This is a genomic window from Maritimibacter fusiformis (genome assembly GCF_008086115.1).
Classification (GTDB): Bacteria; Pseudomonadota; Alphaproteobacteria; order Rhodobacterales; family Rhodobacteraceae; genus Muriiphilus; species Muriiphilus fusiformis.
On the sequence record NZ_VSIY01000004.1, the window covers coordinates 1 to 112,694 of the forward strand.

General features: G+C 66.3%; 105 protein-coding genes, 1 tRNA gene and 1 pseudogene (1 of these 107 running past the window's edge). 68 read left to right on the top strand and 39 right to left on the bottom strand.

Translation table 11 applies throughout. The features are described 5' to 3' along the window. The first annotated feature begins 138 nt into the window (after nt 1-138). The 5 genes and pseudogenes from FVF75_RS04045 (at nt 139) to FVF75_RS04065 (ending at nt 6,750) form a co-directional block, all read left to right on the top strand. Nucleotides 139-1,372, top strand: a pseudogene (locus tag FVF75_RS04045) (IS256 family transposase). A gap of 175 nt (nt 1,373-1,547) precedes the next feature. Beyond that, nucleotides 1,548-3,695, top strand: a complete 2,148-nt coding sequence (locus FVF75_RS04050; protein WP_148376485.1) for a P-loop NTPase — start codon at nt 1,548-1,550, stop codon at nt 3,693-3,695. A gap of 123 nt (nt 3,696-3,818) precedes the next feature. Next, complete coding sequence (locus FVF75_RS04055) at nt 3,819-4,133, top strand: hypothetical protein (protein WP_148376486.1); 315 nt, start codon at nt 3,819-3,821, stop codon at nt 4,131-4,133. A 713-nt stretch (nt 4,134-4,846) separates the two neighbouring features. Then, a complete protein-coding gene (locus tag FVF75_RS04060) occupies nt 4,847-6,073 on the top strand; it encodes a plasmid recombination protein (RefSeq protein WP_148376487.1) in 1,227 nt (408 codons plus the stop codon). A gap of 227 nt (nt 6,074-6,300) precedes the next feature. Then, nucleotides 6,301-6,750, top strand: a complete 450-nt coding sequence (locus FVF75_RS04065) for a hypothetical protein (RefSeq protein WP_148376488.1) — start codon at nt 6,301-6,303, stop codon at nt 6,748-6,750. 244 nt (nt 6,751-6,994) lie between these two features. Here FVF75_RS04065 and FVF75_RS04070 read toward each other — a convergent pair whose 3' ends face one another. Genes FVF75_RS04070 through FVF75_RS04085 form a run of 4 tightly spaced genes read right to left on the bottom strand, consistent with a single transcriptional unit; the run spans nt 6,995 to nt 10,417 of the window. Further along, on the bottom strand, nt 6,995-7,825 hold the full coding sequence (locus FVF75_RS04070) for a metal ABC transporter permease (protein WP_187392968.1): 831 nt from the start codon (nt 7,823-7,825) through the stop codon (nt 6,995-6,997). Then, a complete protein-coding gene (locus tag FVF75_RS04075) occupies nt 7,822-8,679 on the bottom strand; it encodes a metal ABC transporter permease (protein ID WP_148376490.1) in 858 nt (285 codons plus the stop codon). Before FVF75_RS04075 ends, FVF75_RS04070 begins: the two co-directional genes overlap by 4 nt. After that, complete coding sequence (locus tag FVF75_RS04080; RefSeq protein WP_148376492.1) at nt 8,676-9,527, bottom strand: manganese/iron ABC transporter ATP-binding protein; 852 nt, start codon at nt 9,525-9,527, stop codon at nt 8,676-8,678. Before FVF75_RS04080 ends, FVF75_RS04075 begins: the two co-directional genes overlap by 4 nt. Then, complete coding sequence (locus FVF75_RS04085) at nt 9,524-10,417, bottom strand: metal ABC transporter substrate-binding protein (RefSeq protein WP_148376494.1); 894 nt, start codon at nt 10,415-10,417, stop codon at nt 9,524-9,526. Before FVF75_RS04085 ends, FVF75_RS04080 begins: the two co-directional genes overlap by 4 nt. A gap of 118 nt (nt 10,418-10,535) precedes the next feature. On the opposite strand from FVF75_RS04085, the gene FVF75_RS04090 reads away from it, so the two are divergent. After that, entirely contained in the window at nt 10,536-10,967 is a 432-nt protein-coding gene (locus FVF75_RS04090) for a Fur family transcriptional regulator (protein ID WP_148376496.1), read from the top strand. A 74-nt stretch (nt 10,968-11,041) separates the two neighbouring features. Continuing rightward, nucleotides 11,042-12,994 carry an acetoacetate--CoA ligase gene (locus FVF75_RS04095; RefSeq protein ID WP_148376498.1) on the top strand — a complete coding sequence of 651 codons (1,953 nt, stop codon included), beginning with the start codon at nt 11,042-11,044 and terminating at the stop codon, nt 12,992-12,994. Here the strand turns inward: FVF75_RS04095 and FVF75_RS04100 are convergent. Further along, nucleotides 12,991-14,118: a CaiB/BaiF CoA transferase family protein gene (locus FVF75_RS04100; RefSeq protein WP_148376500.1), complete on the bottom strand. Its 1,128-nt coding sequence runs from the start codon at nt 14,116-14,118 to the stop codon at nt 12,991-12,993. The genes FVF75_RS04095 and FVF75_RS04100 overlap by 4 nt on opposite strands. Then, nucleotides 14,115-16,244 (bottom strand): 3-hydroxyacyl-CoA dehydrogenase NAD-binding domain-containing protein, encoded by a 2,130-nt coding sequence (locus tag FVF75_RS04105; RefSeq protein ID WP_148376502.1) that lies wholly within the window; start codon nt 16,242-16,244, stop codon nt 14,115-14,117. Before FVF75_RS04105 ends, FVF75_RS04100 begins: the two co-directional genes overlap by 4 nt. Before the next feature lie 240 nt (nt 16,245-16,484). Here FVF75_RS04105 and FVF75_RS04110 point away from each other — a divergent pair, with 240 nt between their 5' ends. From FVF75_RS04110 to FVF75_RS04185, 16 genes are all read left to right on the top strand, one after another. After that, nucleotides 16,485-17,360, top strand: coding sequence for a branched-chain amino acid ABC transporter permease (locus tag FVF75_RS04110; RefSeq protein WP_148376504.1), 876 nt, complete (start codon nt 16,485-16,487; stop codon nt 17,358-17,360). A gap of 3 nt (nt 17,361-17,363) precedes the next feature. Next, nucleotides 17,364-18,461, top strand: a complete 1,098-nt coding sequence (locus tag FVF75_RS04115) for a branched-chain amino acid ABC transporter permease (RefSeq protein ID WP_148376506.1) — start codon at nt 17,364-17,366, stop codon at nt 18,459-18,461. Then, nucleotides 18,458-19,228 (top strand): ABC transporter ATP-binding protein, encoded by a 771-nt coding sequence (locus FVF75_RS04120; protein WP_148376508.1) that lies wholly within the window; start codon nt 18,458-18,460, stop codon nt 19,226-19,228. The genes FVF75_RS04115 and FVF75_RS04120 overlap by 4 nt, the downstream gene beginning before the upstream one ends. Continuing rightward, a complete protein-coding gene (locus FVF75_RS04125; protein WP_148376510.1) occupies nt 19,225-19,986 on the top strand; it encodes an ABC transporter ATP-binding protein in 762 nt (253 codons plus the stop codon). Before FVF75_RS04120 ends, FVF75_RS04125 begins: the two co-directional genes overlap by 4 nt. Continuing rightward, entirely contained in the window at nt 19,959-21,815 is a 1,857-nt protein-coding gene (locus FVF75_RS04130) for an AMP-dependent synthetase/ligase (RefSeq protein WP_246137994.1), read from the top strand. The genes FVF75_RS04125 and FVF75_RS04130 overlap by 28 nt, the downstream gene beginning before the upstream one ends. 33 nt (nt 21,816-21,848) lie before the next feature. Then, complete coding sequence (locus tag FVF75_RS04135; RefSeq protein ID WP_148376512.1) at nt 21,849-23,015, top strand: ABC transporter substrate-binding protein; 1,167 nt, start codon at nt 21,849-21,851, stop codon at nt 23,013-23,015. A gap of 55 nt (nt 23,016-23,070) precedes the next feature. Then, complete coding sequence (locus FVF75_RS04140; protein ID WP_148376514.1) at nt 23,071-23,433, top strand: winged helix-turn-helix domain-containing protein; 363 nt, start codon at nt 23,071-23,073, stop codon at nt 23,431-23,433. A 66-nt stretch (nt 23,434-23,499) separates the two neighbouring features. After that, nucleotides 23,500-24,261: a molybdate ABC transporter substrate-binding protein gene (gene modA, locus FVF75_RS04145; protein ID WP_148376516.1), complete on the top strand. Its 762-nt coding sequence runs from the start codon at nt 23,500-23,502 to the stop codon at nt 24,259-24,261. After that, nucleotides 24,261-24,953, top strand: coding sequence for a molybdate ABC transporter permease subunit (modB, locus tag FVF75_RS04150; protein WP_148376518.1), 693 nt, complete (start codon nt 24,261-24,263; stop codon nt 24,951-24,953). The genes modA and modB overlap by 1 nt, the downstream gene beginning before the upstream one ends. Continuing rightward, nucleotides 24,950-26,041: a molybdenum ABC transporter ATP-binding protein gene (modC, locus tag FVF75_RS04155; RefSeq protein WP_148376519.1), complete on the top strand. Its 1,092-nt coding sequence runs from the start codon at nt 24,950-24,952 to the stop codon at nt 26,039-26,041. The genes modB and modC overlap by 4 nt, the downstream gene beginning before the upstream one ends. Before the next feature lie 97 nt (nt 26,042-26,138). After that, nucleotides 26,139-27,119: a KpsF/GutQ family sugar-phosphate isomerase gene (locus FVF75_RS04160; protein ID WP_148376521.1), complete on the top strand. Its 981-nt coding sequence runs from the start codon at nt 26,139-26,141 to the stop codon at nt 27,117-27,119. Continuing rightward, entirely contained in the window at nt 27,116-27,907 is a 792-nt protein-coding gene (locus tag FVF75_RS04165) for a 3-deoxy-manno-octulosonate cytidylyltransferase (protein WP_148376523.1), read from the top strand. The genes FVF75_RS04160 and FVF75_RS04165 overlap by 4 nt, the downstream gene beginning before the upstream one ends. Next, nucleotides 27,904-28,746: a 3-deoxy-8-phosphooctulonate synthase gene (gene kdsA / locus FVF75_RS04170; RefSeq protein WP_148376525.1), complete on the top strand. Its 843-nt coding sequence runs from the start codon at nt 27,904-27,906 to the stop codon at nt 28,744-28,746. The genes FVF75_RS04165 and kdsA overlap by 4 nt, the downstream gene beginning before the upstream one ends. A gap of 104 nt (nt 28,747-28,850) precedes the next feature. Next, a complete protein-coding gene (locus tag FVF75_RS04175) occupies nt 28,851-30,074 on the top strand; it encodes a glycosyltransferase (protein WP_148376527.1) in 1,224 nt (407 codons plus the stop codon). Nucleotides 30,075-30,084: 10 nt separating this feature from the next. Beyond that, nucleotides 30,085-33,786: a capsular polysaccharide export protein, LipB/KpsS family gene (locus FVF75_RS04180; protein WP_148376529.1), complete on the top strand. Its 3,702-nt coding sequence runs from the start codon at nt 30,085-30,087 to the stop codon at nt 33,784-33,786. After that, nucleotides 33,787-34,860: a capsular polysaccharide export protein, LipB/KpsS family gene (locus FVF75_RS04185; RefSeq protein WP_148376531.1), complete on the top strand. Its 1,074-nt coding sequence runs from the start codon at nt 33,787-33,789 to the stop codon at nt 34,858-34,860. A gap of 91 nt (nt 34,861-34,951) precedes the next feature. Here FVF75_RS04185 and FVF75_RS04190 read toward each other — a convergent pair whose 3' ends face one another. The 3 genes from FVF75_RS04190 to FVF75_RS04200 form a co-directional block, all read right to left on the bottom strand. Beyond that, nucleotides 34,952-35,944, bottom strand: coding sequence for a tetratricopeptide repeat protein (locus FVF75_RS04190; protein ID WP_187392969.1), 993 nt, complete (start codon nt 35,942-35,944; stop codon nt 34,952-34,954). Between the two features lie 159 nt (nt 35,945-36,103). Beyond that, the gene (locus FVF75_RS04195; RefSeq protein ID WP_148376535.1) at nt 36,104-36,547 is read right to left on the bottom strand and encodes a VOC family protein; all 444 of its coding nucleotides are present in this window, start codon (nt 36,545-36,547) and stop codon (nt 36,104-36,106) included. 54 nt (nt 36,548-36,601) lie between these two features. After that, on the bottom strand, nt 36,602-37,759 hold the full coding sequence (locus FVF75_RS04200) for an acyl-CoA dehydrogenase family protein (protein ID WP_187392970.1): 1,158 nt from the start codon (nt 37,757-37,759) through the stop codon (nt 36,602-36,604). A gap of 179 nt (nt 37,760-37,938) precedes the next feature. On the opposite strand from FVF75_RS04200, the gene FVF75_RS04205 reads away from it, so the two are divergent. Both FVF75_RS04205 and pncA read left to right on the top strand, forming a co-directional pair. Beyond that, nucleotides 37,939-39,348, top strand: coding sequence for a trypsin-like peptidase domain-containing protein (locus tag FVF75_RS04205; RefSeq protein WP_148376538.1), 1,410 nt, complete (start codon nt 37,939-37,941; stop codon nt 39,346-39,348). 77 nt (nt 39,349-39,425) lie between these two features. Next, a complete protein-coding gene (gene pncA / locus FVF75_RS04210) occupies nt 39,426-40,034 on the top strand; it encodes a bifunctional nicotinamidase/pyrazinamidase (RefSeq protein ID WP_148376540.1) in 609 nt (202 codons plus the stop codon). 98 nt (nt 40,035-40,132) lie between these two features. Here pncA and rpsU read toward each other — a convergent pair whose 3' ends face one another. Next, nucleotides 40,133-40,339: a 30S ribosomal protein S21 gene (gene rpsU, locus FVF75_RS04215; RefSeq protein ID WP_148376542.1), complete on the bottom strand. Its 207-nt coding sequence runs from the start codon at nt 40,337-40,339 to the stop codon at nt 40,133-40,135. A gap of 109 nt (nt 40,340-40,448) precedes the next feature. On the opposite strand from rpsU, the gene FVF75_RS04220 reads away from it, so the two are divergent. From FVF75_RS04220 to FVF75_RS17490, 5 genes are all read left to right on the top strand, one after another. After that, nucleotides 40,449-41,129: a COQ9 family protein gene (locus FVF75_RS04220; RefSeq protein WP_148376544.1), complete on the top strand. Its 681-nt coding sequence runs from the start codon at nt 40,449-40,451 to the stop codon at nt 41,127-41,129. A gap of 2 nt (nt 41,130-41,131) precedes the next feature. Beyond that, entirely contained in the window at nt 41,132-42,118 is a 987-nt protein-coding gene (locus FVF75_RS04225) for an NAD(P)H-quinone oxidoreductase (RefSeq protein ID WP_148377341.1), read from the top strand. 21 nt (nt 42,119-42,139) lie between these two features. After that, entirely contained in the window at nt 42,140-43,114 is a 975-nt protein-coding gene (locus FVF75_RS04230; protein ID WP_148376546.1) for a quinone oxidoreductase family protein, read from the top strand. Between the two features lie 85 nt (nt 43,115-43,199). Then, complete coding sequence (locus FVF75_RS04235) at nt 43,200-43,589, top strand: MAPEG family protein (protein ID WP_187392971.1); 390 nt, start codon at nt 43,200-43,202, stop codon at nt 43,587-43,589. A gap of 74 nt (nt 43,590-43,663) precedes the next feature. After that, nucleotides 43,664-43,819, top strand: a complete 156-nt coding sequence (locus FVF75_RS17490) for a hypothetical protein (protein ID WP_187392972.1) — start codon at nt 43,664-43,666, stop codon at nt 43,817-43,819. Here the strand turns inward: FVF75_RS17490 and FVF75_RS04240 are convergent. Continuing rightward, nucleotides 43,816-44,442: a ribonuclease T2 family protein gene (locus FVF75_RS04240; RefSeq protein WP_148376550.1), complete on the bottom strand. Its 627-nt coding sequence runs from the start codon at nt 44,440-44,442 to the stop codon at nt 43,816-43,818. The genes FVF75_RS17490 and FVF75_RS04240 overlap by 4 nt on opposite strands. Nucleotides 44,443-44,574: 132 nt before the next feature. On the opposite strand from FVF75_RS04240, the gene FVF75_RS04245 reads away from it, so the two are divergent. Both FVF75_RS04245 and FVF75_RS04250 read left to right on the top strand, forming a co-directional pair. Continuing rightward, nucleotides 44,575-45,321 carry a DUF1013 domain-containing protein gene (locus FVF75_RS04245; protein WP_148376551.1) on the top strand — a complete coding sequence of 249 codons (747 nt, stop codon included), beginning with the start codon at nt 44,575-44,577 and terminating at the stop codon, nt 45,319-45,321. A gap of 123 nt (nt 45,322-45,444) precedes the next feature. Continuing rightward, nucleotides 45,445-46,017: a DUF4453 domain-containing protein gene (locus FVF75_RS04250; protein WP_187392973.1), complete on the top strand. Its 573-nt coding sequence runs from the start codon at nt 45,445-45,447 to the stop codon at nt 46,015-46,017. Here the strand turns inward: FVF75_RS04250 and pbpC are convergent, their stop codons facing one another. Together pbpC and FVF75_RS04260 are read right to left on the bottom strand one after the other, a co-directional pair. Next, the gene (gene pbpC / locus FVF75_RS04255; RefSeq protein WP_148376556.1) at nt 46,018-48,060 is read right to left on the bottom strand and encodes a penicillin-binding protein 1C; all 2,043 of its coding nucleotides are present in this window, start codon (nt 48,058-48,060) and stop codon (nt 46,018-46,020) included. Further along, nucleotides 48,060-53,495: an alpha-2-macroglobulin family protein gene (locus FVF75_RS04260; RefSeq protein ID WP_148376558.1), complete on the bottom strand. Its 5,436-nt coding sequence runs from the start codon at nt 53,493-53,495 to the stop codon at nt 48,060-48,062. Before FVF75_RS04260 ends, pbpC begins: the two co-directional genes overlap by 1 nt. A 151-nt stretch (nt 53,496-53,646) precedes the next feature. Between FVF75_RS04260 and FVF75_RS04265 the strand changes: the two genes are divergently transcribed. Further along, entirely contained in the window at nt 53,647-55,866 is a 2,220-nt protein-coding gene (locus tag FVF75_RS04265; protein ID WP_148376560.1) for an ATP-binding protein, read from the top strand. Here FVF75_RS04265 and yaaA read toward each other — a convergent pair. The 4 genes from yaaA to FVF75_RS04285 form a co-directional block, all read right to left on the bottom strand. Further along, nucleotides 55,863-56,621, bottom strand: a complete 759-nt coding sequence (gene yaaA / locus FVF75_RS04270) for a peroxide stress protein YaaA (protein WP_148376561.1) — start codon at nt 56,619-56,621, stop codon at nt 55,863-55,865. The genes FVF75_RS04265 and yaaA overlap by 4 nt on opposite strands. Before the next feature lie 14 nt (nt 56,622-56,635). Then, complete coding sequence (locus FVF75_RS04275; RefSeq protein ID WP_148376562.1) at nt 56,636-57,439, bottom strand: hypothetical protein; 804 nt, start codon at nt 57,437-57,439, stop codon at nt 56,636-56,638. A 56-nt stretch (nt 57,440-57,495) separates the two neighbouring features. Continuing rightward, the gene (gene recQ / locus FVF75_RS04280) at nt 57,496-59,547 is read right to left on the bottom strand and encodes a DNA helicase RecQ (RefSeq protein WP_148376563.1); all 2,052 of its coding nucleotides are present in this window, start codon (nt 59,545-59,547) and stop codon (nt 57,496-57,498) included. 61 nt (nt 59,548-59,608) lie between these two features. Beyond that, nucleotides 59,609-59,911 carry a YggT family protein gene (locus FVF75_RS04285; protein WP_148376565.1) on the bottom strand — a complete coding sequence of 101 codons (303 nt, stop codon included), beginning with the start codon at nt 59,909-59,911 and terminating at the stop codon, nt 59,609-59,611. Nucleotides 59,912-60,053: 142 nt separating this feature from the next. On the opposite strand from FVF75_RS04285, the gene FVF75_RS04290 reads away from it, so the two are divergent. The 5 genes from FVF75_RS04290 (at nt 60,054) to arfB (ending at nt 64,613) form a co-directional block, all read left to right on the top strand. After that, nucleotides 60,054-61,424, top strand: a complete 1,371-nt coding sequence (locus FVF75_RS04290) for an MFS transporter (RefSeq protein WP_148376567.1) — start codon at nt 60,054-60,056, stop codon at nt 61,422-61,424. Then, nucleotides 61,421-62,347 carry a penicillin-insensitive murein endopeptidase gene (gene mepA, locus FVF75_RS04295; protein WP_148376568.1) on the top strand — a complete coding sequence of 309 codons (927 nt, stop codon included), beginning with the start codon at nt 61,421-61,423 and terminating at the stop codon, nt 62,345-62,347. Before FVF75_RS04290 ends, mepA begins: the two co-directional genes overlap by 4 nt. Continuing rightward, nucleotides 62,320-63,213 (top strand): esterase-like activity of phytase family protein, encoded by an 894-nt coding sequence (locus FVF75_RS04300; RefSeq protein ID WP_148376570.1) that lies wholly within the window; start codon nt 62,320-62,322, stop codon nt 63,211-63,213. Before mepA ends, FVF75_RS04300 begins: the two co-directional genes overlap by 28 nt. An 89-nt stretch (nt 63,214-63,302) precedes the next feature. Further along, the gene (locus FVF75_RS04305; RefSeq protein ID WP_148376572.1) at nt 63,303-63,941 is read left to right on the top strand and encodes a queuosine precursor transporter; all 639 of its coding nucleotides are present in this window, start codon (nt 63,303-63,305) and stop codon (nt 63,939-63,941) included. A gap of 252 nt (nt 63,942-64,193) precedes the next feature. Next, complete coding sequence (gene arfB, locus FVF75_RS04310) at nt 64,194-64,613, top strand: alternative ribosome rescue aminoacyl-tRNA hydrolase ArfB (RefSeq protein WP_148376574.1); 420 nt, start codon at nt 64,194-64,196, stop codon at nt 64,611-64,613. 101 nt (nt 64,614-64,714) lie between these two features. Here the strand turns inward: arfB and FVF75_RS04315 are convergent, their stop codons facing one another. From FVF75_RS04315 to FVF75_RS04325, 3 genes are all read right to left on the bottom strand, one after another. Beyond that, complete coding sequence (locus FVF75_RS04315) at nt 64,715-65,161, bottom strand: universal stress protein (protein WP_148376576.1); 447 nt, start codon at nt 65,159-65,161, stop codon at nt 64,715-64,717. 158 nt (nt 65,162-65,319) lie between these two features. Beyond that, entirely contained in the window at nt 65,320-66,612 is a 1,293-nt protein-coding gene (pncB, locus tag FVF75_RS04320; RefSeq protein ID WP_148376578.1) for a nicotinate phosphoribosyltransferase, read from the bottom strand. A 65-nt stretch (nt 66,613-66,677) separates the two neighbouring features. Beyond that, nucleotides 66,678-67,712, bottom strand: coding sequence for an NAD(P)/FAD-dependent oxidoreductase (locus FVF75_RS04325; protein ID WP_187392975.1), 1,035 nt, complete (start codon nt 67,710-67,712; stop codon nt 66,678-66,680). A gap of 28 nt (nt 67,713-67,740) precedes the next feature. Between FVF75_RS04325 and mnmC2 the strand changes: the two genes are divergently transcribed. Both mnmC2 and FVF75_RS04335 read left to right on the top strand, forming a co-directional pair. After that, complete coding sequence (mnmC2, locus tag FVF75_RS04330) at nt 67,741-68,448, top strand: tRNA (5-methylaminomethyl-2-thiouridine)(34)-methyltransferase MnmC2 (RefSeq protein ID WP_246137995.1); 708 nt, start codon at nt 67,741-67,743, stop codon at nt 68,446-68,448. Continuing rightward, nucleotides 68,445-69,329 carry a DMT family transporter gene (locus FVF75_RS04335; protein WP_148376580.1) on the top strand — a complete coding sequence of 295 codons (885 nt, stop codon included), beginning with the start codon at nt 68,445-68,447 and terminating at the stop codon, nt 69,327-69,329. Before mnmC2 ends, FVF75_RS04335 begins: the two co-directional genes overlap by 4 nt. An 18-nt stretch (nt 69,330-69,347) precedes the next feature. Here the strand turns inward: FVF75_RS04335 and FVF75_RS04340 are convergent, their stop codons facing one another. After that, on the bottom strand, nt 69,348-71,318 hold the full coding sequence (locus tag FVF75_RS04340) for a lytic transglycosylase domain-containing protein (protein ID WP_148376581.1): 1,971 nt from the start codon (nt 71,316-71,318) through the stop codon (nt 69,348-69,350). Between the two features lie 130 nt (nt 71,319-71,448). Here FVF75_RS04340 and dapA point away from each other — a divergent pair, with 130 nt between their 5' ends. From dapA to FVF75_RS04425, 17 genes are all read left to right on the top strand, one after another. After that, complete coding sequence (gene dapA, locus FVF75_RS04345; protein WP_148376583.1) at nt 71,449-72,321, top strand: 4-hydroxy-tetrahydrodipicolinate synthase; 873 nt, start codon at nt 71,449-71,451, stop codon at nt 72,319-72,321. A gap of 3 nt (nt 72,322-72,324) precedes the next feature. Then, complete coding sequence (locus tag FVF75_RS04350) at nt 72,325-72,807, top strand: TrmO family methyltransferase domain-containing protein (protein ID WP_148376585.1); 483 nt, start codon at nt 72,325-72,327, stop codon at nt 72,805-72,807. A 41-nt stretch (nt 72,808-72,848) separates the two neighbouring features. Continuing rightward, nucleotides 72,849-73,325 carry an SsrA-binding protein SmpB gene (gene smpB, locus FVF75_RS04355; protein WP_148376587.1) on the top strand — a complete coding sequence of 159 codons (477 nt, stop codon included), beginning with the start codon at nt 72,849-72,851 and terminating at the stop codon, nt 73,323-73,325. 111 nt (nt 73,326-73,436) lie between these two features. After that, the gene (rpmI, locus tag FVF75_RS04360; RefSeq protein WP_148376589.1) at nt 73,437-73,637 is read left to right on the top strand and encodes a 50S ribosomal protein L35; all 201 of its coding nucleotides are present in this window, start codon (nt 73,437-73,439) and stop codon (nt 73,635-73,637) included. A gap of 12 nt (nt 73,638-73,649) precedes the next feature. Further along, complete coding sequence (rplT, locus tag FVF75_RS04365; protein ID WP_148376591.1) at nt 73,650-74,012, top strand: 50S ribosomal protein L20; 363 nt, start codon at nt 73,650-73,652, stop codon at nt 74,010-74,012. A 116-nt stretch (nt 74,013-74,128) separates the two neighbouring features. Beyond that, nucleotides 74,129-75,202, top strand: a complete 1,074-nt coding sequence (gene pheS, locus FVF75_RS04370; protein WP_148376594.1) for a phenylalanine--tRNA ligase subunit alpha — start codon at nt 74,129-74,131, stop codon at nt 75,200-75,202. Nucleotides 75,203-75,242: 40 nt separating this feature from the next. Further along, on the top strand, nt 75,243-75,542 hold the full coding sequence (locus FVF75_RS04375; RefSeq protein WP_148376596.1) for a hypothetical protein: 300 nt from the start codon (nt 75,243-75,245) through the stop codon (nt 75,540-75,542). Between the two features lie 152 nt (nt 75,543-75,694). After that, nucleotides 75,695-76,117, top strand: coding sequence for an ASCH domain-containing protein (locus FVF75_RS04380; RefSeq protein WP_148376598.1), 423 nt, complete (start codon nt 75,695-75,697; stop codon nt 76,115-76,117). Nucleotides 76,118-76,198: 81 nt separating this feature from the next. Next, the gene (locus FVF75_RS04385) at nt 76,199-76,480 is read left to right on the top strand and encodes a YrhK family protein (RefSeq protein WP_148376600.1); all 282 of its coding nucleotides are present in this window, start codon (nt 76,199-76,201) and stop codon (nt 76,478-76,480) included. 12 nt (nt 76,481-76,492) lie between these two features. Next, the gene (pheT, locus tag FVF75_RS04390; RefSeq protein WP_148376602.1) at nt 76,493-78,895 is read left to right on the top strand and encodes a phenylalanine--tRNA ligase subunit beta; all 2,403 of its coding nucleotides are present in this window, start codon (nt 76,493-76,495) and stop codon (nt 78,893-78,895) included. 48 nt (nt 78,896-78,943) lie between these two features. Further along, nucleotides 78,944-79,591 (top strand): phosphoribosyltransferase, encoded by a 648-nt coding sequence (locus FVF75_RS04395; RefSeq protein WP_148376603.1) that lies wholly within the window; start codon nt 78,944-78,946, stop codon nt 79,589-79,591. Beyond that, nucleotides 79,588-80,037 (top strand): YtoQ family protein, encoded by a 450-nt coding sequence (locus tag FVF75_RS04400; protein WP_148376604.1) that lies wholly within the window; start codon nt 79,588-79,590, stop codon nt 80,035-80,037. Before FVF75_RS04395 ends, FVF75_RS04400 begins: the two co-directional genes overlap by 4 nt. Nucleotides 80,038-80,122: 85 nt before the next feature. Beyond that, nucleotides 80,123-80,314: a PLD nuclease N-terminal domain-containing protein gene (locus tag FVF75_RS04405; protein ID WP_148376606.1), complete on the top strand. Its 192-nt coding sequence runs from the start codon at nt 80,123-80,125 to the stop codon at nt 80,312-80,314. Nucleotides 80,315-80,413: 99 nt separating this feature from the next. Beyond that, the gene (gene mscL / locus FVF75_RS04410; protein WP_148376608.1) at nt 80,414-80,845 is read left to right on the top strand and encodes a large conductance mechanosensitive channel protein MscL; all 432 of its coding nucleotides are present in this window, start codon (nt 80,414-80,416) and stop codon (nt 80,843-80,845) included. Nucleotides 80,846-80,920: 75 nt separating this feature from the next. Continuing rightward, entirely contained in the window at nt 80,921-81,736 is an 816-nt protein-coding gene (locus FVF75_RS04415; protein ID WP_148376610.1) for a mechanosensitive ion channel family protein, read from the top strand. Between the two features lie 217 nt (nt 81,737-81,953). After that, nucleotides 81,954-82,544: an outer membrane protein gene (locus FVF75_RS04420; RefSeq protein WP_166129359.1), complete on the top strand. Its 591-nt coding sequence runs from the start codon at nt 81,954-81,956 to the stop codon at nt 82,542-82,544. Nucleotides 82,545-82,953: 409 nt separating this feature from the next. Continuing rightward, nucleotides 82,954-83,030, top strand: a tRNA-Met gene (locus FVF75_RS04425). A gap of 12 nt (nt 83,031-83,042) precedes the next feature. Here FVF75_RS04425 and ald read toward each other — a convergent pair. Beyond that, entirely contained in the window at nt 83,043-84,161 is a 1,119-nt protein-coding gene (gene ald, locus FVF75_RS04430) for an alanine dehydrogenase (RefSeq protein WP_148376614.1), read from the bottom strand. Nucleotides 84,162-84,294: 133 nt separating this feature from the next. Between ald and FVF75_RS04435 the strand changes: the two genes are divergently transcribed. Beyond that, nucleotides 84,295-84,759: an Lrp/AsnC family transcriptional regulator gene (locus FVF75_RS04435; protein WP_148376616.1), complete on the top strand. Its 465-nt coding sequence runs from the start codon at nt 84,295-84,297 to the stop codon at nt 84,757-84,759. Here FVF75_RS04435 and FVF75_RS04440 read toward each other — a convergent pair. After that, nucleotides 84,756-85,991, bottom strand: coding sequence for an MFS transporter (locus FVF75_RS04440; RefSeq protein WP_148376617.1), 1,236 nt, complete (start codon nt 85,989-85,991; stop codon nt 84,756-84,758). The genes FVF75_RS04435 and FVF75_RS04440 overlap by 4 nt on opposite strands. Before the next feature lie 120 nt (nt 85,992-86,111). Here FVF75_RS04440 and zapE point away from each other — a divergent pair, with 120 nt between their 5' ends. Further along, nucleotides 86,112-87,191, top strand: coding sequence for a cell division protein ZapE (gene zapE, locus FVF75_RS04445; protein ID WP_148376619.1), 1,080 nt, complete (start codon nt 86,112-86,114; stop codon nt 87,189-87,191). 364 nt (nt 87,192-87,555) lie between these two features. On the opposite strand, the gene FVF75_RS04450 is transcribed toward zapE, so the two are convergent. Genes FVF75_RS04450 through FVF75_RS04460 form a run of 3 tightly spaced genes read right to left on the bottom strand, consistent with a single transcriptional unit; the run spans nt 87,556 to nt 90,725 of the window. Further along, entirely contained in the window at nt 87,556-88,791 is a 1,236-nt protein-coding gene (locus tag FVF75_RS04450) for a bifunctional folylpolyglutamate synthase/dihydrofolate synthase (RefSeq protein ID WP_187393004.1), read from the bottom strand. Between the two features lie 32 nt (nt 88,792-88,823). Continuing rightward, nucleotides 88,824-89,777, bottom strand: coding sequence for an acetyl-CoA carboxylase, carboxyltransferase subunit beta (gene accD / locus FVF75_RS04455; protein ID WP_148376623.1), 954 nt, complete (start codon nt 89,775-89,777; stop codon nt 88,824-88,826). Nucleotides 89,778-89,804: 27 nt separating this feature from the next. Beyond that, nucleotides 89,805-90,725, bottom strand: a complete 921-nt coding sequence (locus FVF75_RS04460; protein WP_148376624.1) for a CPBP family intramembrane glutamic endopeptidase — start codon at nt 90,723-90,725, stop codon at nt 89,805-89,807. 146 nt (nt 90,726-90,871) lie between these two features. Between FVF75_RS04460 and FVF75_RS04465 the strand changes: the two genes are divergently transcribed. The 5 genes from FVF75_RS04465 (at nt 90,872) to FVF75_RS04485 (ending at nt 95,891) form a co-directional block, all read left to right on the top strand. Continuing rightward, nucleotides 90,872-91,516 (top strand): hypothetical protein, encoded by a 645-nt coding sequence (locus tag FVF75_RS04465; protein ID WP_148376626.1) that lies wholly within the window; start codon nt 90,872-90,874, stop codon nt 91,514-91,516. A gap of 57 nt (nt 91,517-91,573) precedes the next feature. Next, complete coding sequence (locus tag FVF75_RS04470) at nt 91,574-92,347, top strand: DUF6478 family protein (protein ID WP_148376628.1); 774 nt, start codon at nt 91,574-91,576, stop codon at nt 92,345-92,347. Between the two features lie 8 nt (nt 92,348-92,355). Then, on the top strand, nt 92,356-92,727 hold the full coding sequence (locus FVF75_RS04475) for a hypothetical protein (protein WP_148376630.1): 372 nt from the start codon (nt 92,356-92,358) through the stop codon (nt 92,725-92,727). An 84-nt stretch (nt 92,728-92,811) separates the two neighbouring features. After that, a complete protein-coding gene (locus FVF75_RS04480; protein ID WP_148376632.1) occupies nt 92,812-94,824 on the top strand; it encodes an NADPH-dependent 2,4-dienoyl-CoA reductase in 2,013 nt (670 codons plus the stop codon). A gap of 161 nt (nt 94,825-94,985) precedes the next feature. Beyond that, nucleotides 94,986-95,891, top strand: a complete 906-nt coding sequence (locus tag FVF75_RS04485; protein WP_148376634.1) for a LysR family transcriptional regulator — start codon at nt 94,986-94,988, stop codon at nt 95,889-95,891. Between the two features lie 51 nt (nt 95,892-95,942). Here the strand turns inward: FVF75_RS04485 and FVF75_RS04490 are convergent, their stop codons facing one another. Genes FVF75_RS04490 through FVF75_RS04505 form a run of 4 tightly spaced genes read right to left on the bottom strand, consistent with a single transcriptional unit; the run spans nt 95,943 to nt 98,929 of the window. Beyond that, the gene (locus FVF75_RS04490) at nt 95,943-96,893 is read right to left on the bottom strand and encodes an OmpA family protein (protein ID WP_246137996.1); all 951 of its coding nucleotides are present in this window, start codon (nt 96,891-96,893) and stop codon (nt 95,943-95,945) included. Next, nucleotides 96,890-97,456, bottom strand: a complete 567-nt coding sequence (locus FVF75_RS04495) for a peroxidase-related enzyme (RefSeq protein ID WP_148376637.1) — start codon at nt 97,454-97,456, stop codon at nt 96,890-96,892. The genes FVF75_RS04490 and FVF75_RS04495 overlap by 4 nt, the downstream gene beginning before the upstream one ends. A 1-nt stretch (nt 97,457) precedes the next feature. Next, nucleotides 97,458-98,201, bottom strand: coding sequence for a GNAT family N-acetyltransferase (locus FVF75_RS04500; RefSeq protein WP_148376638.1), 744 nt, complete (start codon nt 98,199-98,201; stop codon nt 97,458-97,460). Continuing rightward, on the bottom strand, nt 98,198-98,929 hold the full coding sequence (locus FVF75_RS04505; RefSeq protein WP_148376640.1) for a competence/damage-inducible protein A: 732 nt from the start codon (nt 98,927-98,929) through the stop codon (nt 98,198-98,200). Before FVF75_RS04505 ends, FVF75_RS04500 begins: the two co-directional genes overlap by 4 nt. A gap of 112 nt (nt 98,930-99,041) precedes the next feature. On the opposite strand from FVF75_RS04505, the gene sfsA reads away from it, so the two are divergent. Further along, entirely contained in the window at nt 99,042-99,755 is a 714-nt protein-coding gene (gene sfsA / locus FVF75_RS04510; protein ID WP_148376643.1) for a DNA/RNA nuclease SfsA, read from the top strand. Nucleotides 99,756-99,873: 118 nt separating this feature from the next. Next, entirely contained in the window at nt 99,874-100,683 is an 810-nt protein-coding gene (gene map / locus FVF75_RS04515) for a type I methionyl aminopeptidase (protein WP_246137997.1), read from the top strand. Here the strand turns inward: map and rsmD are convergent. Further along, a complete protein-coding gene (gene rsmD, locus FVF75_RS04520) occupies nt 100,680-101,237 on the bottom strand; it encodes a 16S rRNA (guanine(966)-N(2))-methyltransferase RsmD (protein ID WP_148376645.1) in 558 nt (185 codons plus the stop codon). The two genes, map and rsmD, sit on opposite strands and share 4 nt — an antisense overlap. Beyond that, on the bottom strand, nt 101,234-102,439 hold the full coding sequence (locus FVF75_RS04525) for an NAD(P)/FAD-dependent oxidoreductase (protein ID WP_148376647.1): 1,206 nt from the start codon (nt 102,437-102,439) through the stop codon (nt 101,234-101,236). Before FVF75_RS04525 ends, rsmD begins: the two co-directional genes overlap by 4 nt. Before the next feature lie 81 nt (nt 102,440-102,520). Between FVF75_RS04525 and FVF75_RS04530 the strand changes: the two genes are divergently transcribed. Beyond that, complete coding sequence (locus tag FVF75_RS04530; RefSeq protein WP_148376649.1) at nt 102,521-103,009, top strand: peroxiredoxin; 489 nt, start codon at nt 102,521-102,523, stop codon at nt 103,007-103,009. A gap of 33 nt (nt 103,010-103,042) precedes the next feature. On the opposite strand, the gene FVF75_RS04535 is transcribed toward FVF75_RS04530, so the two are convergent. From FVF75_RS04535 to FVF75_RS04565, 7 genes are all read right to left on the bottom strand, one after another. Continuing rightward, complete coding sequence (locus FVF75_RS04535) at nt 103,043-103,429, bottom strand: DUF302 domain-containing protein (RefSeq protein WP_148376651.1); 387 nt, start codon at nt 103,427-103,429, stop codon at nt 103,043-103,045. 47 nt (nt 103,430-103,476) lie between these two features. After that, nucleotides 103,477-104,646, bottom strand: coding sequence for a GNAT family N-acetyltransferase (locus FVF75_RS04540; RefSeq protein WP_148376653.1), 1,170 nt, complete (start codon nt 104,644-104,646; stop codon nt 103,477-103,479). A gap of 48 nt (nt 104,647-104,694) precedes the next feature. Further along, a complete protein-coding gene (locus FVF75_RS04545) occupies nt 104,695-105,462 on the bottom strand; it encodes a glycerophosphodiester phosphodiesterase family protein (RefSeq protein WP_148376656.1) in 768 nt (255 codons plus the stop codon). Further along, nucleotides 105,459-105,920: a RidA family protein gene (locus tag FVF75_RS04550; protein ID WP_148376658.1), complete on the bottom strand. Its 462-nt coding sequence runs from the start codon at nt 105,918-105,920 to the stop codon at nt 105,459-105,461. Before FVF75_RS04550 ends, FVF75_RS04545 begins: the two co-directional genes overlap by 4 nt. A gap of 56 nt (nt 105,921-105,976) precedes the next feature. Next, nucleotides 105,977-107,290: an HlyD family type I secretion periplasmic adaptor subunit gene (locus FVF75_RS04555; RefSeq protein ID WP_148376661.1), complete on the bottom strand. Its 1,314-nt coding sequence runs from the start codon at nt 107,288-107,290 to the stop codon at nt 105,977-105,979. Further along, nucleotides 107,287-109,032 carry a type I secretion system permease/ATPase gene (locus FVF75_RS04560; protein ID WP_148376663.1) on the bottom strand — a complete coding sequence of 582 codons (1,746 nt, stop codon included), beginning with the start codon at nt 109,030-109,032 and terminating at the stop codon, nt 107,287-107,289. Before FVF75_RS04560 ends, FVF75_RS04555 begins: the two co-directional genes overlap by 4 nt. Nucleotides 109,033-109,132: 100 nt before the next feature. Beyond that, nucleotides 109,133-111,316, bottom strand: a complete 2,184-nt coding sequence (locus tag FVF75_RS04565) for a transglycosylase domain-containing protein (RefSeq protein ID WP_148376665.1) — start codon at nt 111,314-111,316, stop codon at nt 109,133-109,135. A 267-nt stretch (nt 111,317-111,583) separates the two neighbouring features. On the opposite strand from FVF75_RS04565, the gene FVF75_RS04570 reads away from it, so the two are divergent. Continuing rightward, nucleotides 111,584-112,694 carry the 5' portion of an ammonium transporter family protein gene (locus FVF75_RS04570; protein ID WP_148376668.1) on the top strand. Its footprint extends 215 nt past the window's final position, so 1,111 of the gene's 1,326 nt are visible here — the first part of the coding sequence; the start codon lies at nt 111,584-111,586; its stop codon lies off the right edge, out of view.

The following is a 112,694-nucleotide window of genomic DNA, read 5'->3' on the forward strand; positions in this document are numbered from 1 at the left end:
GGTAGTGTCCCCGGGGATGGTGTAGGAGGCCGCGCGCGAAGCCTTTGGCTTAGCGCAGCGCGCGGCCGGGCTGGCGGCCACCGCGTTTCTTCGTAGTCTGAGGTTGTTCAACGACCGATGACAACGAAGGAGAACACGATGACCGATGCCATGATCGACCTTCCTGGCGTGATCGCCAAGAGCGATGACGCGGATTTTTTGCGCGAGCTGATCCAGGACGCCGCGCAGCGGCTTATGGACATCGAGGTGGCCGCTGTCTGCGGGGCCGGACACGGCGAGCGCAGCCCGGACCGTGAGAACCAGCGGAACGGCTACCGGCCGCGCCAGTGGGATACCCGCGCGGGCACCATCGGCCTGAACATCCCGAAGCTGCGCAAGGGTAGCTACTTCCCGACCTTCCTCGAGCCGCGCAGGACCGCCGAGAAGGCGCTGATGGCCGTGATACAGGAGGCCTACATCCATGGCGTTTCGACGCGGTCCGTTGATGATTTGGTGCGCGCCATGGGGTTGACGGGCACCTCCAAGAGCCTGGTCTCGCGGCTGTGCGAGGAGATCGACGAGCGGGTGCAGGCGTTCCTCAACCGCCCGCTGGAGGGCGACTGGCCCTTTCTCTGGCTCGACGCCACCTACGTCAAGCTGCGCGAGGGCGGGCGGATCGTCTCCATGGCGGTGATAGTGGCCGTGGCGGTCAATACCGACGGGCGGCGCGAGATCCTGGGGATCACCGTCATGCCATCCGAGGCAGAAACGTTCTGGACCGACTTCCTGCGCTCTTTGACACGGCGCGGGTTGCGCGGCGTGCAGATGGTCATCAGCGACGCCCATGAGGGCCTGAAGGCTGCTGCGCGCAAGGTCCTGAGCGCCGGGTGGCAGCGCTGTCGCGTGCATTTCCAGCGCAACCTGCTGGCCCGCGTAAGCAAGGCGAACAAGCCTGTGGTCAGCGCCGTGGTGAAGACCGTCTTCGCCGAGAAGAACCGCGACCGGGCCCATGCCCGCTGGCGCGAAGTCGCCGACAACCTTCGTGACCGGTTCCGCGATGTCGCCGAACTGATGGAGCGAGCCTTTGTCCGCCATTGGTCCGAGGACAATGGCGAACGCCGAACACGACGTGCTGGCCTACATGGCCTATGACGAGAGCCTGCGCTCGAAATTGCACAGCACCAACCCCTTGGAGCGCGTCAACAAGGAGATCAAGCGGCGCACCAACGTCGTCGGCATCTTCCCCAACCGCGAGGCCGTCGTCCGCCTCGTCGGGGCGCTCATGTTGGAGCAAAATGATGAGTGGGCCGTCTCCCGCCGCTACATGCCGGTGGAAAAGCTGACGGCCCTGTGCAACCATGATGACGAGACGGCAATGATCGCCGCTCAGTGAACGAGCGACACCAGCTATGAAGAAGCAGGTGAATGCCAGTTCCTACACCACGCCACGGGGCACTACCCCGTCAACTTGCTGTGGCAAATGCCTTAGCAGCAAAGTAGCATGCTCTTCATTGTCCATTCTGGGATAGTATTATTTTGGCATTCGAGCAAAGACGGGTGGAGTTTTGATGGTTGAGCTTAAAGCTGAAGATGAAAAAGTCCTGATCCGTGCAATTGAACGAGGGGACGCGGTCCTGTTCCTTGGCGCGGGCGCATCTGCCACCAGCCTTTCCAAGGCTGGCAACAAGATTATGCAGGGTTGGCAACTTGCTGCGAAACTCGCGGAAATGGGCGGACTCGACTACTATGATGAATCGCTTCCTAGTGTAGTTACAGCTGTCGTTGGTAGTAGGATCAGCCGCGAACAGTTTGAGGCCGTCTTGCGCGAGGAGTTTCAACACTGTGAGCCGTCAACTGAATTGAATGCGTTGATGAAACTCACTTGGGCGCGACTCTATACATGGAATTTGGATGACACCGTAACCAATTGCCGCCACACTGCCCAAAGGATGAAGACTTTTAATGGAATGATTGATCCAGTAGTTCCAGATGACAATATAGCATTTTTGCAGGTCGTGCACTTGCATGGTGAGGCGTGGAAGCCAGAGCATGGCTACATCTTTTCCGAGGCAGAGTACAGTGAAGCTATTTCCAAAGGACATCCTTGGTATCGTCAAGCGATCACCGATTACGTCGAGAAACTGCCGGTCTTTGTTGGAAGCAAATTGAAGGAACCCATTCTTTCTTTGGAGCTAGACCGAGCGCGCCCACGAGGTAACGAGGGACTTGGTGTTGCGTTCTTAGTTACTCCAGATAATTTTACCCCTATTCAGCTAGCAGAACTCGAAGCGCGAGGCATAGTGGTCATCACAGGCTATTTATCTGACTTCGTCGCTTTTCTGAGACAGAAGACAAATACGGGTGGGATTTTACCTGAATCAGCGCTCGCCAGTCGTGGTGCGATGGGAAAGGCATTGGCGCAACGAGGTAGAGTCACTGCGTCCGACTTGGGTGTGGCAAAGCATCTGCGCGTGATAGCAGACGGCCAAGGCAGTATCTCAATACACAAACTTTCAGATACCGAGATTAAGACCGCTGCACGACACTTTTTGGAAGGAAAACCTCCCAGTTGGGAAGTCATCTTTGCCGGCATTCCGCCACGACTCAACCAGACAAGCTCCCTGATAGATCAACTTGAAGAGAGTCTTCAATCTGACGAACGCCTCTTTGTGGCGTATGGCCAATCGGGAAGCGGAAAGACTACTGCCGTCATGCAGGCTTTGAAACAGCTTGCCGGTGACGGAGGTCGTATTCCAATCTATGAACTCGGTGGCAACATTCCTTCTTTGAGGTCGGCAATTGATCTACTCGCTCGACTTTACCCCGATGAAAAAATCGTTGTCTACTTTGGAGAGTCATTTCTTTTTGGCGACTCGTTTGCGGAAGATCTTCTGTCGGTCGATTCGGGCCGAATGCTATTTGTCGGCGACGCAAGAACCAAAGAATGGAAGAACCACATTCGAAGGCGGTTGGAGGGTGTGAATTATAGATCATTCGAGTTCCAGAGATTTTCGCCTGAAGACTACGAGGAATTGGCGAATGTTATCCTTTCATTTGTTCCAGCGCCCCGATTCCACAAAATGTCTCCGCAGGATAGGGTGAAGGAATTCGATAGATCCCGAAGTCAACTTTTGATCGCCATGAAGGAAGTAACGCAGTCTGGGAAGTTTCGTGAGATTATTGCGGCAGAGTATAATGACCTCCCAGATGACGATAGTCGGTACTTGTTCTTGATTTGTGGCATTGCGACATTGGCTCGATCCGGAATAAATAGCGGGTTGAGTAAAGAGGCATACGACCGTATATCGCGACAGAAATCATTTCCCAGCGCCCTTCAGGAATTGGATGGAATTGTATTCGAGGATCGAAATGGTCGCTTGGTGGCACGTCATGAGGTCTACGTCCGGCATGTGTTGGAGAATGTTGCCACTACAGAACATTTGAAAAGCGCCATCGTCTCAATGCTTAGGTCTTTTACAAGATTTGATGTCCCGGTGATAAAAAGTGTTGGGCGGCAGGATGGCATCCTGTTTCGCTTTCTTCTTAATAATAATTTTCTGAAAGAGATTTTTAGAATTAAGGGCGCGCGAAATGCTCCATCTGACATCTACAGTCAGTTTGAGTTAGAATTCCAGAGAGATGGTCATTTTTGGCTTCAATACGGTCAATATCTCTCTTCTATGAAACGATTTGATGATGCACTTCCCGTTCTTTAAAAATCCATACAAGCTTTTCCGGAAAATGACTTTGCCGCTCACGCACTAGCGGACGTTCAACTCCGAGTTGCCGAACACGCAAGTGTTTGGAATAGCTCTGTCGCCGAACTCGTTGGGCATGCGGTGACCACACTCGAAGATCTTCATGCAAATCGATCCAGCGGTTCGGATCAATATGCAATCGCCACCCTGGCGAGGTCCCACATTAGAGTTCTGATTAAGCACAATCAGAATGATACTGCCAAAGAAGCGGCAAAGAGATACTTCGACGAAATCGGCAGTATTCGTTCTTCGCTTAGGGACGAGCAACTTGAGATTGCCAGAACTGAACTTTTGCACTTCATAACGCATGGGAAAGCACCCTACGAAGAAATTGAGGTCAATGGCAAAACCAAACCTCAGAGAAAAGGTCGAGGGCCAAAACCAAAACGGAAGTAGTTGACTGCAAAAGTGCAGAACTTTCCCTCACGACCAGCCTCACAGCGCCGAGACGACGATGTGCTGCCGGTGAAGATAGTTGGACAAAAAACTGCTTAGTGCGGCTTTAATCTTCCAGAGGCCTTTGCGCTTGCAGCGAATTTCCGGAATGCGGGCAGCAGCCGCAGCATCAGCGTTACCGGATCAACGGCAGATCCTGGCCGATCCTGAAACCCCACCTGATGATCCACCTCCCATCCATCCGAAACGCGTCACAAGAAGCGCGTTGCGGATGGATAGGGGCGTTTTGCAAGCTGAACCACTCCACCACCGGCAAACCGCCGGGGTCTGGGGGGTGCGCAATGCCCCCAGCCTGTCGGGAGACGCCTTGGGGTGCAGGGGCGTGGCGAACGGCCCGTGCGAGCAGGCGGGGGTTCGGGGGAGGAGTGCGGAACGACGCTCCCCCGGGAGCAGGGGATGCAAGGGGAGTGCGGAACGATGACCTTGCCGCCCTCCGCGCAGGAGGGCCCGCCGCACAGGCGCCCCCGGCGGGCGGGGTTCCGGGGCAGCGCCCGGACGAACGGCAGGCCGAACAGAGGTGCCGCAGGCGCCGGAGTGCGGGCTGTTTAGTGAGTAAAATGCCCCAGCACAACCTTTCGCGCACGCGTTTGTCCGTTTTCTCCCATCCGAAAACACATGAACCCATTTCCTGACCTCAATCTTCGGAGGTCAGAATGGCGAGCAATAAATTCCCGGTGGTCCTGCGGTTCGAGGGCATGGATCCGCGCGATATCGGCGGCTACGAGGCGCATCGCATGCGCCGCGGCGGCGACCTCGGTCACATTGACCGCGACAGGCCCAAACCGCGCCGCTTGCTCGGCAGCGAAACCTGGGCGCAGGAGGCCCTGGCCGAGATCGAGCTGATGAAAATGGAGGGTTTCGCGGCCGAGCTCGAGGATCTCGACCGGCGCAACCGCCGCAAGGACCTGGCGAAACGGCGCATCGAAGGCCCGCGCGACCCGTGGCGCGCTTCCCGCCACGGCCCGCTGCGCGAACTCATCCTGACCGCCAACAAGGAGTGGTTCGCGCAGACCGAAAGCAGCGACGTGGAGTTCAGCACGACACAGGAGGAACGGTTCGAACAGCGGGCAGTGGAATGGCTGCTCGAAAACTTTGGCGACGACGTGATCCACGCCCGTGCCGATCTCGACGAGCAGGCCTATCACATCCACGCGGTGATCATGCCGCGCGCGACCGTTGAGAAATACGGGACCGAATGCCGGGTGCTTCAGCCATCGGCCCAACCGCTGATCAGGGATTACGAGTCGGCGCAGGACAGTGTGGGTGCGTGGTTCAGCGCGATCGGCCTCGTGCGAGGTGAGCGGCGCAAGCAGGCGATCCGCGATGCGTTGAACAACGGGCGAACGCCTCCGGTCAACCCCCGCCATGTCCGACCGGCGGAGTGGCGCGCGAAAGAAGAGAAGCGCCTCGCCGAGAAGGCCGCTGATCTCGAGACCCGGCAGCGCGACGTCGCCGCGCGGGAAGAGGACGCCTCGACGGTTCTGGCCTTCGCTGATGCGGTGTCAGCGGGCGAGATCGACGCGGACGGACGCACGCTGAAAACCATTGGTGCTGGCGTGAAGCCACCATCACCATTGCTGCTTCAAAAGGCCTCCCGCGGCTTTGCCGCCGCGAGAAAGGCCTTCCGGGCCGCCGCGAAGCGACTGCGCGCAAGCGCCGACGCAAGGACTCACCGTGAGGCCGAGGAACGGGTCGCGGCCGAGCTCGCCGAGATCAAGGCAGCCGATGACGTGATCGTCGAAATCGTCCGCGACTTCCCGATCGCGCATCGGCAACGGATTGCTCAGATCCGGCGCAGGCTCACCGCGAAGATCATGGCGCTGGATCCGCGCGCCAGAGGCCGTTCGACGGGCTCCAAACCGGGTATCGGCGACCCCTGAAAAGGGATCGCGAAAACCACCGGAATCTTTCACCTGAAAGGAAAAGGGAACTTTGGTGAAAAACATATTCAATTGTTTCAACCACATAGCTGTCAATCTGCAAACTTTTTTCTTCCGCCGATTAAGTCCCAAAATTTTGCAGATCCATGTCCGGCGGAAGCCGGATGCGGTGGGCGAAAAACTAAGGCTCCGGTGACACTGCAAACGCAAGACTGGAGTACCAAAAAATGAAGAAATCCCTGTCCCAGAAACCCGTCCGCAAGCCCCGCTCGTCGCAGTTCAAGATGACCCCCGCGATGCAACTGCGCATGGAGAAGGCGATGACTTCGGTCGGCAATATCGCCGACCAGCAGGCCCGCAAGGACGACAAGGTCCAGCGCGAGGCCCGCATGGCCATCGCGGAAACCTTCGACGCCTGGCTCGAGTGGCTCGAGGAAGCGGCGCCCGAGCAGATCGAAGAGGCGTTCTTCGAACTCGGCTGCTTTGCCACCGCCACCAACCGCCGCCGGCTCTTCAAGCACGCCAAGGCGCCCATGGGCGTCGCAGAGCGTGCACAGGAGCAGGTCGACCGCTGGAAGGAGGAGGAGGAAGCGGCAAAAGCTGCAGCTGCGGAAACGGCTGCTGCGGAGGCGGCAGCGAGGAAAAATGGTGAGGCAGACGGCAACACTTCCGCCTGATCGCTACCCCACCATCAAAAAAGGTCGCCAAAGTCCAATTCGAGTCCCCGCAACCAAATCCTAACGCATTATCAAACGCTTGAACGCCGCCCTCCGGGGTGGTGTTTGCGTTTGTGGGGGTGGAAGAAGCGCGGCTCGCTTGGTCACTGGTCAGGTCGCCCAGTCCTATGCCCGAGCAAGTTCCTCTGGTCGCCTGGCCTCGATGGCGGCACCTCAGCACAGCCAGAGCGTTTTGGCGCCCCCGCTACTCCCCGACCCGCGCCTTTTGCCTGACCTCCTGCCAGCCCAGCGCCAGCAGGAACACCGCTGTCAGGATCAGCACGATGGTCGGTGCCGGGGCGCTGTCGAGCCAGAAGCTGGCGTAGATGCCGGAAAAGCCCGCCACCAGCGCCACCACGACGGACATGGCCAGCATCGCCGCGAACCGTCGCGTCAGCAAAAAGGCGATGGCGCCGGGGGCGATCAGGAAGGCGATGGCCAGGATGATCCCGACCGAGGACAGCATCGCGACGATGGTGGCCGACAGGATCGCGAGCAGGCCGTAGTGGATCGTTCCGCTCGCCAGCCCTACCATCCGCGCCTGCACCGGGTCGAAGGCGTGGGCGAGGATGTCGCGCCATTTCAGCACCAGGATCAGCGCGACCGCCCCTGCGATGCTGCCGGAGGTCCAGAGGTCGGCCGCCCCGACGCCAAGCATGTTGCCGAACAGGATGTGGTCGAGGTGCAGATCGGTCTCGATCCGCGTATAGAGCACGATTCCCAGCCCGAACATGCCGGAAAACACCACGCCCATCACGGTATCCTGCTTGACCCGCGAATTGTCCTTGATGAAGCCGGTGGCCAGCGCGCAGAACAGCCCCGCCAGAAACGCGCCGATGATCAGGGGGATGCCGGCCATGTAGGCCAGCACCACGCCGGGCAGGACCGCGTGACTGGTGGCGTCGCCCATCAATGACCAGCCTTTCAGCACCAGGAAACATGACAGGAGCGCGGCGGCCGGGGCGATCAGCATGGTGATCCACAGGGCGTTCTGCATGAACGGAAACTGGAACGGGAGCAGCAGGGTTTCCATCATGCGCTCTCTCTCAGGGCGGTGCGGGCGCGGCGGCGGGCGGCGCGCATTCCGTGCGTCGGGGCGAAAACGAAGGCGAGCAGGAACAGCGCGGTTTGCAAACACACGATGACGCCGCCGGTCGCGCCGTTCAGGAAATAGCTGGCATAGGCGCCGATGGCGCTGGTCGATGCGCCGATGGCGACGGACAGGGCGATCAGGCGGGGAAAACGGTCGGTCAGCAGGTAGGCGGTGGCGCCGGGCGTGACCACCAGTGCGATCACCAGAAACGCCCCGACCGTCTGCATCGCCGCCACGGTGCAAGCGGCCAGAAGGGTGAAGAACACCACCCGCAGCGCGCCGGGGTTGAGGCCGATGGTGCGCGCGTGAACCTCGTCGAAGAACACCGCCAAGAGGTCGCGCCACTTGGCCATGAGCACCACCAGCGACACGCCGCCGATGATGACCAGTTGCAGCGTATCCTCGGGCGTGATCGCAAGGATGTTGCCCATCGTGATGGTCTGGATCGACACCGCCATCGGGTTGAGCGACACCATGAACAGCCCCAGCCCGAAGAACGAGGTGAAGATCAGGCCGATCACCGCGTCTTCCTTCAGCCCCGAGCGGGCGCGCAGAAACAGCATCGCCAGCGCCGCCAGCCCGCCCGACAGGAACGCGCCGAAGGCGAACGGGATGCCCAGCATGTAGGCCCCGGCGACGCCCGGCACGATGGAATGGGACAGCGCGTCGCCGATCAGCGACCAGCCCTTGAGCATCAGGTAGGCCGACAGGAACGCGCAGACCGCGCCGACCAGCGCCGACACCCAGATCGCGTTGGTCATGTAGGCATAGCCGAACGGCTCGAGCAGCAGGCTCATTTCTCGCTCTCCGCCGTGCGCGGCGCATCGTCGTAGAACACCAGCGGGCGCTCGTCGTCGGTAAAGACATCCAGCCGGCGCGGATCTTCGTCGTCGTGCAGATGTTCGCCTTCCAGCATGAAGTGCCGCAGCACGCCGCCGAAGGCCACGCGCAGGTTGTCGGCGGTAAAGACCTCGGCGGTCGGGCCATGCGCCAGCACCGTGCCCTTGACCAGCACCACCCGGTCGCAGAACTCGGGCACCGAACCGAGGTTGTGGGTGGCGACCAGCATCACCCGGCCCTCGTCGCGCAGGGTGCGCAGCAGCGCGATGATCTGTTCCTCGGTCTTGACGTCGACGCCGGTGAAGGGTTCGTCCAGCAGGATCACCTTGGCATCCTGCGCCAGCGCGCGGGCAAGAAAGACGCGCTTTTTCTGGCCACCGGACAATTCGCCGATCTGGCGGTCGCGAAACGCGGTCATGTTCACCCGTTCAAGGGCGCGGTCCACCGCCTCGCGGTCGGCGGGCCGTGCACGGCGCAGAAATCCCATGTGGCCGTAGCGGCCCATCATCACCACGTCCTCGACCAGGACGGGAAAGCTCCAGTCGACCTCTTCGGCCTGCGGCACGTAGGCCACCGATTGTGCCCGCATCGCCGCGCGCACCGGCTGGCCCAGAAGCTCGACCGTGCCAGCGGCGACGGGCACGAAGCCCATGAGCGCCTTGAACAGGGTCGATTTTCCGGAGCCGTTCACGCCGACAAGGGCGGTGATCGTGCTGGTGGGGATCGAGAACGAAGCATCGCGCAGCGCCGTGTGGCCGTTGCGATAGGTGACGGTCAGACCTTCGGCGCGGATGCCTTCGGTCATTGCAATAACCCCTCCACGATGGTTTCGGACGTCACGCGCAACAGGTCGAGATAGGTGGGAACCGCGCCGCCCGGCTCGCTCAGACTGTCGACATAAAGCACACCACCATAACGCGCGCCAGTTTCGCGCGCGATCTGCCTGGCGGGCTTGTCCGAAACGGTGGATTCCGAAAACACCACGCCGATGTCATGCTCCCGCACCGCGTCGATCACCGCGCGCACCTGTTGCGGCGTGCCTTGGGCATCCGCGTTGATCGGCCACAGGAACAGCTCGCGCAGATCGAAATCGCGTGCCAGATACGAAAATGCGCCTTCGGAGGTAACCAGCCAGCGTTTTTCATCCGGCAGGGCGCGGGCGGCGTCGCGCAGGGGGGCGATCACGGCGGCGATCTCGGCCTTGTAGGCCTCGGCATTGGCGGCGTAGGTGGCGGCGTTGTCGGGGTCGGCGGCGGACAGCGCCCGCGCGATGTTGTCGACATAGATCTCCGCCGAGGTCAGCGCCATCCAGCCATGCGGGTTGGGCTTGCCGTCATAGTTGCCGCCGGAAATCGGCATCGGTTCGATCCCGTCCGAAACGGTGGCGGCGGGCACTTCGCTGAGATTGGCGAGGAATTGCTCGAACCAAAGCTCCAGGTTCAGCCCGTTCCACAGGATCAGGTCGGCGTCCCGCGCCTTGAGCAGATCGCGCGGCGTCGGCTGGTAGCCGTGGATCTCGGCCCCCGGCTTGGTGATCGAGACCACCTCGGCGGCGTCGCCCGCCACGTTCTGCGCCATGTCGGCGATCACGGTGAAGGTGGTGACGACCTTGAGCTTGCCGGTATCGGCCACCAGCGGGTTTGCGGTCAGGGCAAGGCCGAGAGCGAGGCCGAGAAAAGCGCGTCGGGTGTTCATAGGGATCTCCGGTTCTGTCGTCTTTTGCATCTAGGAATGATTTGCATCTGTCAAGTCAGTTGCGAGTGATTTGCAACAAATGGTTGATGCGGGGCGGCCTGAAGTGCACATATGGGCCATGACGAGGACCGAACAGCGCAGCGAGCGGCTGACCCAGGCGCTTCGCGATGCCGGCGTGCGCATCACCCGCCAGCGTGCCGCGCTGGTGGATGTGCTGGCCGCCGCCGATGACCACCCCGACGCGGTGGAACTGCACCGCCGTGCCGACGAGGCCGTGCCGGGGATATCGCTGTCGACGGTCTATCGCACCCTGACCGAGCTGGAAGAGCAGGGCGTCATTCACCGGCACCTGTTCGAAGGCGCATCGGCCCGGTTCGAACATGCCGAGGCCGAGCATCACGACCACATGATCGACGTGGAAACCGGCGAGGTGATCGAGTTCTGTTCCGACCGGATCGAAAAGCTGCAAGCCGAGATCGCCGCCGAGATGGGCTATGACATCGTGCATCACCGGATGGAGCTTTACGTGCGCAAGCGGAGCGGTCGCTAGCCCGACTGCTTGACGCCACCGCCGGGGAGTGGTCGAACATTCCCCATAGGCCGACTGCAAACAGGAAGCGTGACATGACCGACCCGATCTGGACCCCGAGCCGCGAGCGTATCGAGGCAAGCGAAATCACGCGGTTCCTTGGCTTTCTGGCCGACAAGGGCGAGGCGAGCCTGCCCGACAGCCTGGCCCTGCATCAGTGGTCGCTGGAACAACCCGACGCCTTCTGGTCGGCGATCTGGGATCATTTCGGCGTGGTCGGCGACAAGGGCGCGGCTCCTTATCTGGTCGGCGAGGGCATGCTCGACGCGCGGTTCTTTCCCGCGGCACGGCTGAACTATGCCGAGAATATGCTGGCACTGGGCGCGCGTGACCGGGACACGCCGGCGATGGTGTTTCGCGGCGAGGACAAGACCGAAGAGCGCTGGTCCTGGGGCGATCTGGTCGACCAGGTTTCGCAACTTCAACAGGCGCTCGCGCGCGCCGGGGTGGGCGAGGGCGACCGGGTGGCCGGCCTGCTGCCGAACCGGCCCGAAGCGATCGCGGCGGTGCTGGCGGTGGCGTCGCTGGGCGCGACTTGGTCGTCGGCCTCGCCCGACTTCGGCACCCGCGCGGTGCTGGACCGCTTTGCGCAGATCGAGCCAAAGGTGATGCTGGTGGTCGACGGCTACTGGTACAACGGCAAGCGCATCGAGATGGCCGACAAGCTGGCCGGTATCCTCGACGGGTTGCCGAGCGTCGGGACGGCGGTGGTGGTTGACTACCTCGGGGATGCGGGCAAAGTGGCGAAGGGACTGCGCGGCGGCGTGACCTATGCGGAATTCATCGGCGCCGAAACCCCGACCGACCCGACCTTCGTGCGGATGCCGTTCGACCATCCGCTCTATATCCTGTTCTCGTCGGGCACCACCGGCGCGCCCAAGTGCATCGTGCATCGCGCCGGCGGCGTGCTGCTGCAGCACCTCAAGGAACACGCGCTGCATGCCGACATCAAGCCCGGCGACAGGCTGTTCTATTTCACCACGCTGGGCTGGATGATGTGGAACTGGCTGGCCTCGGGGCTGGCGCGCGGCGCGGTGTTGATGCTCTATGACGGCTCGCCCTTCGTGAAGGGGCCGGACGTGCTGTGGAAATACGCCGCCGACGAGGCGTTCACCCATTTCGGCACCTCGGCCAAGTATATCGACAGCCTGCGCAAGTCGGGCTACGCGCCCAAGGTGGCGCATGTGCTGCCCAAGCTGCGCACCGTGCTGTCGACCGGCTCGCCGTTGCTGGTTCACGGGTTCGAGTATGTGCATGACGCGGTGAAACACGACCTGCACCTGGCCTCGATCTCGGGCGGCACCGACATCGTGTCGTGCTTTGTCGGCGGCGATCCGACGCGGCCGGTCTACAGCGGTGAAATCCAGGGGCCGGGGTTCGGCATGGCGGTCGATGTCTGGACCGCGCCCGACACCCCCGCCAAACCCGGCGAGAAAGGCGAACTGGTCTGCACCGCACCGTTCCCGCCGCAGCCGCTGGGCTTCTGGGGCGACGAGGACGGCTCGCGCCTGCGCGCGGCCTATTTCGAGCTGTTCCCCGGCGTCTGGTGCCAGGGCGATTATGCCGAGAAGACCGAACATGGCGGCTTCATCATCCACGGCCGGTCCGACGCCACGCTAAACCCCGGCGGGGTCAGGATCGGCACCGCCGAGATCTATGCCGAGGTCGAGAAATTCGCCGAGATCCGCGAATCCGTGGTGATCGGGCATGACAAGGACGGCGACCAGCGGGTGATCCTGTTCGTGGCGCTGGCCGAGGGGCATGAGCTGGACGACGCGCTGATCAAGCGGGTGAAACAGGCGATCCGCGCCGGGTCGTCGCCGCGCCATGTGCCGGCCGAGATCCTGCCGGTGGCCGACATCCCACGCACCAAGTCGGGCAAGATCTCCGAGCTTGCGGTGCGCGACGTGGTGCATGGGCGCGAGGTCAAGAACGTCGGCGCGCTGGACAACCCAGAGGCGCTCAAGCTGTTTCCGAAACTGTCCTAGGGCAGGACGCCCTCGGCCCGCAGCCGGGCCAGCGCCATCGCGTCATAGCCCAGCTCGGACAGCACCGCCTCGGTGTCGCCGCCGGGTGCTGCGGGCGGTTGCGGCGCGCGCGGGGTCGAGCGGCTGAAGCGTGGCGCGGGCGCGGCCTGGGTGACGCCGCCGACCTCGGTGAAGGTGCCGCGCGCGGCCATGTGCGGATGATCCGGCGCCTCGGACCATGTCAGCACCGGCGTGGCGCAGGCATCCGACCCCTCGAGGATCGCGGCCCATTCATCGCGGGTCTTGCGGCGAAACACCTCGGCATAGGCGGCGCGACGGTCGGGCCACGCGGCTTGGTCCATCTGCGTGGCCCTGTGATCCCCGGGCAGCCCGGCCAGCGCCACCAGTTCCGCAAAGAACTGCGGCTCCAGCGGGCCGACCGCGAGGAACTTGCCGTCGGCGCATTCATAGGTCCGGTAGAACGGCGCGCCGCCGTCGAGCAGATTGGCCTCGCGCGTCTCGCTCCAGTCGCCGCGCGCGCGCCAGCTATGGACCAGCGCCATCAGCGCCGAGGCGCCGTCGACCATCGCGGCGTCGATCACCTGCCCCTTGCCCGAACCCTGCCGCTCCCACAGCGCCGCCATGATGCCGAACAGCAGGAACATGGTGCCGCCGCCGTAATCCGCCGCGATGTTGAGCGGCGGGGTCGGCACGTCATCCGCCTTGCCGGTGGCGTGCAGAAACCCGGTCAGCCCGAGGTAGTTGATGTCATGCCCGGCCATCTGCGCCCAGGGCCCGTCCTGCCCCCAGCCGGTCATCCGGCCATAGACCAGCCCCGGGTTGAGCGCATGGCAGGTGTCGGGGCCAAGCCCCATGCGCTCCATCACGCCGGGGCGAAACCCCTCGATGAGCACATCGGCCCGCCCGATCAGCGCAAGCGCTGCGGCGACCCCGTCCGGGTGCTTGAGGTTCAGCGCGACCGAGCGTTTGCCGCGCGCATTGATATCGGTCGGATCGGGCGGGCCGGAGCGGCGCACGATGGCCACCACCTCGGCCCCCATGTCGGCCAGGAACTGCCCGGCCAGCGGTGCCGGGCCGATGCCCTGCATCTCGACCACGCGAAGACCCTTGAGCGGTCCGGTCATGTCGTGTCCCCTGTCTGGCGCAGCCGGTCGAACGCGCTGTCGGTGACCGCGAACCGGTCGCCGTGCCGCGTGGCAAGGTCGCGGGCGCGGGTGGCGAATGTGTCGAGGCCGATGCCGCGGATGAACTGTAGCGGGCCGCCGGTGTGAGGCGGAAAGCCGATGGCGAGGATGCCGCCGAGATTGGCCTCGACCTCGCTGCGCAGCACGCCTTCGTCAAGGCAGCGCAGGGTTTCGACCGCCTGCCGGTAGATCAGCCGTTCCTTCGCCGCTTCCATCGTCACGCCTTCCCCCTCGGCAAACCGGGCCAGCCCCGGCCACAGCGTCTTGGTCCCGTCCCCGTGATAGTCGTAGAACCCGCCCCCATAGTGCCGCCCGCCGCGCCCGGTCGCAATCATCGCGTCGGTGACCTGCCGGGTCGCGGTGTTCTCAAGGCCAAAGCCGCTGGCCTCGCCCAGCCGCGCATCGAGCGCCGCGTGGGTCTGGCGCACCTTCTGGCCAAGGATCAGCGACACCTCGTCAAACACCGCAAGCGGCCCCGCCGGCATCCCCGCCAGCCACGCCGCGCGCTCGATCTGGTCCGGCGCCATGCCGTCGATCAGCAACCGGCAGCCCTCGTCGAGATAAGTGGCGAACACCCGCGAGGTGAAGAAGCCCCGGCTGTCGTTCACCACGATGGGCAGGTAGCCGATCTGCCGCACGTAGTCATAGGCGCGGCGCAGGGTATCGGGGCCGGTCGCCTTGCCCACCACGATCTCGACCACCTTCATCCGGTCGATCGGGCTGAAGAAATGCAGGCCGATCACGCGGGACGGATCGGGCGCGGCCTCGGCCAGCACCGAGATCGGCAGGGTCGAGGTGTTGGTGCCATAGATGCCGCCTTCGGTCAGCATCGGCCAGGTCGAAGCGATTACGCGTTCCTTGAGGTCGATATCCTCGAACACCGCCTCGACGATCAGATCGACACTGCCGGGCGGCGCATCCCCGGCGCTGGGCGTGATCAGGCCCAGCAGCGCCGCCTTGCCTGCCGCATCCATCCGCCCACGCGCGATGGCCTTGTCGCAAAGTGCGACCGCATGCGCCTTGCCCGCCTCGGCGCGGGCGGTGTCGGTGTCTTTCAGCCATGTCGCCAGCCCGCGTTGCGCATGGGCATGGGCGATGCCCGCGCCCATCATGCCGGCACCGATGACCGCCGAGGATCGCGCCTGCCAGGGGTCGCCCTCGGGCCGCAGCTTGCCGGAGCGGACCGCCTGCATCCCGAGGAAAAAGGTGGTGATCGCCGCCTTGGCCTCGGGCGTCGTCATCAGCGCCATGAAGCCGCGCGTCTCGAGCGTGAGGGCCGCATCGAACGGCATCGTCAGCGAGGCGGCGGCGATTTCTAGGATCTTTTCCGGCGCCGGCATCAGCCCGCGTGTTTTCTGGTAGATCCGTTCCGATGCGGCAGCGACCTGGTCACGTATCTGTGTGCCGCCGGGGTGGGAAAAGCCGGGCGCGTCCCAGGGCTGGATGTGCGCCTCGGGGTTGGCGAGAATCCATGCCTTTGCTGCCGGGATAAGGTCATCCGCCGTTGCGACCACCTGGTCCACCAGCCCGGCGGCAAGCGCGTCGCGGGGCTGCACCTGCGGGCCGTCGAGCAAGAAGGGCAGCGCCTTTTCCAGCCCCAGAAGCGCGGTCAGCCGCACCACGCCGCCGCCGCCGGGCAAAAGGCCAAGCGTCACCTCGGGCATACCCACCACCGCCCTGGGGTGGTCGGCGACGATCCGGCGGTTGCACGCCAGGCACAACTCGTAGCCGCCGCCCAGCGCCGCGCCGCTGATCGCGGCCACCACCGGCACCGGCAGCTTTTCCAGCGCGCGGAAAGTCGCCTTGATCGCCTGGGTGCGGTCGAAATAGGCCTCGGTGACGGTCTTGACGGCGAGCATGTCCTTGAGGTCGCCGCCGGCGAAAAAGGTCTTCTTGGCCGAGGCGAAGACGACACCGGCCAGCCCCTTTTCGGCCCCGAGCCGGGCCAGCGTGTCCTGCATCGCGGGCAGGAAACGGGCGTTCATCGTGTTGGCCGACTGCCCCGTCATGTCCATGGTGACGGTGACGATGCCGTCCGGGTCGCGGTGATAGTGAAACTCGGTCATGGTCAGCCCCTTTGGACCCATGCAGACCCGCGCGGGCGCCTCGCGTCCAGCATTACGCCGCGTCGGGGCGCGGCGCGACAAAGCGAAGGCGACGTGGGGTCAAGCAAGCATCACGATCTTGGCGGTTGACGGAGTTCGAAGCGGTGCTGTTAACTCATGGAAACTGGCCGAAAACCCGCCGTCAGATGCGGGACCGGCATGGTTCGGGAGGCGCGCGGCCTGGTCCGCGCGAAGAACTGCATGGAGATTTTCCAGCTTTTGATTGGCGGTCTCGCCAATGGCTGTATCTACGGGCTGGTCGCGCTGGGCTTTGTGCTGATCTACAAGGCCAGCGAAGGCGTGAATTTCGCCCAGGGCGACATGATGATGCTGGGCGCTTTCGTGGCGCTGGGGCTTGGCAATTCCGACCAGTTGGGCCTGCCGTTCGGCATCGCGGTGATCGTGGCGATGGTGCTGATGTTCGGCATCGGCTGGGGGATCGAGCGGGTGGTGGTGCGCCGCATCTTCGGCCAGCCGCAGTTCGCACTGGTGATCCTGACCATCGCGCTGGGTTTCGTGCTGCGGTTCGCCGCCGGGTCGATCTGGGGCTATTCGCCGCTGGTGCTGGAGACACCCTTCGCGGGGATGAATTTCCGCGTCGGCGGCGTGGTGATCGGCATGGCTGACATCCTGGCCATCGTGGTGACGCTGATCCTGACGCTGGGCCTGTGGGCCTTCTTCGCCTTCACCCGCATCGGGCTGGCCGCACAGGCGGCCAGTCAGAACCAGATGGCGGCCTATATCGTGGGCGTGCCGGTGATGCGGATCAACGCCTTGATCTGGGGGTTGTCGGGGACGGTGGCGACGGTGGCGGGCGTGCTCTATGCCGCCAAGGGCGCGATCGACCCCAACATCGGGCTTCTGGGCATCAAGGCGTTTGCCGCCGCGGTGATCGGCGGGCTTGGCTCGTTGCCCGGCGCGCTGTTGGGCGGGCTTTTGATCGGCGTGGTCGAGCCCATCGCGGCGCGTTACGCCCCCGGCGAGCTGGCGCAGATGTCGCCCTATATCATCATGCTGATCGTGCTGGTCACCCGCCCGGGCGGGCTGTTCGCGCAGATCCAGGCCAAGAAGGTCTGAGCCATGCGGGTTGTGTTCAAGACAAGCTATGACCCCGATATCGACCTGCACGATCACGCATGGAAACGCTGGGGCATCGCGCTGTTGCTCGCGGTCATGGCGGCGCTGCCGTTTCTGGTCGGGGACTATTACCTTGCCGAGGCGACCAACACGCTGATCTGGGCGCTAGCCGGGATGGGGCTGATGGTGCTGGTGGGCCATACCGGGCAGGTGTCGCTGGGTCATGCCGCGTTCCTGGCCATCGGCGCCTATACCGACGCGGCGCTGATGAACATCGGCTGGCCGTTCCTGTTGAGTTTTCCGGTGGCCGGTTTGGTGGCGGGCGTGTTCGGCGCGATCATCGCGGTGCCGGCGGTGCGGATGTCGGGTATCTACCTTGCCATCGCAACGCTCGCCGTGTTCGTGATCGTCGAGGAAATGGTGATCCTGCTGGCCCCGATCACCGGCGGCATCGGCGGCATCTTTGCCCCCACCATCGAGATCGCGGGCATCGGCTTCGACCGCTACGCCGCGCTCGACAACTTCTACTGGCTCTGCCTCGTCGTGGTGGCGCTGGTGACATGGGGCTATGCCAACCTGATGCGCAGCCCGACCGGGCGGTCGTTCCTGGCCGTGCGCGACAGCGAGGTTTCGGCCCGCGCGCTGGGCATCAACGTCACCCGCACCCGCGCGCTGGCCTTCGGGTTGTCGTCGGGCGTCACCGGGCTGGCCGGTGCGCTGATGGGGCATTACATCGGGTTCTTCAACTACGAGCTTTTTTCCATCTTCATCTCGATCAACCTGCTGCTGGTCGTCACCATCGGGGGCTTGGGTTTCATCCCGGGGGCGTTTTTGGGCGCCATCCTGATCACCGGCGTGCCGCAACTGATCTCGATCCTGCGCGACAGCGCCAATGCGACGCTGGGGATCGACCTGGGCGGCATTCCCGGCCTCGACACGATGGTGTTCTCGCTGATCCTGATCGGCTTCATCATCTACGAGCCGACCGGGCTCTATGGCCGCTGGCTGAAACTGCGGGTGTGGTGGGAGTTGTTCCCGCTGGCGCGGCGTGACATGTTCCGACGGCAAAAGACCTATCTCAAGACGGAGCGGATGCGATGAGCCTGCTCGCGGTCGAAGATCTGGCGATACATTTCGGCGGTGTCAAAGCCGTCGACGGCGTGTCGTTCGAGGTCGAGGCAGGCGAGGTCTTTGCCATCATCGGCCCGAACGGGGCGGGCAAGTCGACCATCTTCAACCTGATCTCGCGGCTCTATGAGCCGACGCGCGGGCGCATCCATTTCGACGGCGCCGACATCACCGCGCTCAAGGCGCACCAGATCGCGCCGCTGGGCATCGCGCGGACGTTTCAGAATATCGAGTTGTTCGATCATTCCACGGTGCTCGACAACCTTCTGATGGGCCGCCACATCCACCGGCGCACGAACTTCGTTCAGGACATCCTGTTCCTGCCCAAGGTGCGGCGCGAAGAGCGCGAGCATCGCCGCCGCGTCGAGGAGGTGATCGCGTTTCTCGAGCTTGAGCATTATCGCGGCAAGCACATCGCGGGCCTGCCCTACGGCGTGCGCAAGGTGGTCGAGATCGGGCGCGCGCTGGCGCTGGGGCCAAAGCTGATCCTGCTCGACGAACCCGCCTCGGGCCTGTCGGTCGAGGAAAGTCAGGACGTTGCGTTCTGGATCGAGGACATGCGCCGCGACATGGGGCTGACGGTGCTCATGGTCGAGCATGACATGGGGCTGGTCACGCAGGTCTCGGACCGGGTGCTGGCGGTGGCCAATGGCCGACCGCTGGCGTTGGGCACGGCGGCCGAGGTGCAGGCCGACCCGGAGGTGCAGGCGGCCTATCTCGGGACGGGGGACGCGGCATGAGCCTCTTGGAGGTGCGCAACGTCGAAACCTTCTACGGTGCCATCATGGCGCTGCGCGGTGTGTCCATCGACGTGGAAGAAGGCGAGATCGTCACCATTCTGGGCGCCAACGGCGCCGGCAAGACCACGCTGATGAAAACCATCGCCGGGCTGATGGACCCGGAAAAGGGCCAGATCACCTTTGACGGCACCCCGATCACCGGGCTGGAGCCGGACCGGATCGTGCAGAAGGGCCTGTCGCTGGTGCCCGAGGGGCGCGAGGTGTTTCCTTATCTGTCGGTCGAGGAAAACCTGCGTCTGGGGGCCTATACCCGCAAGGGCGGCCATGCCGAAGATCTGGCGCTGGTCTATTCCTACTTCCCGATCCTCAAGGAACGTCAGCGTCAGGCCGCAGGCTTCCTGTCGGGCGGGCAACAGCAGATGCTGGCGATCGGGCGCGGGCTGATGGCGCGGCCAAGGCTGATGCTGCTCGATGAACCCTCGCTGGGCCTGTCGCCGCTTCTGACCCAGGAGATTTTCGCCATCATCGCCCGGCTGAATGCCGAGCAGGGCGTCACCATGCTGGTGGTCGAACAGAACGCGCATATCGCGCTGGTGACCGCACATAAGGGCTATGTGCTGGAAACCGGGCGGATCGTGATGGCGGGCGACGCCGAGACCCTGCGCAACTCGGAGGACATACAGGAGTTCTATCTGGGCAAGAGCGAGGCGGGCCAGCGCGGCCAGAAACGATGGAAACGGCGCAAGACATGGAGATGAACCCGGTGACAGCCGAGCCGATCACCTTCGAGGGGCACGACACGGTCGTGAAGCTCTGGGCCGCGCGCTGCAAGGCCGAGGGCGCGGCGGTGGCGCATCGCGAGAAGGAACTGGGCATCTGGCAGAGCTATAGCTGGGACGATTATTACCGGGGTGCGCGGCGGATCGGGCTGGCGCTGATCGCCAAGGGCGTCGCGCCGGGCGAGCCGGTGCTGATCCTGGCCGAGGACCGGCGCGAATGGCTTTATATCGACCTCGCCTCTGCCGCCATCGGCGCGATCCCCACCGGCGTCTACACCACCGACAGCGCCACCCAGCTTGCCTATCTGGCGGGCGATTCCGGTGCGCGGGTGCTGTTTGTCGAGGATGACGAGCAACTCGACAAATGGCTGGCAGCGCGCGACCAGATGCCGGGGATCGAACTGGTGGTGGTGATCGAGCGCGAGGGGCTGGCGACGTTTTCCGACCCGCAGGTGATGTTCTTCGACGACTTCATTGCGCTGGGCGCCGACGAGGAACAAAAGCACCCGACCCTGTTCGAGGACCGGCTGAATGCGGTGCGCCCCGAAGACCCCCGGATGCTGATCTATACCTCCGGCACCACCGGCCCGCCGAAAGGCGCGGTGATCACCCATCGCAACGTGATCTTCCAGCTTGTCGCCGGGCGCGAGCTTCTGGATTTCCGGCATGACGACAACCTGTTGTGCTTCCTGCCGCTCTGCCACGTCTATGAACGGCTGGTGAGTTGCGAAAACCAGATCGCCAACGGCTGCACGGTCAATTTCGCCGAGAGCCCGGAAACCGTGTTCGAGAACCTGCAGGAGGTCAGCCCGGATACCTTCGCGGGCGTGCCGCGCATCTTCGAAAAGATGTATTCGCGGCTGACGATCATGCGGGGTGAGGCCACGGCAATCGGGCGCATCGCGTTCGACTGGGCCGTGGGTGTCGGCAGCCGCGTTGCCGAGGCGCGCGAGGAAGGCAGGGGCGTCGGCGGGTGGCTGAGAGTGCAGCACCTGCTGGCCGACTGGATGGTGCTGTCGAACCTGCGCCGGATGCTGGGGCTGGCCAATGCACGGCGCGTCAGTTCCGGGGCCGCGCCGGTGTCGCCCGACCTGATCCGCTGGTTCTGGGCCTTGGGCATCCCGCTGGCCGAGGGCTACGGCATGACCGAAACCACCGCCGTGACCAGCGTGAACGCGGTCGACGACAACCATATCGGCACAGTCGGCCAGCCGCTGCCGGGAGCCAGGCTGCGGATCGCGCCGGATGGCGAAATCCAGGTGCACGGGCCGCTGGTCTTTGCCGGTTACTGGAACAAGCCCGACAAGACCGCCGAGACCTTTACCGAGGATGGCTGGCTGCGCACCGGCGATGTCGGGCGGATCGACAACCAGGGCTTTCTGACCATCACCGGGCGGCTGAAGGACATCATCATCACCGCAGGCGGCAAGAACATCACGCCCGCCGAGATCGAAAGCCGGTTGAAGTTCTCGCCCTATGTCTCGGACGCGGTGGTGATCGGGGACGGGCGCAAATACCTGACCGCGCTGGTGATGATCGACCAGGAGAACGTCGAGAAATTCGCCCAGACCAAACAGATCCCGTTTTCCGACTTCGCCTCGCTGACCCGCGCGCCCGAGGTGGTGGAACTGATCGGCGAGGTGGTGGCCGATACCAACCGGGATTTCGCGCGGGTCGAGCAGATCAAGGATTTCCGGTTGATCGACATCCTGTTGACGGCCGAGGATGAGGAACTGACGCCGACCATGAAGCTCAAGCGGAATTATGTGAACGAACGCCACAAGGCGCTGATAGACAGTATGTATTGACCGGCGAACCGGTCGAATAGCAGGGAGGAAGACATGAAAACACTCAAGGCAATCGCCATGACGGCAACACTGGCGCTGGCGACGCCCGCACTGGCGCAGACGCCGGGCGTCTCGGACGACGAGATCAAGATCGGCGGCGGACATGACCTGTCGGGCATCTTCGCGCCGTTCTCGGTGCCCGCGGTGGCCGCAGCCCAGGCCTATTTCGCCAAGATCAACGCCGCCGGTGGCGTGCACGGGCGCAAGATCACCTATATCGTCGAGGATCACGGCTACCAGGTGCCCAAGGCCGCGCAGGCGGCGAACAAGCTGGTCAACAAGGACGAGGTGTTCGCGATGCTGCTCAGCCTCGGCACGCCGCATAACCTGGCGATGTTCCAGTTGATGGGGCCGCAAGGCGTGCCCAACATCTCGCCCCTGACCGCGGCACGCCAGATGGTCGAGCCGCTGGAGCCGTGGAAGTTCGGCGGCACCGCGTCCTATTACGAAGGGGTGCGCGCGACGCTGGAATACCTGGTCGACGAGGAAGGCGCGCAGAAGTTCTGCCTGATGATCCTGCCGACCGATTTCGGGCAGGAGATCGAGGCGGCAGTCAACGACATCGCCGAAGAGCGCGGGCTGGAAATCGGGGCCGAGGTCTCGCACAAGCCCGATGAAAGCGACTTCACCGGCGCGCTGGGCAAGGTCAAGGAATCGGGCTGCGACACCGTCGGGCTCGCGCTGGGCGTCAGCCAGATGATCAACGCGGTGGCGACCGCGCACAAGCTGGGCATGGATGACGTGCGCTTCGTGGTGTCGAGCGCGGGCTTTCACACCGTGGTGGCCAAGGGCCTTGCCGCGCAGGGCGTGATGTCCGGCGTCTATGCCGGCTCCGGCTGGCAGGATCTGGAAACCCGGCTGGACAATCCGGCGGTGCAGGAATGGGTGGCCGAATTCAAGGAAGCCACCGGCGAGGATTATCCCTCGACCGGCGCGGTCCTGGGCCGCTCGGCCGCCGAACTGCTTGTGCGGGCGCTTGAGGCCGCCGGGCCGGACCTCACGCGCGAGAACTTCATCGCGGCGTTGGAGAACCTGAACTATCGCGACGAGATCTCGGGCAATACCGTGACCTTCTCGGCCGATGACCATGAAGGCGCCGACGAGGTGTTCGTCTCGCGCATCAACAATGGCAGCTGGGAACTGGTGAAGACCGTCGAATAGACAAGACCGCGCGCGGGGCGGGTGCCTCGCCCCGCGCGACCCGTCAAGGAGCCCCATGACCGACACGCCGCAGTTCCGCATCCGGCTGGTGTTCGGCCCCGATGAGATGATCGGGCCGGGCAAGGCCGAGCTTCTGGAACGCATCGACCGCACCGGCTCGATCGCCGCGGCAGGGCGCGAGATGGGGATGAGCTACAAGCGGGCCTGGCAACTGGTCGAGGTGATGAACGCCATGTTCCGCGCACCGCTGGTGGACCGCACGCGGGGCGGGGCCAGGGGCGGCGGGGCGAACGTCACGGCCACCGGGCACGCGGTGCTGGCCGCCTACCGTGGCATCGAGTTTGAGGCGGCGCGCGCCGGTGAGCGTCACGTCGCCGAGATCAAGGCACTGATGCGCGATCCGGGCGGGGGCAGATAGGACTTGCCTAGCGGTCGCACCAAGACGATATTTCCGCGCAAACATATCGCCATGACAGGTGTGCCGATGCCCGCCCGACCCTTCCTTGTGTTCCTGGCCGTCGTGCTGGCGCTGCCCGCGATGGCCCGGGCCGACAGCCTGCTGGTCTTCGCCGCCGCCAGCACCCGCGACGCGATGGACGAGATCGCCACGCTGTTCGAGGGCGAGAGCGGCCATGACGTGACCTTTTCCTATGCCGGATCGTCGGTGCTGGCCCGCCAGATCCAGAACGGAGCGCCAGCGGATGTGTTCCTGTCAGCCAACACCGCCTGGATGGACGTGCTGGAGGAGGGCGGGCTGATCGCGGCGGGCAGTCGGCGCGATCTGCTCGGCAACACCCTGGTGCTGATCGCCCATGACCCCGAGGCCGCGCCCGTCGACCTTGCCGCCGGGGATTTCGCCACACGGCTTGGCGAGGGATATCTTGCGATGGCGCTGGTCGATGCGGTGCCTGCGGGCATGTATGGCAAGGCCGCGCTGGCGCATCTGGGGATCTGGGACCGTATCGCCGGGCAGGTGGCGCAGGCCGACAACGTGCGCGCGGCGCTGGCGCTGGTGTCAACCGGGGCTGCGCCGTTCGGCGTGGTCTATGGATCGGACGCGGTGGCCGACCCGGGGGTCAGCGTCGTCGCCACCTTTCCCGGGGACAGCCACCCGCCGATCACATATCCCGTCGCCGTCATCGCGGGGCATGACCGCCCGGCGGTCACGGCCTTCCTGTCGTTCCTCACCACCGAAGCCGCGGGCGCGGTGTTCGAGGCGCAGGGCTTTACCCTGCCGGGGCGCTGATGGGCTGGCTCGGACCCGAGGAATGGCAGGCGGTGGCGCTGTCGCTCCGGGTGTCGCTGGTGGCGACGCTGGTCAGCCTGCCGCTGGGCGTTTTCGTCGCGCATGCGCTGGCGCGCTGGCGGTTTCCGGGCCATGCGCTGTTGAACGGGCTGGTGCATCTGCCGCTGATCCTGCCGCCCGTGGTCACCGGCTACCTGCTGCTCCTGACCTTCGGCGCGCAGGGGCCGATGGGGCGGGTTCTGGAGGCGCTGGGCATGAGCATCGCCTTTCGCTGGACCGGTGCTGCGCTGGCGGCGGGGATCATGGCGTTTCCGCTGATGGTGCGCGCGATCCGGCTGTCGATCGAGGCGGTGGACCCCAGGCTGGAAGAGGCCGCCGCCACGCTGGGCGCGCCACGCGCGCGGGTCTTTGCCACCGTCACGCTGCCCCTGATCCTGCCCGGCGTGCTGGCCGGTGCGGTGCTGGCGTTTGCCAAGGCGATGGGCGAGTTCGGCGCGACCATCACCTTCGTGTCGAACATCCCCGGCCAGACCCAGACCCTGCCCTCGGCGGTCTATGCCTTCCTGCAGGTGCCGGGGCGTGAGGATTCGGCGATCCGGCTGGTGCTGGTCTCGGTCGCCATCGCGATGGCGGCCCTGGTCCTGTCGGAGCTGCTGGCGCGGCGGATGGCCAGAAGGGTGGCGGGCGGATGAGCCTCGAGGTCGCCCTGCGCCACCGGCTTGCCGGTCTTGCCCTCGATGTCGCATTCGACGCGCCGGCGGGGGTGACCTCGCTGTTCGGACGCTCGGGTGCGGGCAAGACCACGGTGATCAACGCCGTGGCCGGCTTGTTCCGGCCCGATCATGCCCGGATCGTGGCCGGGGGCGAGGTGCTGGCCGACAGTGACGCCGGTATCTGGCTGCCGCCGCACAGGCGCCGGGTCGGCTATGTCTTTCAGGAAGGCCGGCTGTTTCCGCATCTCGATGTGCGGCGCAACCTCGACTATGGCCGCCGTGCGTCGGGCGCGCCGCAGGATGCGGCGGGGTTCGACCGGGTGGTCGGGATGCTGGGCATCGGCGGGTTGCTCGACCGCCGCCCGGCCAGGCTGTCGGGGGGCGAGAAACAGCGGGTGGCGATTGGCCGCGCGCTGCTGATGCAGCCGCGCCTGCTCTTGCTGGACGAACCGCTGGCCGCGCTTGACGAGCCGCGCAAGGCCGAGATCCTGCCGTTCCTCGAGCGTATCCGCGACGAGGCCAGCGTGCCGATCCTGCATGTCAGCCATTCCGCCGCCGAGGTTGCACGGCTGGCCACCACGGTGGTGATGATCGACGCGGGGCGGGTCATCGCCAGCGGGCCTGCCAGCGTGGTCCTGAGCGACCCCAGCCTTGCGCCCACCGGGGTGCGCGCGGTCGGCGCGGTCCTGTCGGCGCGGGTGGTGGCGCATCACGACGACGGGCTGAGCGAGATCGACGCGGGCGGCGTGCCGCTGATGCTGCCGCGCGTCGCGCAGGCCCCGGGCACGGCGCTCAGGATCAGGATCGCCGCGCATGACGTGATCCTGTCGCGCGAGGTGCCGGTGGGGCTGTCGGCGCTGAACACGCTGGCGGGCACCATCGAGGCGATCCATACGGGCGAGGGGCCGGGCGCCATCGTCTCGGTCGCAACCCCGGCGGGGCACCTGCTGGCGCGGCTGACCCGGCGCTCGGTGACAAGGCTGGGCCTTGCGCCCGGCCAGCGATGCCACGCAATCCTCAAGTCCGTGGCCATCGCGCCCGAAGATGTCGGCACCGGGCCCGCGTGAACGCGCGGGCATGGACCCTGCCGAAAAACTTCACTAGAAATCAACCAACCGCTGCAACAAGGCCACATGTGGCATGAAAGCGAAGGATATATCCGATATGAAGGTCGCTCCGATCAGTCTGGGCAATGCCCGCACTGTTGTCGATACCGCGCGCAAGGTGCTTCAGACCGAGGCCAAGGCAATCTGGGATCTGGCCGAGATCCTGCCGCCCGATTTCGTCCCCGCTGTGCAGATGATCCTGTCGCGGCGCGGCCGGGTGATCGTGTCGGGCATCGGCAAGTCCGGCCATATCGCGCGCAAGATCGCGGCGACGCTGGCCTCGACCGGCACGCCCGCCTATTTCATTCACCCGTCCGAGGCCAGCCACGGCGACCTTGGCATGATCACCTCGGACGATCTGTGCCTCTTGATCTCGAATTCCGGCGAATCCGCCGAATTGCGCGACCTGATCTATTATTGCCAACGCTATTCGATCCCGCTGATCGGCATTTCCAAGCGCGACGGCTCGACCCTGATGCGCGCCGCCGATCTGCGCCTGACCCTGCCCGACGCGCCCGAGGCCTGCCCGATCGGGGTGGCGCCGACCACCTCGACCACGATGGCGCTGGCGCTCGGCGATGCGCTGGCGGCCTGCCTGATGTCGGCGCGGCAGTTCGAGAAAACCGATTTCGGCGTCTTCCACCCCGGCGGCAGGCTGGGCGCGGAAATGGCGACGGTGGCGCAACTGATGCACACCGGGGACAAGGTGCCGCTGGTCGAGGCTGAAACGTCGATGCGCGAAACCGTTCTGACGATCACCGAAAAGGGCTTCGGCATCGCCGGCGTGGTGCGCGGCGGCGCGCTGATCGGGGTCATCACCGATGGCGACCTCAGGCGGCGGATCGACGATCTGTTCGACCACACCGCCGGCGATATCGCCAGCCCGGCCCCCATCACCGTGGCCCCCGGGGATCTTGCCGCCAAGGCGCTGGCGATCCTCGAACACCATGCGGTCAGCGCGCTGATCGTGGTGGACGGTCCGCACGGGCCGGTGGGCGTTCTGCACATGCACGACCTGTTGCGCGGGGGGATCGCGTGAAGACGGCCATCATCGTCCCCGCGCGCTATGCCTCGTCCCGCTATCCCGGCAAACCGCTGGCCGAACTGCGCCTGCCGGACGGGAGCCGCAAAAGCCTGATCCGCATGAGCTGGGAGGCGGCGTGCCGTGTGCCGGGCGTCGATGGCGTGTTCGTGGCGACGGATGACGACCGGATCAAGGACGCCGCCGAAGGCTTCGGGGCCGATGTGATCATGACCGATAGCGCCTGCGAAAACGGCACCGCGCGCTGCGCCGATGCGCTGGCGCGGGCCGGGATTGCACCCGAGATCGTGGTGAACCTGCAAGGCGACGCGCCGCTGACGCCGCCGGATTTCGTCTCCGCCCTGATCGAAGTGTTGCGCGCCGACCCCGAGGTGCAGGTCGCCACGCCGATCCTGAAATGCGACCGGGCGAAATACGACGGGCTGATCGCGGACCGCAAGAATGGTCTGGTCGGGGCCACCACGGCGGTGCCCGACCATCATGGAGATGCGCTCTATTTCTCCAAGGAGGTGATCCCGTGGCTGCCCGCCGATGTCGCCGCCAGCGACGACATCCCGGTGTTTCACCATGTCGGCGTCTATGCCTACCGCCCCGCCGCGCTGGCGGCCTACCAGGGCTGGCGGGTGTCGCAGCTTGAGGTGCTGGAGGGGCTGGAGCAGCTTCGTTTCCTTGCCAACGGCATGAAGGTGCGCTGCGTCGAGGTCGCGGGCCAAGGCCGGCAGTTCTGGGAGCTGAACAACCCGGGCGACGTCGCCCGCATCGAAGCGGCGCTGGAGGCGGGATGAGCAAGACGCGACAGATCGGGATCGGCAACGTGATGCTGGGCGGCGACGCCCCGGTCGCCTTCATCCTCGGCCCCTGCCAGCTTGAAAGCCTCGCACACGCGCGCATGATGGCCGAGCGGATCACGGAAGCCTGCGCGCCCTCGGGTGCGCGGTTCATCTTCAAGGCGAGCTATGACAAGGCCAACCGCTCGTCGATCGGCACCGAGCGCGGGCTGGGCATCGACGAGGGCCTCACGATCCTCGCGAAAATCCGCGATGAATTCGGCGTGCCGGTGCTGACCGATGTGCATGAACCCGGCCAATGCGCCGTGGCGGCCGAGGCGGTGGACGTGTTGCAAATCCCCGCCTTTCTGTGCCGCCAGACCGACCTTCTGCTCGCCGCGGGAGAAACGGGTGCTGCGGTCAACGTCAAGAAGGGGCAGTTCCTTGCGCCCTGGGACATGGGCAATGTCGCCAGCAAGCTCGCCAGCACCGGCAACGAGCGCATCATGCTGTGCGACCGGGGCACCAGTTTCGGCTACAACACGCTGGTCAGCGATCTGCGCGGCCTGCCGATCATGGCGGGCACCGGCTGGCCGGTGGTGTTCGACGCGACCCACTCGATCCAGCAGCCCGGCGGGCAGGGCACGACCAGCGGCGGCGAGCGTGAATTCGCCCCGGTGATGGCGCGCGCGGCGGTGGCGGTGGGGGTTTCGGCGGTGTTCATCGAAACCCACCAGGACCCCGACAACGCCCCCAGCGACGGGCCGAACATGATCCCGATCAGCGAACTGGCGGGGCTGATCGACGCGCTCACCCGTTTTGACGCGCTGACGCGTGAGCTGTCGCTGAAACCCTGAACCGGCGAACCGAATCTTAACCAAACACCTGCAAGAGTCGCAGCCAGAACAGAAGCCCGGGGGCGGCGCGCGCGCGGCCCGTCGGCACAGGCGACGGAGGCATCATGCAGGTTACCACCCAGTTTACCGATACCACCCCGGTGATCCTGCCCGGCCCGGTCGCGCCGATGCGGATCGGCTTTTTCGTGCCTTGGATCACCAAGGGGCGCGGCGGCACCGAACACGTCGGGCAGATGATGGCCAACGCGATGGCGGCGCGCGGCCATGACGTGACGGTCCTGACTTTCGACGATGCCCGCGGCCCGGCGCTCTGGCCGCTGGATGACGGGGTCGACCTTGTGCACCTGCCCGAGGCGGAAACGGCGGCGGCGGATCAGAGGATGGCGATCGAGGTCGCCAGCCGCAACCTGGGCGTCCTGGTCGGGCTGCACATGAACCGGGGCTTTGCCCGCTACGTGCGCTGCGCCACCAAGGCCGGGCTGCCGCTGGTCCTGTCCGAACATGCCGACCCGGCCGGTCCGGCGCAGCTTGGCACCTTTTCGCCCGAGGAGCGCGGCGTGGTGTTCTTCGGCGCCACCCTGATCCACCTGCTGGGCGACCCCTTTCGCGCGACGCTGGACGAGCACTTGCAGGACCGTATCCGCGTCGTGCCCAACACCATCCGCCCGCCCAAGGGGCAGGCGCAGGCGGGCAAGCGGGCGGGGCAGAAAACGCTGCTGGCGGTGGCCCGGCTGGTGCCGCCCAAGAACATGTCGCGCCTGATCGAGGTCTTTGCCCGCCTCGCCCCCGACCACCCCCACTGGAGCCTTCGCATCGTCGGCGACGGGCCGCAAAGAAAGGCGTTGGCGCGGCAGGCGAAACGCACCCGGCTGGGCGACCGCATCACGCTAACCGGCGCGCTCGACGATCCCTATCCGGCCTACGAGGCCGCGCAGCTTTTCGTCACCGCCTCGGTCCACGAGGCCTTCGGGCTGACCGCCTGCGAGGCGTCGGCGCATGGCCTGCCGGTGGTCGGATATGCCGCCTGCAACGGGCTGCGCGGCCAGGTGGTGCATGGCGAGACAGGGTGGCTTGCCGCTGGCGGTGCGGCCACCGGAACGCTGGCGGATGACCTGTCGATGCTGATGCGCGACGACGCCCTGCGCGGGCGTATGGGCCACGCCGCCCGCGCCCGCTACCAGACCCACTACGCCCCCGAACCGGTGCATGCAGCCTGGGAGCGGATGATCGCGGAGGCCGCCGCAAATCGCCCGATCCACCGCCGCCCCAGCCCGCAGAACATGGCCGCCGTGCGCCTGTGGGACCTGGTCTGGCGCGGCGCGGCATAGGCGGGCAGACATGAAAGATCACGCGACAATCCACCGCCGTTTCTCGGCCCACCTCGGCACCGCCGATCACGCCCCCGCACGCGATATCCGCCAATACGTGCTGTCGCTGCGGTCGCGAAAGGTTGGCTTCGGCCTGATCGCACCGACGCTCGACACACGCTTCGGCGCCAACCTGCGGCGGCTGTTTCCCAACGCCCGCCCGGTCGACGCGCCGGACTTCGCGGCAAGCGAGGTGTTCTTCGCTACCGGCACCCAGTTCCCCGACCCCGCGCATAGCCACAAGGGCGGCGCGCGGCTGTTCGCGAACCTGCCCGAGGGGCGCGAGGTGATCTTTTTCGAGCCTGCCTTTCTCGCCACCACCCACAACTGGGCCAGGGGCTTTCGCGACGACGATCCGGCCAAGGCCTGTCTTGGCTATGTCTACGACGACCTTGGCTATTACTTCATGGCCGACCGCCCCAACCGCCTGACCGGATGGCTGAACGGCGACACCGACCTGACCGGGGCCGAAACCAAACGGGCCCGCGCCCTGATCGACCGCATCGCCACCCGCCGGATCAGCAAATACAACGACCAGCCGATGCGCGCCCCCGCGATGACGCAAGGCTATCCCCGGCGCGTGCTGGTGGTCGACCAAGCCTATGCCGACGCCTCGACCGTTCACGGCAAGGTCGGCGAGGCCGAGTTCGAGCGGATGCTGATCGCGGCCCTGACCGAGAACCCCGAGGCCGAGGTGCTGGTCAAGACCCACCCCGACACCGCCACCGGCGGCGCCGGGCGCACCGGGTTCTATACCCACCTCGAAAGCACCGGGCGGGTGCGGGTCCTGAAAGATCCGGTCAACCCCTTCGCGCTGTTCGAGCATGTCGACACCGTCTATGTCGGGACCAGCCAGATGGGGCTCGAGGCGCTGTTCGCCGGGCTTAGGGTGGTCTGTTTCGGCGCGCCCTTCTATGCCGGCTGGGGCCTGACCGACGACCGCCAGCCGGTGCCGCATCGCCAACGCGCCCGCAGCCTGGAAGAGCTGTTTCACGCCTTCTACGTCTGGTATTCGATCTATCACGTGCCCGGCTGCGACGTGCCCAGCCGCGTCGAGGACGCGCTCGATTTCATCGAGGCGCAAAGGCCCGTGACCCTGCCCGTCACCCGGGCCGAGGCAGACGCGCCGCCGAAGGTTTCGGTCATCATCCCGGTGCACGGCGTCGCCGGGTTCCTCGACCAATGCCTTGCTTCGGTCCAGCGCCAGAGCCTGCGCGAGATCGAGATCATCCCGGTCAACGATGCCAGCCCGGACGGGTCGCAGGCGATCATCGACCGGCGTGCCGCCGACGATCCGCGCATCCGCCCGATGGTGCTGCGCGACAATGTCGGACAGGGCTTTGCCCGCAACGCCGGGCTGGCGGCGGCGCGCGGCGATTTCGTCTGGTTTCTCGACGGCGACGACTGGCTGGACAATCCCGACCTGCTCCGCCGCGTTCACGACCTTGCCTGCGCCGAGGGCAGCGACATGGTGCGCGCCAAAAAGGCGTTCGAGGCGCTGTGCGACGAGACCGGCGCGGTGACCGGGCGACGCCCGGATGCGACCGAGCGGTTCTTTGACACGCCGGTTGCGCGCACCACCTTCGAAGACAGCCCCGATCTGCTTCACAATCGCCACCACTGGACCTGGCTCTATCGCCGTGCCTTCCTCGACGATAACGACATCCGTTTCGTCACCCCGCAGTGGGAAGAGCGCGCGTTCCTGACCCGCGCGCTGGTGCGGGCAAAGGTGATCAGCATATCCACCGTGCCCGGCCCGGCCTACCGGGTGCGGCCGGGGTCGACCGCACGGCGGCACAAGACCGCGCGCGATTTCGATCATATGCTGACGAATTTCACCCATTCCGCCGAGGCGTTGATCGAGGTGGGGGCCCACAGGCGCGACGATCCGCTGCGCCACCACCTCGCCTATACCGCCACCCAGTTCCTGCACCATATGTTCGTCGGCCCGGCCTGGCGCCAGCAACGCGGCACGCCGGACCGGGTGGTGTTTCTGAACACCGCCCGCGCGCTCCTGCTGCGTTGCGATGTCAGGCCCCGCGATGTCGTCACCGCCGCGCCCAACCTGCCTGAACCGCTGGTCGAGGCGGGGGCCTACCCGCTGCTCGCCGCGGCGATCCGCGCCGGGCGCGCCGACCTTGTCGACGTTGCCATCGACGCCGCCCCGGTGCCGCAGGACGTGGTCTATGAAACCGCACTCACCGTGCCCGCATCGCCGGACGAGGCCGATCTTCAGGCCGCGCTCAACACCTACGCCCGCAACGAACGCATCCGCCGGGTCGCGCCCCGTCGCCTGCAACCCCGGCGCAAACCGCGCATCGTCGTTCATATCGGCACCACCAAGACCGGCACCACGTTCCTGCAAAACCTGATGGAACAGAACCGCCCGGCGCTCTTGCGCGCCGGCGTCTGGTATCCCGAGGTCGGGTTGTTCTGGCAGGCCGGGCGTCCGCACAAACAGGCAGGGCATTCCGAATTCACCCCCGCCGCGGTGCATGGCCGCCCGGCCCTGCGCGACCATATCGAGGCGGGGCTGGCCCATATGCGGGGCCGCATCCACACCATCGTGCTGTCGTCCGAGGCCTTCTTTCTGCACGACCGCGCGCCGGAAATCGCCAGTTACCTCGAGGGCTACGAGGTTGAAATGGTGGTCTACCTGCGGCGTCAGGACGAATGGGCCAATGCGCAGTATTGCGAATTCGTGGCCGGCGGTGCCATCGGGCGGGTGGACGCGCCCATCGGCGACTGGCTGGACGAGGCCCGGACCCGCGCCCGGCTCGACTACCGGCGCGTCCTCACCGCCTGGGCCGAGCGGATCGGGCATGAAAACCTGCACGTGCGCGTCTATGAGCCGGAGCAGATGATCGCGGGCGACCTTGTGGCCGATTTCGCCGCCACCACCGGGCTAGGGATTCTGACCGACCTGCCGCGCCCCGACCGGGCCGAGGCCAATGGCGCGCGGCTGGCCGGGCCGCATGTGGAACTGATCCGCAGCTACAACGCCCGGCCTTTCCCGAACCGCGCGGCCTATTTCCGGTTCATCGAAGAGGCGACCGAGGCGCTGGCTTCCTATCGCGCGGACCAGGGGCTGGCGATGCCGAAACCCTGGGTGATGCCGCCCGCCACCGCGGCGCAGGTGATGGCGGACATGGCCGAGGCGAATGCCGGGATCGCGCGCGATTACCTGGGGCGTGAGGACGGGGTGCTGTTTCGTCAGCCTCCCCGGATGCCCGAGGACACCACGCTGACCGCGGATGAAATCTCGATCGTGGCCGAGTGCTACGGCCGTCACGCGCCACCGCCCGAACCGCGCGCCGCGCCGGAGCCGACCGGGGCACGCAGCGCGGCCTACGGCCTGTTCGGCTGGCGGCTCTGGCTGCTGACGCCGCTGATCGCGCTGGCCTATGCCCGGCTGGTCAACGCCGAAGACCTTGCCGATTTCCTGCGCGCACCGGCCACCCATGCCCATCGGTACTGGCGCGCCAGCCATCCCCGCCTGACCCGCTGGCTCTATCCCGGGCCGCGGGCGGGGCCGGTGCGCCGGGTCTGGCGGCTGCCCTTGCGGATTCCGCGCGGCGTTCGGCCCGCCGATACTGGTGCAATGACGACACCCGCTCACACCCAACCGACCACGCGCCCGTCCGCCAGGCTAAGCCGGAGGGGGGCGCTCTGAATGGCCGCGCCGCGACCGGGCCGGGTGGCAGATGTGGTGCTCGAAGTGCCGGCGGGCTGGTTTCGCAGCCCGCTGGACGGAGACCGCCACCGCCGCCTCTACGTATCGCTGCTGGTTGCGCTGAGCGAGCTTGACGTGATGGTGCAGCCGCTGGCGCTGCCCTACGGCGCCGATACCGCGCCGCGCAACCCGGCGCCGGGGCAGGTGATCGTCAGCTATCATTCGCGCGGCCCGGCGGGGGATGTGCTGCGGCTCAAGGAAAGCTACCTGCCGCCGTATTACACCGTCGACCGATTGGGCTATTCCGGGTTTTCGGAACTGGCGACGGCACCCGAGCGGTTCGCACCGCAGATCGCCGCGATGCCGCTGGACGACGTGCGCGAGATGTTGGGCAAGCTCCGGCGCGAGGTGATCGACGCCAACCTGTCGAAATACCCGCAACCCGAGACGCCCGGACCCGACGTGCCGGGTCGCTATGTCTTCATGCCGCTGCAGACCATGAACGACCCGGTGGCGACGCTCTGGCGGCTCGATCCGTTCGATGTGCTGCGCTGTCTGTTGCAGATTGCCGGCGAGGACGGGCCAAGCATCGTGGTCAAGCGCCATCCGCTGTGCAAGTCGCGCCGGGTCGCGCGTGAACTGGCCGACCTGTCCGCCGCCCATGACAAGCTGAGCGTCGCGGAGACCTCCGTGCACCGGCTGATCGCGGGGGCCACGGCGGTGGTTGGCGCCAATACCGGCGTGTTGTTCGAGGCGCTGATCCACCGCAAGCCCGTCGTCAGCTTCGGCGGTTCGGACTTCGCCAGTGCCACGACGCAGATCGCATCGCTCGACGCCCTCGCCCCGGCGCTGGCGGGCGAGGGGGCACCGCGCGCCGAGGACCGTGACCGCTTTCTCGGCTGGTATCTTACACGCCATTGCCTGCGCGCCGACGATATCCCCGAAATCAAGCGCCGGATCGAGGCGGCGATGAAAGAGGCCGGCGCGCGGCGCCGCCCGGGCCGGGCAACCCGCCGCCACTGGCTGCGCGCCTTCGGCCTGGTCGAGGAAACGCGTCGCATTCTCAAGACTTGAGCGCGACGGGCCGGGGCGGGCGGCGCGATGGACCGGTGCGGGCTCACGCGGTCGTGGCGTGCGGCTGCCGCAAGCGACTGAACCGATCGTATCAGTCCGGTGACGGGAGATTCTTGCCGCAATCGAGAAGGTGGACCGTTCGGCACCGTTCAAATTCGGCATCCACTTGCGCCAGTGTCGATGGCGCAAGACTGCCCCGGATTTTTTCAGCATGGGGCTGGAGGTCCGACCGACCGCGGTCGCGTCCAAGTTCATACCACAGCAGTGCGCGCGGGAGATCCACCGGCCCGCCTTGACCTTGCTCGTACATGATGCCGAGTGACCGAGGGGCGTCCTTGTCGGCCCACCGTGCTGCCTTTAGGAACAGCGCGCGCGCCTTGACCAAATCGGCCTCCACACCGTGCCCGCGGTAGTACAGGATGCCCAGCATGTGAATCGCCGGGGGATACATCTGATCGGCCGCGAAGCTGGCGTATTCGAGCGCCTTGGCATGATCGAGCGGCAGGGCGTCCCCCTGGTAGTGAAACCGGGCCAGCAGATCGTAGGAACCGGTCTTGCCGCGCTCGGCCGCGGCGCGGATCAGGCGAACCGCTTCCGCCATGTCCCGTTCGACGCCCTCGCCCCGATAGTACATGAGGCCCAGATTCTCCATCGCTGCCGCGTTCCCGGCGTCTGCGGCCAATCGAAACAGCCGCACCGCCTCCGCGTCATCTTCCGCGACAGCCAGGCCCATGTTGTACATCACGCCCAGATTGTTGGTGGCGCGGGTATTCCCCTTTTCCGACGCGGTAGACAAATAGCCGAAAGCGCGATCATGGTCCGGTTCGACGCCCCAGCCTTCGAACAGCAGCAATCCGATCACGCTTTGCGCCTGGGTATGCCCGGTGTCCGCGTACGGTTCGAGAATCTCGTAGGCCGTGCCGTAGTCGCCGCGGTTAAAAGCGTCTACTCCGTCATTGTAGTCCTGAGCCTGAGCCATCCCGGAATGGGTCAGCAGAATAAAGGCGGTCAGGAATGCGCGCAGGCCATTCTGATAGAACCTGTGGATATCGCGGCGTGGAACGGCTTGTGACTTTTCTGGCATGCCAACTCTTTCACGGCGCCGGGACGAGCACCGGCAGCAGCCGCCAAACACTAACATCCGGGCCGGAATTCGGTCAACAAATGCGCCGGCAACATCACAGGTACGTTCCGATCCGAGAACCGAGCCGGGCGCTATCGCATTGAAGGCAGGAGGCGCCGCCTACCAGCTTCCCACGTTCGGCATCGACACCCAGGGCTCGACCGGATCCAGCGCGTCGCCCTCCTGCAGCAATTCGACCGAGACGTTGTCGGGCGACTTGAAGAACGCCATGCGCCCGTCGCGCGGCGGCCGGTTGATGGTGACGCCCGCATCCATCAGCCGCTGGCAGGTGGCGTGGATGTCATCGACCCGGTAGGCCAGATGCCCCCAGCTTCGCCCGGTTTCCAGCACTTCGTCGCTGTCCCAGTTCCAGGTCAGCTCCAGTTCCGGCGCCTGGGTCGCGCGGGCCGTGCCCTCGTCGGCGGGGGCGGCCAGGAATACCAGCGTGAACTTGCCTTCGGGCACCTCGGTGCGGCGGATCTCGACCATGCCGACCTTGCCGACCCAGAAATCGAGGCTTTCCTCCAGGTTCGACACCCGGATCATCGTGTGCACATATCTCATGGCATCCTCCTTGTTTGCCGCGACCCTACGCCCGGGCATCGCGGATGCAACCCGTCAGACATCCATTGAGCGCGCGATCAGTTCCTTCATGATCTCGTTGGTGCCGCCATAGATGCGCTGCACCCGCGCGTCGGCATAAAGCCGCGCGATGGGGTATTCCCACATATAGCCGTAGCCGCCGTGCAGTTGCAGGCATTCGTCCATGACCTGCCCCTGCACCTCGGAGCCGTAATACTTGGCCATCGAGGCGGTCGGCGCGTCGAGATCGCCGGCGATCAGCCGGGCGATGCAGTCGTTGATGAAGGCGCGAAGCACCTCGGCCTTGGTCTGGCACTCGGCCAGCTTGAAGCGGGTGTTCTGGAAATCCATCACCCGCTGTCCGAACGCCTTGCGCTCCTGCACGTATTTCACGGTTTCCTCGATCGCGAAGTCGATCGCGCCAAGTGCCTGGATGCCGATCAGCAGACGTTCCCACGGCAGTTGCTTCATCAACTGGTAAAAGCCCTGGCCCTCTTCGGTGCCCAGCAGGTTGGCGGTGGGAACGCGCACATCCTCATAGAACAGCTCAGCGGTGTCGTTGCCCTTCAGCCCGAGTTTCTTCAGGTTCCTGCCGCGCCGGAACCCCTCGGCCTTGTCGGCCTCGACCACGATCAGGCTGACGCCCTTGGCCTTGGCCTCGCGGTCGGTCTTGGCCACCGTGATGATCAGGTCGGCGGTCTGGCCGTTGGTGATGAAGATTTTCGAGCCGTTGATCTTGTAGTGGTTGCCGTCCTTCTCGGCGAAGGTGCGCACCGCCTGCAGGTCGGACCCGGTCGAGGGTTCGGTCATCGCGATGGCGCCCACGATCTCGCCCGTGACCAGCCCCGGAAGCCATTTTGCCTTTTGCTCGTCCGAGCCGTAGTTGGCGATGTAATGCGCCACGATCGACTGGATGCCGTAGCCCCAGCTGGCATCGCCCTTGCGCGTCTGTTCATAGAGCGCGACCGAATCGAACCCCAGATCGCCACCCGATCCGCCGTAATCCTCGGAGATCGAACCGCCCATGATTCCGGCCGCACCCGCCTTGGTCCAGAAATCGCGGTCGACGATGCCCTGTTCGATCCAGCGCTCCGAATGCGGCACCATCTCGTCCTCGTAAAAGCGCCCGACCATCTCGGCGAACATCCGGTGTTCGTCCTCGGCCCAGCTTGCGGTCTTGGTGATCAGGCTCATGTCGTCCTCCCGTCGAAGTGTTCGGGGCGACTATACTGCCCCTCGCGAGACCTGCGGATCATAACGTCGCGTTAGCCGAATGGCTGGCCGAATCCGGCCGGATCGCGCAGGATAGCGTCCAATGCCTTGATTTCGCGCCGACCCCCGCCAAATTCATGCACAAAGCGTAGGAGAACTGAATGACCCGGATCGTCCAGACGCTGGCCGTGGCCGTCCTGACCCTGTTGCCGTTCGGCGTTCATGCCGAAACGCGGGTGCCCGACGGCCTAGCCGAGATCAACCTGACCTTCGCCCCGGTTGTCGACCGGGCCGCACCGGCGGTGGTCAACATCTATGCCACGCGCCTGGTGGCCGAGCGCACCAACCCGTTTTTCGACGATCCGTTCTTTCAGGACCTGTTCCGTGATTTCGGCCGGACCCGGCCGCGCGAACAGAATTCGCTGGGGTCGGGGGTGATCGTCGGCGGCGGGCTGGTGGTGTCGAATTTCCACGTCGTCGGCAATGCCACCGATATCCGCGTGGTGCTGGCCGACCGGCGCGAGTTCGTGGGCACGCTGGTGATGGCGGACGAAGAGGCCGACCTTGCGGTGATCCGGCTGGAAGGGGCCGAGGCGCTGCCGTCGCTGGAGCTTGCCGATTCCGATGCGCTTGCGGTCGGCGATCTGGTGCTGGCCATCGGCAATCCCTTCGGCGTCGGGCAGACGGTGTCATCGGGCATCGTCTCGGGGCTGGCGCGCACTGGGCGAGGTGGTGGCGCCTTCAACGCGGGCGGCTATTTCATCCAGACCGATGCGCCGATCAACCCGGGCAACTCGGGCGGCGCGCTGGTCGACATGCAGGGGCGGCTGGTCGGGATCAACACCCAGATCGTCACCCGTTCGGGCGGGTCGAACGGCATCGGCTTCGCGATTCCCGCCAACCTCGTGGCGCGTGTCGTGGCCCAGGCGCGCGACGGGGCCACAAGCTTCGAGCGGCCCTATGCCGGGGTCGAGGTGCAGCTTGTGGATTCCGATATCGCCGAGGCGCTGGGCCTCGATCTGCCGCAGGGCCTCTTGGTGCGCGACCTGTCGCCCGCCAGCCCCTTTGCCGAGGCCGGTGTCGTGCCCGGCGATGTGATCCTGTCGCTGGGCGGCCATCCGGTGAACGCGCCGGGCGAGCTGACCTTTCGCATGTCGTTGCAGGAAATCGGTGCCGACACCCCGGTCAAACTGCTGCACAACGGGCAGGTCAGGACCGTCGCGGTCGAGATGCGGGCCATCGGCGATGTCGGGGCCGACCTGGGCGAAACCATGATGACCGTCACCGCACCGGGGCCGTTTCAGGGCCTTGTGGTGCAGGAAGTTACGCCGGAGCTGGCCGCCCGCTGGGGGCTGGTGCGCGGCCTGCAGGAGGGCGGCGTGATGATCGTCGGGCTTGGTGACGGCGCCCAGTCGCGGCATTTTCAGCCCGGAGATATCGTGAGTGAAATCAACGGAATGCCGATCCGGTCCCTGCAGGATTTCCGCCTTGCCACCGACACCGACAGCCGCACCTGGCGGGTGCGGATCGACCGGCGCGGCGGCCGTGTCTTTCTGACGTGGCGGGGCTGAGGCAGGCAGCGGATTTGGTGGAACATTTGCAGCGCGCGGGTGCTTGACCCGGCACAGCAACAGGAAAGGGGCCAGCCATGAAGGGCAACAGCGATGGCGCATTGATCGTGATCGACGTGCAGAACGATTTCTGCCCGGGTGGCGCGCTGGCGGTCGACGGCGGCGATGAGATCGTGCCCGCGATCAACCGAATCTCGCGCGATTTCCCGGTGCGCGTCTTTACCCAGGACTGGCACCCGCCCGGGCACGGTTCGTTCGCCTCGTCGCACCCGGACAACGGACCCCATGACGTGATCGACATGCCCTACGGCAAGCAAGTGCTGTGGCCCGATCATTGCGTGCAGGGCACCGATGGCGCGGCGTTCCACGAAGACCTGCACACCGAACCCGCCGACATGATCCTGCGCAAGGGGTTCCGGCCCGAGATCGACAGCTATTCGGCGTTCTTCGAGAACGACCAGACCACGCCGACCGGGCTTGAGGGCTATCTGCGCAGCCGTAGCGTCACCGACCTGACGCTGGTCGGGCTGGCGACGGATTTCTGCGTGGCGTGGTCGGCGCTCGACGCGATCAAGCTGGGCTTCAAGGTGACGGTGCTTTTGTCGGCCTGCCGGGGCATCGACCTCGACGGCTCGCTGGAAGAGGCGATCATCACCATGAAAGACGCGGGCGTGGTGCTGGTCTGACGCCGGATTTCGGCCCCGGGCAACGAAAAACCCCCGAGAAACTCCCGGGGGTTACCGTTGACGGGCAAGCCCGCCGCTTTTTTCCGTGGCTCAACGCCTCAGAGAAGGCCTTCGCGCTGCGCTTTCTTGCGCGCCAGCTTGCGCTGACGGCGGATCGCCTCGGCCTTTTCGCGCGCTTTCTTGACGGAGGGCTTCTCGAAATGTTGCCGAAGCTTCATCTCGCGGAAGACACCTTCACGCTGCAGCTTTTTCTTCAGAGCACGAAGCGCCTGATCGACGTTGTTGTCGCGAACGGATACCTGCATGTGGTTGTCACCACCTTTCTAGGTTTGAGTTTGCAGAATTGCAGGAACCGCGCATATAGCAAAGCCCCGGCCCCTTGTCCACCTCCCTGCGGGGTGGCATGGTCGCGCCATGACCGATCAAGACAGACTTCTGGACGCCGCCCTGACCCACGCCGTTTTCGATGGCTGGAGCGACAGGACACTGGCCGCCGCCCGGGCCGAATGCGGCATGACCGAGGCCGAGGCCAAGGCGATCTTTCCGCGCGGCGCGGTCGACATGGCGCTGGCCTATCACCGGCGCGGCGATCTTCGGATGGTGACGTTGCTCGAGGCCGAAGACCTGTCCGCGATGCGCTTTCGCGACCGGATCGGCCACGCGGTGCGGTTGCGGCTGGAATTGGCCGACAAGGACCTGGTGCGCCGGGGGCTGAGCCTTCTGGCCCTGCCACACCATGCCGGTGAGGGCGCGCGGGCGCTGTGGAACACCTCCGATCTGATCTGGACGACCCTGGGCGACACTTCGCGCGACATCAACTGGTACACCAAGCGCGCGAGCCTGTCGGCGGTCTATTCCTCGACCGTGCTGTTCTGGCTGGGCGACACCAGCGAGGGCAACGCGGCGACCTGGGCCTTTCTCGACCGGCGCATCGACAACGTGATGCAGTTTGAAAAGGCCAAGGCGAAGTTTCGCGACTCCAAGCTGGCGGATGCCTTCCTGAAGGGGCCGGGGCGCATCCTTGATACGATCCGCGCGCCGGGCGAGGGGCGCGAGGATTACCCGGGCCGCTGGCATCCGGAGGACAAGGCGTGAGCCTGCCCGAGACCATGCGCGCCATCGAGATCGCGCGGCCCGGCGGGCCGGAGGTGCTGGTGCCCTGCACAAGGCCGGTGCCAGAGCCGGGCGCGGGCGAGGTGCTGATCAAACTGGCCTGGGCCGGGGTCAACCGCCCCGACGCCCTGCAACGCGCCGGAAGCTATGCCCCGCCGCCCGCCGCCTCGGACCTGCCGGGGCTCGAGGGCGCGGGCGAGATCGTGGCGATCGGGGCGGGCGTCGGCGGCTGGGCGGTTGGCGATCAGGTCTGCGCGCTGCTGCCCGGCGGCGGTTATGCCGAATATGTCGTGACACCGGCGGCTCATGCCCTGCCGGTGCCGAAGGGCATGGGGCTGAAAGAGGCCGCCTGCCTGCCCGAAACCTTCTTCACCGTCTGGTCCAACGTCTTCATGCGCGGCGGGCTGAAGGCCGGTGAGCGGTTCCTGGTGCATGGCGGGTCGTCCGGCATTGGCACGACAGCGATCCAACTGGCCCGTCTGTTCGGCGCGCGCGTTTTCACTACCGCCGGGTCGGACGAGAAATGCGCGGTCTGCCGCGAGCTTGGCGCCGAGGTGGCGATCAACTACCGCGAGGCGGATTTCGTCGAGGTCGTGCGGGCCGAAGGCGGCGCGAACCTGATCCTCGACATGGTCGGCGGCGACTATATCGCGCGCAATATCAAGGCGTTGGCGGATGAGGGCCGGATGGTCCACATCGCCTTCCTCGCCGGTCCCAAGGCCGAGGTGAACTTTGCCCAGATCATGGCGCGGCGGCTGACCGTCACCGGCTCGACGCTGCGGCCGCAATCGGACAACGCCAAGGCACGCATCGCGGAGGAACTGCGCGAAAAGGTCTGGCCGCTGCTCGACGCCGGCCGCCTCGGCCCGGTGATGGACAGCGAGTTTGCGCTCGAAGATGCCGCGAAGGCGCATGAGCGGATCGAGGATGCCAGGCATATCGGCAAGATCGTATTGAAAGTGGCGGGGTAGGCCCGCCGGGGAGAATCCACCATGGCAAGAACCGTCATCATCGAAGACTTCGGCGGCCCCGAGAACCTGAAACTGGTTGAGCGTGATCCGGGCGCACCGGGCGCGGGCGAGGTTCGTATCCGGCACGAGGCGATCGGGCTGAACTTCATCGACGTGTATCAGCGCACCGGGCTTTACCCGCTCGACCTGCCGCATGCGCTGGGCATGGAGGGCGCGGGCGTGATCGAGGCGGTGGGCGAAGGTGTGACCCACCTCAAGCCCGGCGACCGGGCCGCCTATGCCTGCAATCCGCCGGGGTCTTACAGCGAGGCGCGGGTGATGCCCGCCTTTCAGGTGGTGCCGCTGCCGGATTCCATCGGGTTCGAGACCGCCGCGGCGATGATGCTGCAGGGCATGACGGTGGAATACCTGTTCCACCGCACCACGCCGTTGAAAAAGGGCGATACGGTGCTGTTTCACGCCGCCGCCGGGGGTGTCGGGCTGATCGCGTGTCAGTGGGCGAAATCCGAGGGCATTCGCCTGATCGGCACCGCCGGGACGGATGCGAAATGCCAACTGGCGCTGGATCATGGCGCGGATCATTGCATCAACTACAACACCGAGGATTTCACCGCGCGGGTGCGCGAGTTGACGGAGGGCAAAGGCGTCGACGTAGTGATGGATTCGGTCGGCAAGGACACCTTCGAAGGCTCGCTCGACAGTCTCAAGCCCTTGGGCATGATGATTTCCTTCGGCAATGCCTCCGGCCCGGTGCCGCCGTTCAACCTTGGCATCCTCGGGCCGAAAGGCAGCCTCAAGATCACACGTCCGTCCCTGTTCACCCATATCGCCGACCATGACACCTGCCAGGAGATGGCCGGGCACCTGTTCGACAAGGTGGCCTCGGGCGAGGTCAGGATCGAGATCGGCCAGCGCTACGCACTGGCTGACATTGCCCAGGCGCACCGCGACCTCGAGGCGCGCAAGACCACGGGATCGACCATCATCCTGCCCTGACCGCGCGCTGCGGCATCTTGGCCGCGCGCTTGCCCCGGCCGGACCGGACGGGCATATGCGTCTGGCGACAATGACGGAGGGCGCGATGACGGGTTGGATTTTGGCGGTGCTGGGGTTGTTCGTGGTGCAGACGTTCCTGCCGTCCGCGATGCGCGCGCGCTCGGGCGAGGACGAGCAGATCGCCTTTCTGCGCAGCAACCGCGATGCCCGCCCGCCCGCGCCGGTGATGGCCGGCCGGATGGAACGCGCGCTTGGCAACATGCTCGAGGCGCTGCCGGTATTCCTGCCGCTGGCGCTGCTGGCCGAGATCAGGGGCATCGAGGACGGATGGGCGCTGACCGGCGCTGCGGTCTTCTTCTTCGCGCGGCTGGCCTATGTCCCGGCCTACGCCATCGGCATCCCGCTGCTGCGCTCGGCAGTCTGGACGGTGGGCCTTGCCGGGTTGGTGATGATGGTGGTGGGGGTTCTCGGCTGATCGCGCTCGGGTTCACGGCGAACCGTGTTACTCTGGTCGAACTGGCGCGGCGGGGCGCCTGAAAGGAGAGGCGGATGTCGGAAAAGATCGTGAAGGTTCAGCTCTCGCTGGGGATGCTCTGGTTCACCGGCTGGCTGTTCAGCCTGGGGTTTCTTGGGCTTGGGTTCTGGACGGGGCTTCTGGCGCTGATCGTCTGGCCCTACTACCTAGGGGTCGGGCTGGCCGGTTAGCGAATCGGCTCCAGCAGCGCGTCGGACAGGGTGCAGTCGCGCGCCACATCGGCGCCGCATGCCCGTGGCTCCAGCGACCGGGTCAGGCATATGCGGGCCTCCTGGATGTGGCCCGCCTTGCAGGTGACGGTGATCATGTCAGGGGTCAGGTCGGGATTGGCCTCGAGAAACGCCGCCTCGATCACCGAGGCAGGCAGGCGCACGGCACGGTCCAGCTTGCGCAGCACCTCGGGGCGCTCGATGCGGCCCCATGCCTCGCGCGCCAGGCGGTAGTAATCCTGGGCCGCCAGCCCGGAGCAGACCCCGTGTTTTTTCCATTGATACCAGGCCGCACCGCGCGCGCCGAACAGGTCCGCCTGGGCCGCGGTCATGGCGCGTGACGGGGCGCGCGCGTTGGTGGGGCAATAGCTTGGCCAGCCGTCCTCATACTGCGGCCACAACCCGTGCACGACCCAGCCGAACCCAGCGCCGCATTGCTCGGCCCCGCGCGCCGCACCCTCGAGCGCGCACCAGTTGGGCGACCATGACAGCGCCAGCACGTAATAGTCGAAATCGCCCGCCCGCTCGCCCTCGGCATGGGCCGGGGCAGCGAGCGACAGCCACAACAGGATCAACCAGCGCATTTTCTCTTTCCTCACCGCCGCCGCCGCACTATATAGCGCCCAAGTTCCCCGACAACGGTAACCCGCCCGCCAGTCAAGCCGCTGAGGGCCGCCCGCAAGGGCCCGGGGAAGATGTATTCGAAGGAGTGCCTTATGGACAAACCGATCATGGCGAAGGCCACCGCAGTCTGGCTGGTGGACAACACGACGCTCAGCTTCAAGCAGATTGCCGATTTCTGCGGCCTGCATGAACTTGAGGTGCAGGGCATTGCCGATGGAGACGTGGCGGCCGGCGTCAAGGGGTTCGACCCGATCGCCAACAACCAGTTGACCCAGGACGAGATCGACGCAGCGGAGGGCGACCCGGCGCGCAAGCTCAAACTCAAGTTCAACCCCGCCGCGGTGGGCGAGGAAAAGCGTCGCGGCCCGCGCTATACGCCGCTGTCCAAACGGCAGGACCGGCCCAACGCGATCCTCTGGCTGGTCAAGTTCCACCCCGAGCTGACCGACGGCCAGATCGCCAAGCTGGTGGGCACCACCAAGCCGACCATCCAGTCGATCCGCGAGCGCACGCACTGGAACATCTCGTCGATGGAGCCGATCGACCCGGTGGCGCTGGGCCTGTGCAAGCAGACCGAACTTGACGCCGTGGTGCAGAAAGCCGCCGCCAAGAAGGCCGCCGCCGGCGAAGTGATGTCGGACGACGAACGGCGCAAACTGGTCTCGACCGAGCAGAGCCTGTCGATGGACACCGAGCCGAAGATCCCGACCGCCATCGAGGGGCTTGAGACCTTCACGCTGGGGGGCAGCGACGACCGCAAGAAGGACGAAACCCCAGACGCCGACAGTTTCTTCAACCTGCCCGATGACGACGGCGACGAGGACGACGACGACAAGTAGGCCTCGCATCCGCGCCGGTTACCAAGCCCCGGCCAAGTGCCGGGGCTTTTCGCTGGTGGCGACGAAATGCCGGATTGCGGCGGTGCGGGCGGTCTGGAACACTTCGGGAAAGGAGGCCAGACCATGAAAACACTTTCCGCCGCCATCCTCTTTGCCCTCGCCGCGACACCGACGCTGGCGCAGGAGGAGCATTGCAACGACTACTGGTTCGCCCGCAATCAGCTTTTCGACCGGGCCGGCTATTGTTTCTCCTCACCGCTCGGCAAGGCGATCTTCGACAACACCGGCTGCATCGGCAAACAGGTGACGCTGGAGCCGGGCGGCGCGGAATTCGTCGCCTTCATCAAGTCGATGGAGGCCGATCTTGGCTGCAACGTCGACACCAACGCCACCTGGCTCGACTTGCCGAACATCGGGATGCGAATGCGGCTCGAAGTCGTGGTGGCGCGTTCGGAATTCGCCAGCGGTTGCCTTGGCTGGCGGGGCGGACCGATCGAATTGCGCGTCGGACCGCGATACGGCGCCGAGGTTCTGGGCGTGGTGCGTCCGGGCGACGATCTGATCTGGGAATACGAGGCGGCGCAATGGCCCGATGGCTGGAGCTTCATCTCGGTCCACAAGGACGCGCAGGAGATCGGCATGGGCTGGACCAATGCCTACATCGACGAGACGTTCTGCACGACCACCGCCGGCTGATCACCTGATTTCCACCTGCGCCCGCGCCGCGCGGCCCTCGGCGTCGATCACCGCCAGGCTGACGTGGCCGGGCATCAGCGAGATGTGGCTTTCGCGCAGGTGGCTTCCGACCAACACGGGCGCGCCGTTGGCGAGCAGCGTGAAGGGCGGTTTGCCGTCGCGGATCTTGACCACCAGCGGGCCGCCGCCGGTCTCGATCAGTGCGCCATCGGGCGGAAACGCCAGCGACGGGTTGCCCTCTGCCGGGCCGAACACCGCACCGCGTGGGCGGAACGCGCGCAGCGGCGCGGGCAGGGCGGCGGTGGACAGCATCAACGTGGCCGGGGGTGGCGGCGGCAGCGGGTCGAGCGCCGGTTTCACCCGGGAAAAGACCTCGAACAGGATCGGCGCGGCCATGTCGGCCCCGAAGGCTCCGGGCACCGGGGTTCCGTCCGGGCGGCCCATCCAGACCGTCACCACGTGCCGCCCATCGAACCCCACCGCCCAGGTGTCGCGGTGGCCGTATGAGGTGCCGGTCTTGTAGGCCAGCCGCGCGCGCGGTGCATTGGGCGGCGGCGGCATCCCGGCCAGGATATGCCCGACCTGCCATGCGGCCTCGGGCGAGACGATGCGCGGCGCGGCGGCCTCATCCAGCCCGGCACGATAGCGCAGCCCCACCGCCCCACCGCCATTGGCCAGGCCTGCATAGAGCCGGGTCAGATCCTCGGGCGTGATCCCGACGCCGCCCAGCGAAATCGCCAGCCCCGGCGCGGCATTGCCCGGCAGCACCGGCGCGGTGCCCGCGCGCTTCAACCGGGCCAACAGCCGCGCCGGGCCGATCTCCGAGGTCAGCATCACCACCGGGATGTTGAGCGACAGTTGCAGCGCCTCTGTCACCGTGACCGGGCCGCGATAGAGCCCGTCGAAGTTCTGCGGCGCATAGCCTCCGAACCGGATCGGGCGGTCGTCGATCATGGTCTCGGGGTGCGCCAGCCCATCGTCGAAGGCCATCGCGTAGACCAGCGGTTTCAGGGTCGAGCCGGGCGAGCGCAGGGCCGTGGTCATGTCGACAAAGCCCTGCCGGGTGTCGGCGGAGTATCCGGCAGAGCCGACGCTGGCCAGCACCTCGCCGCTGGTATGATCGGCCACGATGATGGCAATCGACAACGCGCCGCTACCATGATCGGCCACCGCCCGCGCCGCCAGCGCCTCGAGCCGCATTTGCAGGTCGCCGTCGAGCGTCGTCAGGTGGACGCCGACGCCCGGGGCGTCGCGCAGCGCGCGGTCGGCCAGGTGCGGGGCCAGCGACGGCATCTCGCGCCGCGCGGTCGGCACCGGCTCGCCCTGCGCCGCCTCGGCGGTGTCAGGCGCGATCACCCCGGCGGTGACCATGCGCGCAAGCACCCGGTCGCGCGCCGCCCGCGCCACGTCGGGGTGCCGGTCGGGACGCCGCGCCTCGGGCGACTGCGGCAGCGCGACCAAGAGCGCCGCCTGCGCGGGCGTCAGCCGCCCCGGTTCCTTGCCGAACCAGGCACGGGTGGCGGCGCGCAGCCCCTCGGTGTTGCCGCCATAGGGCGCGCGGTCATAGTAGAGCGCGAGGATCTGGTCCTTGGTCAACCGCCGCTCCAGTGCCAGCGCCACGCGGATCTGGCGCAGCTTGCCGGAAAGCGTGCCGGTCGGCCCGTCCTCCAGCAGCCGCGCGGTCTGCATCGTCAGGGTCGAGGCCCCCGACACGATGCCGCCGTTGGTCACCGCCTGCCCGGCGGCGCGCAGCATGGCGAGGGGGTCGACGCCGGGGTGAGAGCGGAACCGCTTGTCCTCGTAGGCGATCAGCATGTCCGTGAACAGCGGATCGACATGGTCCGGATCGGCGGCCAGCCGCCAGCGTCCGTCGGCAACGGTATAGGCGCGCAGAAGGGTGCCATGCCGGTCGAGCACTTCGGTCGAGGTTTCGACCGAAAGCGGCGGCAGATCGGTGGCGGCGACCCAGTTGTCCAGCCCGTCCCGCCCGAGCGCACCGGCCCAGAGCAGGACGGCGAGCAGGAAAAGCTCGCGCGCGCGCATCACTCGCGCACGATCACCGATCCCGCCTCGCCGGTGGCGCGGTAGGTCGGGCGATACATGTCCTCGACCAGCGGCGCCGGGTGGTGGAACGTCCCCGGCGTCACCGCGCGCACGATATAGGCCAGCCGGAACGCCTTGTCCGACGACCAGTTCACCGCCGCGATGAACCGGTCCTGCCGGAACTCGGTGGTTTCGGTGTCGTTGGTCAGTTGCAGCCATTCCAGCGCCGCGATGTCGCCGCCCCGGATCAGGTTCGGGTTGTCGATCTCGAACCCCGCAGGCAGCGGGTCGGACACGATCAGCCGCCCGTCCGAGCGCCCCCAGGGCGTCACGGTGATCAGCGTCACCAGCCGCGTGCCCTGTTCGACCTCGGCAATGTCCGCAGGCTCGCCCTCCATGGTGAAGTAGCGCCGTTCGATCCCGAAGCCGTTGCCACCCGCAGGCTCAGGCACCAGCGGCACGCCGAAGGTCGTCACCGTCAGGTCGGTGGCGCGGGTGCCGTCATTGGCGATCACCCGGGGCACCGCCAGTTGGGCGGGGCTCATCACCTCGACCAGCGGCCCGGTCATGGCGCTGCCGTCCAGCGTCAGGCCCTGCGCGGTGCTGTCAGTCAGGAGCGCATTGGCGGCCAGAAGCGACCAGGTCGCCTCCTGCGTCGAGAGCCACTTGTCGCCACGCGCCACGCGCGCCAGCAGCGCCTCGCGGTCGAGCGCGTCCGACCCGGCCTCGACCGCCAGCGTCAGAACCGCGGCGGCGTCGCGCAGGTTGGTGCCGTAGTCGTCGCGCCAGACCTGCCCTTCGTCCGAGGTGCCCTGAAGCTGCGAACTGGCGCGGGCGAACATCGCGTCCGCCCGGCTGCTGTCGCCGTAGGATGCCAGCGCGGCGCCAAGCTGGGCGAGCGCCAGCGGCGTGGTGAAGGCGCCCGCCTTGATGTCGGCATAGTAGCGCAGATCGCCCATCGCCGCCGCACCCTCGCGCGCTAGCACGTAGAGCGCATAGGCCAGATCGCCGCCGCCCTCGTCGAACTCCGGGTAGTAGTTCACCCGGTTGCGCAGGTTGTCCATCGCCGCGCGGAACGCGGTGTCGGGCACGTCATAGCCCTGCGTGCGCGCCCGCCCGAGGAAGTCGCTGACATAGGCATCCAGCCACAGATCGCCCGAATCCGGCCGCCACAGCCCAAAGCTGCCGCCCGACGACTGGTTGGCCAGCACCGCCGTCACCGCCTTCTGGATGCGGTCGGGCAGGTCGGCGCGATCCGACAGCCCCATAGCTTCGGCGATCCCGCCCATGTAGAGCAGCGGCAGCGCCCGGCTGGTCTGCTGTTCGGTGCAGCCGTAGGGGTAGCGGTCAAGCTGGTCGAGCAGCCCGGCCGCGTCGATCCGCGCCAGCGGCCCGGCGGTCAGGGTGGCCCGCGCCGAGCCGGGGCGCAGCCCGTCGAAGATGTCGCGGCCAAGGGTCAGGCTGTTGCCCGGCGCCAGCGACATGCGGCTGGTGCGGGCAACCTCGGGGTCGAGGCTTTCGACCGGCAGGTTAAGCGTCTTGGTCAGGCGCGTGCCATCGGGCGTGACCAGTGCGAGGTCGATGGTGAATATCCCCTCGGCGTTCACCCTGATCGGCACCGACAGGCGCGCGGTGCCAAGCTGTTCCAGTGCGACCTTGCGCAAGAGACTCCCCCCGGCAATCACGACGCCGTCGGAGATCGCCGACAGTTCCATCTCGCCCGCTGGGCCCTTCGCATGGGTGATCTCAAGCAGCATCCGGGCCTCATCGCCGGGGGCAAGGAAGCGCGGCAGAGAGGCGGTGACGACCACCGGGTCGCGCACCAGCACATCGGCCTCGGCCTGACCGACACCGGTGTTTGACCAGGCGACGGCCATCAACCGAACGGTGCCGTTGAACTCGGGCAGGGCGAAGGTGACGCGGGCCTTGCCGTCGATCACCTCGACCGGGCCCGAGAACTGCGCCATCAACTCCTCGGTCGGCGGCGGCGCGTCCATGCGCATTTGCGCCATCGCGTCACCGCCCGAACGGATCGCCCCCATTTCGCCGGTTCGCCCGTCGATCAGGCGGCCATAGAGGTCGCGGATGCCCATGCCCAGACGCCGCTGGCCAAAGTAGTGGCTGGACGGATCGGGCGAGGCAAACGAGGTCAGGTTTAGGATGCCGACATCGACCGCCGCCACCGTCACCCAGGCGGTGTCGCCATCGACAACGCCATCGACGTTGACCGTGATCTCCAGCGGCCCGCGCGGCTGCGCCTCGGCGGGCGCAGTCAGGCTGGCGGTCAACTGGTGGTCGCCGGGGTCGACGCTGGCGTGGGTCAGGCCCAGCGCACGGGTCGGCGCGCGTCCGGTCGCGTCGTCAAGCGGGCGGATCAGCGTCGCGGTGACGTAGGCCCCCGCGCCCCAGGCGTCGGTGACGGGCAGGGTGACGGTGTTTTCGCCCTCGGTCGCGTCGACCGCGACCATGTCGATCAGCCGGTTCGACACCACGGTGATCAGTGTCTTGCCGGCGCTGCGCGGCACGAAACGAAGCGTGGCGGTGTCGCCCGGCGCGTAAGCCTCGGCGTCAAGCGAAACCTCGAGCATGTCCGGCGTCGTCGCCGCATCCGCCCCGCCATACCAGCCGGCGTAGAAGTCCACCGACGAGGCCAGGTAGGCCCCGTCCGCGCGGCTGACAACCAGTTCGTATTGGCCCCAGTCGACCGGCGCGGCCACCTCGACCGGGGTTCCGCCCAGCGTGGCCTCGCCCGAGGCGATGCGGGTGCGGCTGGTGGTCGGTTCCCAATACCAGCTGCCGCTCGAGCGATACCATTGGTAGTCGGTGACGATGCGGTTCAGTTCCCAGGTCACGTTCATCGCGGTCGGGTTCAGGTCGGTGCCCAGCGCGATCAGGCGGAAGGTGGCCTCGGACCCTTCCGACAAGGCCCCGTCAAAGCCGGGCCTGATGCCGATCATCGGCCCGTCCGGCATGATGTCGCGGGCCAGCGTGCGCTCGACCGGGCGGCCCGAGCCTTCCTTGACCCGGATCGCGATATTGGCGGTCAGCGGCACGCCCGCGACATCGGCGCTCGGAAAGCTGATGGGCAGAACGGCGCGGCCCTCGTCGTCGGTGCGACTGTCCGCGATGCCGCCCCATTGCGTCTGCATCCGGGCGTCGTGACGGCCAAAGCGATAGCCCGCCCAGCCGTCGACTTCGGTGGCCTGGCTGAGACGGATCTCGCCCTCGATCTCGAGGTCGGCCCCCGGCGCACCGAACAGATAGCGCGCGTCAAGCGTCAGGTTGGGCCGGTCGGCAAGCGTCAGGGGCCGGTCCTCGGGCAGGGCCAGGGTGAAGTCGATCCGCTCGGGCAGGAAATCCTCGACCAGGAAGGTGGTCGAGGCCAGCGCAGGCGCATCCGGGTCGGCGTGCAGGTCCAGCCGCCAGGTGCCGCGCGGCGCGTTGCCCGCGACCGGCAGGTTGAAGACATGCCCGCCGGCGCCCACGCCGCTGGACAGGTGGCGCGAATATTCGACGCCATCGGGGCGGAACATCACGGCGGTGACCGGCAGACCCTCGATGGCCTCGGCGGTGCCGTCACGGGCCAGCGCGGTGGCGTTCACCACTTCGCCGGCGCGGTAGGCGCCCCGGTCGGTGGTCACGAAAAGGTCGATCGGCGGCGCCGCCGGACGCCCCTCGACCCCCCGGTCGGACAGGTCGAACTCGGGCTCGGTCAGCGACAGAAAGGCGATGTCGTCGCCGGTGCGCACCACCACCAGCGCGGGCGCTGCGGCGCCGCGACCGGCGGTCTGGCCAGCGATGAAATGGGCATAGCCGTTCGGGTCGGTCTGGACCTCGCCCAGGACCGCGTTGGTCGATGACACCAGTTCGACGCGCGCCCCGGCCATCGGCTCTGCCGACCCCAGCGCGCGGGCAAAAACATGCAGCCCGTCCGCCCCCAGCATCGTGGTGACGCCGATGTCCGAGATCACGAACCATTGCGTCGCAGGCGGGCTGTCCCACTGGTCGACCCCCGGCACCGAGGCTTGCAGCACGTAGATGCCCGGCGGCTGATCGCCGATGGCCTCGCCGATCGGCAGGCGGGTGGTCACGTCGACATTCAGTTCCGTGGCGATCTCGGCGGTGCCGGTCCAGATCGGCTCGGCCAGCGCCTCGGTGAAATAATCCGCCTCGTAGCTGTCGAGCGAGCGCCCGAAATAGTTCTCGTGGAAGGTCTGCACCAGGTTGCGATCGCTCAGTCGCGCCAGCGTCAGGTCGATCTCGGTGACGTTCACCCCGACGATGGGCAGCCCGGCATCCGGTGTCGCCGGCAGCACGTAGGCCCGGCCCGGGAAATGCACCGAGGCGGTGCGGTCGCGGACATAGAGGTTGAGCTGCACCGGCTTGACCAGCATCTCGCCCGATTCCGAGGGCAACCCGGCGCGCAGCGTCAGCGCGTAACGCTCGCCGTGGGTAAGCCCCTCGACGCAAAGCTGCTGGCCCGAGGCCTCGACCGCCAACCCGGTGATGTCGGACTGCACGAACGGCGCATAGTCGACGCCGGTGGGCGCCAGCGCCTCCGAGAAGGTGGCGCAGATGCGCGGGCTGGCGGCATCGCTGTCGACCGTCGAATCGGTCACGCGAAAACCGAACATGCCGATGGCACGGTCCAGCGCCGCATCGGTGTCGTTGCGCGGATCGGCGGCCTGTGCCAGCCGCAGCGCCGGGATGGTGTCACGCCCGCGCCCGATGGCCTCGAGGGCGGTGGCCATCTCGATCAGCGCATTGGCCTGCTGCGGCGCGATGCTGCTGCGCAGATAGCCGTTGATGGCGGCGTCCAGTGCCTGGCGGAACAGCTTGTTCTTGTCGCTCGAATTCTCGCTGTTCTGCGCCGCCGCGTTCGACAGGCGGGCGTATTCGATCCAGTCACCGGCGGCATCGGTGATGACCGTGGCCGCCGCCATGTAGCGCATCGCCGAGACGATGTTGGCCTCGGCCTCGGCCTGCCGCGCGTAGTTGACCAGATCGACCGGGTCGAATCCGCCCGAGACGAAATCATGTGGCAGGCGGCGTGCCGCGCGGGTGGCGGCGGAAAGGTCGGAGGCATAGAGGAAATCGAGGTCTTCGGCCCGCGCCTGTGCCCCTGCGAGCACGGACGACGGCACCGGCACGACCTCGGCCGAGAAGGCGCCGGCATAGGGTTCCTGCGCACCACGCCGCTGTTTCAGGAAACAGGCGTTTGAGCGGGTGTTGTAGGTGTAGGCGCCGCAATCGTCATTGGCGAAACAGGCGTTTTCGCAGGCCTGCAGGGTCGTGTCGAAGATCGACTGCAGGTCGCCGCCGGGGAAATCCATGTCCCGAAACAGGATCACCCGCTTGTCGGATACCGGGTTTTCGGCCAGCGCCATCGAGGTAAAGCCAAGACAGAACGCGATGAAAACGAAAAACGTGCGCATGGGAACCTCCTACCAGCCTGCCGCATGCTGACACGTGGGCCGGATTCGGGCAACGGCGGCGTGTGAATCGCCCGCGCCGTTAACCGGACGTTCACCCCGTTTTGGCAATCTCGCGGCAAGGGGCAGAATGCCCGGCTGCACGGAGACGGAAATGATGCGGGAAAACCTGCTGACCGAGGAACGGCGCGCGCGCATGGCGGCGGAACGATTGCTGGCGCAGAAAGAGGCCGAGTTGCACGAGGCCAACCGCAAGCTGTCGCGCCATGCCGTCGCACTGTCGGAAGACCTTGTCGAAACCCGTGGCGTGGTCGCGGTGGTCAAGGACGAAAACACCCGCGTGCGCGCCGATCTCGAACGCGCCAACGAAGAGGTTTCGATCGCCAAGCGCAGGCTGTGGAACTCGATCCAGTCGGTGCGCGACGGGTTCGCGGTGTTCGATGCCGACAACCGGTTGGTGATCGCCAATGCCGCCTACCTTGCGCCGTTCGACGGGCTGGAGTGCATTCGCCCCGGCGTGCACTACGAAGAGGTGGTCGAGGCGCTGCTGGCCGAAGGCATCGTCGATATCGAGCATCGCACACCGGCGGAATGGCGCGCCGACATGCTGGCGCGCTGGCATTCGCCCGCGCCCGCCCCCGAGGTCATCAAGCTGTGGGATGGCGCCTTTATCCGGCTGGTCGAACAGCGCGCGCCGGGCGGCGATACCGTCTGCCTCGGCCTCAACATCACCGAGGCGATGCAGCGCGAAGAGGCGCTGACCGAGGCCACCGAAAAGGCCGAGGCCGCGAACCGCGCCAAATCCGCCTTTCTCGCCAACATGAGCCACGAGATCCGCACGCCGATGAACGGCGTCGTGGCAATGGCCGACCTGATGGCCGAGGGCGATCTCGACGACGAACAGCGGCTCTACGTCGACACCATCCGCAATTCAGGCCAGGCGCTTTTGTCGATCATCAACGACGTGCTGGACTACTCCAAGATCGAGGCCGAGAAACTGGTGCTCAGGCCGGAACCCTTCGACCTCGAGCACACCATCCTCGACGTGTTTCGCCTGCTGCAACCGACGATCCGCGAAAAGAACCTGCATGCAACGCTGGACTACGACATTTTCCTGCCGACCCGCTACGAAGGTGACCCGGTGCGCGTGCGCCAGGTGCTGACCAACCTGATCGGCAACGCCGTCAAGTTCACCGCCGAAGGGCAGGTGCTGGTGCGGGTCGTCGGCGTGCCCGAGGGCACCGGGGCCGATCGGCTGCATATCACCGTCGAGGACACCGGCATCGGCGTGCCCGCCGACAAGCTCGACCACGTTTTTGGCGAGTTCAACCAGGTCGAGGATGAGCGCAACCGCAGCTATGAGGGCACCGGGCTGGGCCTTGCGATCACCCGCCAGCTTGTGGAGCTGATGGGTGGCCAGGTTTGGGTCGAAAGCGACGAGGGCGTCGGCTCGTGTTTCGGCATCAGCCTGCCGATGCCGGTGGCCGAAACCACCGATCTGCCGCCGCTGCCCACGGGGCTGACCCGGGCGCTGGTGGTCATGGAAGACGGGCTGGACCGGACCATCCTGGAACGCCGCCTGATCGCGCTGGGCCTTTCGGTGCGTTGCGAGGTGGCTGGTCAGGGTGCGGAGGGTCCGGCGGACGTGGTGTTTGCCGAGGCGGGCGCCGACCTGCCGGATCTGCCGGGTATCCCGGTGATCGCCGTGGCCCGCCCGGACCGCCCGGCCCCGGAGAGCGACAAGGCCACGACGGTCCTTCGCCTGCCCATCGCGCGCCACGACCTGACCTCGGCCCTCGCCGCGCTCGACCCCGCCGCATCGGCGCGAGCCGCCGCCACGGATGCCCCGCGCGCGGATACTCCCGTCACCGCCACGCCGGTCTTCGGCTCGGTCCGGCGCCGCGCGCCGGTCAGCCCGCCGGATGGCACCGGCGCGCAGCCCGCGCCGACCGCCGGCACCGCACGCCGGATGCGGGTCCTGATGGCCGAGGACAACAAGACCAACCGGCTGGTGTTTTCCAAGCTGGTGAAAACCCGCGACCTCGAGCTTGCGTGGGCCTGCAACGGGCACGAGGCGGTCGCCGCCTTCGAGGCCGGGCCGGTGCCCGACCTGATCTTCATGGACATCTCGATGCCCGGCATGGACGGCAAGGAAGCCACCCGCAAGATCCGGCAGATCGAGGCCGACAAGGGCCTGCCCGCGACCCGGATCGTGGCGTTGACCGCGCATGCGATGCAAGGCGATGGCGACGAGATCATGGCGCATGGCCTCGACGCCTATCTGACCAAGCCGTTCGACAAGGCCGCGATCCTGTCGGAAATCGACGCCGCCTGCCCGGCAGAGGCCCGGACCATCGCGCCGGAACTCGCCTAGATGCCGCGCAGGAACACGGGCCGGTCGGGTGTGCTCATCTGCGGCTGGAAGCGGTAGCCGCCGCGGTCGAAATCCGCCAGCCCGCCGGGGTCGGTCAGCCGGGTCTGCACGATGAACCGCGCGATCGCGCCGCGTGCCTGCTTGGCAAACACCGCGACGATGCGGGGGCCGTTCGCGTGGTCTTCGAGAAACACCGGCGTGATGACCCGAAGGCCCAGCGCGGCCCGGTCGGCGGCGGTGAAATACTCGACCGAGGCGCAGTTGACGAGCGTGTCGGTGTTCAGCGCGCGCGCCTCCTGCGCCAGCCGGGCCGCGATCTTGTCGCCCCAGAACTCGTAAAGGTTGCGCCCCCGCGGATTGGCCAGCCGCGTTCCCATCTCCAGCCGGTGCGGCGCGATCCGGTCGCGCGGGCGCAAAAGGCCGTAAAGCCCGGACAGGATGCGCAGGTGGCGCTGGGCATAGTCCAGCTCATCGGGGTCGAGCGAGGCGGCCTCGAGCCCGGAATAGGTGTCGCCCGCAAACAGCTCGACCGCCTGTTTCACGCCCTCACCGCTGCCGAACGCGGCAAAGCGCGTTACGTTCAGCCGGGCCAGCGCGGGCGACAGGTGCATCAGCCGCCCAAGCGCCTCGGCATCCAGTGCCCCGGCAATGTCCGCCAAGGTTGCAGCCTCGTCCGCAAACACCGGCTCGGTGCCGCCGGGCGCGCGCGGCGGGGTTTCATCCAGCCGCTTGGCGGGGGAGACGACGATCAGCATCGGGGTTCGGCCTTTCAGAAATCCATCAGTTCGGTGACGGTCGCGGCGTCGAACAGCGGGCCTTCCGCGGCGCCATCGAGATAGATCGGCAGGTAACGTTGCAGCCCCGCGCGAATGTCGCCGCCGGTCAGGCCGACATAGTCTTCGTCCTCCCCGCGCGCGCGGTAGTGGTTGGCGAAATACTGTGCCGCATAGCCGGCGACCTCGTGACCCTCGCTGTCGCATCTCGTGGCCAGGAAAATCACCCGCGCCAGCATCTCGCCGCCATCGACGTTGTTGATCGCGTGGCGGGCCAGTGCCGAGGCCTCTTCGGCCGGGTAAAGCCCGCAGCCGATCTGTTCCAGTTCGCCGGGGATGAAAAGCTGTTCGTGGATGCCGCCGATCAGGAAATCCGACGACATCGCGAACATCAGATCCCAATAGGCGTCACGTTCGTCGGCGGTGGTCCATTCGATCCCGCTGCCGTCCGGGTCCTTCAGCGGCACCGGATCGAACGGGCCGGCCTCCATGCCGGTCAGGCGGACATTGGTGCGAAAGGCGTGCAGATGCGCGGTGAATCGGTCATTTTCCGGCGGTTCGAGCGCGATCCCGGCGGCTGTGAACATTGCCATGATCTGCCCGAGCAGCACCCGGTCGGGACCGCAGCCCTCGACCATCGTGTTCGCCGCCTCGCCCAGTTCCAGAAGTGGCACATCGGCGGCGCGGGCGCGTTGGGTCAGGTCGTAGAGTTGCTGGCTGGCATCGACCGGACAGCCGGCATCCTGCGCCCGGACCGTGGCGGGCAGGACAAGCAGCATGAGCGCAAGCAGTCGGATCATCGGGGCCTCGTGTCACAAGGGGGTGCGCGCCAGCCAAGCCGCCGGCGCACAAGGTGTCAAGCGTCGCCGGTGTCGGTCAGGATGGCCAGGAAGGCATCGCCGAAGCGGTCCGTCTTGGCCTCGGTCATGCCGGGGATGCGGGCCAGCGCGGTGGCGTCGGTCGGGCGGCGCTCGGCGATCTGACGCAGCACCGAGGGTGTCAGGCTCAGCGGTTTGCCGGTTCCATCCTCGCCGCGCGCCAGCCGGACCTGGGCCGCCTGCAACCGGTCGTAGAGCGGCCCGGCGTCCGATCCGGCCAACCGGCGGCGGCTCGGGTGCATATCGGCCTGTTCGCCCGCGATCACCTCGAGAAAGGCGCGGCCATAGCTTTCGAGCTTTTTCGCCCCCACGCCGGTAATCCCGGCCATCGCGTCCAACGTCGCGGGCCGGGTTTCGGCCATCTCGATCAGGGTGCGGTCGTTGAACACGACATAGGCCGGCACGCGCTGCGCCTCGGCCAGCGCGCGGCGCTTGGCCTTGAGCGCGGACAAGAGCGGCGCATCCTCGTCGGCGACCAGCGCGCGAACCACGGGGCGCGACTTGGCACGGGCGATGGAATCGCGGCGCAGCGTCACCGGATCTTCACCGCGCAGCACCGGATGGGCCTTTTCGGTGACGCGCAGCGCGCCGTGGCGGGCCGGGTCGGGGCGCAGGAAATCCAGCCCCATGATCTGACGAAACACCGCCTGCCACTGGCGGCGCGGCATGTCCTGCCCGACGCCCCAGGTCGGCAGCTTGTCATGGCCACGGTCGCGGATCTTGTCGGTCTGGGTGCCGGTCAGCACGTCGATCAGGTGCCCGGCGCCAAAACTCTCGCCGGTGCGCAGCGCGGCGGACAGCGCCTTCATCACGTCGATGGTGGCGTCGAAGACCTCGGGCGGCGTGTCGCAGGTATCGCAATTGCCGCAAGGCGCGGCATCTTCACCGAAATAGCGCAGCAGCGCCTGCCGCCGGCAGCCCTGCGCCTCGGCCAGGCCAAGCAGCGCGTTCAGCCGGCCATGATCGGCGGTGCGGCGGTCCTCCGGGGCCAGCCCCTCGTCGATCTGCGACCGGCGCAGGCGGATGTCGTCGGGGCCGAACAGGGTGAGCGTGTCGGCGGGTGCGCCATCACGCCCGGCGCGGCCGATTTCCTGGTAATAGGCCTCTATCGACTTGGGCAGATCGGCATGCGCCACCCAGCGGATGTCGGGCTTGTCGATGCCCATGCCGAAGGCGACTGTGGCGACCACGATCAGCCCGTCCTGCTGCTGAAACCGCCGCTCGACCTCGCGCCGGGCCTCGGCCTCCATCCCGGCGTGGTAATGCGTGGCGGTGTGGCCGGCATCCTCCAGCGCGCGGGCCAGCGTTTCGGTCTTGGCGCGGGTGGCGGAATAGACGATGCCGGACTGGCCCTTGCGCGCGGCGGCGAAGTTCAGGATCTGGCTGCGCGGGCTGTCCTTGACGGCGAAGGCCAGGTGAATGTTGGGCCGGTCGAAACCGCGCAGGAAGGTGCGCGGGGCGGTGCCGTCGAACAGCTTTTCGGTGATCTCGTCGCGGGTTTCGGCATCAGCGGTGGCGGTGAAGGCGGCGAGCGGCACGTCGAGGGCGCGGCGGAGCGCCCCGATGCGCAGGTAATCGGGGCGGAAGTCATGGCCCCACTGGCTGACGCAATGCGCCTCGTCGACCGCGATGAGGGTGGTGCCCGCGCGCTTGAGCAGGTTCAGCGTGCCGCCCGAGGCCAGCCGTTCGGGGGCCATGTAGAGCAGTTTCAGCCGCCCCTCGGCAATGGCGGCGAACACCGCGTCGGTCTCGTCGTCGGTATTGCCCGAGGTCAGCGCGCCCGCCTCGACGCCGACAGCCTTGAGCGCCCTTACCTGGTCGCGCATCAGCGCGATCAGGGGCGAGATCACCACCGTCACGCCATCGCGGATCAGGGCCGGAAGCTGAAAGCACAGCGACTTGCCGCCGCCGGTCGGCATGATCGCCAGCGTGTTCTCGCCCGCCGTCACGGCCTCGACGATCTCGGCCTGGCCGGGGCGAAAGGCATCGAAGCCGAAAACGGATTTCAGAAGATCGGTGTCGCGGGGCATGGCGTGGGAAAACTGCTCGTTGGTTGCGGGCAGATTCACACGCACGCCATGCGCGCGCAAGTCAGATCATCGCGTAGTAGTAATTCGCGATCAACTGGCGCAGGGCGAACAGGATCAGGATCACCACCAGCGGGGCCAGGTCGATCCCGCCCATGTCCGGCAGAAAGCGGCGGATCGGCTTGTAGAGCGGCTCGGTCAGCCGGTTCAGCAGATACCAGATCTGCCCGACCAGCGGCTGGCGCAGGTTGAGCACCTGGAAATTCACCAGCCAGGAAAAGATCACATGCGCGATCACGAGAAACCAGACGATCCCGATGATGGCGACGAACACCTGCAGCAACGTGGCGACGAGCGGGGAGAGCATGGGCGATCCTCGATTGTTCGACACTGACCTAGGGCGAAGCGCCCGCCTGCGCAAGTCCGCAAGCAGGCGCATCCCGAGTTGGCGCTTGCCCGGCCCCGGCTTTTCCTGTCATGTCACGGGCAAAACCGGGGAGGGCAGCGAAATGGCGGAGGTATCCGCGAAACGGCGGGTCTGGGGGTGGTGGTGGTTCGACTGGGCCAGCCAGCCTTACCACACCGTCCTGATGACCTTCGTCTATGGCCCGTTCTTCGCATCGGTTGCCGCCGCGTTCTTCATGTCGACCGGCATGGACGAGTTGGCCGCCGACGCCCGCGCGCAATCGGTCTGGTCGCTGGCGCTGACCGTGACCGGGCTGATCATCGGCTTTGGCGGCCCGATCATCGGCGCGCTGGCCGACAGTTCAGGGCGGCGCAGACCGTGGATCCTGGGGTTCTCGGTGCTCTACGTGGTCGGGGCCTGGATGCTGTGGAACACCCAGCCGGACGGCTCCAATATCTGGGCGATGCTGGTGGCCTTCGGGATCGGGTTCATCGGGGCCGAGTTCGCGCTGATCTTCGTCAACGCGCAACTGCCGGGGCTGGTGGCGGATGACGATGTCGGCAAGGTCTCGGGGTCGGGCTTTGCCTTCGGCTATATCGGCGGGTTGGTGGCGCTGGCGATCATGCTGCTGTTTTTCGCGGAACAGCCGGGCGGCAAGACGCTGATCGGGCTTTCGCCGGGCTTTGGCCTGCTCGATGCCGAGGCGTTCGAGGGCACGCGCATCGTCGGCCCGTTCGTGGCGGTCTGGTATGTTGTGTTCATGATCCCCTATGCGCTGTGGGTGCGCGACACCGGCAAGCGGGCCAAGACCTCGTTCTCGGTGGGAATGAAGATCCTCGGCAAGTCGATCCGGGGGCTGGCCAAGAAGAAAAGCCTGTCGGCTTTCCTGCTTTCGTCGATGTTCTACCGCGATGCGCTGAACGGGCTTTACGGTTTTGGCGGGGTCTATGCGACGCTGGTGCTGGACTGGCCGATCGTGCTGGTGGGCGTGTTCGGCATCGTGTCGGGCATGGCGGCGGCGCTGTTTTCCTGGCTGGGCGGCAAGGTCGACAAGGCGTTCGGGCCCAAGCCGGTGATCGTCGGCGCGATCCTGGGACTGAGTGCGGTGATCGTGGTGGTGATCTTCATGTCGCGCGAAAGCCTGTTCGGCGTTCCGCTGGCCGAAGGCTCGACATTGCCCGACATCGTCTTTTTCGCCTGCGGCGTGGTGATCGGCGGCATGGGCGGGACGCTTCAGGCCGCCTCGCGCACCCTGATGGTGCGCCATGCCGACCCGGAGGCGCCGACCGAAAGCTTCGGCCTTTACGGCCTCTCGGGCCGCGCCACAGCATTCATGGCGCCGGCGATGATCGGGCTGGTCACGACCTGGACCGGATCGGCGCGACTTGGCGTATCGCCGCTGCTGGGTCTCTTTCTTCTTGGCCTCGTTCTGCTAATCTGGGTGAAACCGGACGGCGAAAAAGGTCTGAGATGAGATCGAGCATACTTTCCCTTGCAGCCTCGGCGCTGGTGCTGGCGGGCTGCATGATCGGCGGCGGATCGGGTGGCGACGCGGGCAAGCCGCGCGCCTCGGCCTTTGGCGTGGTCTCGACCTCGAACCAGCCGGCCAAGCAACTGTTCGGGGCCGCGACCGTGCCGTCGGATCAGCGGCCCGAAAGCTTCGGCGGCTATTCCGCCGGCTGCGTCGCGGGCGCCGTGCAACTGCCTGAAACCGGCCCGACCTGGCAGGCGATGCGGCTGAGCCGCAATCGCAACTGGGGCCACCCCGATCTGGTTTCCTTCGTTCAACGGCTGTCGGCCAAGGCCGCGGCCCAACCCGGCTGGGCCGGGCTCTATGTCGGTGACATGAGCCAGCCGCGCGGCGGGCCGATGCTGACCGGCCATGCCAGCCACCAGATCGGGCTCGATGCCGATATCTGGATGCTGCCGCCCGACCGGCTGAACCTGACGGCGGCCGAGCGTGAAAGCCTGTCGTCGATCTCGATGCAGCGCGCCAATGGCGCCTATGTCAATTCGAGCTGGACGCGCCAGCACATGGAGGTGATCAAGGCCGCCGCCTCCGACCCCGCCGTGGCGCGCATCTTCGTCTTTGCCGGGGCCAAGGTGCAGATGTGCGAGGACGCGACCGGCGACCGAAGCTGGCTGAACAAGGTGCGGCCCTGGTATGGGCACCACTACCATTTCCACGTGCGGCTGAACTGCCCGGAGGGTGATCCGCGCTGCGTCGATCAGGCGCCGCCACCACCGGGCGACGGCTGCGACGATGCGCAAGCCTGGGTCGATCGCATCCTGAACCCGCCGCCCCCCGATCCGGACGCACGGCCCACACCGCCGCGCGGTCCGCTCACCCTTGCCGATCTGCCTGGCCAATGCACCGCCGTCTTGCGCTCGCAATAACCGCGGCGGTGCTGCTGACGCCGCTTGCAACAGCCCAGCCAGCCGATATCGCCACGTTTTCGTCGCGCCTGTCCTGGACGATGGACGACCGGCGCTTTGGCGGCTGGTCGGGGCTGGAGCTGTCGCCGGACGGCTCGACCTTCGTGATGGTCTCGGACCGCGCCAACATCCTGACCGGGCGCATCGAGCGTGACGAGAACGGGCTGATCACCGGGGTGCAGGCCGGCACGATCCGGCCGCTGAAATACACCACCGGCGGCGACCTGCCGCGTTATCACGACGACAGCGAGGGGCTGGCGATGGCCGCCGACGGGCGCATCTACGTGTCGTTCGAGTCGGTTCACCGGGTGGTGGTCTATGACAACGCGGTGGTCGAACGGGCCATCGACCTGCCGCGGGTGCCCGACTACGACTCGCTTCAGAACAACTCGTCGCTGGAGGCGCTGGCGATCGACGAGGACGGCGCGATCTACATCATCCCCGAACGCTCGGGCGAGATCGACAAGCCGTTCCCGGTGCACCGGCTGCGCGGCGAAACCTGGGAGACGCCCTACGAGATCCCGCGACGCGGCGAGTTCCTGGTGGTCGGCGCCGATATCGGGCCGGACGGGCGGCTTTATGTGCTGGAGCGCGCGCTGAGCTCGATGCTGGGCTTTTCCAGCCGGGTGCGCCGGTTCGACATGTCCGAGACCGCGCTGACCAATGAGACCACGCTGTTCACCTCGCCCGCCGGGCGGCACGACAACCTCGAAGGCGTGGCGGTGTGGCGCGATACGGCGGGCCACATGCGGGTGACGATGGTGTCGGACGACAATTTCCGCTTTTTCCAGACCACCGAATTCGTCGAATACGTGGTCCCGGAATGACTTGACCAAAGCGGTCTCGGGGCGTAATTGCCGCCCGTCCCGCCCCGGCGGGGCCAAGTCTCCGCAACCTTGTCAAAACGGACCCGGACATGACCCGCATCCTTCCCGGCATCCTTGCCATGGCCGCCATCGTGGTGGCTTCGAACATCCTCGTTCAGTTCCTGTTCGGCCAATGGCTGACCTGGGGCGCCTTCACTTATCCCGTCGCCTTTCTCGTCACCGACGTGATGAACCGCATCCACGGCCCGGCAGCCGCGCGCCGGGTGGTGTTCGCAGGCTTCGTCGTCGGGGTGATCTGCTCGCTCATCGGCAGCCGCATCATGCTGGGCGCGCCGGGCGAGGAGTTCGCCGCCGTGCCGCTGCGCGTGGCGGTGGCCTCGGGCGTGGCGTTTCTGTCGGCGCAACTGATGGACGTGGCGGTGTTCGACCGGCTGCGCGCCGGGCGCTGGTGGAGGGCGCCGCTGGCCTCGACGCTGATCGGCTCGGCGCTGGACACGGCGCTGTTCTTCACCATCGCCTTTTCGGCCTCGATCACCCTGTTCGGCGCGCAGGCGGACAGCGCCATCAACTGGGCCTGGGAGGCGGTGCCGTTCCTGGGGCAGGGCGCCGCGCTGCCGCTCTGGGTCAGCCTCGGGTTTGCCGACTGGCTGGTCAAACTGACGCTCGCGGTGCTGGCACTTGTGCCCTTTCGGATTCTGGTGCGGAAACTTTCCCCACATTCTGCGTGAAAAGTTTTGACATACCCAAAATATGTGCCACGTTGACCCTGTAGCAACATTCAGAAAGGAGGTGTCCATGTCGAGAGAACATACGGAGCGAGGTGCCGGGACAAAGTAGGCGCGCCATGCCGGGGCAACCCCCGGCACGGATTGCGGGCTGATTTGGCGCAAGCCTAACCGGCCCCACCTCCAGACTTCTCGAAGGGCCGTCCAGACAGGGCGGCCCTTTTCGATTGCCGGGCCGGGGGTTAGATTGCCCGCATGATCCGCATCAACGACGACATCACCATCCAGGACTGGGAACTGTCCGAAAGCTTCACCCGCGCCTCCGGCCCCGGCGGGCAGAACGTCAACAAGGTGGCGACGGCGGTGGAACTGCGCTTCGAGGCGGCCCGCTCGCCGGCGCTGTCGGACGCGGTCAAGCGGCGGCTGAAACGCATCGCCGGGCGAAAATGGACGCAGGACGGCGCGCTCTTGCTGCGCGTCGAGGACACGCGCTCACAGGCCAGAAACCGCGAGATCGCCGAGGAGCGCCTGGCCGAGATGATCCGCGAGGCGCTGGTGGCGCCCAAGCGAAGGGTGCCGACGAAGCCCACGCTGGGCTCGAAACGGCGGCGGCTGGAGGGCAAGAAGGCGCGGGGGGAGGTGAAGGCGTTGCGGGGGAAGGTGGACCCGGAGTAGGGGCCGGGTTCACAGCTGTATTGGAGGTGGGCGAAAACCCACCAATGTTCGCTGTTCACGGGCCTTCAAACGGCTTACCCGCAGGCCACCCCCGACACCCCCTACCGAATGACCAGCACCGGAATCGTCGTCTTGACCAGCACCTCGGATGTCTGGCTTCCCAGCAGCATTTTCTGCACGCCGCGCCGGCCGTGCGAGGACATCACGATCAGGTCGCAGTCATTGTATTTGGCGAACCGCACGATGGCCTCGGCGGGCGCATTGTCGATCTCGTGGTTCAGGTTTACCTTGACGCCGTGCTCGGCTGCGCTTTTCTCGATCTGCGCGAAGCGTTCGCTCATCTTGTTGGCGATCTGCTGGTCATAGCGGGTCGCGGGATTGTCGATGCCGGCCTGCTGGGCGGCACGGGCCGCATCGGCGCTCAGGGGTTCGGACACCGTCAGAACCGTGACTTTCGCACCGATCAGCTTGGCGAGGGCCAGGCCCTGGTCGAGGCCTTTCTGGGCAAGTTCAGAGCCATCGGTTGCAACCAGGATGTGTTTATACATTTCAATCTCCGTTGACGTGACCCCGATCTTTCAATGCGGGCATTTGAAGGGCACCCCTGTCTGCCACGGGTCGCGCGGGCGTCCAAGGTCGCAAGTCGCCGCAGCCTGACCCGTTTCGCGCGGCTTGGCCAGCCCCGAGTTCGGCGCGTCTGGGTATCCTAGACCACGACCTCCTGCGCCGCCTGCTCGCCCACGCCGAACACCCGCTTGTAGCGCGCGATCTCGTCCTTCGGTCCCATCGCCTTTCTCGGGTTGTCCGACAGCTTCACCGTGGGCCGCCCCTCGGCCGAGACCGCCTTGCAGACCAGCGAGAACGGCGCGAGGCGGTCGCCTTCGGTGAGGCCGCGAAAGTCGTTGGTCAGAAGCGTGCCCCAGCCGAAGCTTGGCCGCACCCGTCCGACAAAAGCCTTGTGCAACTCGACGATCTTGCCCACGTCCAGCCCGTCCGAGAAGATCACCATCTTCTGGCGCGGGTCTTCGCCGCGCGCTTGCCACCAGTCAATGGCGATCTCGGCACCCTCGGCCGGGTCGCCGGAGTCGACGCGGATGCCGGTCCAGCCCGCCAGCCAGTCGGGCGCGTTGTCGAGAAAGCCGCGCGTGCCGAAGGTGTCGGGCAGGATGATGCGCAGGTTGCCCTCGTGCTCTTCGTGCCAGTCGGCCAGCACATCGTAAGGCGCGCGGGCAAGTGCGGCGTCATCCTCGGCCAGGGCGGCATAGACCATCGGCAGTTCATGCGCATTGGTGCCGATCGCTTCAACGTCGCGGTTCTTGGCGATCAGGCAGTTCGAGGTGCCGACAAAGCTGTCGCCCAGCCCCTCGACCATCGCCTGCACGCACCAGTCCTGCCACAGGAAACTGTGCCGCCTGCGCGTGCCGAAATCGGCCAGCTTGAGCCCGTCAAGGTCGCGCAGCGTCTCGATCTTTTCCCACAGCTTCGTCATGGCCCGGGCATAGAGCACCTCGAGCTCGAACTTCGCCATGCCGCGCAAGACCGCCCGCCCGCGCAACTCCATCAGTACGGCAAGCGCCGGGATCTCCCACATCATCACCTCGGGCCATTTGCCCTCGAAGGTCAGTTCATACTGATCGCCGACGCGTTCGAGGTGATAGGGCGGCAGGCGCAGTTGCTCGAACCACTCCATGAAGTCGGGGCGGAACATCTGGCGCTTGCCGTAGAAGGTATTGCCGCGCAGCCAGGTCGACTCGCCGCGCCACAGCGTGAGCGTGCGGATATGGTCGAGCTGTTCGCGCAACTCGCCCTCGTCCACCAGGTCGGCCAGCGGAATCGAGGTCGTGCGGTTGATCAGGCTGAACGTGACCTGCGTGTCGCGGTGGTTGCGATAGACCGACTGGCACATCAGGAGCTTGTAGAAATCGGTGTCGATCAGCGACCGCACGATCGGGTCGATCTTCCAGTTGTGGTTGTAGACGCGTGTGGCGATGTCGACCATGCTGGGCTCCGGTTCCTGTCCGGGTGGACTGGATCACAGCGGGGCGGGGGATGGCAAGGTGCGGGCTACAGATTGGCCTCGATGCGAAAGCCCGGCGGGATGCGGTCGTTGTCGTCCAGCACGAGATCGGCCATCGCCAGCCCGACGCCGGGCGCCATGCCGATGCCGATCTTGAAGCCGCCATTGGCGATGAAATGCCCCGGCCGCCCGGGCCACGGCCCCAGCATCGGCGCCAAACTGCGCGCGCGCGGGCGCAGCCCGGCCCAGCGTTCGATCACCGGCGCATCGGCGAGGGCGGGCAGCAACGCGCGGGCGCGGGCGAGGACATCGTCAAGCTGGTGGTCACAGTTGTCGGGCGCGTCGAAGTCACGTTCGGAGGTCGAGCCGATGGCGGTGGTGCCGTCCTCGTGCGGGATGATCAGCACGCCGCCCGCGAAGATCTGCGGGCGGTCGGCGGCGTCCAACGCGACCAGCGCCGCCTGACCCTTGATGGGCCCGCCGACCTCCTTGCCGAAATGCGCCGACAGATCGGCCAGCCCCGCAGCACCCGTGGCCCAGACGACCTTGCCCGCGTCGGGGGCGTCGTCCGTCACCTCGCCGCCCAGCGCCCGGATCGCGGCGACCAGCGCGGCGACGGCGCGGCGCGGCGCGATGCGTGCGGTCAGCGTGTCGTGGATGAGGTATCCGGTGGGCGAGACCGGCGCCCAGTCGCCTGTCGCCTCGATCACCTGCCAGTCGAACCGGCCCTGCCAAAGCTCTTGCGCCGTCTGGGTCCGCGCCCTGGCGAAATCGAGCGCGCGTTGGTCCGCGATCGGCTGCAGACGGCCAGAGCGAAGATAGCCGGGCGAGACGCCGCCGGTCGCCTCGACCTGGCGCCAGAAGTCCTCGCCCAGCGCGAGGCTGTCGAACTGAAACGCCTTCTTGTCGTTCCAGTTCTCCGGCACATGCGGCGACAGCGCGCCGGCCAGCCCGCCCGACGCGCCCGCGCCCGGACCATTGGGGTCGACCACGCGGACTTTTGCGCCTTTCACGGCGGCGCAATAGGCCACCGCCAGCCCGAACACCCCCGCGCCGCGCACCGTCACGTCCACCATTGCCAAGCCCTTCCGCCTTGCCCATTGTCGCGCCATGCAGCGGGTTCTAGGGGATGACATGGCCGAAGGCCAGCGGCCGGAAATCGAGTGGCGGGACGGCGGCGTGCCGGTCGCCACGCGGTTCGACGACCCCTATTTCAGCCTTGGCGACGGGCTGGCGGAAACCCGGCATGTTTTCCTTGCGGGCAATGACCTGCCGGGGCGGTTCCGGCCAGGATTTCACATCGCGGAACTGGGGTTTGGAACCGGGCTGAACATGCTGGCCGCACTGATTGCCTGGCGCGGGGCGGATGTGGGCGGCGCGCTGCGCTACACCAGTTTCGAGGCGTTTCCGATGGCGCCGGGCGACGTCGCGACGGCGCTCGATGCCTTTCCCGAGGCGCGGGCGGTGGCGGAGCCATTTCTTGAGGCCTGGGCGCGCGGCGACAGGCGCTTTGCCATCGACGGCATCGAGGTCGAGGTGATCCTGGGCGATGCGCGCGCCACCCTGCCGGGTTGGGGTGGACAGGCCGACGCCTGGTTCCTCGACGGGTTCTCGCCCGCGAAAAACCCGGAATTGTGGGGGGCGGAATTGATGGCCGAGGTCGCCCGCCACACCGCGCCGGGCGGCAGTGCGGCCACCTATACGGCGGCGGGCTTCGTGCGGCGGGGGCTGGCGGCGGCGGGCTTTGCGGTCGAGCGTCGGCCCGGCTTCGGACGCAAGCGGCACATGACGGTCGCCCGGCTGGAGCATTCGGGGTGAGCCAGCAGAACACCCGCCTTGGCGTCACGCTGATGATCGCGGCCTCGTTCGTGTTCGCGGCACAGGACGGGCTGTCGCGGCATCTTGCCACTGAATACAACGTCTTCATGGTGGTGATGATCCGCTACTGGTTCTTCGCCGCTTTCGTCGTGGCGGTGGCCGCGCGCAAGGCCGGCGGCGTGCGCGCGGCGGCGGCGACCAGCCAGCCCTTGATCCAGGCGATCCGCGCGCTTTTACTGATCGTCGAGGTTTGCGTGATGGTGATTGCCTTCGTGGTGCTCGGCCTGATCGAAAGCCACGCGGTCTTTACCTCTTACCCGCTGGTAATCGCGGCGCTGTCCGGTCCGCTGCTGGGCGAAAAGGTCGGGCCGTGGCGCTGGGCGGCGATCGGGGTCGGGTTCATCGGCGTGCTGGTGATCCTGCAGCCGGGAATGGGGGTGTTTTCGCCCGCCGCGCTGATCCCGCTGACCTCGGCGGTGCTGTTCGCGCTCTACGGCCTGCTCACCCGCTACGCGGCGCAGCGCGACAGTGCCGCGACCTCGTTTTTCTGGACCGGCACGGTCGGGGCGGTCGGGATGACCGTGGTGGGGGTGTGGTTCTGGGAGCCGATGACAGGGCCGGACTGGGTCTGGATGGGGGTGCTCTGCGTTTCGGGGGCGACCGGGCATTACCTGCTGATCCGCTGCTACGACGTTGCCGAAGCCTCGGCGGTGCAGCCCTTCGCCTACCTGCAACTGGTGTTCGCCACGGTGATCGCGATGGCGGTGTTCGGCGAGACGCTTGAGGCGAACGTCGCCATTGGTGTCGTGATCGTAGTCGGCGCGGGCCTGTTCACGCTCTACCGCGAGCGGATCGCGCGGCGGTTGCCTGGGGCGGGTTGAGGCCCCGGGCCGTGCGCCTCAGCGCTGCTTGAGTTCGGCCAGGAAGTTGATCGCCTCGGTCTCGCCGGTCAGCCGGGCGCGGTAGACCGGCAGGCTTTCGGTCACGCGCATCACGTAGTTGCGGGTCTCGGTAAAGGGGATGTGCTCGATCCAGTCGACGATATCGGTGCCGGGGCTGCGCGGATCGCCCATCCGCTCGGACCACGATCGCGCGCGGCTTGGTCCGGCGTTGTAGGCCACCGCGATCAGCACCGGGTTACGCCCGAACTGCTCGATCAGGTAGGCGAGGTATTCCGACCCGAGCCGCGTGTTATAGCCCATGTCCGAGGTCAGCCGCGCCTGCTCGTAGGGCACATCAACACGCTTGGCCATGTCCTTGGCAGTGCCGGGCATGAGTTGCATCAACCCCATCGCGCCGGCGCCAGAGACCACCTTGGGGTCGAACTCGCTTTCGCGCCGCGAGATCGCCATTTCCAGCGCGCGCGGCACGGTGCGGTTGCCGCGTCCGATCTCGGGGGTTGGAAAGTAGGGGCGGTGAAACAACTCGCCGTGATAGATCAGCGCGTATTTCGACAACATCAACTGGATATGCGGTGCCTCCGCCGTCTCGGCCCAGGCGGCCAACTGGCCGACTCCGGTGCGGTCGAGGCGCTCGGACAGGTGCACGGTGAAACGCTCGGTCAGGTAGGTCTCGCCTGCCGCCCATGACAGACGGGCCGCCTCCATGATGTCGGAGGTCCAGAACGGGGCGGTGGTGTGGTTGGGAAAGATGTCGCTCGTGCCTGTCAGGCGGGCGTCCATCGCCAGGCCGGCCTTCTCGGCGGCGAGCAGCCCGTAGAAGCTGGTCTGGTGCTGGCCGCCCCTCGCATAGGCGGCGCGGGCCTCTTCGGTGCGCCCCAGCGCCTCGAGCGCGCGGCCTTCCCAGTATCCGGCGCGGCCCAGGCTGATCGGGGTTTCGACCCCGCCCTTGAAGCTGTGGAAATGGCGCAGTGCGGTTTCGGCATCGTCGAGCTTGCGCAGCGCGATATAGCCCGCCAGCCATTCGAGGTCGTTGCGCTCGTCGCCGTCTTCGATCCTGTGCTCAGAGGCCAGGCGATAGGCGGTGCGCGCCTTGTCTTCGCGCATTGCCCAGCGCGCCAGAACGCCGCGCCAGTTGGCCCAGGCCGCCGGGTCGCCCAGCGCCGCCGCCGAGGTCGACCGCTCCAGCAGCAACTCGATCGCGTCGTCATTGCGGCCCTTGCGCGCGCGCCACAAAAACCGCTCATAGGCCAGCCCCGGGTCGTTGGCGAGCGAGGACGGAACCGCCTCGATCAGCCCATCGACACCGGGCTTGTCGTCGCGCAGCGCGATGCGGGCGCGGGCGAGTTTCTGATGGGCGTCGTCAACGAGGGCGAGCATCTTTTCGGCCTGCTCGGTCAGCCCGCGCCACAAGAGCATGTCAAGGCGGGCGACGTGATGCGCGGCGGTGGTCTTGGGCCAGTCGGTGCGAAAGCCCTGATATTCCTCGTCGTCGAGCGACAGGGACGTCCAGGCCCGGATCGCCTCGGCCATCGCGGCATCCTTGGCGCCGGTTTCCCACAGCGCCTTGGCAAAGCGCAGCGAACCGGCACCGGTCTGCGGTTTCTCGTGCAGGAAGAAGTCGAGCACGGCGGCATGCGACGCCTCTTCGGGGATGGTCGCCTCGGAGCGTTTGCGCAGCAGCGACAGACCGGGCCAGTCGGGGCGGCGGGCCAGGAACGCCCGGGCTTCGGCGAATGTGCCCTGGCCGGCGCGCAGCCGGTTCCACTGAACGATGTCCTGCGCCACCGACCCGGTCGGACCGGCGGCGACAAGGGCCGCATCCCAGTCGCCGCTTCGCATCAGCTCAAGCCCGCGCACGAGCGCGGAAACGCTGGCGGCGTCCTGTCCGGCGGCGGGCAGGAGGGTGAGGAAAAACAACAGGATCGGGGCCAGCGCAGCGCGCATCCGGCGGGACAATATCGCAACCATGGCGCATAACTAGCGCGGTCGTCCGGCGCGACAACACACATTCTTGGCATTTCCGGGGAACGCGGCTAGTTTCCGCCGCGTTCGCCCCGGCGCCGACTCGGGCCGGACAATGCACAACAAGGAGCGTGTCATGTTCAAAGGATCGATTCCTGCCCTGGTCACGCCGTTCAAGAACGGCGCAGTGGACATCGACACGCTCAAACGCCTGGTCGACTGGCATGTCGAGCAAGGCTCGCACGGGTTGGTGCCGGTCGGCACCACCGGCGAAAGCCCGACGCTCAGCCACGAGGAACACGAAACCGTGGTGGCCGAGGTGGTCAAGGCCGCAGACGGCCGCATCCCGGTGATCGCCGGGGCCGGCTCGAACAACACCGACGAAGCGATCCGGTTCATGGAGCACGCCAAGGCGGTGGGCGCGGACGGGGCACTGGTGGTGACGCCCTACTACAACAAGCCGACCCAGCGCGGCCTGATCGCCCATTACACCGCGCTGGCCGGGATCGGCCTGCCGATCGTCATCTACAACATCCCCGGCCGGTCGGCGATCGACATGCTGCCCGACACGATGGGTGAACTGGCCAAGCTCGACATGATCGTCGGCGTCAAGGACGCGACCGGCGACCTGGCGCGGGTGGCCTGGCAGCGGATCACCTGCGGCGAGGATTTCATCCAGATCTCGGGCGAGGACGCGACCGCGGTGGGCTTCAACGCGATGGGCGGGCGCGGCTGCATTTCGGTGACGGCGAACGTTGCCCCAAAGCTGTGTTCGGAAATGCAGCAGGCGACGCTCGATGGCGACTATGAGACCGCGCTGATCCTGTCGGACAAGCTGATGCCGCTGCACAAGGCGATCTTCATCGAGCCGGGGCTGGTCGGCGTCAAATACGCGATGTCGCGGATCGGTCTGGTCGACCCCGAGGTGCGGATGCCGATGATGCCGGCGCTTGACACAACCAAGGCGGTGATCGACGACGCGATGCGCCATGCCGGGCTGTTGAACTAGGCGATGGGCGACCGGCCCGAAATCCGCGCGGGCGAAGTGGCGCTGGGGCATGATCCCGGCGACACCCCGGATGCCGGGATCACCTTCATCGGTCGTATCCGCTCGCCCTGGTCGCGCGGCGATTGCCCCAAGAATATCGGTCGGGCGCGGGAAACCGGGCAGGGTGCGCGGATCGAGCTTGCGCCCGAATACGCCCAGGCGCTGACCGGGTTGTCGGTGGGCCAGCCGATCCTGTTGCAATACTGGATGGACCGCGCCCGCCGCGACCTGGTGATGCAGGCGCCGCGCCATGCCGAGGGTCCGCGCGGCACCTTCGCGCTGCGCTCGCCCAACCGGCCCAACCCGGTGTCGGTCTCGACCGTGGTGATCACCGCGCTCGACCCCGAGGCCGCCACCATCGACATCGACGCCATAGACTGTTTCGACCACACGCCGGTGGTCGATATCAAGCCGTGGCTGGAAACCGTGGACGCGCCGCCGGCATAGGCCTTTCGCAGGCAACGCCGATCGCCTATATCCGCTGAACCATGGCCAAGAAAGACCAGAACCCCAACTACAAGGTGATCGCCGAGAACCGGCGGGCACGGCATGACTATGCCATCGAGGAAGACCTCGAATGCGGCATCATGCTGGAAGGGTCCGAGGTGAAAAGTCTGCGCCAGGGCGGCGCCAACGTGGCCGAAAGCTACGCCTCGGTCGAGAACGGCGAACTGTGGCTGGTGAATGCCTACATCGCGCCCTATGAGCAGGCCAAGACCTGGGGGCATGACGAACGCCGGCGGCGCAAGCTTCTGGTGTCGAAGAAAGAACTGTCGCGGCTGTGGAACGCGACCCAGCGCAAGGGCATGACGCTGGTGCCGCTGGTGCTCTACTTCAACCACAAGGGCATCGCCAAGCTCAAGATCGGTATCGCCAAGGGCAAGAAGACCCAGGACAAGCGCGCCGACCAGGCCAAGCAGGACTGGAACCGGCAGAAGGCGCGATTGCTCAAGGAACGTGGCTAGAATCCCCTTGCCAGCCTGCCGCAACCCGCCTATACGGCCCATTCGAACCGCGTGGCCGGCCCAAGTGGCATGCCGAGTCGCGCATGAACGGAACCCTCGAAGGAGACCGAAATGCCCAAAATGAAGACAAAATCGAGCTGCAAGAAGCGGTTCTCGATGACGGCCTCGGGCCGCATCAAGGCGGGCCAGGCCGGCAAGCGTCACGGCATGATCAAACGCACCAACAAGTTCATCCGCCAGGCGCGCGGAACCACGCTGTTGTCGAAGGCTGATGAGAAGATCATCAAGCCGATGATGCCGTATTCGCGCTAAGGAGAACCTGATATGTCCCGCGTCAAAGGTGGACCCTCGTCCCACGCCCGCCACAAGAAGGTGATCAAGGCCGCGAAAGGCTATTACGGCCGTCGCTCCAACGCCTTCCGCACCGCGACCCAGGCCGTCGACAAGGCCAATCAATACGCCACGCGCGACCGCAAGAACCGCAAGCGCAATTTCCGCGCGTTGTGGATTCAGCGGATCAACGCCGCCGTGCGCGCGATTGATGCCGACCTGACCTATTCGCGTTTCATCAACGGCCTGAACAGCGCCGGGATCGAGGTGGACCGCAAGGTTCTGGCCGATCTCGCCGTGCACGAGCCCGACGCGTTTGGCGCCATCGTCGACAAGGCGAAGGCCGCGCTCGCGTAACTCCCGACCATCGGGAAGAATTCAGGGAAGCCGCGGACCTTTACGGGTCGCGCGGCTTCTTGCGTTTCGGGGCCCTGCTGGGTAGCAGAAGACGACGAAAACCAAGGGGGTCCGGCATGGACGATCTGAGGCAGAAATACATCGACGCGATCGCGGGCGCGGGCGACGAGGCCACGCTTGAGGATATCCGCGTCGCCGCCGTGGGCAAGAAGGGCGAGGTGGCCTTGAAAATGCGCGAACTGGGCAAGATGACGCCCGAGGAGCGGCAGGTTCAGGGACCGAAGCTCAATGCCCTGAAGGACGAGATCAACGCGGCGCTGGCGGCGAAGAAGGCCGCGCTGGGCGACGCGGCGCTGGATGAGCGGCTGAAAACCGAATGGCTCGACGTGACGCTGCCGGGACGGGCGCGCCGGCAAGGCACGATTCACCCGGTCAGCCAGGTCACCGAGGAAGTCACCACGATCTTTGCCGACATGGGCTTTTCCGTCGCAGAAGGGCCGCAGATCGAAAGCGACTGGTATAATTTCGACGCGCTGAACATCCCGCCCGACCACCCGACGCGAACCGAGATGGACACGTTCTACATGTCCACCCCCGAGGGCGACGACCGCCCGCCGCATGTGCTGCGCACCCACACCAGCCCGGTGCAGATCCGGGCGATGGAAAAGCTGGGCGCGCCGATCCGGGTGATCGCGCCGGGCCGGGTCTACCGCGCCGATTACGACCAGACCCACACGCCGATGTTCCATCAGGTCGAGGGTCTGGCGCTGGGCCGCGACATCTCGATGGCGAACCTCAAGTGGACGCTCGAGGAATTCTGCCGCGCGTTTTTCGAGGTCGACGAGGTCGAACTTCGGTTCCGCGCCTCGCACTTCCCGTTCACCGAACCGTCGGCCGAGGTCGACCTTCGCTGTTCGTGGGAAGACGGTAAACTGCATGTCGGCGAGGGTGACGACTGGATGGAAATCCTCGGCTCCGGCATGGTGCACCCCAAGGTGCTGTCCTCGGCGGGGGTCGATCCGAGCAAATGGCAGGGCTTCGCCTTCGGCATCGGCATCGACCGGCTGGCAATGCTGAAATACGGCATCCCGGACCTGCGGGCGTTCTTCGATTCAGACCTGCGCTGGCTGAGGCACTACGGCTTCTCGGCGCTGGACGTGCCGACGATGCGGGGTGGGTTGAGCAGGTGATGGTTATTTTGGCTCGAGCCAAAAATCTGGGAGAATAATGATGTTCATAGTTCTTACTGTTGCTCTCCCAGGCGTGCTGGCAGCTTGGCTAGTCTTCCGAAAGCGCAACTCTTGGCCGTTGACGCTGCTTGCCATCTTCGTCGGGATTATCGCGAGCTATTTGGTCGTCTACATCATGGGGAACTATGTGCAGGCAACCTCGATCAAAGAACTCGAACATGTCGTCGGAGAAGCCGCCGCCCAAGAAATCACAAACGCCATCTACGGTCGCGCTCTGATTATCGCAGTGGGCTTGATTGCTATCACAGCGATCGCCACCAAACTCAGGGGCAAAAAATGAATTTCACACTCCCCAGTTGGACCACCACCGCAACGTGAACCCGTAGGGCGGGCTTTAGCCCGCCGCCCCGGTGCATGGTGGGCTGAAGCCCACCCTACACGATTGAAAGACTACCTCGCCAACTCGGCAACTACACACTGGAACCGCCCCAAATGACCGACGACATGGAAGACCTGCAAGTCACCTACCCCGGCGCCGGGACGTTCATGTTTGGCGACTCTGCCGAGCTTTCGGCCAGGCTGATCGCCCTCGTGCGCGCTGGCAAGAAACGCGCGACCTGCGGTGCGCTTTCCGAGTTCGAGGGCGAGCCCGAGGCGATGCCCAAACTCGGGCGCACCGACATTGCCGCCAACTGGGACGGCACCCCGGCGCTGGTGATCCGCACCACGCGGCTCGACAAGGTCCGGTTTTGCGATGTGACCGAAGACATGGCGCGGGCCGAGGGCGAGAATGACACGCTCGAAGGCTGGCGCGCGGGCCATCAGGCGTATTTCGCGCGAAACGGCGGCTTCGACCCCGAGATGGTGTTGCTGTTCGAACATTTCGAACTGGTTGAGGATCTGGCAGACCGATAACCGGTAAGGAGGGGTTCACCCCGCCGCCCCGCTACATTGTGAGTTGAAACCCACCCTGCGTAACGACGAACGGAGACCGCCATGCCCCTTTTCCAACATGAAAACCGGCAAGCCTCCGAGGCCGCCAAGGCGCTCTATGCGCGTTATGAGATCGTCTATACCGCGGTCGATTTCATTGCCGCCTTCGCGTTCCTCGTCGGCTCTGTCCTGTTCTTCGACGAAAACACCAAGACCGCGGCGACCTGGCTGTTCGTCATCGGCTCGGTGTTCTTTGCGCTGAAACCCACCATCCGGCTCGTGCGTGAAATCAAACTCTACCGCATGGGCAAGATCGACACCCTCGCCGCCCGCATGGGCGACTGACCGGAGACCGACATGAAATTCACCCTCTCCTGGCTGAAAGACCACCTCGAAACCACGGCCTCGGTCGACGAGATCGCCGAGGCGCTGACCGACCTCGGGCTTGAAGTCGAGGGCATCGAGAACCCGCTTGCGGTTCTGTCCGAGTTCACGCTCGGCCGGGTCAAGAGCGCCGAACAGCACCCGGATGCCGACCGGCTGCGCGTCTGCGTGGTCGAGACCGACGAGGGCGACAAGCAGATCATCTGCGGCGCGCCCAACGCGCGGGCGGGGATCACCGTGGTGGTGGCCAAGCCGGGGCAATACATCCCCGGCATCGACACCACCATCCAGGTGGGCAAGATCCGGGGGGTCGAGAGCCACGGCATGATGGCCTCGGAACGCGAATTGCAGCTGTCGGACGAGCATGACGGCATCATCGAACTGCCCTCGGGCGAGGTCGGCGACAGTTTCGCCGACTGGATGGCGGCGAACGCGCCCGACAAGGTCGATCCGGTGATCGAGATCGCCATCACCCCCAACCGCCCCGATGCGCTGGGCGTGCGCGGCATTGCCCGCGATCTGGCCGCGCGGGGGCTGGGGACGTTGAAGCCGGAAAAGACCGCGAAGGTTGCCGGTACGTTCGAAAGCCCGATCAAGGTGACGATCGACGACGACACCCGCGAGGGCGGTTGCGAGGTCTTCATGGGCCGGATGATCCGGGGCGTTGCGAACGGGCCTTCGCCCGCATGGCTGCAACAGCGCCTGCGCGCCATCGGGCTGCGTCCGATCTCGGCGCTGGTCGATATCACCAACTTCTTCACCTACGACATGAACCGCCCGCTGCACGTGTTCGATGCCGACAAGGTGCGCGGGAATCTCAGGGTGCATCGCGCCAAGGGGGGCGAGATGCTGGTGGGGCTGGACGAGAAGGAATACACTTTCCCGGCGGGTGCCGTGGTGATCTCGGACGCGGACGAAATCGAGTCGATTGCCGGTATCATGGGCGGACTGCGCACCGGCTGCACCGAGGCCACCGAGAACGTGTTTCTGGAGGCCGCCGTCTGGGACAAGATCCAGATCGCCCGCACCGGCCGCGCGCTCAAGATCAACTCCGACGCGCGCTATCGCAACGAGCGCGGCATTGACCCGGCCTTCAACGCCCCGGCGATCGAACTGGCGACGCAGATGATCATGGATCTGTGCGGCGGCGATCCGTCCGAGGTCGTGGTGGCGGGCGAGGTGCCGGATACCGACCGTGCCTTCCCGCTCGATACCGACCGGGTGCAATCGCTGGTCGGCATGGACATTCCGGCGGAGGAACAGCGCGCGACGCTGACCGCGCTGGGGTTCCGCATCGAGGGCGACATGGCGCATGTGCCAAGCTGGCGTCCCGACGTGATGGGCGAGGCCGATCTGGTCGAGGAAGTGGCCCGGGTGGCCAGCCTGACCAAGTTGGTCGGCAAACCGCTGCCCCGCGCCCATGTCGGCGTGCCCAAGCCCGTGCTGACCCCGATGCAGCGGCGCGAGAACGCGGCGCGGCGCACCACTGCGGCGCTGGGCTACAACGAATGCGTGACCTATTCCTTCATCGACCAGGCCTCGGCGGCGCTGTTCGGGGGTGGCACCGATGCCACGAAACTCGACAACCCGATTTCGTCCGAGATGAGCCATATGCGCCCGGCGCTGCTGCCGGGTCTGTTGCAGGCCGCCGCCCGCAACCAGGCGCGTGGCTTTGCCAACCTCGCGCTGTTCGAGGTGGGCGCGGCCTGGCATGGCGGCGAGCCGGAAGAGCAGAGCCTGATGGTCTCGGGTATCCTGGTCGGCGCGACCGGACCCAAGGACGTGCACGGCGCATCGCGCCCGGTCGATGTCTATGACGCCAAGGCCGACGCCGAGGCGGTGCTGGCCGCGATGGGCGCCCCGGCCAAGGTGCAGATCAACCGCGGTGCGCCGGGCTGGTGGCATCCGGGGCGGCACGGGATGATCTGCCTGGGTCCGAAGAAGGTGCTGGGCATCTTCGGCGAGTTGCACCCGCGCGTGCTGGCGGCGATGGACGTGAAAGGGCCGGTGGTCGGCTTCACCCTGTGGCCGGGCGAGATCCCGTTCCCCAGGAGCGCGAGTGCGACGCGGCCCGCACTGGCGGCCTCTGACCTGCAACCGGTGGAGCGTGACTTTGCATTCGTGGTGGATCGCGATGTCGCGGCGCTCGATCTCGTGAATGCCGCGGCCGGGGCCGACAAGACGCTGATCGACGAGGTCCGGGTGTTCGACGAGTTCACCGGCGGCGCGCTGGGCGAAGCCGGGCAGAAGTCGCTGGCCATCACTGTGCGCCTGCAACCGCGCGAGGCGACCCTGACCGAGGCCGAGATCGAGGCAGTGGGCAAGAAGATCGTTGAAAAGGTTGCCAAGGCGACCGGCGGGGCTTTGCGCGGCTGATCGGGCCGCCTTGACATGCCGCGCGCTTGCGCGGCTGGATGGGGCGTGATGTTTGCGAACCGAACAGAAGCCGGAAAGCGGCTGGCCGAGGCGCTCGGCGGGCGCAAGCTGACGCGTCCGGTGGTGCTGGCGCTGCCGCGCGGCGGCGTGCCGGTGGCGATTCCGGTGGCGGACCGTCTGGATGCGCCGCTCGACCTTTTGATGGTGCGCAAGATCGGGGCGCCGGGAAACCCGGAACTGGCCGCGGGCGCGGTGGTCAACGGCCCGGCGCACCAGGTCGATTTCAACCCCGGGGTGCTGCGCGGCCTGGGTCTGACGCCGGCGGATTTCGATGCGGCGGTGCAGGAAAAACTGGCCGAGATCGCGGCCCGACGCAAACTGTGGCTGGCCGGGCGCGCGCCGGTCGATGTGGCCGGGCGCAGCGTGATCGTGGTCGATGACGGCATCGCCACCGGCAGCACGATGCGTGCCGCGCTCAAGGGCCTGGCGGGCAAGGGCGCGGCGGAGGTCATCCTGGCCATCCCGGTCGCGCCCGAGGACACGCTTGCCGACCTCGAGGCGCTGGCCGATCACGTGCTGTGCCTGGAAACGCCGGAACATTTCTACGCGGTCGGCGCACATTACGCGGATTTCGGGCAGGTGGCGGACGATACCGTGACCGCCCAGATGGCAGACAGAAGGGAAACCGGGCAATGACACTCAGGGTCTATTTTTCGGGCGAGATCCACACCGACTGGCGCGACGAGATCATCGCGGCTTGCGAGGGGCTGGATGTCGCCTTCTCGGCCCCCGTAACCGATCACGACGCCTCGGACGATTGCGGCGTTGCGATCCTGGGGGCGGAGGACAGCAAGTTCTGGCACGACCACAAGGGCGCGAAGGTGAACGCGATCCGCACCCGCAGGGGGATCGAGGATGCCGATGTCGTGGTGGTGCGGTTTGGCGAGAAGTACCGCCAGTGGAATGCGGCATTTGACGCAGGCGTCGCCTCGGCGCTGGGCAAGTCGTTGATCGTGCTGCAGATGCCCGAACATGACCATGCGCTGAAAGAGGTCGATGCCGCAGCCCTTGCCGTGGCGCGCGAGCCGGTGCAGGTGGCGCAAATCCTACGCTACGTGCTGACCGGGGCGCTGCCGGGCTGAGAAAAACGGGGCGCGGGAACCAAGGGGGCGTTTGCGCGTTCTCTCTCCGTGACGGCCCGGGACGGGCGCAGAATTGGAGAGAGACATGTTCGAACTGACCGGCCTTGGCGGCCTGATCCTGCTGGCGCTCGATATCTGGGCGCTGATCTCGATCTTTTCATCCACCGCTCCGACCGGCACCAAGGTGCTCTGGACGCTTCTGGTGGTCTTCCTGCCGCTGGTCGGGTTCCTTCTGTGGATTTTCCTCGGCCCCAAGGGAAACGCGCGCACCACCTGACCGCGTGATGCGCCGGGCCGTTTTTTCCCCGCTTCTTTCCGCCACGGCCTGCTATAATCGCCGCGTGTTGCAACGCCGCAAGGGCAGGGAGTGCGCGGAATGCTCAAGGAATTCAAGGCTTTCGTCGCCAAGGGCAATGTCATGGACATGGCCGTCGGCATCATCATCGGCGCGGCGTTCACGGCGATCGTCAGCTCGCTGGTCAGCGATCTCATCAACCCGATCATTGGGTTGTTTACCGGCGGGCTCGACTTCACCAACAATTACGCCGTGCTCGCGGGCGAGGTGCCGGCGGGCGCCAGTCTCGAGGCCGCGCGCGAGGCGGGGGCTTCGGTGTTCGCCTATGGTGCGTTCATCATGGCGGTTATCAACTTCCTGATCATCGCCTTCGTGGTGTTCATGCTGGTGCGCTACGTCAACCGGATCAAGGACGCGGCTGCCGGGAAGAAAGAAGTCGCCCCGGACGTGCCCGCCGGGCCGAGCGAAGTCGACCTACTGATCGAGATCCGCGACAGCCTGAAGGCACGCTGATACCCTCAAGCCATCGTGAAGGGGTCCGCTGTGCTGGACCCTTTCCCTTGTTAATCAAAGCCCTATGCTGGCCGCATGGATACCGCACAGAGCTTTCTTTCGCAGTTGGGCGACTATGCCCCCCTCGTGATCAACGCCGGCAAGGCGCTGATCGTCCTGATTCTTGGCTGGATCGTGGCCAGTGCCGTGAGTGCCTTTGTCCGTCGACGGGTGAACGCCTCGCAACGGATCGACAAGACCATCGGCAATTTCATCGCCTCGATCACCCGCTGGCTGATTCTTCTGATCGTGCTGATCGCGATCCTGAACCTGTTCGGGATCGAGGCCACCAGCCTGGTGGCGATGCTGGGTGCCGCGACCCTGGCCATCGGCATGGCGATTCAGGGCACGCTGGCGGACCTGGCGGCGGGGTTCATGCTGATCCTGTTCCGGCCCTACCGGATCGGTGAGTTCGTCGATGTCGGCGGCACCTCCGGCACGGTCAAGGACATCAACCTGTTCTTTACCGAGCTGGCAACGCCGGACAACATCCAGATCATCGTGCCGAACGGGCAGGCCTGGGGCTCGATCATCACCAACTACTCGCACCATTCCACCCGCCGGGTGCAACTGGTGTTCGGCATTTCCTACGACGACAACGCCGAGACCGCGATGGAGGTGATCCGGCGCGTGGCCGAGGCGGATGAGCGTGTGCATGACGACCCCGCGCCCTGGGTGCGCGTCACCAACCTTGGCGACAGTTCGGTCGACCTGACGCTGCGGGCCTGGACCGACTCGGCGGATTTCTGGGATGTGAAATTCGACCTGACCCGCGCGATCAAGGAAGCCTTCGATGCAGAGGGCATCTCGATTCCCTATCCCCACCAGGTGCTGATTCAAGCCCGGGACTGACGTTTTCGGCGCGTCACGGCAGATTCCCGCCTGACACGAACCCGGCGATGGGACATTCCCCGCCGACGCGACCGATGTTGCCGCGAAACCACATGCCGCGCCCGATTTTCCACCCTATGAAACCGGAAGCGCACAAATGCGTTGGCAGTTTGGAAACCCAAACCAGAGAAAGGGCAGTCAGATGAAACATCTCCTTCTTGCAAGCACCGTTCTTACCATGGCAGCGGCACCGGCACTGGCCGGCAGTGTCGTCGCCCCGACCCCCGACCCGACGCCCGTCGCACCGATCCAGGTGCAGGCACCCGTCTATGACTGGACCGGCCCCTATGCCGGTGTCTACGGCGGCGGCCTTTGGGGTGAGCAGACCGCAACCCCGCCGGGCGCCACCGACACCTTCGACTTCGCCACCAGCTACGGCGGCTTTGCCGGCTACAACGTGCAGTCCGGGTCGATGGTCTATGGCGGCGAGATCGCGGCGGGCTTCTACAACGGCGCGCCGACCGGATCGCCGACCGATGAATTCGACTATATCGGCGATGCCAAGCTGCGGCTGGGCTATGCCATGGACAACGTGCTGCTCTACGGCTTCGGCGGTGCGTCGACCGCGCATTACTCCGACCCCGGTGCGCCTGACGACTGGCAACTGTGGGGTGCGAACTTCGGCGCGGGCGTCGAATTCGGCGTGTCGGAAAACGTGGTGATCGGCGGTGAATACATCGGTCGCTACCTGACCGGCGAAGACTCCGGCGGCACCAGCTATGACAACTGGCTGCACGGCGCACAGGCGCGGATCTCGATCCGGTTCTGAGCCGATTGCGGCCAAGGTGACAGGCACGGCCCCGCCCGACGGCGGGGCCGTTTCGCGTCTGATAACCGCATTTCCATAAGTAAGCTGTTGCGTGCTAACAATTGAAAAACAAAGTCTCTCGACCTACCCGACGCCAAAAAAATCACCATTATTGCCGGCCGACCCGCAAATCCACACCCGACATGTCGGGCACTACCTGACATCGAGCGATACCAACAACCCCGGCCAGAACCAGAACACCGTTCTTCACGAGCTTCGGGCGCGCGCAGCGGTGCGATTCTGAGCCGTCATCCCGACACAGGACAAGGCCCCGCCCATGCGCGGGGCCTTTCGCATTTCTGCACTGCAATCTGCCCATTTCCGCGTTGACAGCGGCCCGGCGCGGGGCTATCTGCCCCTCGGTGTGAATGGCGTGGTAGCTCAGCTGGTTAGAGCACAGCACTCATAATGCTGGGGTCGGCGGTTCAAGTCCGCCCCACGCTACCACACCCGGTCCCCCTACATCGTCAAGGCCGCCTGCGGCGTGATCGCCTCGATCCCCAGCGCCTCTCCGACCGCGGCATAGGTCAGGTGCCCGGCATGGGTATTGAGCCCGTTCAGAAGGTTCGGGTCGTCCTTGCAGGCCTGCTTCCAGCCATTGTCGGCCAGCGCGATGAGGAACGGCATGGTGGCGTTGCCCAGCGCGATGGTCGAGGTCCGAGCCACTGCGCCGGGCATGTTGGCGACGCAGTAATGCACGATGCCGTCGACCTCGTAGATCGGGTCCTGGTGGGTGGTGGGGCGCGAGGTCTCGAAACAGCCGCCCTGGTCGATGGCCACGTCCACGAGAACCGCGCCGGGTTTCATCAGCGCAAGCTGTTCGCGGCTGACCAGCTTGGGTGCTGCGGCACCCGGGATCAGCACCGCGCCGATCACCATGTCCATGCGTGGCAGCAATTCGGCGACCCCGACCTGGTCGGAATACTGCGTCGTCAACCGCCCCATGAACACGTCGTCAAGATAGGACAGCCGCGGCACCGAGCGGTCGAGAACGGTGACATTCGCGCCCATGCCGACCGCGACACGCGCCGCCGCCGCGCCCACGACGCCGCCGCCGATGATCGCCACGTTGGCCGGGCGCACACCGGGCACGCCGCCCATCAGCACGCCACTGCCGCCGTTGGCCTTCTGCAGCGCCCATGCGCCGCTCTGGGGCGCCAGGCGGCCCGCCACCTCGGACATCGGCGCCAGCAGCGGCAGGCCGCCCCGGCCATCGGTCACGGTCTCGTAGGCGATTGCGGTGACGCCGCCCGCCAACAGGTCGCGGGTCTGGTCGGGATCGGGGGCGAGGTGCAGATAGGTGAACAGCACCTGCCCGTCGCGCAGCATCTTGCGCTCGCCGGCCTGCGGCTCCTTCACCTTGACGATCAGGTCGGCGCGGGCGAAGACCTCGTCGGCGGTCGCGACCACCTCGGCGCCGGTGGCGGTGTAGTCGTCGTCGGGAAACCCCGATCCGGTCCCGGCGCCGGTCTCGACGATCACCTTGTGGCCGCGCGCGATCACCTCGGCCGCGGCGCGTGGGGTCAGCCCGACGCGGTATTCCTGAGATTTGATCTCTTTCGGGCATCCGATCAGCATTTGCATTCCTCCCTGGTTCTGCGTGGCCAGCATGCGGCATAAGAATGGAAAATTCTTTGTGTTCCGTGCCGCCGGGCGCTAGAAAATTCCGCAGACCCGACGCGAAAACGTCCATTTGACGCAAAGATATTCGATGCACCCCAAGCTCGACAGTATGGATCGCCGGATTCTGACCGTGTTGCAGAAGTCCGGTGGCATATCCAATGCCGAGCTGTCCGCGCGCGTCAACCTCTCGCCCTCGGCCTGTCACCGCAGGGTGCAGCGGCTTGAAAGTGACGGGTTCATCCGCGATTACGTGGCGCTGCTCGATCCGGCCAAGATCGGGCTGTCGACGGTGGTGTTCGTCGAGATCACGCTGTCAGGCCAGGCCGATGAACTGCTCGAGGCGTTCGAGCGTGACGTGGCCCGGGTGCCCGAGGTGCTGGAATGCCACCTGATGGCGGGCACGGCGGACTATATCCTCAAGGTCATCGCCGAAAGCACCGAAGATTTCGCCCGCATCCACCGCCAGAAACTGGCCCGCCTGCCCGGCGTGCAGGGGATGCAGTCGAGCTTCGCGCTGCGCACCGTGTTCAAGACCACGGCGCTGCCGGTCTAGGCGGGCTGGGCCAACGCCATTGGCCGCTCGCGGATCGGCAGATGCACCAGCGCCGAGAAGGCGCCGACGCCGACTCCGATCCACCACACCAGCGTGTAGTCGCCTGCCAGGTCATACATCCGCCCGCCCAGCCAGACGCCTAGAAAGCTGCCCAATTGGTGCGAGAAGAAGACGAAGCCATAAAGCGTTCCCATGTAGCGCAGCCCGTAGATATGCGCGACAAGTCCCGAGGTCAGCGGCACAGTTGCCAGCCAGAGCGAGCCCATCACGATCGAGAAGACGATCACGCTGGTCGGCGTGATCGGCATCATGATGAATATCGCGGCCACGATGGTGCGCCCGGTATAGATCCCGGCCAGCAGGTATTTCTTGGAATACCGGTTACCAAGCCAGCCCGCCGTCAGGGTGCCCGCGATATTGGCCAGCCCGATCAGCGAGATCGACAGCGCCCCCAGCGCCGAGGTGGTCGTGACCCCGACCGAGGCGAGCGTTCCCGACGGGTCGATGGTGCCGCACATCTCGGTCACGAAGGCCGGGAAATGCGCGGTGATGAAGGCCAGTTGATAGCCGCAGGAAAAGAAGCCGAGGAAGATCATCGTATAGGACGGGTCGAGAAACGCGCGGCGAAGCACCGTGCCCAGGCTTTCCTCAAGCTCGACCCGGCCGACAGCCGGCGCGCGCATCATCGGCAGCATGAAAAGCGACGACAGGATCACCGCCGCGAACACGATGAACACGTTTTGCCATGACATCAGGGTCATCAGCCATTCCGCCGCCGGTGCGCCGAATATCTGGCCGGCGGACCCCGCCGCGGTGGCGATCGCCAGCGCCATCGACCGGTTGGCATCGCTCGCCGCGCGTCCGACCACCGCGAGGATCACGCCGAACCCGGTGCCGGCAATGCCGAACCCCACGGCGATTTCAAGAACCTGGTGCATTTCCGGGGTCGTCGCAAAGGCCGAGCCGACCAGCCCGCCGGCATAGAGCAGCGCTCCCAGCACGATGGCCCTGCGATCCCCCAGTTTTTCGGCGATGGCGCCAAAGATCGGCTGGCCGATGCCCCAGGCAAGGTTCTGGATCGCGATGGCCAGGCTGAAATCGGCGCGCAGCCAGCCGAACTCCTCGGCGACGGGGATCTGAAAGACGCCGAAACTCGCCCGGATCGCGAAGCTGAGCATGATGATGACGCAGCCGGCGATGAGAACCGGGGTTATCAATCTGGACTGAGACAAGGGCCGGCTCTCCGAATGACGCTGCGCGACATTCTGTCAAATTCGAGGGCGGGTCAATTCTCGCATCACGCGTTGCAGGACCGCCTTTCCTTATCCGGCGCGGCGTTTTATGCGGGGGCCATGGGCGAGACGCTGCACCAGATCTATGACCGCGCGGTGGCCGAGGGCCGGCTTGAGGCCGACCCGGCGCAGCTGGCCTTGCTGCCGGTGCTCGACGATATTCGCGCGCATCTGGAGGCCACGCCGGCCCGGCGCAAGGGCATTCTCGGCGGGCTGTTTCACAAGCCCGAGGAGGTGCCGCAGGGCCTTTATGTCTGGGGCGGGGTCGGGCGCGGCAAGTCGATGCTGATGGACCTGTTCGTCGGCAACCTGTCCATCGCCGAAAAACGCCGGGTGCATTTTCATGCCTTCATGCAAGAGGTGCACGCGGGGATGCACGCGGCCCGAAAGGACGGGGCGCAAGATGCGCTGGCGCCGGTGGCCGACAGGCTGACCCGCGATCTGCGGCTGCTGGCCCTGGACGAGATGCAGATCACCGACATCACCGACGCGATGATCGTCGGGCGGCTGTTCGAAAAGCTGTTCGCGGCGGGCGTGGTGGTGGTGACGACCTCGAACCGGCATCCCGACGACCTCTACAAGGACGGGCTGAACCGGCAGTTGTTCCTGCCGTTCATCGACCTGATCAAGGACCGGCTGGCGGTGCATGAACTGGTCAGTCCGACCGACTACCGCCAGACGCTTCTGGCCGGATCGCGGGTCTATTTCACGCCGCTGGGGGCCGAGGCGCGCGCCGGGCTGGATGCGATCTGGAACGAGCTTTGCCCGGGTGAGGCCGCGCCGCTGATCCTGACCGTGAAGGGGCGTGAGGTCGAGATCCCGGCCTGGTGCGGCGGCGTCGGGCGGGCGAGTTTCTACGATCTCTGCGCCAAGCCGCTCGGCCCCGGCGACTATCTGGCGATTGCCGACCAGTTGCGCGTTCTGCTGCTGGACGACATCCCGCGCCTTGGGCGGCAGAACTTCAACGAGGCGCGCCGCTTTGTCACCCTGATCGACGCGCTCTATGAGGCGCATGTGCGGCTGATTTGCTCGGCGGCGGCGGAACCGGACTACCTCTATGTCGAGGGCGAGGGCAGTTTCGAGTTCGAGCGCACCGCCTCGCGTCTGCGCGAGATGCAGGCGGAAGATTGGGGGCGCTAGAAAAAGAACCGCCCCGGGTGGGGGTCCGGGGCGGCACCTCGGGTCTTTGAGGGCAACGTGCGCTGAATATGTGATCACAAAACTGATCGGCCCTTGGTTCGGCCTGTTCGTCCGGTCCCTCGTCCTGTTCTGCTCGACAGGTTCGTCTTGTCACTTGTGGTGCGTGCACCAAGAATTCGTTACGCCACATTTAGACAGACTATCACGTTTTCGTCAATATTGTGGGTTGACTTGGGATCCGACTGTGACTTTCGGGAAAAACCGAGTCTGCACAACGGGTTGAGTCGCGAATGCGTCACCCGGCGAGTCCTACCGCGAAATCTTTTTTGTGATCACACGCAGCGATCAGCCGGATCTGGCTGATTCACCCGTTGTCGCGAAGCACCCGACCGGCCAGGTAGAGCGACCCGCAAATCAGGATGCGGGCCGCCGGGGTTGCCCGGGTGATCGCATGAATCGCGCTGGCGACGTCCGGTGCGGTGTCGGCCACAAGCCCTGCCGCGCGTGCGGCGTCGGCGGTGGCCTCGGCGGGCAAGGTGTTGGGCTCGCCCGGGATCGGCACGGCGGTCAGGCTATCGGCAAGTCCGGCCAGCGGGCGCATGAACCCGGCCACGTCCTTGGTGTTCAGCATCCCGCACACCAGATGGGTGGGCCGGGGCGGCAGATCGCCAAGCACCTGCGCCAGCATCGTGCCCGCCGCCGGGTTGTGGCCGCCGTCGAGCCACAGCTCGGCCCCTTCCGCCAGGTCCACCAGGGGGCCGTGGCGCAGGCGCTGCATCCGGGCGGGCCAGGTGACATCCGTCATCGCCGCCTCGCACGCCGCCTCGTCGAACCCCAGCGCGCGCAGCGCCGCCAGCGCCGCCCCGGCGTTCTGGATCTGATGCGGCCCGATCAGCGCGGGCAGGGGCAGGTCGAGCAGCCCGGTTTCGTCCTGAAACACCAGCCGCCCGCGTTCCTCCCAGACATGCCAATGCTGGCCATGAACCAGAAGCGGCGCACCCAGCCGGGCGGCCTTTGCCTCGATCACCTCCAGCGCCTCGTCCGGTTGCGGGCCGACGATGCACGGCACGCCGCGCTTGAGAATGCCGGCCTTTTCGCCCGCGATCTCGGCCAGGGTCGTGCCCAGATACTGGGTGTGGTCGATGGATACCGGGGTGATCACCGTCAGCACCGGATCGACCACGTTGGTGGCATCCAGTCGCCCGCCCAGCCCGACCTCGAGCAGGGTGAAGTCCGCCGGTTTCTCGGCGAAGGCCAGCAGGGCGGCGACCGTGGTGATCTCGAAATAGGTGATGCTTTCGCCGCCATTCGCGGCCTCGCAACGGTCGAGCGCTTCGGTCAGGGCCTCTTCGGAAATCAACGCGCCCGCCAGCCGGATGCGTTCGTGGAACCGCGCCAGATGCGGCGAGGTATAGGCGTGCGCCGTGCGTCCCGCGCCCACCAGCCCGGCGCGGATCATGGCAAGCGTCGAGCCTTTGCCGTTGGTGCCCGCAATATGGATCACCGGCGGCAGGCGGCGTTCCGGGTGGTCGAGCGCGGCCAGAAGGCGCCAGACCCGATCCAGCGTAAGGTCGATGATCTTGGGGTGCAGCGACATCATCCGCTCGAGGATGATGTCCGAGGCCTGTTCGCTCACTTCTTGGCGGCCCCGGCCCCGTCCGCACTCGCCTTGGCGGAGGTGTCCAGCGCCGCGATCTCGTCAGGCTCCGGCGCCGGCAGATCGCCGCGCACCGCAGGGGTTTCGCGCAAGAGCATTCTGAGGATCGTGACCAGCTCGTCCTTCATCTCGCGCCGGTGCGTCACCCGGTCGAGCATGCCGTGATCCAGCAGGTATTCGGCACGCTGGAACCCCTCGGGCAGCTTTTCGCGGATGGTCTGTTCGATCACCCGGGGGCCTGCGAAACAGATCAGCGCGTTCGGCTCGGCGATCTGGACATCGCCTAGCATCGCATAGCTTGCCGTGACGCCGCCGGTGGTCGGGTGGGTCAAGACGACGATGTAGGGCAGCCCGGCCTCTTTCACCATGTCGACCGCGACCGTGGTGCGCGGCATCTGCATCAGGCTGAGAATACCCTCCTGCATCCGCGCGCCGCCGGCGGCGGAGAACAGCACCAGCGGGCGCCTGAGCTTGACCGCACGTTCCGCCGCCGCGACGATGGCGTTGCCGACATACATCCCCATCGAGCCGGCCATGAAGGCGAAATCCTGTGCCGCGGCCACGATCGGCGTGCGCCCGATCTCGCCCTCGGCGACCAGCATCGCCTCGGCCTCGTCGGTGGCCTTCTGCGCCGCCTTGAGCCGGTCGGGATAGCGTTTCTGGTCCTTGAAATGCAGCGGGTCGGCCACCGGCGCAGGCACTTTCACCTCGGTGAAGATGCCGTTGTCGAATAGCGCGGAAAAGCGCTCACGCGGGCTGAAGGCCATGTGGTGATCGCAGTTGGTGCAGACATTGAGGTTGTCCGCCAGTTCGCGGTGAAACAGCATCTGGCCGCACTCGGGGCATTTGATCCAGAGGTTTTCGGGCACCTCGCGGCGCGAAAACAGCGAGTTGATCCGGGGCCGGACGTAGTTGGTGATCCAGTTCATGCCTATCCTCGAGTGTTCGCGCCTTACCTAGTCGTGGTTTCGGTCTTTTGCAATCGGGCGATGGCGGCCCATCCAGCGCCACCAGATCAGGAAAACCACGGTCATGGCAACGGTTTGGGCCAGGATCGAATAGGTGGTGTAGCCGCCGCGCAGGTCCATCTGGACGATCCACAGGGAAAAACCGTCGAGATTGCCGCCGATGCCGATCAGGGTCAGCGCCGCGTTGTTGCCGAAGTGAAGCCCTGCCGCCGCGCCCAGGTTGCCGGTGCGCAGGGTCACCAGGGCCGCCAGCGTGCCCATCACGGTGGCATTCAGCACATAGGCCGAGGCGTTGAGAAAGCCGAAGCTGAAGGCGTCGAAATGCAGCGCGCCGAAGGCCAGCGAGGGCAGCACGCCCCAGATCCACACGCTCACGAACCGGGCGCGAAGCTGTTGCAGGAGATAGCCGCGAAACACCGCCTCTTCTGCGAAGGTCTGAAACAGGATCAGCGCCAGCGCCGGGACGAGACCCAGAAGCCACGGGCCGACCGACCGCACGCGCATGACCTCGGGCGGCACGCCTTCGGGCAGGACCAGGTGCTCGATGGCCAGCAGCGCATAGAGCGCCAGCGCCAACGACAGCATGACCGCCGCGCCGACACCGAAATGGCGCAGGTTCAGCCGTTTGGCCGCGCCGAACAGGCTGGCATAGCTGCGCCGGTGCAGTAGCGGCAGAACGATGACAAGTCCCACGTGAAACCCGGCGAAGGTCAGGAAGAACACCGCCGCCGTGGCGAAGTCATCGGCGCTGGCCATCTGGTAGAGGGGCCGGTTCAACAGCCGCGCGCCTAGGTTGAGGATCGCGAAGGTTCCGAAGAACCAGATCACCATGATCAGGGCGAACCCTAGAAGGGTGCGCCAGATCTGTGCCCGGGCAAGGGCAGGATGCCAGAAAGGTAGGTTGCTCATCACCTGCCAGTTAGCCCACCGGGGCGCGAAAGGTCCAGCCACGCTTGTCACAGGGCCTTGGCTGGCCTAGACCGAAATGGGACATTGGGTATCTGATAGGCATCGGGATGCGAAACGGCTTGCGCAGGGCGGTTTTCTTGGCGGCCATGACGGCATTGCTGACCGCCTGTGCCCCGCGCGAAAAACCCCGCAGTGACAACGCCACCCTCGCGCCGCGCTCGCTCAGCGTGATGAGCAAGGGGTTTGTCGTGGCCGGACCGCGCGGCTTCTGCGTCGATACCCGAAGCTCGACATCCACCGAGGACTCGGCCTTTGCGCTGTTTGGAAGCTGCTCGGCGATTTCCGGCAACCCGGCTGACGACAAGCCCAGGGCGCCCGCGATCCTGTCGGCTTCGGTGGTTCCGGCGGACGGTCCGCTGGACGAGGACGCGCTGGACCGGCTGGCCGCGTTCCTGTCCTCCGACGAAGGCCGCGCCGCCCTGAGCCGGGGCGAGGGCGATACCGATGTCGTGGTGCTGGACGTGGAACGCGCGCCGGGGCTGGTGCTGATTCATGCCCGCGACGGCATGGCGGCGGGCGATCTGCAAAGCGATTACTGGCGCGCGGTCGTTGCCGTGTCGGGCCATATCGTGTCGGCCACCGTCAGCGGCTTTGCCGCCACGCCGTTCGACTCCGACGCCGGCACGGCGCTGGCACGCGACTTTGCCAATGCGATGCGCCGGGCCAATGGCGAACGCGCCGGGGGCGGCGGTGGCGGAGGGCTGGGAACTTTGCTCGATCGTTTGCTCTAAGGAAACGGTTTTGTGTAAGAATGGAAACAATGCCATTTATCGAGCGAATCCCTGAACATGGCTAAACCGCCCAACGGACTGATCGACCGGCTGCTGCATCGCCGCGTGATGCGGCGCTGGGAAAAGGTTGCCGACCGGGCCCCGAGCCTGAGCCTGCCGTCGCTTCGGCGGGTGCGGTCGCGCGCGTTGCAACTGCGCGAGCTGCTCGACCGGGTGCTGTTCGAGGCCGACGCGCGCCTGACCCTGCCGCTGGTCGGATCGAACGCGTTTCAAAAGCCGCTGCATTCCGACTGGGGCTGGCGGCCGCAGCTTTGGCGCGGGCCGATCTATCCGCCCGGTGCCGCCGCAGCCGAGACCAAGTCGCGCTTTGGCGACGAAGTCACGCTGTTTCACGACTGCCGCGTGTCGGAACTGACCGTGCGCCAGATCCGCAATACCCGCGAAGAAGACCTGGCGCCCTTCGGGTTGCGCATGGACGTGTTCCGCTTCGACGGCTCGTTCCTGTCGCTGGTGATCGACCTGCCGCAAGGCGCGGTGCAGGGGTTGAAACGCAAGCACCTGGTGCGGCTGAACGCGGTGGTCGAGACGGAAAAACCGCTCGAGATCTTCGCGCGGTTCAACGTCCGTCACGGCCCCAACACCGAGCAGATCGTGCGTGAACTGCCGCTGGGCGAGGATGAGATCATGGTCGAGTTTGATCTTGCCTACAGCAAGCTCAACGAAAAGCGGGTCGACAGCGCCTGGGTCGATCTGATCTTCGAGGGGCCGGAAATGAACCAGGTGATCCTGCGCGATGTCACCTTCAGCCGCCGCCCGCGCGCCGAACTCTAGGAGGGCACATGGCCGACATGCAGCTGACCAAGACACGCATCCAGGCCGGGGTCTGGGAGGGGGTTCTGACCGGGGCCGAAAGACTGCCCGACATCACGGTCAGCCACCTGTCCGAGCCGGTCACGGGCGCCAGCGTGAAGGAAGACCCGGACAACCCGGGCCAGTATTTCGTGCGCGTGCCGATCCCCGCCGAACTGTTGTCGGACGGCGTTCAGACCTTCGTGATCTCCGACAAAGCCACAAACGCGCGGCTGGCGAGCTTTGCCATCATCACCGGGCAGCCGATGGATGCCGATTTCCGGGCCGAGATGGACCTCTTGCGTGCCGAGCTTGACATGCTCAAACGCGCCTTTCGGCGCCATTGCGTCGAGACGATGTGACGGGCGCGCGGGCACCGCTTACGCGGCGTCGCCCGTGACAACGTGCGTGGCGTGGCTATCTTCGCGCCCAACCGGGAGGACACGATGACGCATTATCCCCACATGCTCGCCCCGCTCGACCTTGGCTTCACCACGCTGAAGAACCGGGTTCTGATGGGCTCGATGCACACCGGGCTGGAAGAGCGCGGCGACTGGAACCGGGTGGCCGAATATTTCGCCGCAAGGGCGCGCGGCGGCGTCGGCCTGATGGTCACCGGCGGTATCGCCCCAAACCCCGAGGGCGGCGTGTTTCCCGGCGCGGCGGGGCTCTACACCCCCGAGGATATCGCCAACCACCGTATCGTCACCGACCGGGTGCATGAGGCGGGCGGCAAGATCGCCATGCAGATCCTGCATGCCGGGCGCTATGCCTATGGCAAGGATTGCGTCTCGGCTTCGGCAGTGAAATCGCCGATCTCACCCTTCGTGCCCCGCGAACTGGACGAGGCGGGGATCGAGAAACAGATCGCCGATTTCGCCACTTCCGCCACCCGCGCCCGCGAGGCGGGCTATGACGGGGTCGAGGTGATGGGGTCCGAGGGGTATTTCCTCAACCAGTTCCTCGTCACCCATGTGAACAAGCGCACCGACCGCTGGGGCGGCAGTTACGAGAACCGGATGCGTCTGCCGATCGAGGTGGTCAAGCGGGTGCGCGCCGCCGTGGGCGAGGATTTCATCATCATCTACCGCCTGTCGATGATCGACCTCGTCCCGGATGGCTCGACCTTCGACGAGGTGGTGACTCTTGCAAAGGAAATCGAGAAGGCGGGCGCCACGATCATCAACACCGGCATCGGCTGGCACGAGGCGCGGGTGCCGACGATTGCGACATCGGTGCCGCGCGCCGGGTTTGCCTGGGTCACGAAAAAGCTGATGGGCGAGGTCTCGGTGCCCATCGTCACCTCGAACCGGATCAACACGCCCGAGGTGGCCGAGACGCTGCTGGCCGAGGGTGTCGCCGACATGGTGTCGATGGCGCGGCCTTTCCTGGCCGATGCCGATTTCGTGGCCAAGGCGGCGGCGGGGCGCAGCGACGAGATTGCGCCCTGCATCGCCTGCAACCAGGCCTGCCTGGACCATACGTTCTCCGGCAAGACCAGCACGTGCCTGGTCAATCCGCGCGCCTGCCACGAGACCGAGCTGGTCGTCGCCCCGACCGAAACCCCCAAGCGTATCGCCGTTGTCGGGGCTGGCCCGGCCGGGCTGGCGGCTGCGATCACGGCTGCTGAGCGCGGCCATGAGGTGACACTGTTCGACAAGGCCGAGCGTGTCGGCGGACAGCTTCACATGGCCGCGACGATCCCCGGCAAGGAGGAATTCCAGGGCCTGATCGACTGGTTCGCGCGCATGGTGGACCTGCACGGCGTCCAGTTGCGGCTGGGGCGCGCTGCCGGGGCCGACGACCTGGCCGGCTATGACGAGATCATCATCGCCACCGGCGTGTTGCCGCGCGATCCGCAGATCCCGGGGCAGGATGGGCCGAACGTGCTGAGCTATGTCGATGTGCTGGCCGGCAAGGCCGAGGTCGGGCCGCGCGTGGCGATCATCGGGGCGGGAGGGATCGGCTTTGACGTTGCCGAATACCTGACGCATGAGGGCACCAGCCCGACGCTCGACCTGGATCTGTGGCGCACGGAGTGGGGTGTTGCCGATCCCGAAACAACCCGTGGCGGCGTGACCGCGCCGCAACCGGCCGCCCCGGCGCGCGATGTGACGCTGCTGCAACGCAAGGCACAGGCGCTGGGCAAGGGGCTGGGCAAGACGACCGGCTGGATTCACCGCGCGAGCCTGCGGATGAAACAGGTCGATATGGTTGGTGGTGCGGCCTACGAGCGGATCGACGAGACCGGCCTGCATATCAGCCTGGGCGACGAGACCCGCGTGATCGAAGCCGATACGATCGTGCTATGCGCCGGTCAGGTCAGCGAACGCAGCCTGGCGGATGCGCTGGCCGACCGGGGCGTGGCGGCGCATGTGATCGGCGGCGCGGATGTGGCTGCAGAACTGGATGCAAAGCGCGCCATCGACCAGGGGGTCAGGCTGGCCGCGACGCTCTGAGCCATCCACGAAATTGCCCAAATTGGCCCTTGTGGCCGTTTCCATTGTCAGAACATTGCCCGGTTTCTTCCTGCAAAAGCCGGGATCGCTCCACAGTCTTGCCCGAATTCGGGGCAATAACGCTTTCAGTTGGGGCGATGCTTGCAGGAAGAGTGATTATTATGGACCGATTGACCGAAATGGAGGCCTTCGCAACCGTGGTGGATCAGGGTGGATTCACCGATGCCGCGAAGAAGATGGGGATCTCGAAATCTGCCGTTTCGAAGCACGTGTCCTCGCTGGAAGCGCGTCTCGGTGCCCGGCTTCTCAATCGGACCACACGCCGCGTCAGCCCGACCGAGATCGGGCTCGCCTATTACGACCGTGCCCGCCGCGTCCTGAACGATGCCGGCGAGGCCGACGCGCTGGTCACCTCGATGCAATCCGCGCCCTCCGGTCTGCTTCGTATTTCCGTCGCGACCGATTTCGGCGTCAATCACCTGTCGCCGGTGCTGGGTGAATTCCTGACGGAATTCCCCGATATCAACGTCAACATGGTGCTGAACAACCGCTACGTCGAACTGATCTCGGAAGGCTTCGACATGGCGATCCGGGTGGGCGAACTTGAGGATTCGTCGCTGCGCGCCCGCAAGATCGCCGAGACCGCCATCCGCATGGTCGGGTCGCCGTCCTATTTCCAGAAATTCGGGCGGCCCATGCGGATCGACGACCTCAACGAACACAAGCTGCTGCACTATTCCAACCAGTCCTCGGGTAACGTCTGGAAGATCCCCGCGCCATCGGGGGAATTGCGCCAGGTGCGCACCGCCGGCTGGCTGTCGGTCAATGACGGGCAGTCGCTTCTGAATGCCGCCATCGCCGGGCTGGGCATCGCCTATCTGCCCAGCTTTCTCTATGCCGATGCGCTGGAAAAAGGGCTGGTCGAGGATGCGATTCCCGATCTGCCGGTCGATGCGCAGGGGATCTATGCGGTCTATCCGCCGGGCCGGTTCACCCAGCCCAAGGTGCGTGCCTTCATCGACTTTCTGGTGCGGTCCTTTGCGGACAAGGGGCCGGATGTCTGGTAGGCGAAGCCGAACAAACCTGAGCGGATCGAGGCGCCCCAGGGGGCGCTTCTTTCATTCGGTCGAGACCAGGATCGCCTCGACCCGCCGGTTCAACGAACGGCCCGCGTCGGTCTGATTCGAGGCGATCGGGGCAAGATAGCCAATGCCTTCGGCCTCGAGCTGCTCTGGCGCCACCCCGTAATCCGAGACCAGCCGCGCCATGACCGACCGCGCCCTGCGCTCCGACAACCCGATGTTCCCCGCCAGCGACCCGGTGGCGTCGGTATGTCCGACCAGTGCCACGCGTTTGCCCGGATTGTCGCGCAGGTAGTCCGCCAGCGCGCGCAGCGAGGTGAAGTCGCCCGGGCCGAGATCGGCAGAGCCGGTGGCGAACACGAGGTCGGCCAGAATGTAGCGCCCGGCGGTCTCCATCGCCGGCCCGATCTCGCCGCTCAAGGTGGTCGGCAGCGCCGCGTCCGGTTCGGCCTTGGACGAGGTCAGCGGCACCGCCGGCATCGTCCCGATTTTGCCGACCTGCACGATCTGCACGAACCCCGCCGAGACGCTTCGACTGACGAGCAGGCTGATCGCGTCCACCTCTTCGCCCGGCCTCACGGCGCCGAGATAGTAGAAATCGCCAAGGTCGACATGCATGTCCGGTTCGCTGATCACGGCGGTTGCGAACCGGAAATCGAACCCGCCGCATTCGCTGTCGCGACACTCGAACACCACCTCGTAGCCCGCATCCAGCAATTGCTGGCGCAGCGTCAGAAGGATCTGGTAGGTCGACAGCCCCGATCCGCCCAGCCGCCAGGCCTGCCGCGTGATATGGCCCGACGTGGCCCGCGTCGGCACGCCGGTGCCCTCGGCCCAGGCGCCGACGGGCATCTGGTAAGTACCTGCCGTTTCGATCTTTTCCTGTTGCAGCGTCGCGCCCACCGGCAACGACAGCGGCGCCGCGTGACCGGCGCCGACTGCACCGAACAGGACGGCGCCAAGGACAAGAGCGGCGGTGCGCATCATCGGGATTGGGCGTGATACTCGGGATTGGGCTGCATGTCGGTGGCCGCGGCCACGCGGTTTGTCATGTTGAAGAACCCCGCCACATTGGCGATGTCCCAGATATCGCGGTCGGAAAACCCCACCTCGCGCAGCCGCGCGCGGTCGGGCTCGTCGATCTTGTCCGGGTGCTCTGTCAGTTTCTCGGCAAACTCCAGCATGGCGCGCTGGCGGGGCTCCAGCTCGATGGCGCGAAAGTTCATCACCATCGCTTCGCCCAAGGCCGGGTCGCCGGACAATTCACGCACCGCCGCGCCGTGTGCAACCTGGCAATACCAGCAATGGTTTTTCGAGCTGACCACCACGGCGATCATCTCGCGCTCCAGCTTGGACAGGCCCGAAGGCGCCAGCATCAGGTTGTTGTAAAGGCCGGTAAACGCATTCAGCTTGTCGACATCGAAGGCATAGGCCTTGAGCACATTCGGCACCATCCCCAGCTTTTCATCGCAAATGTCGAAGTATTTCTGGGTGGGTTCCGGCAGTGGGTCCACCATCGGCAAGTCCAGAACCGTGATCTTTTCGCTCATTTCAGTTTCCTTCCGCCAACCGGCGGTAGTGATAGTGCCCCACAAGCCGCATGCCAAGCGATACATATAAAGGGTTCGCGGCGTGATTACCCTGCGTCACGATGAGGCTGATGACATCTGCGCCATTTTCCGCCGCCCAGCGTGCCGCCTTTCGCAGGATCAGCGTGGCCGCCCCTTTGCGGCGCTGCTCGGGCAGGACGTGGATGGCGTGCAGCATCGCGATACCGTCGTGAATGCCGACAAAGCCGACCCCGCCGGGGCCATCGCCGATCCGCACCAGGATCGCCGCCTTGGGTTCGGGCGCGCGGTCCATCACCGCCAGCCGGCCTTCGCCGATGCCGCCGTCGGCCCATATTTCCAGTGCCAATTCCAGCGGCGGCCACATCGCATAGGCGGTGCCGGGGGGGATTTCACCGCCCAGCAGATCGGCGACCGGCATCGCGTAGATGTTGACCGGATCGCGCAGGTCATAGCCGTGGCGGGCCAGGAGCGCGTCAAGCTTGTCTTCGCCGGCCCGGATGCGAAACAGCGGCACCTGTCCCAGCGCGCGCATCGCGGCTTCGGCGGCGGGCAGGTCGGCCTCGGTCACCGGCCAGTCCTCGGTTGCCGCCGACACCCGTTGCCCGCCCCCTTGCCCGTCGCGGATGGTCCAGGCCCCGAGATGGCGGCGGCCGGCTGGCGGCCAGGTCGCTTCGCAGACCTCGATCAGCCGCTCGGCGTCGGGCAGGGGCGGGGGGCGTGTCATCCGGTTGCACCGGGAAACAGCCCGGCCAGTTCGATCATCGCCGCGCTGAGGCGCGCGCCGTCGTGGCCCCGGATCACGATATTGGCCCCGAACGCGCCGTTCATGTTGAACGGGTATGAACCGATCGACAGGTCGGGAAAGCGTTCCGCCAGCCCCGCGAGCGGCCCCGCGATGGTGGCCTCGGGCAGGTCGACGCGCAGGCTCTGGCTCAGAAGCGGGGTGCCGCCGGTGATGGTCGGCAGGACACTCGCCACCATCGCCTCGAAGATCGCCGGCACGCCCGCCATCACATGCACGTTGTTCAGCGAAAAGCCGGGGGCCGCCGATATCGGATTGTCGATCAGGGTCGCGCCCTCGGGAATGCGCGCCATGCGCAGCCGCTCCGGCGTCGCCTCGACCCCGCGCCCGTCATAGAACGCCTTGAGAACCGCGCGGGCATCGTCGCGGATGTCGATCGGCACCCCGAAGGCAGCCGCGATGGCGTCGGCGGTGATGTCGTCATGGGTCGGCCCGATGCCGCCCGAGGTGAACAGGTGGTCGAACCCCTCCGACAGGGCGCGCACCGCGGCGACGATGCTGTTCTGGTCGTCGCGCACCACCCGGCATTCGCAAAGCTCGATGCCATGGCCGGTCAGCGCCTTGGCCAGAAAGTGCATGTTGGCGTCGCGGGTGCGTCCCGACAGGATTTCATCGCCGATCACGAGCATCGCGGCGGTCGGATTGGGCATGGCGTTCCCCGGCTGTGATGTTTGCATCGCAGGTTACTCCACGCCCCGGGGGTTTCCAATCGGTCATCGGCCCCGGATGGACATCTTTGACCGCGGTGCCCATGTTGCAGACATGGAATTTCCGACCCCCCTCGTCCCCGCGACCCTGATCCGCCGCTACAAGCGTTTTCTGGCCGATTGCCGCCTTTCGGACGGGCGCGAGATCACCGCCCATTGCGCCAACCCCGGCTCGATGCTGGGGCTTGCCGTCGAAGGCACGCGGGTCTGGCTGGAACCGAACGACGATCCGAAGAGAAAGCTCGATTTCGGCTGGCGGCTGGTCGAACACACGGACGGGCATTTCACCGGAGTCGACACGGCGCTTGCGAACCGGATGCTGAAGACCGCGCTGGAGGCGCGCGAGGTGCCGGCGCTTGCGGATTACACCAAGGTGCGCCCCGAGGTGAAATATGGCGAGAACAGCCGTATCGACTTTCTGCTGTCTGCCGAGGGCCTGCCCGATGCTTACGTCGAGGTGAAATCGGTAACGCTGTGCCGCCGTCCGGGCGTGGCCGAGTTCCCCGACGCCCGAACGACACGCGGCGCGCGGCATATGTATGAGCTTGGCCTGATGGCGCGCGAAGGCTACCGCGCGGTCGTTCTGTTTCTCGTGCAACGCACCGATTCCAGCGAGGTGAAGATCGCCGACGACATCGACCCCGACTACGCGCGGGCTCTGATGGCGGCCTACGGCGCGGGGGTCGAGGTGGTCGCGCACAGCACCAATATTTCGCCACGCGGCGTGACGCTCGGCCCGGTGCTGCCGGTCACTTTGCCGGTGCCGTGATCGCGACGCGCATGGTCGGTGGCCCGGTCCGGGGAACACGCCGGTGCGAACGCCCGATAGACTGGTCCTTAACCACGATCTGTCCTAAATAGTGCCGCAAATACCGAAGGAGAGATCAGTGGACACACGCGGGCGCATCACCAGGGACGGAATTCGCATCCACGAGGACGCGGATTTCGCGGGTATGCACAAGGCCGGACGGCTGGCCGCCGAGATCCTCGACCGGATCGCCGCGAAGGTCGTTCCGGGCGTGACCACCGGCGAGATCGACAAGGCCGTCGAGGACATGGTGAACGAGGCCGGCGCGACCTCGGCCACGATCGGCTACAAGGGTTATGAGCACGCCACCTGCATCTCGATCAACCATGTCGTCTGCCACGGCATCCCGTCTGACAAACGCCTCAAGGATGGCGACATCCTGAACATCGACGTGACCGTGATCGTCGATGGCTGGTTCGGCGACACCTCGCGGATGTATGTGGCGGGCAAGCTGCCGCGCAAGGCCGAGCGGCTGATCCAGGTGACGCATGATTCGCTGATGAAGGGGATCGAGGCGGTCAGGCCCGGCAACACCTTCGGCGACATCGGCCACGCCATCCAGAGCTATGTCGAGGCGCAGCGGATGAGCGTCGTGCGCGACTTCTGCGGGCACGGGCTGGGCCGGGTGTTCCATGCGCCACCCAACGTGCTGCACTACGGCAAGCCCGGAACCGGCCCTGTGCTGGAAGAGGGCATGTTCTTTACCATCGAGCCGATGGTGAACCTGGGCCGGCCCGAAACCAAGGTTCTGGCCGACGACTGGACAGCGGTGACGCGCGACAAGTCGCTCTCGGCGCAGTTCGAGCATTCGATCGGCGTGACCGCGACCGGGGCCGAGATCTTCACCCTGTCGCCCGCGGGCAAATTCCATCCGACCTGGGAAAGCTAGGCGCGCAGGATCGTGATCGTGGTGTCGCCGTATCTGCGGCTGTCCAGTTGCGTCACCCCCTCGGGCGGTGTGACGGTGCCGTTTTCCTCCCAAATCACCGTCGCCCCGGGTTCGATCCAGCCGCCGGCAAGCGCCGCCGCCAGCGCCTTTTCCCCCAGCCCCATTCCATAGGGCGGATCGAGGAACACGAGGTCATGCGCAGCACCCGGGTTCGGCCCCAGCCGGGTCGCGTCGCGGCTGATCACCGTCGTATCGTCCCCGGCCCGGCACTTGGCGATGTTCTGGCGGATCAGTCGCCCAGCCGCGCGCCCGTCGTCGACGAAGGTGACGTGATCCGCGCCGCGCGACAGTGCCTCCAGCCCCAGCGCGCCGGTGCCGGCAAAAAGGTCGAGCACCCGCGCCCCGGTCACCGGATCGCCGAAGCGCCCGCCGGTCAGCATCGAGAACAGGCTTTCGCGCACCCGGTCCGAGGTCGGGCGCAGATGCGCCCTTGCATCACCCTTGCCAACCGCCGCCAGCGTCAGGCCGCGAAATTTCCCGGCGATGATCCTCACGCTTTCAACAGGGCCTTCAGGTCGCTTTCGGGGTCGGCGACCAGCGCCTTGTCGGCGGTTTTCCCCGCCTCGATCAGACGCTTGCCGATCATGTAGGCGCGCGGATCGTTCATCGCGTCCACCGCGATCAGTGCATCGCCCCGGTAATACCAGAAACTCGTGCTGCCCTCGGACGGGCGCGTGACGATGGTGTCGTAACCGGTGCCAAGCCCGGCGATCTGCAGTTTCACGTCGTATTGATCCGACCAGAACCACGGCTTCGCGACATAGTCGCGCCCCTCGCCCATCAGGTTTCCGGCCACCAGTTCGCCCATGTCGATGGCATTGCCGACGCTTTCCAGCCGCAGCCGCGCGCCGCTCTGCGGGAACGAGGCACAGTCGCCCGCGGCCCAGATCGACGGGTCAGAGGTGCGGCCCTGTGCATCGACCGCGATGCCGTTGTCGATCTCGAGCCCGGCGGCCTCGGCCAGCGCGGTATCGGGCCGGATACCGACGCCGACGATCACGAAATCCACGTCGAGCGTGGTGCCGTCGCTGAGCTCCGCCGTGGTAACCCGGTCGGTGCCGCCAAGCGCCGTCAGCCCGCAGCCTTCACGGATATCGACGCCGTGATCGGCGTGCAGCTTGCGGAAATAGGCGGAGGTTTCGGGCGCGGCGACTCGCCCGAGGATGCGATCTGCCATCTCGACCAGCGTGACCTTCAGCCCCTTCTTGGCCGCGACCGCCGCCGCCTCCAGCCCGATATAGCCGCCGCCGATCACCAGCACGCGGCGGCCCTCGGAGAACTCCTCTGCCATCGCGTCCACATCGGCCAGCGTGCGCACGGTATAGACGCCCTTGAGGTCGCCGCCGATCCTGGCGGGCAGCCGGTTGGGCACCGACCCCGTGGTCAGGACCAGCATGTCATAGGCAACCACTTCGCCGCCTGCGCGCAGAGTCTTTGCATCCGGGTCGATCTCCTCGACCCGAACGCCCAGTTTCAGCGTGATGTCATGTTCGGCATAGAAGCTCTCGGGCCTGAGATAGAGCCGCTCGACCTCCATTTCGCCCAGCAGGTAGGCTTTCGACAGGGGCGGGCGCTGATAGGGCGGCGCGGGCTCGTCGCCGATCAGGGTGATCCGGCCCTCGAACCCGTCCTGCCGGAGCTTTGCCACCAGCGAGGCCGCTGCCTGCCCGGCCCCGATCACAACCACATGACTCATTCCCGTATCCTCTTATCCGTCTGGTCCAAAACCCTATAGTCGCGCGTAACCGGAAGGCAAACGCGAACAGGAGGATTCGAAATGACGATAGCAAAGGGCGACAGGCTGCCAGCGGCGACATTGTCGCGGATGGGCAAGGACGGGCCGGAGCCGGTGGCGCTGGGCGACAGGCTTGCGGGCCGGACGGTGGTGATCTTTGCGGTGCCGGGCGCCTATACCCCGACCTGCCATTCGGCGCATGTGCCCAGCTTCATCCGGGTGCATGACCGGCTGCGCGACAAGGGCGTCGACGAGGTGATCTGCGTCGCGGTCAACGATGCCTTCGTGATGGATGCCTGGGGCCGCGACACCGGGGCGCTGGATGCCGGCATCACCATGCTGGGCGACCCGGAGGCCGAGTTCACCGAAGCCATCGGGATGCGCTTTGACGCGCCGCCCGCCGGTCTGATCGCGCGCTCGAAGCGGTATTCGATGCTGGTGGTCGACGGGGTGGTGAAGGCGCTGAACGTGGAAGCCTCGCCCGGCGAATGCGAAATCTCGGCGGGTGAAGCGATGCTGGACGCACTGTAGGGGTTCGGGGCCGCTCCTGGCGGCCCCGCGTCCTCAGATGGCGGCGACCACGGTTTCCATCATCTCGCCGACCTTACCGGCGACCGATTTCAACTCGGCGTTGTCGATCCCGGCCATCGAGGCCAGCGGATCGACCGCCGATACCTCGACCCCGCCGTCGACCTCGCGCAGGATGACGTTGCAGGGCAGCATCGCGCCGACGCGCGGCTCCAGCCCGATCGCCTGCCAGGCCATGCCCGGATTGCAGGCGCCGAGGATGCGGTAGCCGTCCATCTCCTTGTCGATCTTCTTTTTCATCGTCGCCTTGACATCGATCTCGGTCAGCACGCCGAAGCCGTTGTCGGCCAGCGCCTTTCGCGTGCGCGCGTCGATCTCGTCAAAGTCGGCGCCGGGAAAGGTTCGGTTGAACGTATAGGCCATGTTTCCTCCATTCGTTTTCTGGAATGTGGGGTCCGGGGGTGCCGAGATCAATCGCCGCCGCGCCGGAAAGGTCCCATCGAGGTCAGAATCTCGATATCCTCATCGACCGCCTCGGCCTCTTTCTGGCAGAACTCGGCAACGGCGCGGCGCAGCCCCGGATCGGCGATCCAGTGCAGCGAATGCGTCGTCACCGGCAGATAGCCGCGCGCCAGCTTGTGTTCGCCCTGCGCCCCGGCCTCGACCCGGTCAAGCCCGTGGGCGATGGCGAAGTCGATGGCCTGGTAATAGCACAGCTCGAAATGCAGGAACGGATGATGCTCGGTGCAGCCCCAGTAGCGGCCAAAGAGTGCGTCGCGCCCGATGAAGTTGAGCGCGCCTGCGACCGGTTGTCCGTCGCGTTCGGCCAGGGTCAGCACGACATCGTCGCGCATCGTCTGCTGCACGATGTCGAAAAAGCCCCGCGTCAGGTAGGGCGTGCCCCATTTGCGGGCGCCGGTGTCCTGGTAGAAGGCCCAGAAGGCATCCCAATGCGCGGGCCGCAGATCGTCGCCGGTCAGGTGCCGGATGGTCCCGCCGAAGCCCTGCGCCGCGCGCCGTTCCTTGCGGATGGCCTTGCGCTTGCGGCTGGACAGGTTGGCGAGGAAGGCGTCGAAATCGGCATAGCCGTGGTTCACCCAGTGATATTGCGAGCCGACCCGGTGCAACAGGCCCATCGCCTTGCCGGCGGTGGCCTCGCCCTCGGTGCAGAAGGTGGCGTGCAGCGAGCTGAGATCGTTGTCCGCCGCCACCTGCACCGCGCCCTGAACCAGCGCCGCCATGCCGCGCCCCTCGAAGCCAGGCCGTTCGAGGAACCGCCGGCCCGTCGCCGGGGTAAACGGCACCGCGATCTGAAGCTTCGGATAGTAGCGCCCGCCGGCCCGTTCCCAGGCATGTGCCCAGGAATGGTCGAACACGTACTCGCCCTGGCTGTGGCTCTTGCCATACATCGGCGCCACCGCGATCACCGTGCCGTTCAGATGGGCGCTCAGGTGATGCGGTGCCCAGCCGGTGCCCGGCCCGACGCTGCCCGAAACCTCGAGCGCATGCAGAAAGCGATATGTGGTGAAAGGGTCGGCGGGGCGCAGACCGGGGGCGTCCGAGGCGCAGGTATCCCACGCCTCGGGGCCGATTTCCTCGATGCTGCGATGCAGCCGGATTTCCAGTGCCGCGTCGTCCATGATCCTGTCCGCTGTGTCATGGCATTGGAGAGCGCCGGGCAGGGGGCGTCAAGCCGGCAGGGCGGCGGCGTAGCCCTCGAAGGTCACGTTGTCCGCGATCTCACGCGCTTGTGTCTCGGCCTCGGGCGAGCGGATCGTCCAGCACAGAACCGGCAACCCCGCCGCCTTCACCTCGGCCACGCGCGGATTGGCGAGGTCGTGGGCATCGTGGCTGATGAACGACGCGCCGACCCGTTCGAGATCGGGCATTCCGCGCAGAGGCGCAAGGACGCGTTCATTCAGGTTTGGCCAGTCCTCGGGCAGAAAGGCGCTCGAGGTCAGGCCGCGCGGCACGTCAGGCGCGGCCTGTCCGAAGGCGGCGACGGAATGCGGGTTGAACGACATCACCGCGAGCGGACCGCGGTAGTCGGCAAGCGCGTCGGCCACGGCGCGTTCCAGCGGTCCGACATCCGGCCCCATCGCCCCGTCCTGATCCTTGATCTCGATCAGGAGCGGCACCCGACCCGCCACCAGCGCCAGCACTTCGGCCAGCGTCGGGATGCCCTCGTCGCCGCCGATCAGCCGGGTCGCGGCCAAAGCGTCGGCGGTGAAATGCCGCACCGCGCCCTCCCGGCCCGTGAGCCGGGTGAGAAGGTAGTCGTGAAACACCATCGCCACGCCATCGGCGGACATTTGCACGTCAATCTCGATGCCGTAGCCCGCCGCAATCGCCGCCCGGATCGCGGCGCGCGAGTTTTCGGGCCGGCCCGCCGTGACATCGTGAAATGCCCGGTGGGCCAGCGGCGGGCCGAGGAAGTCCGCCGGCAGGGCCGTCATTTGATCTGGAAGATCCCCTCGATCTCGACCGCCACGCCGAACGGTAACGACGCCGCCGACACGGCCGAGCGCGAATGCCGTCCGGCATCGCCCAGGGCTTCGACCAGGAAATCGGACGCCCCGTTGACGACCTTGGGCTGGTCGCCGAAATCGGCGGTCGAATTGACGAAGGCGGTCAGCTTGACCACCCGTACCAGCCGGTCGAGATCGCCGCCGCACGCCGCCTTGACCTGGGCCAGAAGCCCGATGGCGCAGGTTCTGGCTGCCGCCGCGCCCTCTGCCACGTCCATGTCGTCGCCCAGCTTGCCTGTGATGAAGGCGCCGTCCTGCATCGAGATCTGGCCTGAAACGAACACCAGGTCGCCGCTCACCACCCAGGGCACGTAGTTCGCCGCCGGCGCCGGGGCCTCGGGCAGGGTGACGCCAAGTTCGGCCAGCCGTTGTTCAAATCCGCTCATGTCGCGTCCTTTCGCTCAGGTTTCGGCGCGACGCTATCGGCTGGCGCGGGGCGGTTCTAGTCCTCGCGCAGGGCTTTGTTGAAATAATCCGCCAGCGGCTTGACCAGATAGGCGATCGGGCTGCGGTCGCCGGTGCGCAGATAGGCCTCGACCGGCATCCCGGGGATCAAAACCGTGCCCTCGGGCAGCTTGTCGGCCTCACCCTCGGCTATTTCGATGCGTGCGCGGTAAAAGCGTTGGCCGGTCGCGTCGTCGGTCAGTGCATCGGGCGATACCGACAGCACCGTGCCCGTCAGTTCCGGGGTGGCGCGGCTGCTGAAGGCGGAAAAGCGCAGGATCACGGGCTGGCCGATGTGGATCTGGTCGACATGGATCGGCGCGACCCGGACGCCGATGATCAGGGGGCGATCTTGGGGCACGATGAACAGCACCGGCTCGGCCGGACGGATCACGGCGTCTTCGCCAAAGACCTGCATCGCATGCACGGCGCCCGATACCGGTGCGCGGATGACCAGCCGGTCAAGCTGTTGGCGCAGGGCACGGCGGCGCTCGGCAAGCTCGAGTTCGCGCCCCTCGAGCGTGCTCAGGTCTTCTGAGGCATCCTCGCGGCGCTGGGCCTCTATGCGGGTGATTTCGATCTCGATTTCGGTGATACGCCCCTCGGCCTGGGCCCCTGTCGCGGTGACCTCGCCCAGCGTGCCGACCAGCCGGGCCTGTTCGCGGCGCAGCGCCAGAACCTGCGAGGCCTGTGTCAGCCCCTTTTCGAGAAGGGCTTGCTGGCTGACCAGTTCCTCGGCGATCAGCCGGGCCTGTTCCTCCAGCGCCTCTCTCTGCGCCGCGATGCCGCCGATCTGGCTGGCGATCTGGGCGGCGCGTTTTTCCAGTTGCTCGACCGAGGACCACAGGTTGTCGCGCCGTTGCCGAAACAGCCGGCGATTGCCCTCGAGCATCGCTGCCACGTCGGGGTTGGTCTCGGCCAGGCTCAGCAATTCCGGCGCAAACGAGATGTCGCGCGCCTCGTCGCGTTCCGCCTCGAGCCGCCCGCGCCGGGCCATGAGTTCGAACAGTTGGCTTTCGACGATGGTCAGTTCAGAGGCGACATCCTCGGCGTCGAGCCGGATCAGCACCTGGCCTTTCCTAACGCGGTCCCCCTCGTGAACCTCGATGCTGGCGACCACGCCGCCGTCGAGGTGCTGCACGACCTGGCGGTTCTGCTCGACCTCGATCGCGCCGGGGGCGACGATGGCGCCCGAGATGCGGGTGGTGGTGGCCCAGGTGCCAAAGCCGCAGACCAGCACCAGGATCGCGACCAGCCCGAGGATGAGCGGCCTGCGCGCCGACCAGGCCGGCTGTGGTGTCGGCGCGCTCATGTCACGCCTCCCGCTTGGCCGCCGGCCCGCGCCACTTGCAAATGACGCGCGTTCTGGACGGTGCGTGCCAGCACCTCGTCGCGCGGGCCGAACGCCTTGACGGTGCCCTGCGCCAGCACCAGAAGCCGGTCGCATTCGGCGATTGCGGCGGGACGATGCGCCATGATCAGAACCGCACCGCCGGCGGCCTTGATCGCCCGGATCGCGGCGTTCAAGGCTGTGCCGCCGTCATTGTCGAGGTTCGAGTTCGGCTCATCCAGCACCAGCACCACCGGGTCGCCATACATTGCCCGGGCAAGGCCGACACGTTGCATCTGGCCGCCCGACAGCAACCCGCCTCCGGCACTGATGCGGGTGTTGTAGCCGTCCGGCAGGGCCAGGATCAGCGCATGCGCGGCGGCATTGCGCGCAGCGGTCACGACCGCGGTGTCGTCGGGTTCCTCGGCAAGCCCCGCGATGTTCTCGGCGATGGTGCCGTCGAACATCTGCACGCGCTGCGGCAGATAGCCTATGTGCTGGCCCAGCACGTCCGGGTCGAACTGGTCGAGCGCCGCGCCGTCAAGGCGGATCTTGCCGCCAGCCGGGCGCCAGACCCCGGTGATCGCGCGTGCCAGCGTCGATTTCCCCGCGCCCGAGGAGCCGATCACGCCAAGCGCCTCGCCCGGTCTGACCTCGAAACTGACGCCGCGCAACGCCGGCTGCGCCTGGCCCGGCGGCACCACGGTAAGACCCTCGGCGACCAGGTGCGCCCGTGGCCGGGGCAGCGCGACGCGCGGCGCATCGGGCGGCACGCTGCCAAGCAGCCGAACCAACCCTTGCCAGCCGTGGCGGGCGCGTTGGACAAGCTGCCACTGACCGATCGCGAGGTCGATCGGCGCCAGTGCGCGGCCAAGCAGGATCGACGCCGCGATCATCGCACCGGCCGTCAATTCGCCCTGCAGCACCAGGTAAGTGCCCAGCCCCAGCATCGCCGATTGCAGGAACAGCCGAAGGGTGCGCGACAGGGTCGAGAACCGCCCGGCCCGGTCCGAGGACAGGATGGTGTCGGCCAATGCCATTTGCCGGGCCGCCTTCCAGCGCCGGAAAGCGTTTTCCGACATGCCAAGGGCGCGCACCATCTCGGCCTCGGCGCGCAGGTGTTCGGCGGTGTGATCGGCCCGTGCCATCGCGGCATTGGCGCTTTGAACCGGGGCGGCGGTCAGGCTCTGGTTAAGGGCGCTGATCGCCACCAGAACCGCCCCGCCTGCCAGCGCCAGCACCCCGAGCCAGGGGTGAAAGACTAGGATTCCGGCCAGGAAGACCGGGGTGAACGGCAGGTCGAACACCGCTGTGAACACCGGCGACGACAGCAACCGCTGCACCGATTCGAGGTCGCGCAGAGCATTGCCGTGCCGCCCGGACCCGGTGGGGTCGTCCGCATCGCGGCGCAGCATGGCGCAGAACACCCGCCGGTCCAGCCCGGCCTGAAAGCGTGCGCCGATCCGTGCCAGAATGCGGCCGCGGGCATAGTCGAGCACCCCCATCACCGCGAACAGGAACGCCATCAGGATGAACAGCGCCAGCAGCGTTTCCTCGGACCGGCTGCCCAGCACCCGGTCATAGACCTGCAGCATGAAGAGCGGCCCGGTCAGCATCAGGATATTGACGAACACCGAGAACAGCGCGACCGCGGCAAACAGCCCGCGCACCGCCCCGCGATGCGTGCGCAATTCCTGGCTGCCCTGTTCTTCCACCCGGGTCATCTGGCCCCTGTCCCCCGCTTGACACTGATTGCCGGGCAGAATGCACCATCCACCCTACGCAATGGTTAAAAGCTCAGGGGGCGGGCAGCGTTTCTTGCGATCAGTTGTCGATGCCGAGGATGGTGCGCAGCACGCCCAACAGGCTGTCGGGGGCAGGTGCGGGCGACCTTACCCGGCCACCGTCGTTGCCTGGCCAACCGTTCGGCCCGCCAGTGCCTTCAGAGACCACGGGCGGTGCATCGGGCTTGATCATCGGCAGCGGGCGCGGCGGCAGGTCCTTGTGCACCCGCACCATCGTCTCGCGCCAGATCTCGGCAGGAAGCCCGCCGCCGGTGGTGCCTTTCAGGGGCGTGTTGTCGTCATAGCCCATCCAGACGCCGGCAACGTAGTCGGCGGTGAAGCCCAGGAACCAGGCGTCGCGCGCGGCGGTGGTGGTGCCGGTCTTGCCGGCGGCCTCGCGGTCCGGCAGGTTGGCGCGCTGCCCACTGCCACGCAGCATCACCTGGTGCATCATGTAGATCAGTTGTTCGGCGGCGGCGGGTGTGATCACCCTCTCGCCGATGCCGCCTTCCTGCTCCATCAACGGTGCGTCGTCGCCCAGCAGGCGCAATTCCACCAGCCCGTAGGGCGTCACCGACGAGCCGCCGTTGAGGATGCCGGCATAGGCGCCGGTCATCTCCAGCAGGGTCGACTCCGATGCGCCCAGCGCCAGCGCCGGCCCCAACGCGAGATCGCTTTCGATCCCGAACATCCCGGCGACGGTGCGCACGTTCTCGCGCCCGACCGCCTCGGACAGTTTCACCGCCGGAATGTTCAGTGAATTGGCCAGCGCGTCGGTCAGTGTCACCCAGCCACGAAAATCGTTGGTGTAGTTGGTCGGGCTCCACGGCCCCGAACCGGGAATGTCGATGGTGATCGGCGCATCCTCGATGATGCTGTCATAGCGCCAGCCGAGATCGAGCGCCGCCGCATAGACGAAGGGTTTGAACGCCGATCCGGTCTGCCGCATCGCCATCGTCGCGCGGTTGAAGGCGCCGGTCACCTGGGTCTTGCGCCCGCCGACCATGGCACGCACCGCCCCGTCCGAACTCATCACGACAATTGCCGCCTGGGCCTTGGACTCCGGGCTGACCTTGTTCTCGAACACCCAGGCCAGCGCCTCTTCGGCGGCTTTCTGGATCTTCTGGTCGAAGGTGGTGCGGATGAACACGTCTTCGGTGGTGTCGCGGGTCAGGAACGACGGGCCGGTATTCATCATCCAGTCGGCGAAGTAGCCGCCCGCGCGCGCCTCGGCGGCCTCGGACAACTCGGCAGGGGCGTTGCGGGCGCGCTCGGCCTCGGCGGCGGTCAGATAGCCCTGTTCCTCCATCAGCTTGATCACGGTCAACGCCCGCTCCCAGCTTCGGTCGAGGTCGTTGGTCGGGGCATAGCGGGTCGGCGCGGTCAGCGCACCGGCCAGAACCGCCGCCTCCGAGGTGTCCACCTCGGAGGCCGGTTTTCCGAAATAGCGCTGGCTTGCCGCCTCGAAGCCGTAGGCCCCCGAGCCGAGGAAGGCGCGGTTGAGGTAGATCGTGAGAATCTCGTCCTTGGAGAACCGTGTCTCGAGCGCCATCGCATAGACGGCCTCCTTGACCTTGCGCCACAGGCTCGATTCGCGGCAATCGGCCTCGTATTCGGCTTCGGTCATGCCGCTGGCGGGGTCGTAGGGCACCCCGAGACAGACCAGTTTCGCGGTCTGCTGGGTGATGGTCGAGCCGCCGTGACCCGAGAGCGGGCCGCGCCCTTCGGACAGGTTGATGCGGATGGCCCCGGCGATGCCGCGCGGGCTGACGCCGAAATGCCGATAGAACCGCTTGTCCTCGGTCGCTACGACCGCGTTTTTCAGTACCTCCGACACGTTCTCGACGGTGATCAACCCGCCGAACTGTTCGCCGCGCCAGGCGAAAACCTCGCCGTTGCGGTCCAGCAGCGTGACCGAGCCGCGCGCGCGTCCGTCGACCAGCTTGTCGAGCGGCGGCATCGACGCGGTGTAATAGAGAATACCGGCCCCCAACAGCAGTGCCGCGGCGACCGCGGCGGTCAGAGACAGCTTGAACACCACCCGCCACATCCAGCGGACAAGCGCCAGCGGCAACGCGATCAGCCAATGCCGCCTGCGTCTGGGCGGCTTTGGCGGACGGGGGCTGCGCCGCTTGGGTTTCCTAGTCTCGGCCGTCTTGCGCGCCGGGCGTGCATACCTCTTGTCCGCGACCAGCGGCGGGCGCCGGGAACCGTTCTTTGCCATCGTTGTCCTTCTGGGCCTGCTCTTTCGGCCCCGAACTTAACGAAGCGGCGGGCCGATGACGAGAGCGAAGGCACGCCGGGGCGGCCTGTGCCGTTCACGATCTGCACGGAAATTGGGCAAGGCGGTGCGCAGATGCAGAAAATTCGGGTGACTGCCGGGTTTGGGCTTGCGCATACCCCGATGTCCCTTGCCGCACCGCAGCGCAGACCGCTTGGCTGAGGTCATGCCGAATGCCGCGCAGGCAGGGCCAGAAAGGGACCGACAGACATGCAGCCGAAACCCATGCTTTTCTCCGCGCTCACCACGGCGCTCGCGCCGACGATATCGCTGGCACAAACAGCGGAGGCGATGCCGCCCGCCGACGAGATTGGCTATATCTTCAACACTTTCATGTTTCTCGTGACCGGGTTTCTGGTGTTCTGGATGGCGGCGGGCTTCTCGATGCTCGAGGCCGGGCTGGTGCGCTCGAAGAACGTGGCGATGCAGCTGACCAAGAACATCGCGCTCTTTTCCATCGCGGCGATCATGTTTCACCTGGTCGGCTACAACCTGCTCTACCCGGGCGAGGGCTGGACGATCTCCGGCGTTCTGGGGGCATTCGCGCCCGCCGTGCTGGAGCCGGTCGGAGGATCGGCGCAGACCGACCTCAGCTATGCCTCGGTCGGGTCCGACTTTTTCTTTCAGATGATGTTCTGCGCCACCACCGCGTCGATTGTCTCGGGCGCGCTGGCCGAGCGGATCAGGTTGTGGCCGTTCCTGATCTTCACGCTGGTGCTGACCGGGTTGATCTATCCGGTCGAGGCATCGTGGAAATGGGGCGGCGGGTTTCTGGACACGGTGTTCGGGTTCCAGGACTTCGCCGGGTCCACGCTGGTGCATTCGGCCGGTGGCTGGGCGGCACTGGCGGGGGCGCTGATCCTTGGGCCCAGGCTGGGGAAATACGGACCCGGCGGCAAGGTCAACGCCCTGCCCGGGTCGAACCTGACGCTCGCGACGCTGGGCACCTTCATCCTGTGGCTGGGCTGGTTCGGGTTCAACGGCGGCTCGCAGCTTTACATGAACAGCGCCGGCAACGTCGCCGACATCAGCCGGATCTTCGCCAACACCAACGCCGGCGCTGCGGGGGGCGCACTGGCCGCGCTGGGGCTGACGCAGCTTCTCTACCGCAAGATCGACCTGACCATGGTGCTGAACGGGGCGCTGGCGGGGCTGGTGTCGATCACCGCAGAACCGCTGGCGCCGTCGCTCGGCATGGCCGCGCAGATCGGGGCGCTTGGCGGGGTGATCGTGGTGATCGCCGTGCCGCTGCTGGACCGGCTCAGGATCGACGACGTGGTGGGCGCGATCCCGGTGCATCTTGTCGCCGGCATCTGGGGCA

Coding starts and splice junctions, on each gene's coding strand:
- FVF75_RS04050 (WP_148376485.1), top strand. CDS start 1,548: ATGGTTGAGCTTAAAGCTGAAGATGAAAAAGTCCTGATCCGTGCAATT.
- FVF75_RS04060 (WP_148376487.1), top strand. CDS start 4,847: ATGGCGAGCAATAAATTCCCGGTGGTCCTGCGGTTCGAGGGCATGGAT.
- FVF75_RS04065 (WP_148376488.1), top strand. CDS start 6,301: ATGAAGAAATCCCTGTCCCAGAAACCCGTCCGCAAGCCCCGCTCGTCG.
- FVF75_RS04070 (WP_187392968.1), bottom strand. CDS start 7,825: ATGATGGAAACCCTGCTGCTCCCGTTCCAGTTTCCGTTCATGCAGAAC.
- FVF75_RS04075 (WP_148376490.1), bottom strand. CDS start 8,679: ATGAGCCTGCTGCTCGAGCCGTTCGGCTATGCCTACATGACCAACGCG.
- FVF75_RS04080 (WP_148376492.1), bottom strand. CDS start 9,527: ATGACCGAAGGCATCCGCGCCGAAGGTCTGACCGTCACCTATCGCAAC.
- FVF75_RS04085 (WP_148376494.1), bottom strand. CDS start 10,417: ATGAACACCCGACGCGCTTTTCTCGGCCTCGCTCTCGGCCTTGCCCTG.
- FVF75_RS04090 (WP_148376496.1), top strand. CDS start 10,536: ATGACGAGGACCGAACAGCGCAGCGAGCGGCTGACCCAGGCGCTTCGC.
- FVF75_RS04095 (WP_148376498.1), top strand. CDS start 11,042: ATGACCGACCCGATCTGGACCCCGAGCCGCGAGCGTATCGAGGCAAGC.
- FVF75_RS04100 (WP_148376500.1), bottom strand. CDS start 14,118: ATGACCGGACCGCTCAAGGGTCTTCGCGTGGTCGAGATGCAGGGCATC.
- FVF75_RS04105 (WP_148376502.1), bottom strand. CDS start 16,244: ATGACCGAGTTTCACTATCACCGCGACCCGGACGGCATCGTCACCGTC.
- FVF75_RS04110 (WP_148376504.1), top strand. CDS start 16,485: ATGGAGATTTTCCAGCTTTTGATTGGCGGTCTCGCCAATGGCTGTATC.
- FVF75_RS04115 (WP_148376506.1), top strand. CDS start 17,364: ATGCGGGTTGTGTTCAAGACAAGCTATGACCCCGATATCGACCTGCAC.
- FVF75_RS04120 (WP_148376508.1), top strand. CDS start 18,458: ATGAGCCTGCTCGCGGTCGAAGATCTGGCGATACATTTCGGCGGTGTC.
- FVF75_RS04125 (WP_148376510.1), top strand. CDS start 19,225: ATGAGCCTCTTGGAGGTGCGCAACGTCGAAACCTTCTACGGTGCCATC.
- FVF75_RS04130 (WP_246137994.1), top strand. CDS start 19,959: ATGGAAACGGCGCAAGACATGGAGATGAACCCGGTGACAGCCGAGCCG.
- FVF75_RS04135 (WP_148376512.1), top strand. CDS start 21,849: ATGAAAACACTCAAGGCAATCGCCATGACGGCAACACTGGCGCTGGCG.
- FVF75_RS04140 (WP_148376514.1), top strand. CDS start 23,071: ATGACCGACACGCCGCAGTTCCGCATCCGGCTGGTGTTCGGCCCCGAT.
- modA (WP_148376516.1), top strand. CDS start 23,500: ATGCCCGCCCGACCCTTCCTTGTGTTCCTGGCCGTCGTGCTGGCGCTG.
- modB (WP_148376518.1), top strand. CDS start 24,261: ATGGGCTGGCTCGGACCCGAGGAATGGCAGGCGGTGGCGCTGTCGCTC.
- modC (WP_148376519.1), top strand. CDS start 24,950: ATGAGCCTCGAGGTCGCCCTGCGCCACCGGCTTGCCGGTCTTGCCCTC.
- FVF75_RS04160 (WP_148376521.1), top strand. CDS start 26,139: ATGAAGGTCGCTCCGATCAGTCTGGGCAATGCCCGCACTGTTGTCGAT.
- kdsA (WP_148376525.1), top strand. CDS start 27,904: ATGAGCAAGACGCGACAGATCGGGATCGGCAACGTGATGCTGGGCGGC.
- FVF75_RS04175 (WP_148376527.1), top strand. CDS start 28,851: ATGCAGGTTACCACCCAGTTTACCGATACCACCCCGGTGATCCTGCCC.
- FVF75_RS04180 (WP_148376529.1), top strand. CDS start 30,085: ATGAAAGATCACGCGACAATCCACCGCCGTTTCTCGGCCCACCTCGGC.
- FVF75_RS04185 (WP_148376531.1), top strand. CDS start 33,787: ATGGCCGCGCCGCGACCGGGCCGGGTGGCAGATGTGGTGCTCGAAGTG.
- FVF75_RS04190 (WP_187392969.1), bottom strand. CDS start 35,944: ATGCCAGAAAAGTCACAAGCCGTTCCACGCCGCGATATCCACAGGTTC.
- FVF75_RS04195 (WP_148376535.1), bottom strand. CDS start 36,547: ATGAGATATGTGCACACGATGATCCGGGTGTCGAACCTGGAGGAAAGC.
- FVF75_RS04200 (WP_187392970.1), bottom strand. CDS start 37,759: ATGAGCCTGATCACCAAGACCGCAAGCTGGGCCGAGGACGAACACCGG.
- FVF75_RS04205 (WP_148376538.1), top strand. CDS start 37,939: ATGACCCGGATCGTCCAGACGCTGGCCGTGGCCGTCCTGACCCTGTTG.
- pncA (WP_148376540.1), top strand. CDS start 39,426: ATGAAGGGCAACAGCGATGGCGCATTGATCGTGATCGACGTGCAGAAC.
- rpsU (WP_148376542.1), bottom strand. CDS start 40,339: ATGCAGGTATCCGTTCGCGACAACAACGTCGATCAGGCGCTTCGTGCT.
- FVF75_RS04220 (WP_148376544.1), top strand. CDS start 40,449: ATGACCGATCAAGACAGACTTCTGGACGCCGCCCTGACCCACGCCGTT.
- FVF75_RS04230 (WP_148376546.1), top strand. CDS start 42,140: ATGGCAAGAACCGTCATCATCGAAGACTTCGGCGGCCCCGAGAACCTG.
- FVF75_RS04235 (WP_187392971.1), top strand. CDS start 43,200: ATGACGGGTTGGATTTTGGCGGTGCTGGGGTTGTTCGTGGTGCAGACG.
- FVF75_RS17490 (WP_187392972.1), top strand. CDS start 43,664: ATGTCGGAAAAGATCGTGAAGGTTCAGCTCTCGCTGGGGATGCTCTGG.
- FVF75_RS04240 (WP_148376550.1), bottom strand. CDS start 44,442: ATGCGCTGGTTGATCCTGTTGTGGCTGTCGCTCGCTGCCCCGGCCCAT.
- FVF75_RS04245 (WP_148376551.1), top strand. CDS start 44,575: ATGGACAAACCGATCATGGCGAAGGCCACCGCAGTCTGGCTGGTGGAC.
- FVF75_RS04250 (WP_187392973.1), top strand. CDS start 45,445: ATGAAAACACTTTCCGCCGCCATCCTCTTTGCCCTCGCCGCGACACCG.
- pbpC (WP_148376556.1), bottom strand. CDS start 48,060: ATGCGCGCGCGCGAGCTTTTCCTGCTCGCCGTCCTGCTCTGGGCCGGT.
- FVF75_RS04260 (WP_148376558.1), bottom strand. CDS start 53,495: ATGCGCACGTTTTTCGTTTTCATCGCGTTCTGTCTTGGCTTTACCTCG.
- FVF75_RS04265 (WP_148376560.1), top strand. CDS start 53,647: ATGATGCGGGAAAACCTGCTGACCGAGGAACGGCGCGCGCGCATGGCG.
- yaaA (WP_148376561.1), bottom strand. CDS start 56,621: ATGCTGATCGTCGTCTCCCCCGCCAAGCGGCTGGATGAAACCCCGCCG.
- FVF75_RS04275 (WP_148376562.1), bottom strand. CDS start 57,439: ATGATCCGACTGCTTGCGCTCATGCTGCTTGTCCTGCCCGCCACGGTC.
- recQ (WP_148376563.1), bottom strand. CDS start 59,547: ATGCCCCGCGACACCGATCTTCTGAAATCCGTTTTCGGCTTCGATGCC.
- FVF75_RS04285 (WP_148376565.1), bottom strand. CDS start 59,911: ATGCTCTCCCCGCTCGTCGCCACGTTGCTGCAGGTGTTCGTCGCCATC.
- FVF75_RS04290 (WP_148376567.1), top strand. CDS start 60,054: ATGGCGGAGGTATCCGCGAAACGGCGGGTCTGGGGGTGGTGGTGGTTC.
- mepA (WP_148376568.1), top strand. CDS start 61,421: ATGAGATCGAGCATACTTTCCCTTGCAGCCTCGGCGCTGGTGCTGGCG.
- FVF75_RS04300 (WP_148376570.1), top strand. CDS start 62,320: ATGCACCGCCGTCTTGCGCTCGCAATAACCGCGGCGGTGCTGCTGACG.
- FVF75_RS04305 (WP_148376572.1), top strand. CDS start 63,303: ATGACCCGCATCCTTCCCGGCATCCTTGCCATGGCCGCCATCGTGGTG.
- arfB (WP_148376574.1), top strand. CDS start 64,194: ATGATCCGCATCAACGACGACATCACCATCCAGGACTGGGAACTGTCC.
- FVF75_RS04315 (WP_148376576.1), bottom strand. CDS start 65,161: ATGTATAAACACATCCTGGTTGCAACCGATGGCTCTGAACTTGCCCAG.
- pncB (WP_148376578.1), bottom strand. CDS start 66,612: ATGGTCGACATCGCCACACGCGTCTACAACCACAACTGGAAGATCGAC.
- mnmC2 (WP_246137995.1), top strand. CDS start 67,741: ATGCAGCGGGTTCTAGGGGATGACATGGCCGAAGGCCAGCGGCCGGAA.
- FVF75_RS04340 (WP_148376581.1), bottom strand. CDS start 71,318: ATGGTTGCGATATTGTCCCGCCGGATGCGCGCTGCGCTGGCCCCGATC.
- dapA (WP_148376583.1), top strand. CDS start 71,449: ATGTTCAAAGGATCGATTCCTGCCCTGGTCACGCCGTTCAAGAACGGC.
- FVF75_RS04350 (WP_148376585.1), top strand. CDS start 72,325: ATGGGCGACCGGCCCGAAATCCGCGCGGGCGAAGTGGCGCTGGGGCAT.
- smpB (WP_148376587.1), top strand. CDS start 72,849: ATGGCCAAGAAAGACCAGAACCCCAACTACAAGGTGATCGCCGAGAAC.
- rpmI (WP_148376589.1), top strand. CDS start 73,437: ATGCCCAAAATGAAGACAAAATCGAGCTGCAAGAAGCGGTTCTCGATG.
- rplT (WP_148376591.1), top strand. CDS start 73,650: ATGTCCCGCGTCAAAGGTGGACCCTCGTCCCACGCCCGCCACAAGAAG.
- pheS (WP_148376594.1), top strand. CDS start 74,129: ATGGACGATCTGAGGCAGAAATACATCGACGCGATCGCGGGCGCGGGC.
- FVF75_RS04375 (WP_148376596.1), top strand. CDS start 75,243: ATGTTCATAGTTCTTACTGTTGCTCTCCCAGGCGTGCTGGCAGCTTGG.
- FVF75_RS04380 (WP_148376598.1), top strand. CDS start 75,695: ATGACCGACGACATGGAAGACCTGCAAGTCACCTACCCCGGCGCCGGG.
- FVF75_RS04385 (WP_148376600.1), top strand. CDS start 76,199: ATGCCCCTTTTCCAACATGAAAACCGGCAAGCCTCCGAGGCCGCCAAG.
- pheT (WP_148376602.1), top strand. CDS start 76,493: ATGAAATTCACCCTCTCCTGGCTGAAAGACCACCTCGAAACCACGGCC.
- FVF75_RS04395 (WP_148376603.1), top strand. CDS start 78,944: ATGTTTGCGAACCGAACAGAAGCCGGAAAGCGGCTGGCCGAGGCGCTC.
- FVF75_RS04400 (WP_148376604.1), top strand. CDS start 79,588: ATGACACTCAGGGTCTATTTTTCGGGCGAGATCCACACCGACTGGCGC.
- FVF75_RS04405 (WP_148376606.1), top strand. CDS start 80,123: ATGTTCGAACTGACCGGCCTTGGCGGCCTGATCCTGCTGGCGCTCGAT.
- mscL (WP_148376608.1), top strand. CDS start 80,414: ATGCTCAAGGAATTCAAGGCTTTCGTCGCCAAGGGCAATGTCATGGAC.
- FVF75_RS04415 (WP_148376610.1), top strand. CDS start 80,921: ATGGATACCGCACAGAGCTTTCTTTCGCAGTTGGGCGACTATGCCCCC.
- FVF75_RS04420 (WP_166129359.1), top strand. CDS start 81,954: ATGGCAGCGGCACCGGCACTGGCCGGCAGTGTCGTCGCCCCGACCCCC.
- ald (WP_148376614.1), bottom strand. CDS start 84,161: ATGCTGATCGGATGCCCGAAAGAGATCAAATCTCAGGAATACCGCGTC.
- FVF75_RS04435 (WP_148376616.1), top strand. CDS start 84,295: ATGCACCCCAAGCTCGACAGTATGGATCGCCGGATTCTGACCGTGTTG.
- zapE (WP_148376619.1), top strand. CDS start 86,112: ATGGGCGAGACGCTGCACCAGATCTATGACCGCGCGGTGGCCGAGGGC.
- FVF75_RS04450 (WP_187393004.1), bottom strand. CDS start 88,791: ATGATGTCGCTGCACCCCAAGATCATCGACCTTACGCTGGATCGGGTC.
- accD (WP_148376623.1), bottom strand. CDS start 89,777: ATGAACTGGATCACCAACTACGTCCGGCCCCGGATCAACTCGCTGTTT.
- FVF75_RS04460 (WP_148376624.1), bottom strand. CDS start 90,725: ATGAGCAACCTACCTTTCTGGCATCCTGCCCTTGCCCGGGCACAGATC.
- FVF75_RS04465 (WP_148376626.1), top strand. CDS start 90,872: ATGACGGCATTGCTGACCGCCTGTGCCCCGCGCGAAAAACCCCGCAGT.
- FVF75_RS04470 (WP_148376628.1), top strand. CDS start 91,574: ATGGCTAAACCGCCCAACGGACTGATCGACCGGCTGCTGCATCGCCGC.
- FVF75_RS04475 (WP_148376630.1), top strand. CDS start 92,356: ATGGCCGACATGCAGCTGACCAAGACACGCATCCAGGCCGGGGTCTGG.
- FVF75_RS04480 (WP_148376632.1), top strand. CDS start 92,812: ATGACGCATTATCCCCACATGCTCGCCCCGCTCGACCTTGGCTTCACC.
- FVF75_RS04485 (WP_148376634.1), top strand. CDS start 94,986: ATGGACCGATTGACCGAAATGGAGGCCTTCGCAACCGTGGTGGATCAG.
- FVF75_RS04490 (WP_246137996.1), bottom strand. CDS start 96,893: ATGATGCGCACCGCCGCTCTTGTCCTTGGCGCCGTCCTGTTCGGTGCA.
- FVF75_RS04495 (WP_148376637.1), bottom strand. CDS start 97,456: ATGAGCGAAAAGATCACGGTTCTGGACTTGCCGATGGTGGACCCACTG.
- FVF75_RS04500 (WP_148376638.1), bottom strand. CDS start 98,201: ATGACACGCCCCCCGCCCCTGCCCGACGCCGAGCGGCTGATCGAGGTC.
- FVF75_RS04505 (WP_148376640.1), bottom strand. CDS start 98,929: ATGCCCAATCCGACCGCCGCGATGCTCGTGATCGGCGATGAAATCCTG.
- sfsA (WP_148376643.1), top strand. CDS start 99,042: ATGGAATTTCCGACCCCCCTCGTCCCCGCGACCCTGATCCGCCGCTAC.
- FVF75_RS04525 (WP_148376647.1), bottom strand. CDS start 102,439: ATGAGTCATGTGGTTGTGATCGGGGCCGGGCAGGCAGCGGCCTCGCTG.
- FVF75_RS04530 (WP_148376649.1), top strand. CDS start 102,521: ATGACGATAGCAAAGGGCGACAGGCTGCCAGCGGCGACATTGTCGCGG.
- FVF75_RS04535 (WP_148376651.1), bottom strand. CDS start 103,429: ATGGCCTATACGTTCAACCGAACCTTTCCCGGCGCCGACTTTGACGAG.
- FVF75_RS04540 (WP_148376653.1), bottom strand. CDS start 104,646: ATGGACGACGCGGCACTGGAAATCCGGCTGCATCGCAGCATCGAGGAA.
- FVF75_RS04545 (WP_148376656.1), bottom strand. CDS start 105,462: ATGACGGCCCTGCCGGCGGACTTCCTCGGCCCGCCGCTGGCCCACCGG.
- FVF75_RS04550 (WP_148376658.1), bottom strand. CDS start 105,920: ATGAGCGGATTTGAACAACGGCTGGCCGAACTTGGCGTCACCCTGCCC.
- FVF75_RS04555 (WP_148376661.1), bottom strand. CDS start 107,290: ATGAGCGCGCCGACACCACAGCCGGCCTGGTCGGCGCGCAGGCCGCTC.
- FVF75_RS04560 (WP_148376663.1), bottom strand. CDS start 109,032: ATGACCCGGGTGGAAGAACAGGGCAGCCAGGAATTGCGCACGCATCGC.
- FVF75_RS04565 (WP_148376665.1), bottom strand. CDS start 111,316: ATGGCAAAGAACGGTTCCCGGCGCCCGCCGCTGGTCGCGGACAAGAGG.